The 115,343-nt window shown below is 62.7% G+C and carries 103 protein-coding genes and 1 tRNA gene (2 of these 104 running past the window's edge); 56 read left to right on the forward strand and 48 right to left on the reverse strand.

What is annotated here, in order from left to right:
* Window positions 1-296: the 5' portion of a thermostable hemolysin gene (locus J3364_RS08685; protein ID WP_349557982.1), read on the reverse strand. 391 nt of this gene lie to the left of the window's left edge; only the first 296 of its 687 coding nucleotides appear in the window; it begins with the start codon at window positions 294-296; the stop codon falls past the left edge of the window.
* A 135-nt stretch (window positions 297-431) separates the two neighbouring features.
* Between J3364_RS08685 and J3364_RS08690 the strand changes: the two genes are divergently transcribed.
* Complete coding sequence (locus J3364_RS08690; protein ID WP_349557983.1) at window positions 432-1,118, forward strand: response regulator; 687 nt, start codon at window positions 432-434, stop codon at window positions 1,116-1,118.
* Window positions 1,118-2,512, forward strand: coding sequence for an ATP-binding protein (locus J3364_RS08695; protein WP_349557984.1), 1,395 nt, complete (start codon window positions 1,118-1,120; stop codon window positions 2,510-2,512). The genes J3364_RS08690 and J3364_RS08695 overlap by 1 nt, the downstream gene beginning before the upstream one ends.
* Here J3364_RS08695 and J3364_RS08700 read toward each other — a convergent pair.
* Window positions 2,499-3,413 carry an alpha/beta fold hydrolase gene (locus J3364_RS08700; RefSeq protein ID WP_349557985.1) on the reverse strand — a complete coding sequence of 305 codons (915 nt, stop codon included), beginning with the start codon at window positions 3,411-3,413 and terminating at the stop codon, window positions 2,499-2,501. The two genes, J3364_RS08695 and J3364_RS08700, sit on opposite strands and share 14 nt — an antisense overlap.
* 178 nt (window positions 3,414-3,591) lie before the next feature.
* Between J3364_RS08700 and J3364_RS08705 the strand changes: the two genes are divergently transcribed.
* Window positions 3,592-4,992: an MATE family efflux transporter gene (locus tag J3364_RS08705; RefSeq protein WP_349557986.1), complete on the forward strand. Its 1,401-nt coding sequence runs from the start codon at window positions 3,592-3,594 to the stop codon at window positions 4,990-4,992.
* Here the strand turns inward: J3364_RS08705 and J3364_RS08710 are convergent.
* On the reverse strand, window positions 4,913-5,944 hold the full coding sequence (locus J3364_RS08710) for a GGDEF domain-containing protein (RefSeq protein ID WP_349557987.1): 1,032 nt from the start codon (window positions 5,942-5,944) through the stop codon (window positions 4,913-4,915). The two genes, J3364_RS08705 and J3364_RS08710, sit on opposite strands and share 80 nt — an antisense overlap.
* A gap of 224 nt (window positions 5,945-6,168) precedes the next feature.
* Here J3364_RS08710 and J3364_RS08715 point away from each other — a divergent pair, with 224 nt between their 5' ends.
* From J3364_RS08715 to J3364_RS08735, 5 genes are all read left to right on the forward strand, one after another.
* Window positions 6,169-6,615 (forward strand): acyl-CoA thioesterase, encoded by a 447-nt coding sequence (locus J3364_RS08715; protein WP_203143197.1) that lies wholly within the window; start codon window positions 6,169-6,171, stop codon window positions 6,613-6,615.
* A gap of 140 nt (window positions 6,616-6,755) precedes the next feature.
* Entirely contained in the window at window positions 6,756-7,889 is a 1,134-nt protein-coding gene (locus J3364_RS08720) for an HD-GYP domain-containing protein (RefSeq protein ID WP_349557988.1), read from the forward strand.
* A 44-nt stretch (window positions 7,890-7,933) separates the two neighbouring features.
* On the forward strand, window positions 7,934-8,740 hold the full coding sequence (locus J3364_RS08725; RefSeq protein ID WP_349557989.1) for a phosphotransferase: 807 nt from the start codon (window positions 7,934-7,936) through the stop codon (window positions 8,738-8,740).
* A gap of 153 nt (window positions 8,741-8,893) precedes the next feature.
* The gene (locus tag J3364_RS08730) at window positions 8,894-9,574 is read left to right on the forward strand and encodes a type 1 glutamine amidotransferase domain-containing protein (protein WP_349557990.1); all 681 of its coding nucleotides are present in this window, start codon (window positions 8,894-8,896) and stop codon (window positions 9,572-9,574) included.
* A 4-nt stretch (window positions 9,575-9,578) separates the two neighbouring features.
* Window positions 9,579-10,550 carry an NAD(P)H-quinone oxidoreductase gene (locus J3364_RS08735; RefSeq protein ID WP_349557991.1) on the forward strand — a complete coding sequence of 324 codons (972 nt, stop codon included), beginning with the start codon at window positions 9,579-9,581 and terminating at the stop codon, window positions 10,548-10,550.
* Between the two features lie 72 nt (window positions 10,551-10,622).
* On the opposite strand, the gene fghA is transcribed toward J3364_RS08735, so the two are convergent.
* Window positions 10,623-11,459 (reverse strand): S-formylglutathione hydrolase, encoded by an 837-nt coding sequence (gene fghA / locus J3364_RS08740; RefSeq protein ID WP_349557992.1) that lies wholly within the window; start codon window positions 11,457-11,459, stop codon window positions 10,623-10,625.
* A gap of 251 nt (window positions 11,460-11,710) precedes the next feature.
* Entirely contained in the window at window positions 11,711-12,139 is a 429-nt protein-coding gene (locus J3364_RS08745; RefSeq protein ID WP_349557993.1) for a CBS domain-containing protein, read from the reverse strand.
* Between the two features lie 279 nt (window positions 12,140-12,418).
* Between J3364_RS08745 and J3364_RS08750 the strand changes: the two genes are divergently transcribed.
* The 3 genes from J3364_RS08750 (at window position 12,419) to J3364_RS08760 (ending at window position 14,566) form a co-directional block, all read left to right on the forward strand.
* Window positions 12,419-13,462, forward strand: a complete 1,044-nt coding sequence (locus tag J3364_RS08750; protein ID WP_349557994.1) for a GAF domain-containing protein — start codon at window positions 12,419-12,421, stop codon at window positions 13,460-13,462.
* Between the two features lie 268 nt (window positions 13,463-13,730).
* Window positions 13,731-13,889: a hypothetical protein gene (locus tag J3364_RS08755; RefSeq protein ID WP_190294922.1), complete on the forward strand. Its 159-nt coding sequence runs from the start codon at window positions 13,731-13,733 to the stop codon at window positions 13,887-13,889.
* A gap of 236 nt (window positions 13,890-14,125) precedes the next feature.
* Window positions 14,126-14,566, forward strand: a complete 441-nt coding sequence (locus J3364_RS08760; RefSeq protein WP_349557995.1) for a VOC family protein — start codon at window positions 14,126-14,128, stop codon at window positions 14,564-14,566.
* Between the two features lie 4 nt (window positions 14,567-14,570).
* On the opposite strand, the gene J3364_RS08765 is transcribed toward J3364_RS08760, so the two are convergent.
* Window positions 14,571-15,497, reverse strand: a complete 927-nt coding sequence (locus tag J3364_RS08765) for an alpha/beta fold hydrolase (protein ID WP_502882491.1) — start codon at window positions 15,495-15,497, stop codon at window positions 14,571-14,573.
* Window positions 15,498-15,721: 224 nt separating this feature from the next.
* Between J3364_RS08765 and J3364_RS08770 the strand changes: the two genes are divergently transcribed.
* Both J3364_RS08770 and J3364_RS08775 read left to right on the forward strand, forming a co-directional pair.
* Window positions 15,722-17,077, forward strand: a complete 1,356-nt coding sequence (locus tag J3364_RS08770) for an alanine/glycine:cation symporter family protein (RefSeq protein ID WP_349557997.1) — start codon at window positions 15,722-15,724, stop codon at window positions 17,075-17,077.
* Window positions 17,078-17,201: 124 nt separating this feature from the next.
* Entirely contained in the window at window positions 17,202-17,855 is a 654-nt protein-coding gene (locus J3364_RS08775; RefSeq protein WP_349557998.1) for a peroxiredoxin, read from the forward strand.
* 74 nt (window positions 17,856-17,929) lie between these two features.
* On the opposite strand, the gene J3364_RS08780 is transcribed toward J3364_RS08775, so the two are convergent.
* From J3364_RS08780 to J3364_RS08790, 3 genes are all read right to left on the reverse strand, one after another.
* Entirely contained in the window at window positions 17,930-18,709 is a 780-nt protein-coding gene (locus J3364_RS08780; protein ID WP_131484087.1) for a MetQ/NlpA family ABC transporter substrate-binding protein, read from the reverse strand.
* 69 nt (window positions 18,710-18,778) lie between these two features.
* On the reverse strand, window positions 18,779-19,444 hold the full coding sequence (locus J3364_RS08785; protein WP_123635640.1) for a methionine ABC transporter permease: 666 nt from the start codon (window positions 19,442-19,444) through the stop codon (window positions 18,779-18,781).
* Window positions 19,444-20,451 (reverse strand): methionine ABC transporter ATP-binding protein, encoded by a 1,008-nt coding sequence (locus J3364_RS08790; RefSeq protein WP_349557999.1) that lies wholly within the window; start codon window positions 20,449-20,451, stop codon window positions 19,444-19,446. Before J3364_RS08790 ends, J3364_RS08785 begins: the two co-directional genes overlap by 1 nt.
* A gap of 169 nt (window positions 20,452-20,620) precedes the next feature.
* Here J3364_RS08790 and J3364_RS08795 point away from each other — a divergent pair, with 169 nt between their 5' ends.
* Window positions 20,621-22,021 (forward strand): HDOD domain-containing protein, encoded by a 1,401-nt coding sequence (locus J3364_RS08795; RefSeq protein WP_349558000.1) that lies wholly within the window; start codon window positions 20,621-20,623, stop codon window positions 22,019-22,021.
* Window positions 22,022-22,030: 9 nt separating this feature from the next.
* On the opposite strand, the gene J3364_RS08800 is transcribed toward J3364_RS08795, so the two are convergent.
* Together J3364_RS08800 and J3364_RS08805 are read right to left on the reverse strand one after the other, a co-directional pair.
* A complete protein-coding gene (locus J3364_RS08800) occupies window positions 22,031-22,735 on the reverse strand; it encodes an anti-sigma factor (protein WP_349558001.1) in 705 nt (234 codons plus the stop codon).
* Entirely contained in the window at window positions 22,732-23,286 is a 555-nt protein-coding gene (locus tag J3364_RS08805) for a sigma-70 family RNA polymerase sigma factor (protein WP_349558002.1), read from the reverse strand. The genes J3364_RS08800 and J3364_RS08805 overlap by 4 nt, the downstream gene beginning before the upstream one ends.
* Before the next feature lie 212 nt (window positions 23,287-23,498).
* Between J3364_RS08805 and J3364_RS08810 the strand changes: the two genes are divergently transcribed.
* The 4 genes from J3364_RS08810 to J3364_RS08825 all read left to right on the forward strand — a co-directional run bounded on the left by J3364_RS08810 (window position 23,499) and on the right by J3364_RS08825 (window position 27,572).
* Entirely contained in the window at window positions 23,499-25,022 is a 1,524-nt protein-coding gene (locus J3364_RS08810) for a DUF4331 domain-containing protein (protein ID WP_349558003.1), read from the forward strand.
* Between the two features lie 12 nt (window positions 25,023-25,034).
* A complete protein-coding gene (locus tag J3364_RS08815; RefSeq protein ID WP_349558004.1) occupies window positions 25,035-25,262 on the forward strand; it encodes a hypothetical protein in 228 nt (75 codons plus the stop codon).
* 184 nt (window positions 25,263-25,446) lie between these two features.
* Window positions 25,447-26,454 (forward strand): tetratricopeptide repeat protein, encoded by a 1,008-nt coding sequence (locus J3364_RS08820; protein WP_349558005.1) that lies wholly within the window; start codon window positions 25,447-25,449, stop codon window positions 26,452-26,454.
* Window positions 26,451-27,572, forward strand: a complete 1,122-nt coding sequence (locus J3364_RS08825) for a HupE/UreJ family protein (RefSeq protein ID WP_349558006.1) — start codon at window positions 26,451-26,453, stop codon at window positions 27,570-27,572. The genes J3364_RS08820 and J3364_RS08825 overlap by 4 nt, the downstream gene beginning before the upstream one ends.
* A gap of 88 nt (window positions 27,573-27,660) precedes the next feature.
* On the opposite strand, the gene J3364_RS08830 is transcribed toward J3364_RS08825, so the two are convergent.
* The 3 genes from J3364_RS08830 to J3364_RS08840 all read right to left on the reverse strand — a co-directional run bounded on the left by J3364_RS08830 (window position 27,661) and on the right by J3364_RS08840 (window position 30,539).
* Window positions 27,661-28,251 carry a hypothetical protein gene (locus J3364_RS08830; RefSeq protein WP_123635627.1) on the reverse strand — a complete coding sequence of 197 codons (591 nt, stop codon included), beginning with the start codon at window positions 28,249-28,251 and terminating at the stop codon, window positions 27,661-27,663.
* A gap of 179 nt (window positions 28,252-28,430) precedes the next feature.
* Entirely contained in the window at window positions 28,431-29,924 is a 1,494-nt protein-coding gene (locus tag J3364_RS08835; RefSeq protein WP_349558007.1) for an amidase, read from the reverse strand.
* Between the two features lie 81 nt (window positions 29,925-30,005).
* Window positions 30,006-30,539: a glutathione peroxidase gene (locus J3364_RS08840; RefSeq protein WP_349558096.1), complete on the reverse strand. Its 534-nt coding sequence runs from the start codon at window positions 30,537-30,539 to the stop codon at window positions 30,006-30,008.
* A 158-nt stretch (window positions 30,540-30,697) separates the two neighbouring features.
* On the opposite strand from J3364_RS08840, the gene J3364_RS08845 reads away from it, so the two are divergent.
* Together J3364_RS08845 and J3364_RS08850 are read left to right on the forward strand one after the other, a co-directional pair.
* Window positions 30,698-31,789: a hypothetical protein gene (locus J3364_RS08845; protein ID WP_349558008.1), complete on the forward strand. Its 1,092-nt coding sequence runs from the start codon at window positions 30,698-30,700 to the stop codon at window positions 31,787-31,789.
* A 13-nt stretch (window positions 31,790-31,802) separates the two neighbouring features.
* Window positions 31,803-32,567 (forward strand): TSUP family transporter, encoded by a 765-nt coding sequence (locus J3364_RS08850; protein ID WP_349558009.1) that lies wholly within the window; start codon window positions 31,803-31,805, stop codon window positions 32,565-32,567.
* On the opposite strand, the gene J3364_RS08855 is transcribed toward J3364_RS08850, so the two are convergent.
* Both J3364_RS08855 and J3364_RS08860 read right to left on the reverse strand, forming a co-directional pair.
* Window positions 32,564-33,448 carry a DMT family transporter gene (locus J3364_RS08855; RefSeq protein WP_349558010.1) on the reverse strand — a complete coding sequence of 295 codons (885 nt, stop codon included), beginning with the start codon at window positions 33,446-33,448 and terminating at the stop codon, window positions 32,564-32,566. The genes J3364_RS08850 and J3364_RS08855 overlap by 4 nt on opposite strands.
* 48 nt (window positions 33,449-33,496) lie before the next feature.
* A complete protein-coding gene (locus tag J3364_RS08860; RefSeq protein ID WP_349558011.1) occupies window positions 33,497-35,875 on the reverse strand; it encodes a sensor domain-containing diguanylate cyclase in 2,379 nt (792 codons plus the stop codon).
* A gap of 191 nt (window positions 35,876-36,066) precedes the next feature.
* Between J3364_RS08860 and J3364_RS08865 the strand changes: the two genes are divergently transcribed.
* From J3364_RS08865 to J3364_RS08900, 9 genes are all read left to right on the forward strand, one after another.
* The gene (locus J3364_RS08865) at window positions 36,067-36,843 is read left to right on the forward strand and encodes a MotA/TolQ/ExbB proton channel family protein (RefSeq protein ID WP_349558012.1); all 777 of its coding nucleotides are present in this window, start codon (window positions 36,067-36,069) and stop codon (window positions 36,841-36,843) included.
* Window positions 36,830-37,243 (forward strand): ExbD/TolR family protein, encoded by a 414-nt coding sequence (locus J3364_RS08870; protein ID WP_349558013.1) that lies wholly within the window; start codon window positions 36,830-36,832, stop codon window positions 37,241-37,243. The genes J3364_RS08865 and J3364_RS08870 overlap by 14 nt, the downstream gene beginning before the upstream one ends.
* Window positions 37,240-37,653 (forward strand): ExbD/TolR family protein, encoded by a 414-nt coding sequence (locus J3364_RS08875; RefSeq protein WP_349558014.1) that lies wholly within the window; start codon window positions 37,240-37,242, stop codon window positions 37,651-37,653. The genes J3364_RS08870 and J3364_RS08875 overlap by 4 nt, the downstream gene beginning before the upstream one ends.
* The gene (locus J3364_RS08880; RefSeq protein WP_349558015.1) at window positions 37,650-38,492 is read left to right on the forward strand and encodes an energy transducer TonB; all 843 of its coding nucleotides are present in this window, start codon (window positions 37,650-37,652) and stop codon (window positions 38,490-38,492) included. Before J3364_RS08875 ends, J3364_RS08880 begins: the two co-directional genes overlap by 4 nt.
* Before the next feature lie 733 nt (window positions 38,493-39,225).
* Entirely contained in the window at window positions 39,226-39,744 is a 519-nt protein-coding gene (locus J3364_RS08885) for an Hcp family type VI secretion system effector (RefSeq protein WP_123636782.1), read from the forward strand.
* A gap of 250 nt (window positions 39,745-39,994) precedes the next feature.
* The gene (locus J3364_RS08890; protein WP_349558016.1) at window positions 39,995-42,193 is read left to right on the forward strand and encodes a type VI secretion system Vgr family protein; all 2,199 of its coding nucleotides are present in this window, start codon (window positions 39,995-39,997) and stop codon (window positions 42,191-42,193) included.
* A 5-nt stretch (window positions 42,194-42,198) separates the two neighbouring features.
* A complete protein-coding gene (locus J3364_RS08895) occupies window positions 42,199-44,238 on the forward strand; it encodes a hypothetical protein (RefSeq protein ID WP_349558017.1) in 2,040 nt (679 codons plus the stop codon).
* Between the two features lie 13 nt (window positions 44,239-44,251).
* Complete coding sequence (locus J3364_RS22610) at window positions 44,252-44,611, forward strand: DUF4087 domain-containing protein (protein WP_502882494.1); 360 nt, start codon at window positions 44,252-44,254, stop codon at window positions 44,609-44,611.
* Between the two features lie 58 nt (window positions 44,612-44,669).
* Complete coding sequence (locus tag J3364_RS08900; protein WP_349558018.1) at window positions 44,670-45,071, forward strand: hypothetical protein; 402 nt, start codon at window positions 44,670-44,672, stop codon at window positions 45,069-45,071.
* Between the two features lie 195 nt (window positions 45,072-45,266).
* Here J3364_RS08900 and J3364_RS08905 read toward each other — a convergent pair whose 3' ends face one another.
* The 3 genes from J3364_RS08905 to J3364_RS08915 are packed head-to-tail and all read right to left on the reverse strand — an operon-like array spanning window position 45,267 to window position 48,574.
* Complete coding sequence (locus J3364_RS08905) at window positions 45,267-45,905, reverse strand: Isoquinoline 1-oxidoreductase subunit (protein WP_349558019.1); 639 nt, start codon at window positions 45,903-45,905, stop codon at window positions 45,267-45,269.
* An 11-nt stretch (window positions 45,906-45,916) separates the two neighbouring features.
* On the reverse strand, window positions 45,917-48,109 hold the full coding sequence (locus J3364_RS08910; RefSeq protein ID WP_349558020.1) for a xanthine dehydrogenase family protein molybdopterin-binding subunit: 2,193 nt from the start codon (window positions 48,107-48,109) through the stop codon (window positions 45,917-45,919).
* Between the two features lie 3 nt (window positions 48,110-48,112).
* On the reverse strand, window positions 48,113-48,574 hold the full coding sequence (locus J3364_RS08915; RefSeq protein WP_349558022.1) for a (2Fe-2S)-binding protein: 462 nt from the start codon (window positions 48,572-48,574) through the stop codon (window positions 48,113-48,115).
* A gap of 286 nt (window positions 48,575-48,860) precedes the next feature.
* On the opposite strand from J3364_RS08915, the gene J3364_RS08920 reads away from it, so the two are divergent.
* Window positions 48,861-49,559, forward strand: a complete 699-nt coding sequence (locus tag J3364_RS08920; protein WP_349558023.1) for a hypothetical protein — start codon at window positions 48,861-48,863, stop codon at window positions 49,557-49,559.
* 7 nt (window positions 49,560-49,566) lie between these two features.
* Here J3364_RS08920 and J3364_RS08925 read toward each other — a convergent pair whose 3' ends face one another.
* The gene (locus tag J3364_RS08925; RefSeq protein ID WP_349558024.1) at window positions 49,567-52,218 is read right to left on the reverse strand and encodes a nitrate reductase; all 2,652 of its coding nucleotides are present in this window, start codon (window positions 52,216-52,218) and stop codon (window positions 49,567-49,569) included.
* Window positions 52,219-52,636: 418 nt separating this feature from the next.
* Here J3364_RS08925 and J3364_RS08930 point away from each other — a divergent pair, with 418 nt between their 5' ends.
* The 8 genes from J3364_RS08930 to nirD all read left to right on the forward strand — a co-directional run bounded on the left by J3364_RS08930 (window position 52,637) and on the right by nirD (window position 62,812).
* On the forward strand, window positions 52,637-53,251 hold the full coding sequence (locus J3364_RS08930) for an ANTAR domain-containing response regulator (RefSeq protein WP_349558025.1): 615 nt from the start codon (window positions 52,637-52,639) through the stop codon (window positions 53,249-53,251).
* 15 nt (window positions 53,252-53,266) lie between these two features.
* Window positions 53,267-54,442: a CmpA/NrtA family ABC transporter substrate-binding protein gene (locus J3364_RS08935; RefSeq protein WP_349558026.1), complete on the forward strand. Its 1,176-nt coding sequence runs from the start codon at window positions 53,267-53,269 to the stop codon at window positions 54,440-54,442.
* Between the two features lie 630 nt (window positions 54,443-55,072).
* The gene (locus J3364_RS08940; RefSeq protein WP_349558027.1) at window positions 55,073-56,440 is read left to right on the forward strand and encodes a CmpA/NrtA family ABC transporter substrate-binding protein; all 1,368 of its coding nucleotides are present in this window, start codon (window positions 55,073-55,075) and stop codon (window positions 56,438-56,440) included.
* 22 nt (window positions 56,441-56,462) lie between these two features.
* Window positions 56,463-57,440: an ABC transporter permease gene (locus tag J3364_RS08945; RefSeq protein WP_349558028.1), complete on the forward strand. Its 978-nt coding sequence runs from the start codon at window positions 56,463-56,465 to the stop codon at window positions 57,438-57,440.
* Between the two features lie 25 nt (window positions 57,441-57,465).
* Window positions 57,466-58,383 (forward strand): ABC transporter ATP-binding protein, encoded by a 918-nt coding sequence (locus J3364_RS08950; protein WP_502882492.1) that lies wholly within the window; start codon window positions 57,466-57,468, stop codon window positions 58,381-58,383.
* A 267-nt stretch (window positions 58,384-58,650) separates the two neighbouring features.
* Window positions 58,651-59,862, forward strand: coding sequence for an NAD(P)/FAD-dependent oxidoreductase (locus tag J3364_RS08955; RefSeq protein WP_349558029.1), 1,212 nt, complete (start codon window positions 58,651-58,653; stop codon window positions 59,860-59,862).
* Between the two features lie 26 nt (window positions 59,863-59,888).
* Complete coding sequence (gene nirB / locus J3364_RS08960; RefSeq protein ID WP_349558031.1) at window positions 59,889-62,402, forward strand: nitrite reductase large subunit NirB; 2,514 nt, start codon at window positions 59,889-59,891, stop codon at window positions 62,400-62,402.
* Between the two features lie 41 nt (window positions 62,403-62,443).
* Window positions 62,444-62,812: a nitrite reductase small subunit NirD gene (nirD, locus tag J3364_RS08965; protein WP_349558032.1), complete on the forward strand. Its 369-nt coding sequence runs from the start codon at window positions 62,444-62,446 to the stop codon at window positions 62,810-62,812.
* A gap of 15 nt (window positions 62,813-62,827) precedes the next feature.
* On the opposite strand, the gene corA is transcribed toward nirD, so the two are convergent.
* The 3 genes from corA to J3364_RS08980 are packed head-to-tail and all read right to left on the reverse strand — an operon-like array spanning window position 62,828 to window position 65,513.
* A complete protein-coding gene (gene corA / locus J3364_RS08970; RefSeq protein WP_349558033.1) occupies window positions 62,828-63,904 on the reverse strand; it encodes a magnesium/cobalt transporter CorA in 1,077 nt (358 codons plus the stop codon).
* Between the two features lie 44 nt (window positions 63,905-63,948).
* The gene (locus J3364_RS08975; RefSeq protein WP_123633573.1) at window positions 63,949-64,350 is read right to left on the reverse strand and encodes an NINE protein; all 402 of its coding nucleotides are present in this window, start codon (window positions 64,348-64,350) and stop codon (window positions 63,949-63,951) included.
* A gap of 56 nt (window positions 64,351-64,406) precedes the next feature.
* Window positions 64,407-65,513, reverse strand: a complete 1,107-nt coding sequence (locus J3364_RS08980; protein WP_349558034.1) for a helix-turn-helix transcriptional regulator — start codon at window positions 65,511-65,513, stop codon at window positions 64,407-64,409.
* A gap of 316 nt (window positions 65,514-65,829) precedes the next feature.
* Between J3364_RS08980 and J3364_RS08985 the strand changes: the two genes are divergently transcribed.
* Window positions 65,830-66,723 (forward strand): metal-dependent hydrolase, encoded by an 894-nt coding sequence (locus J3364_RS08985; protein ID WP_349558035.1) that lies wholly within the window; start codon window positions 65,830-65,832, stop codon window positions 66,721-66,723.
* A gap of 371 nt (window positions 66,724-67,094) precedes the next feature.
* Here the strand turns inward: J3364_RS08985 and J3364_RS08990 are convergent, their stop codons facing one another.
* The gene (locus tag J3364_RS08990) at window positions 67,095-67,970 is read right to left on the reverse strand and encodes a DUF2167 domain-containing protein (RefSeq protein WP_349558036.1); all 876 of its coding nucleotides are present in this window, start codon (window positions 67,968-67,970) and stop codon (window positions 67,095-67,097) included.
* Window positions 67,971-68,244: 274 nt separating this feature from the next.
* On the opposite strand from J3364_RS08990, the gene J3364_RS08995 reads away from it, so the two are divergent.
* On the forward strand, window positions 68,245-68,820 hold the full coding sequence (locus J3364_RS08995; RefSeq protein ID WP_123633576.1) for a DJ-1/PfpI family protein: 576 nt from the start codon (window positions 68,245-68,247) through the stop codon (window positions 68,818-68,820).
* Window positions 68,821-68,877: 57 nt separating this feature from the next.
* Here J3364_RS08995 and J3364_RS09000 read toward each other — a convergent pair whose 3' ends face one another.
* On the reverse strand, window positions 68,878-69,693 hold the full coding sequence (locus J3364_RS09000) for an SDR family NAD(P)-dependent oxidoreductase (protein ID WP_203141935.1): 816 nt from the start codon (window positions 69,691-69,693) through the stop codon (window positions 68,878-68,880).
* 206 nt (window positions 69,694-69,899) lie between these two features.
* On the opposite strand from J3364_RS09000, the gene J3364_RS09005 reads away from it, so the two are divergent.
* Window positions 69,900-70,316, forward strand: a complete 417-nt coding sequence (locus J3364_RS09005; RefSeq protein ID WP_349558037.1) for an NUDIX hydrolase — start codon at window positions 69,900-69,902, stop codon at window positions 70,314-70,316.
* Here the strand turns inward: J3364_RS09005 and J3364_RS09010 are convergent.
* The 4 genes from J3364_RS09010 to J3364_RS09025 all read right to left on the reverse strand — a co-directional run bounded on the left by J3364_RS09010 (window position 70,313) and on the right by J3364_RS09025 (window position 74,930).
* Window positions 70,313-70,888 (reverse strand): ATP-dependent zinc protease family protein, encoded by a 576-nt coding sequence (locus J3364_RS09010; protein WP_123633579.1) that lies wholly within the window; start codon window positions 70,886-70,888, stop codon window positions 70,313-70,315. The two genes, J3364_RS09005 and J3364_RS09010, sit on opposite strands and share 4 nt — an antisense overlap.
* A 130-nt stretch (window positions 70,889-71,018) precedes the next feature.
* Window positions 71,019-72,062 (reverse strand): AraC family transcriptional regulator, encoded by a 1,044-nt coding sequence (locus tag J3364_RS09015; protein WP_349558038.1) that lies wholly within the window; start codon window positions 72,060-72,062, stop codon window positions 71,019-71,021.
* A gap of 138 nt (window positions 72,063-72,200) precedes the next feature.
* The gene (locus J3364_RS09020; protein ID WP_349558039.1) at window positions 72,201-73,118 is read right to left on the reverse strand and encodes an alpha/beta fold hydrolase; all 918 of its coding nucleotides are present in this window, start codon (window positions 73,116-73,118) and stop codon (window positions 72,201-72,203) included.
* A 111-nt stretch (window positions 73,119-73,229) separates the two neighbouring features.
* On the reverse strand, window positions 73,230-74,930 hold the full coding sequence (locus J3364_RS09025) for an ExeM/NucH family extracellular endonuclease (protein ID WP_349558040.1): 1,701 nt from the start codon (window positions 74,928-74,930) through the stop codon (window positions 73,230-73,232).
* Window positions 74,931-75,019: 89 nt separating this feature from the next.
* Between J3364_RS09025 and J3364_RS09030 the strand changes: the two genes are divergently transcribed.
* On the forward strand, window positions 75,020-75,427 hold the full coding sequence (locus tag J3364_RS09030) for a hypothetical protein (RefSeq protein WP_349558041.1): 408 nt from the start codon (window positions 75,020-75,022) through the stop codon (window positions 75,425-75,427).
* Window positions 75,428-75,432: 5 nt separating this feature from the next.
* Here J3364_RS09030 and J3364_RS09035 read toward each other — a convergent pair whose 3' ends face one another.
* On the reverse strand, window positions 75,433-76,296 hold the full coding sequence (locus J3364_RS09035) for a helix-turn-helix transcriptional regulator (protein WP_349558098.1): 864 nt from the start codon (window positions 76,294-76,296) through the stop codon (window positions 75,433-75,435).
* A gap of 309 nt (window positions 76,297-76,605) precedes the next feature.
* On the opposite strand from J3364_RS09035, the gene J3364_RS09040 reads away from it, so the two are divergent.
* On the forward strand, window positions 76,606-77,895 hold the full coding sequence (locus J3364_RS09040) for an MFS transporter (protein WP_349558042.1): 1,290 nt from the start codon (window positions 76,606-76,608) through the stop codon (window positions 77,893-77,895).
* Here J3364_RS09040 and J3364_RS09045 read toward each other — a convergent pair.
* Complete coding sequence (locus tag J3364_RS09045) at window positions 77,887-78,096, reverse strand: DUF3565 domain-containing protein (protein WP_349558043.1); 210 nt, start codon at window positions 78,094-78,096, stop codon at window positions 77,887-77,889. The genes J3364_RS09040 and J3364_RS09045 overlap by 9 nt on opposite strands.
* A 182-nt stretch (window positions 78,097-78,278) precedes the next feature.
* On the opposite strand from J3364_RS09045, the gene slyA reads away from it, so the two are divergent.
* The 6 genes from slyA (at window position 78,279) to J3364_RS09075 (ending at window position 86,850) form a co-directional block, all read left to right on the forward strand.
* Window positions 78,279-78,710, forward strand: a complete 432-nt coding sequence (gene slyA, locus J3364_RS09050; protein WP_123633585.1) for a transcriptional regulator SlyA — start codon at window positions 78,279-78,281, stop codon at window positions 78,708-78,710.
* A gap of 115 nt (window positions 78,711-78,825) precedes the next feature.
* Window positions 78,826-80,142: an MDR family MFS transporter gene (locus J3364_RS09055; protein WP_502882493.1), complete on the forward strand. Its 1,317-nt coding sequence runs from the start codon at window positions 78,826-78,828 to the stop codon at window positions 80,140-80,142.
* A gap of 176 nt (window positions 80,143-80,318) precedes the next feature.
* Window positions 80,319-81,896 (forward strand): pyridoxal phosphate-dependent decarboxylase family protein, encoded by a 1,578-nt coding sequence (locus J3364_RS09060; protein ID WP_349558044.1) that lies wholly within the window; start codon window positions 80,319-80,321, stop codon window positions 81,894-81,896.
* A complete protein-coding gene (locus tag J3364_RS09065; protein WP_349558045.1) occupies window positions 81,889-83,217 on the forward strand; it encodes a lysine N(6)-hydroxylase/L-ornithine N(5)-oxygenase family protein in 1,329 nt (442 codons plus the stop codon). The genes J3364_RS09060 and J3364_RS09065 overlap by 8 nt, the downstream gene beginning before the upstream one ends.
* 1 nt (window position 83,218) lies before the next feature.
* Window positions 83,219-84,436 (forward strand): MFS transporter, encoded by a 1,218-nt coding sequence (locus J3364_RS09070; RefSeq protein WP_349558046.1) that lies wholly within the window; start codon window positions 83,219-83,221, stop codon window positions 84,434-84,436.
* Window positions 84,433-86,850: a GNAT family N-acetyltransferase gene (locus J3364_RS09075; protein WP_349558047.1), complete on the forward strand. Its 2,418-nt coding sequence runs from the start codon at window positions 84,433-84,435 to the stop codon at window positions 86,848-86,850. Before J3364_RS09070 ends, J3364_RS09075 begins: the two co-directional genes overlap by 4 nt.
* A gap of 285 nt (window positions 86,851-87,135) precedes the next feature.
* Here J3364_RS09075 and fhuB read toward each other — a convergent pair whose 3' ends face one another.
* The 4 genes from fhuB to J3364_RS09095 are packed head-to-tail and all read right to left on the reverse strand — an operon-like array spanning window position 87,136 to window position 91,635.
* Window positions 87,136-89,163, reverse strand: coding sequence for a Fe(3+)-hydroxamate ABC transporter permease FhuB (gene fhuB, locus J3364_RS09080; RefSeq protein WP_349558048.1), 2,028 nt, complete (start codon window positions 89,161-89,163; stop codon window positions 87,136-87,138).
* Window positions 89,163-90,083, reverse strand: a complete 921-nt coding sequence (locus tag J3364_RS09085) for an ABC transporter substrate-binding protein (protein ID WP_349558049.1) — start codon at window positions 90,081-90,083, stop codon at window positions 89,163-89,165. Before J3364_RS09085 ends, fhuB begins: the two co-directional genes overlap by 1 nt.
* A gap of 15 nt (window positions 90,084-90,098) precedes the next feature.
* A complete protein-coding gene (locus J3364_RS09090; RefSeq protein ID WP_349558050.1) occupies window positions 90,099-90,866 on the reverse strand; it encodes an ABC transporter ATP-binding protein in 768 nt (255 codons plus the stop codon).
* Window positions 90,859-91,635: a siderophore ferric iron reductase gene (locus J3364_RS09095; RefSeq protein ID WP_349558051.1), complete on the reverse strand. Its 777-nt coding sequence runs from the start codon at window positions 91,633-91,635 to the stop codon at window positions 90,859-90,861. Before J3364_RS09095 ends, J3364_RS09090 begins: the two co-directional genes overlap by 8 nt.
* A gap of 397 nt (window positions 91,636-92,032) precedes the next feature.
* On the opposite strand from J3364_RS09095, the gene J3364_RS09100 reads away from it, so the two are divergent.
* From J3364_RS09100 to J3364_RS09120, 5 genes are all read left to right on the forward strand, one after another.
* Complete coding sequence (locus J3364_RS09100) at window positions 92,033-92,617, forward strand: TMEM165/GDT1 family protein (protein ID WP_349558052.1); 585 nt, start codon at window positions 92,033-92,035, stop codon at window positions 92,615-92,617.
* A 202-nt stretch (window positions 92,618-92,819) separates the two neighbouring features.
* Entirely contained in the window at window positions 92,820-93,755 is a 936-nt protein-coding gene (locus J3364_RS09105) for a L,D-transpeptidase family protein (RefSeq protein ID WP_236012216.1), read from the forward strand.
* A gap of 83 nt (window positions 93,756-93,838) precedes the next feature.
* A complete protein-coding gene (locus J3364_RS09110; protein ID WP_349558054.1) occupies window positions 93,839-94,591 on the forward strand; it encodes an SDR family oxidoreductase in 753 nt (250 codons plus the stop codon).
* Between the two features lie 109 nt (window positions 94,592-94,700).
* The gene (locus J3364_RS09115; protein ID WP_349558055.1) at window positions 94,701-96,149 is read left to right on the forward strand and encodes an NfeD family protein; all 1,449 of its coding nucleotides are present in this window, start codon (window positions 94,701-94,703) and stop codon (window positions 96,147-96,149) included.
* A gap of 28 nt (window positions 96,150-96,177) precedes the next feature.
* Window positions 96,178-96,966, forward strand: a complete 789-nt coding sequence (locus J3364_RS09120; protein WP_349558056.1) for a slipin family protein — start codon at window positions 96,178-96,180, stop codon at window positions 96,964-96,966.
* Window positions 96,967-97,029: 63 nt separating this feature from the next.
* Here J3364_RS09120 and J3364_RS09125 read toward each other — a convergent pair whose 3' ends face one another.
* The 5 genes from J3364_RS09125 to J3364_RS09145 all read right to left on the reverse strand — a co-directional run bounded on the left by J3364_RS09125 (window position 97,030) and on the right by J3364_RS09145 (window position 103,827).
* On the reverse strand, window positions 97,030-97,314 hold the full coding sequence (locus J3364_RS09125) for an Lpp/OprI family alanine-zipper lipoprotein (RefSeq protein WP_123633598.1): 285 nt from the start codon (window positions 97,312-97,314) through the stop codon (window positions 97,030-97,032).
* 205 nt (window positions 97,315-97,519) lie between these two features.
* The gene (locus tag J3364_RS09130; RefSeq protein WP_349558057.1) at window positions 97,520-97,990 is read right to left on the reverse strand and encodes a L,D-transpeptidase family protein; all 471 of its coding nucleotides are present in this window, start codon (window positions 97,988-97,990) and stop codon (window positions 97,520-97,522) included.
* A 194-nt stretch (window positions 97,991-98,184) separates the two neighbouring features.
* Window positions 98,185-99,153, reverse strand: a complete 969-nt coding sequence (locus J3364_RS09135; RefSeq protein ID WP_349558058.1) for a CobW family GTP-binding protein — start codon at window positions 99,151-99,153, stop codon at window positions 98,185-98,187.
* Between the two features lie 65 nt (window positions 99,154-99,218).
* Entirely contained in the window at window positions 99,219-100,949 is a 1,731-nt protein-coding gene (locus J3364_RS09140; protein WP_349558059.1) for a potassium/proton antiporter, read from the reverse strand.
* A gap of 85 nt (window positions 100,950-101,034) precedes the next feature.
* The gene (locus J3364_RS09145) at window positions 101,035-103,827 is read right to left on the reverse strand and encodes a sensor domain-containing diguanylate cyclase (protein ID WP_349558060.1); all 2,793 of its coding nucleotides are present in this window, start codon (window positions 103,825-103,827) and stop codon (window positions 101,035-101,037) included.
* A gap of 129 nt (window positions 103,828-103,956) precedes the next feature.
* Here J3364_RS09145 and J3364_RS09150 point away from each other — a divergent pair.
* Window positions 103,957-104,030: transfer RNA gene (locus tag J3364_RS09150), tRNA-Gly, on the forward strand.
* Here the strand turns inward: J3364_RS09150 and J3364_RS09155 are convergent.
* Together J3364_RS09155 and J3364_RS09160 are read right to left on the reverse strand one after the other, a co-directional pair.
* Window positions 103,996-104,931: a sterol desaturase family protein gene (locus J3364_RS09155; protein WP_349558061.1), complete on the reverse strand. Its 936-nt coding sequence runs from the start codon at window positions 104,929-104,931 to the stop codon at window positions 103,996-103,998. The two genes, J3364_RS09150 and J3364_RS09155, sit on opposite strands and share 35 nt — an antisense overlap.
* 94 nt (window positions 104,932-105,025) lie before the next feature.
* Window positions 105,026-106,333, reverse strand: a complete 1,308-nt coding sequence (locus tag J3364_RS09160) for an NAD(P)/FAD-dependent oxidoreductase (RefSeq protein WP_349558062.1) — start codon at window positions 106,331-106,333, stop codon at window positions 105,026-105,028.
* Between the two features lie 419 nt (window positions 106,334-106,752).
* Here J3364_RS09160 and J3364_RS09165 point away from each other — a divergent pair, with 419 nt between their 5' ends.
* On the forward strand, window positions 106,753-107,376 hold the full coding sequence (locus J3364_RS09165) for a YbhB/YbcL family Raf kinase inhibitor-like protein (protein WP_349558063.1): 624 nt from the start codon (window positions 106,753-106,755) through the stop codon (window positions 107,374-107,376).
* Window positions 107,377-107,444: 68 nt separating this feature from the next.
* Here J3364_RS09165 and J3364_RS09170 read toward each other — a convergent pair whose 3' ends face one another.
* The 6 genes from J3364_RS09170 to J3364_RS09195 all read right to left on the reverse strand — a co-directional run.
* Window positions 107,445-110,279, reverse strand: a complete 2,835-nt coding sequence (locus tag J3364_RS09170) for a BACON domain-containing protein (RefSeq protein ID WP_349558064.1) — start codon at window positions 110,277-110,279, stop codon at window positions 107,445-107,447.
* 315 nt (window positions 110,280-110,594) lie between these two features.
* Window positions 110,595-111,305, reverse strand: a complete 711-nt coding sequence (locus tag J3364_RS09175) for an amino acid ABC transporter ATP-binding protein (RefSeq protein WP_502882495.1) — start codon at window positions 111,303-111,305, stop codon at window positions 110,595-110,597.
* Window positions 111,306-111,401: 96 nt separating this feature from the next.
* Window positions 111,402-112,487, reverse strand: a complete 1,086-nt coding sequence (locus J3364_RS09180; RefSeq protein WP_349558065.1) for an amino acid ABC transporter permease — start codon at window positions 112,485-112,487, stop codon at window positions 111,402-111,404.
* The gene (locus J3364_RS09185) at window positions 112,484-113,671 is read right to left on the reverse strand and encodes an amino acid ABC transporter permease (protein ID WP_349558066.1); all 1,188 of its coding nucleotides are present in this window, start codon (window positions 113,669-113,671) and stop codon (window positions 112,484-112,486) included. The genes J3364_RS09180 and J3364_RS09185 overlap by 4 nt, the downstream gene beginning before the upstream one ends.
* A 95-nt stretch (window positions 113,672-113,766) precedes the next feature.
* Entirely contained in the window at window positions 113,767-114,792 is a 1,026-nt protein-coding gene (locus J3364_RS09190; protein ID WP_349558067.1) for an amino acid ABC transporter substrate-binding protein, read from the reverse strand.
* A gap of 307 nt (window positions 114,793-115,099) precedes the next feature.
* Window positions 115,100-115,343: the 3' portion of an EthD family reductase gene (locus tag J3364_RS09195; protein ID WP_349558068.1), read on the reverse strand. 68 nt of this gene lie beyond the right edge of the window; the window shows 244 of its 312 coding nt (coding positions 69-312); the start codon falls outside the window, past its right edge; it ends in the stop codon at window positions 115,100-115,102.

A 115,343-nucleotide genomic window follows, 5' to 3' on the forward strand; every position in this document is an offset into this window, starting at 1 on the left:
GGCCCGTCCAGGTAATCCTCGAGAAACAGGCGTTCTTCGGCGGCGCAACGAACCCCCACCGCAGCGGATACCCGGTTTTCGGGACTCAGCAGGGCCATCAGGCTGGCAATGCGTAGGCGTGGTCGCGCACCATAGGCGTCCAGGAAGCGGCTTTGAATAAATCGGACAACCTGCTCTTCGGCAGGGGAATCCGGGCTGACGGAACACAGGCTACGACCGGCCAGGCTCAGCTCGGGGCGAAAATCCTCGGGCCATGAAAGCCGGTCCGGATGAGGCAAGGTATCAGGCATGGTCATCGGTCTCTCTCGTCAGGTTTACACAGACTAGAGGACCCGCCTTAATGGAAACTTAAGCCGCCAATATCGGTTTCTTAAGCCATACTTAAGCTTTATATGGAAGCCTTGCGGGCGTTGCGGGAAAAGGATTCAGGAATGCGGATACTGCTGGTCGAAGACGATCACCACCTGGCCAGGACCATGCTGGGCATGTTGCGGGAACACCACGATACCGTCGACTGGATCGACGATGGCCAGAAAGCGGCCAGTGCCATTGCCGACGAGCATTTCGATCTCGTCCTGCTGGACCTGACCCTGCCCCGCAAGGATGGTCTGGATGTTCTCAAGGACGTGCGCAAGCGCGGCGTTCCAACGCCGATCATCATCCTCACTGCCCGTGGCGATATGAATGAAAAGCTCACAGGACTGGATGCCGGCGCCGACGACTATATGACCAAACCATTTGTCATGGCCGAGCTGAAAGCCCGCATCCGTGCCGTGACCCGCCGCGCCGAAGGCAAGGCCGACAGCAGCCTGGTCGTCGGCCACCTGAAGCTGAATCCCGAACACGGCCAGCTGTTTCTCGCCGACAGTGCCGTGACCCTGCCCCGGGCGGAATTCCAGATCCTGCACTACCTGATGCGCCACCCGGACCAGGTCGCCACGCGCCGGCGCCTGGAGGATCAACTGTACGGCTGGGACCACGGCGCCGAAAGCAATGCCCTGGAAGTCCACATCCACCACCTGCGCCGGCGAATCGGCAAGACGCTGATTCGCACTGTCCGCGGGGTCGGCTACATGCTCGACTCCAATGAAGCCCGCAACGCCGATGCCGTGTCCTGATGTCCCTGACCCGCAAGCTTTCCCTGACCGTCGCCCTGTTGACCCTGTTCCTGGCACTGGTTGCTGCCGTCTGGAGTTATCTGGGCAGCAACCATGAACTGGAAGAGGTGTTCGATGCTGAACTCGCCCAGAGTGCCCGGATCGTTCAGGGTCTGGTTCACCACCTCTCTCACGATCAGCCACTGGGCCAGTTGAAGGACGCGCTGGAAGACTCGCTGCAACTGCCGCCCGGCGTGGACGACCCGGACGACGGCGATGAAGCCCTGCCCAACCAGCTGGGCCATAAATACGAGAAGAAAATCGCCTTCCAGATCTGGGCGAAGGACAGCACCCCCCTGCTGTCGTCGCCCGCCCTCACCGAACAGAGCGACCGGCCCTCGCCCGGCTATGCGTGGGCCGAGTCCGGCGGCTACCAGTGGCGCACCTTCACGCTGCGCGATCCGGAAACCGGCCTGTGGATCCTGAGCGGTCAACGCGAGGATATCCGCAGCGAACTGAGCGGTGAACTGGCGATGAGCAATGTGCTGCCGCTGTTGATCGTATTGCCTGTCCTGCTGGTTTTGGTGGTCCTGGCCATCCGCTGGACCTTCCGGCCGCTGCGCCAACTGGAGCGCCCGATCCGCAATATGGCGCCGGAACGCATTCACCACCTCGACGAGAAGCAGGCTCCGCCGGAAGTCCATGGTCTGGTCAGTGCCGTCAACGGCCTGCTGCGACGCCTGGATCAGGCGCTGGAGCGGGAACGACAGTTCTCCGCCGATGCCGCCCATGAGCTGCGCACACCGCTGGCCGCCCTGCGCCTGAACCTGGAAGAGGCCAGCGAAAAATCTCCCGGGCAATTTGCGGACCTGTTGGCGTCGGTAGACCGGATGAATCACCTGGTCGAACAGATGCTGTTGCTGAGTCGCATTGACGCCGGCGCCCCCGGCGAACCCCAGTTGGACAGCATTTCGGACATCGTGGCCCAGGCCGTGGCCGATGTGGCCCCGGTGGCGCTCCGGGACAACGTGGAACTGATTCTCGACGATCGCGTCGACAGCGACCGGGTTCTCTGCCACAGCGCGCTGATTGCCACCCTGGTGCGGTCACTGACCGCCAACGCCATCCAGTACAGCCCGGCCGGCAGTGAAGTCACCCTGCAATTGACGGAAAAGGGCGCCGACACCTGCCTGAGGATCTGCGACAGTGGACCGGGCATTGCCCCGGAGGCTCGGGAACGGGCCCTGCAACGATTCGTACGACTGGATCAGCGCCAGGGCAGCGGCGCCGGGCTGGGGCTGGCCATCGCCAACCGGATTGCCGAACTCCACGGCGGGCGCCTTATGCTGGAAGACCGGGACGACGGGCGCCCCGGACTCTGCGTCCGGGTCATATTGCCCCTCACGAGGCTTTGACGATTTCCCGCAGACGCTCGAACAGCTCCGCCTGGAAAGTTTCAGACAGCGGATAAAGATGCCCAGCGTCGGGGAGCAGGCGGACATCCGCATTGGGTAGATTCTCCGCCAGGTGACGGGCATAGGCCACCGGCACGAACGGATCCTCGCGCCCCTGGTAGATCAGCGTTCGCACGCCGACTTCCCGCAGACGGAACCCCCAGTCCACCAGTTCGGTCATCAAATCCTGGGCGATGGCCCGGCCCCCGCTTTCCAGGCAGGTGATCTGATCCGCCCGGAACAGCTGGGTGCGCATGAAGGAGGACAGCAGTTCCCGATCGTCGGCGCTGATCAGCTGACGGGCCTCACGCATGTACAGGCCCGGATGGCGACGTGACAGGCGCATCACCACCCGCACCACCAGCCGCAGCAGCGTCGGGCTGATCCGCGCCAACATCGGACCCGGCCAGCGGGTGGCCTCCAGCAACACCTTGCGACCGTCGTATTCCGCGAAATTGGTATACCCGGACAGCGACACCGCCAGCCGGACCCGCTCGGGCATGGCATAGGCACAGGCCAGGGTCCGCGAGCCGCCGCTGGACCAGCCCATGTGGATGAACCGGTCGATGCCGAGCGCATCCGCCAGCTGGGCCACATCATCGGGATAGTCCAACAGCACACGGTCCGCCTGGAACGTGGAGCCGCCGATCCCCGGCCGGTCCGGCGTGATGATGCGGAACCCGTGGCGCCGGGCCTGGCGATGGAAGAACCAGCCCTCCATGCGGCAGCCCGGCATACCGTGGGCAAACAGGAGCGGCGTACCCTGAGGATCCCCCAGGTCGGTGTAGACCAGATCGCGACCGTCTCGCAGCGTGAGGCGGCCGTCGTGACTTCGAAACTGGACAAAGCGGTTGATGGTCATCTTCCTTGTGACGGTGGGTGCCGGCGGACCCGACACAACGGGACTTCCGCAGTCTAGCAGGTGTCCGGGCATCCGTAGATTCCACTATAACCTGAGTCAGCTCTGCGGTGTGGCTTCATGATAGTCTCAATCGCGCTCTATCTCCCTGAACCGCCCTTTCACCTTGGACGCAAGACCCGTGGACGATACCCATCAGCCCATTCCCGAAGCCCGGCAAGGCACCGTGGCCCGCACCCTGGCGGAGTGGAAGACGTTGGCGCTGCTGGGCGGCCCCATCCTGATCGCGCAGATCGCCCAGGTGGCCAACGGCGTGATCGATACGGTCATGGCCGGCCACGCCAGCGCCGAAGACCTGGCCGCGGTGGGCATCGGCAGCAGCCTGTGGGTGCCGCTGTTCCTGATGTTCATGGGAGTGCTGGGTGCGCTGCAGCCCATCGTTTCCGGTCACCGGGGCGCCCGGGCCTTCGGGCAGATCATGCCGGTCACCTGGCAGGGCATCTACATCGGGCTGGGCGCCGCGCTGATCATGGTGGGCCTGCTGCTCAACGTACGGCCCGTGCTCAACCTGCTGCGGCTGGACCTGCACACGGCGCTGCTGACCCAGGGTTACCTGGACGCTTTCTGCTGGGGCGTGCCGGCCATCCTGTTGATGACCGCCCTGCGTGGACTGACGGACGGGCTGGGCCATACGCATGTGATCATGGCGTTCTCGGTGCTGGGCACGCTGATCAACCTGCCTCTGAACTACATCTTCATCTACGGCAAGCTGGGCATGCCGGCCATGGGCGGCGTCGGCTGCGGCTGGGCCACGTCGATATCCAGCTGGATCGCCATGCTCAGCCTGCTGGTCTACCTGAATCGCAGCCGGGTCTTCCACCACTTTCACCTCTGGCGGGAGCGTGCCAAGCCGGACTGGGAGATCATCAACGAGGTCCTGCGCCTGGGGGTACCGATCGGGTTCACTATCTTCGTCGAGGCCAGCATGTTCTCGGTGATCGCGCTGTTTCTCGCCCCATTGGGCCCCGTTGTGGTGGCGGGTCATCAGATTGCACTGAACGTGGTGTCGCTGGTGTTCATGGTGCCGCTCAGCCTCGGCATGGCCCTGACGCTGCGCATCAGCTTCCTGGTAGGCGCCCGCGAGACGGACACTGCACGCCTGCTCGGTCGCAGCACGCTGGTACTGGCGGTCGCCATTGCCCTGTGTTTCGCCTCGATCCTGTGGCTGGGCAACAGCCTGATCGCCACCCTCTACACCAACGATCCGGCGGTGCAGGCGGTGTCGATGCACCTGCTGGTGTTCGCCGCCCTGTTCCAGATCGCCGACGTCACCCAGGTTACCTGCATCAGCGCGCTGCGCGGTTACAAGGACACCAGCGTTCCCATGGTGATCATGGTGTTCTCGTTCTGGGGGATCGGTTTGCCGCTGGGCTGGGTATTGACGTTCACCGATACGTTCGCCGAGCCCATGGGCGCGGCCGGGTTCTGGGTCGGGCTGACGGTCAGCCTGGTATCCGCTGGTCTGATGCTGGGGACGCGGCTATTCCGCTTCCGGGTGTCGGCTCAGCCGGCAACAGCCTGATCACCACCTGGTTGCGACCGCGGCTCTTGGCTTCGTAGAGGGCGTCGTCGGCGCGCGCCAGCCAGGATTCGGCATCGTCTCCCGGCTGCAGGCAGGAGACACCGAACGACGCGGTGATCGGACCGGTGGGCGTCTGCAGTTCGCTGGCCACCTTGTGCCGCAGGTTTTCCGCCACCGCCTGGATGCCGCTGGCCTGTACACCGGGCATCAACAGGACGAATTCTTCTCCACCAAACCGGAACAGCTGATCGCTGCGGCGGGTACAGCGCCGGACCAGGTCGGTGCACTCCACCAGCGCCTCGTCACCGCGGGCATGGCCGTAGGCGTCGTTGATCCGCTTGAAATGATCCAGGTCGAAGATAATCAGGGCGTAGGGCATGTCATTGCGGATGTGGTTGGCCACCGCTGCCTGCATCTCCTCCTCCATGGCCCGCCGATTCTTCACGCCGGTGAGCGGGTCATGGGTGGCCAGCCGTTCGAGGCGCTCGCGTTGGTGCTCGTTGCGCCGGGCAAAGATGTAGGCGCAACTGCTGACCACGATGCAGGTGGTCACGAAAGACAGCATCTGCTCGCGGGAATCAAAGGCGGAACCGTCAATCATCAGCGCCGCCAGGGCCAGGCTGTTCACCACCACCGCCAAGATCGGCGAGGCCAGGAAGAAACTGGTCACCAGGGCGGGAAACAGCCAGAACAACCCTTCATCCCCCAGCAGAGTGGCCACCATCACACCGCCGGTGCAGGCAAACACCGCCAGGCAGAATCCGGCCCGCCGGTTATCCCCGGTCAGCCAGGCGTACACCACGGCGGCACAGATTGAGGCCAGGATCAGCAGGTCGGTCACGCCAGCCATGACGTTACCGGTCAGGAAACGGAACACGGCAAACGGGGTAATGCCAAAGACCGCACAGGCACCGAGCAGGGTAATAATCGACAGTTGAAAGTCGTGTCTCAATCGATAGAACATGGTGCGCAAGCCAGCCACAGCAGGGACGGCAGTGTCCCGATTATTATTGGTTATTGTCGGTGGGCGACCCGACCTTGCGCCATGACACGGCGCACAGTCCTTCCGTGATCCGCCCGGAATCTGTCAACAGCGTAGTCGGTTCCGGAAAAAAGGGTAGCCTCTTGTGACAAATGTTACGAAGCAGATCCCATAATTGAAAGGAGCATGACCGCATGCCAGAGCCTTTTGAATTCCGCCTGCGGGTTCGCTATGGCGAATGCGATGCCCAGGGCGTGGTGTTCAACGCCCGCTACGGCGATTATGTCGATATCGCCATGAACGAGTACATTCGCACCCTGTTCGGCGATTACCAGCGTCTGCTGGATCAGGGCGTGGATATCCAGGTGGTCAACCTGAACCAGAACTGGCGCGCCCCGGCTCACTTCGATGACGTCCTCTGCGCCCGCATCGAGCCGGGCCGGATCGGCAACACGTCGTTCAGCCTGCACATCGCGTTTGTGGAATATCGCGAACAGCGCCTTGTCATGACCGCCGACATCACCTATGTCCTGATCGACGCCCGGGCCGGCGGCAAGACCCCCATTCCCGAGGCCATCCGTCGCCAGTTGGCCGACGGGGCCCCCGAGACGGTGATCAGCCACGCCGGAGAGACCGCCTGAGCCCTCCGGAAAGCAAAAACTTGTTACAGGGGCTCTTTCGGGCACCCGTTCTATTACAACACCTACAGAAATAGGCTAAATTGGTCGGATGGGCCTCTGGAAGGCCTCAATTATAATAAGCTCCGGAAAGCGTGCGCGTTGTGCCAAACCTAGTCCGAATTGCCCCTGGCGCCCTGATTATCGGCAAGCCACTGCCGTGGACCGTCTACGACGCGGACGGCAATGTGCTGTTGACCCAGGGCTACGTCATCCAGACGGACGTGCAGCTGGAGCAGCTGTTCGAGCGCGGGCTGTTCTATCCCCGCCGCAGCGATACCCCCGAACCCGAGCCGGAACCCGAGGAAGACATCCGGCCCCGCAACCCCTTTAGCGACTACCCGGAACTCCTGCGGACCCTGGAAGTGACGCTGCAGTCGGTGCAGAACCAGTCGCCGGATGCCCAGCGTCGGGTGATCGGCCTGGCCAATCTGGTCACCCGCTGCTGCCGTGAAGCACCGGATCCGTGCCTGGCTCTGGTGCACCTGTATTCCGTGGAGCCGACCGCTTACGAGCAAACCCTGTTCTACGCCATCATTTGCTATTTCACGGCACAGCAATTGGGGATGGACGACAAACGGGTGCTGGTTCTGCTGGGCGCCGCCCTGACGGCCAACCTGGCCTTGCTGCCGATCCTCGACAAGCTCAACCAGTCCCGACGCCGGCTGAGCGACGATCAGCGCGCCATCATCCGCAAGCACCCGATCCTGAGCGTGGCCGCATTGGAACGGGCGGGAATCGACAACCGCCTGCTGCTGAAGATCGTGAGCCAGCACCATGAGCAGCCGGACGGCTCCGGTTATCCCGAGGGCCTCAGCGGCCGGGACATCCTGCCGGAAGCGCGTATGGTGGCACTGGCCGAGCGTTACACCGCGATGATCACCCGGCGCGCCTACCGCGACCGTTTCAGCATCACCCAGGCCCGGTCCGAACTGGCCGAAGCCAGCCATGGATTGCACGACCGCAGCATCCACGATGCCCTGCTCAAGGCCATCACGGCTTATCCACCGGGTTCTCTGGTCCGACTGGCCAACGGTGAAGTGGCGGTGGTCACCCATCGCGCCTCCGGCCTGCAGGGGACCCAGGCCCAGGCCATCATGAGTCCCACTGGCAACCGCTACATCGGCGCCTTCAGGCGCGACTGCTCCCGCCCGGAATACGAAATCCAGCAGGTGGAAGTCCCGGAAATGCTGCCGTCCATGGACTACGGCCAACTCTGGTCATTTGATCGTCACTGACCGCTGTGCGATAACTCCGGCCAGAGCTTTCTGCCGGATCCGCCATGACGTCACCGCCTCCCCCCGACATCGACCGCTTGCTTGCCCCTCTGCCGGACGACTGGCAACGCCGGTTGCGCCATGCCCACGCCGCTCGCATCAACGCGGGCCTGTGCAATGAGGTGTACCGGCTCACCTCCGAAGACGGCGTTTTTGCACTGCGCCTGAACCATCCGGACCCGGATGCCCTGGGGATCGACACCGTCCGGGAACGACAGGTGCTCGACGCCATCGCCGGCCAGCCCTGGGCGCCCATCGTCCATCACCACGATGCCCACAGCATGCTGAGTGAATGGATGCACGGTGAACCGCCCCTGGGTGGCGCGTCGACCCGGCTCCACTGGCTGGCTCACGCCCTGGAAAGCGTCCACGCCATCACCGCCCCGTTGCCCGTCGTCGATATCCCGGAGCAGATGATTCGACTGGCCCGACGTTGCGGTGCCGATGCGTCCGCCGCACAACGGCGTGTCGATGCCCTGTTAACTCACTACCGGCCGCCCACCTGCCGGGTCCTCTGTCACCACGACTGGCATCCGGGGAACCTGCTGATCGGTCGCGGCGGCTGGACGCTGCTGGATTGGGAATTCGCCGGCGCCGGCGATCCGTGCCTGGATATGGGCGGCGCCATCAACGGTTTCGCCCTTAACAGTGATCAAATCACCATGCTGAGCCGTATGACCGGGTTCAGCGTAGCGGAGCTGCAACGGGCCAGCGCGATCATGACAGCACTGGAACGACTCTGGTTTGCCGCCAACCCGACCCTGACGAATGACGCTCATCTCCGCCTGCGACAATGGATCGAGGCGACCTGATCGTCCCGGCACGACGGGTTGAATGTGGGCGGTGGCTGTCCCTATATACTTCTATGGAGACGGCGATATACCGGCAAACAGCTATTAGACGACCGGTCTAATATACGTTAGCGTTGAACAATGCTATCCAATGACGCACTCAGGAGGAACAACATGAAAGTACTGATGGTACTGACCTCGCACGACCAGATGGGCGACACCGGGCACAAGACCGGCTTCTGGCTCGAGGAATTTGCCTCCCCCTATTACGCCTTCGTGGACGCCGGCATCGACGTCACCCTGGCATCCCCCGCCGGCGGCCAGCCTCCGGTTGACCCCAACAGCGACGCCGAAGACGCCCAGACCGACGCCACGCGCCGCTTCAAACAGGACACCGAAGCCCGCAAGGCGCTGGCCAATACGTTGAAGCTGGACAGCGTCAGCTCATCCGATTACGACGCCATTTTCTATCCGGGCGGTCACGGTCCGCTGTGGGATCTTGCTGAGGACCCGACGTCCATCACGCTACTGGAAGCAGCGGCAGGCAACAGCACGGTGATCGGCGCGGTGTGTCACGCCCCCGGTGTGTTCCGTCACGTCAAGGGCCCCAACGGCGACGCCCTGGTCAAAGGCCGCAAGGTGACCGGTTTCACCAACAGCGAGGAAGCGGCGGTCCAGCTGACCGATGTGGTTCCGTTCCTGGTGGAAGACATGCTCAAGGAAAGCGGTGGTGAATACAGCCGGACCGACGACTGGGGCTCTCACGTGGTGGTCGACGATAACCTGATTACCGGCCAGAACCCGGCATCGTCGGAAGACGCCGCAAAAGCGGTCATCAAAGCCATCAAGGGCTGACACCATGAAAGCGATTGCCATCGACAACGACCGGCTCGAGTGGCGGGATCACCCGTCACCGGGCTCGCCAAGAGCTAACGAGGTCCTGATCGACGTTGCCTATGCCGGTATGAACCGGGCCGATCTGATGCAACGCGCCGGGGCCTATCCACCGCCGCCGGGCGCGTCGGCAATTCTGGGCCTGGAAGTGAGCGGGCACGTGCATGCGGTGGGTGAGGACGTCACCCATCTCCAGGTCGGCGACCCGGTTTGTGCCTTGCTGGCCGGCGGTGGTTACGCGGAGCAGGTGATGGTGCCTGCACCGCAGGTGCTGCCCTTACCGGAGAATGTGTCGCTGCGCGAAGCCGCGGGCCTGCCCGAAGTCTTCGCCACGGCGTGGCTCAATCTCTACATGGAAGCGGCGCTCAAACCGGGCGAACGCATCCTGCTCCATGCCGGCGCCAGCGGCGTCGGCACAGCCGTGATCCAGCTGGGTCGTGCGCTGGGCAATCCGGTCTTCGTGACAGCCGGCAGCGACGCCAAGGTGGAGGCCTGCATGCGACTGGGCGCAGACAACGGCTGGAATCGCCACAACGGCAGCTTTGTGACGGCGGTGCTGGACTGGGGCGGGGCCGACATGGTGCTGGACCCGGTCGGTGGCGATTACATCGGTCTGGATCAGCAGGTGCTGCGGCCCAACGGGCGCATCGTGCTGATCGGTCTGATGGGTGGCCGGCAGGCCCAGTTGGATCTGGGCCTGATGCTGATGAAGCGTCAGCGCCTGATCGGCTCCACCCTCCGCTCACAGCCGGTGGCGGTCAAGGGTGACGTCATGGACGCACTGTACGAGACGGTCTGGCCGTTGCTGGCCGAAGGTGAGGTGCGGCCGATCATCGATCGGGAATACCCCATCGAAAAGGCCGCCAGTGCCATGGATTACCTGCAGTCCAACACCAGCCAGGGTAAGGTGGTGCTGCAGGTGGACGGAGACGCCTGACACGCCACCCCGTCTCCGGTCCGGGGGCGCGAGTCCAGCGCCCCCGACTTCGATCCCTCAAGGCCGCGTGATTTACAGCAGGCCCAGCGCCTTGGCGTGGTGATCCAGGTGCTCGTCTATGAACGATGCGATGAAGAAGTAGCTGTGGTCATAGCCGCTGTGCATGCGCAGGGTCACGTGGTGATGCACTCGCTCACAGGCCTCGGCCAGCGTCTCCGGATAGAGTTGCTCTTCCAGGAACTGGTCGGCCGTGCCCTGATCGATCAGCAGAGGCAGACGCTCCTCCGCCTCCGGAATCAGCAAAGTAGCGTCGTATTCCGCCCAGGTGGATTCATCCCCGCCCAGATACCCCAGGAACGCCTTCTGCCCCCAGGGACAGGCCGTGGGGTGGCAAATGGGCGCGAACGCCGAAACCGAGGCGTAGCGACCCGGGTTTTTCAGGGCTGCAATCAACGCGCCGTGCCCGCCCATGGAATGACCGGATACCGCTCGCTGGTCGGTCACCGGCAATTCGGCCTCCAGCAATGCCGGCAGCTCACGGACCACGTAATCGTACATGCGGTAGTGCTTTGACCAGGGCGCCTGGGTGGCGTTGACGTAAAAGCCGGCCCCGCTGCCAAAATCATAGCTGTCGTCTTCGCCGGGCAGATCCACCCCACGCGGGCTGGTGTCCGGGCAGACGATGGCCAGGCCCAACTCTGCGGCCCGCTTCTGGGCTCCGGCCTTCTGCATGAAGTTTTCATCCGTGCAGGTCAGTCCCGACAACCAGTAAAGCACGGGCACAGGCGCCTTCCGGGCCTGCGGTGGCAGGAATACGGCAAACACCATGTCGCAATCCAGCACATCGGAACGATGGCGATACCGGCGGTGCTCGCCATCAAAGCAGCGGTTGGATGAAAGCAGTTCCATCGTTGATTCCTCTCTACCCAGTCCGGGGCAGCGCACAACCGTGTGACCCATCGTGATCGGCCCGCCTTCTGCGCCACCCTCAATTGCGGGAAAGGCGTCCGGGTCTAAAGCCGGACGCCCGCCAGTGTCCATCCTTCGGGCAAGCGTCTGCCTGCCTCGGGGGCCTTCGGGGCGAGTGGTTCAACCCTCTTGCCGCGGTTCTGTCAGGATCCGATCGCCCGGAGCCATGCCGATTTCCCCACCGGCGGCGATCAGTCCTCGGTGGCAAACCTCGGCACGGCCACCCCATAGCCGGTCTTGGCCAGAGCAGCCAGGATCGCGGCCCGGGTTATGATACCGACCAGACGGCCACCGTCCACCACGGGATAGATCTTGGGCTTGTTACGACCGAGATTCTGCGCCAGATCCACAACGGCCATCTCCGGTGGCACCGTCAGCGGATCGGAGAACATGACGTCCTCCACGACCGGCTCCCCTTCATGGTGATAGCTGGTCACCAGCATGGCATGAATGCAGTCCTGCTCGGAAACGAAGCCGAGCACATGGCGCTTGTTATCCACCACTGGCAAGCCAGTAACGTGATTGCGCAGCAACACCTCCACGACCTTGGTCAATGGCGTTCCACTGTGTACCGGTTCGATGTGATTCCACATCACATCGCCGACCTTGAGTGATCGCATGACGGACTCTCCTGTTCCAGCGGGGCGCTTGCCCCCGGAGGCATCGCAGGCGGGCGGTGGCGATGGCAGGACGGGCGTTTTGAAGCGACGCCAATCCGCTACGGCCGGCCCTGTCGTTCGGCAATGCCCTGTTCCCTTAAACTAGGCAAAGTTGCGCCGATAGGGAAATACAAAAAAGGGATCGCAGGCGCCTTGACCATTGCCAACCCGGTGCTGTGAGCGATCCCGGAATATGCCTATACTGGTGTCAGTTCTTCAACCGTTTGCCGAAGGGACTCCATGAAAACACCCCCCCGCCCGCACGATGAAATGCAGCGCCTGGATGCCCTGCGCACTCTCCGGGCCCTGGACACACCGGTGGAGGAGCGTTTCGAGCGCATCACGCGCCTGGCCCAGAAGTTCTTTGGCGTGGCCATGGCGGCCATCACGCTGGTGGACGAGGAACGCCAGTGGTTCAAGTCGATCCAGGGGCTGGACACCCGCCAGACCGACCGCCGTATTTCCTTCTGCGGGCACGCACTGCTCGAGGAACACCTGTTTGTTGTCGAGGACGCTGCCCAGGATCCCCGTTTCGCCGACAACCCGCTAGTCACCGGGCACCCCTATATCCGCTTCTACGCCGGCATTCCGCTCCGTGCGCGCAATCGTCAGCCGGTGGGCACCCTGTGTCTTATCGACAATCGCCCACGCCAGGCCGCGGATATGGACTTCGATGCCCTGCAGGATCTGGCCAGTCTGACGGAACGGGAATTTACGTTCGACAGCCCCGGCAACCGTGCTCCTACGAACACCATTCGCGGCGGCGCCCGGGAGAACCTGCTGGACGAAGTCACGGGCCTCTGGAACTGGGCCGGGCTGGTGCGCCAACTGGAGGAGTCCAACCAGCGTCTGAAGCTGATTGGTGGCGACATGACCCTGGTCTGGCTGCGGGTCGGGTTCGACAGGACGAGCCTCAGTGCAGAAGAAACCAATCATCTGCGCCGCGACTGGGCCGAGAAATTGCTGTCCGGGCTGGAGTTCTTCGATACGGCAGGGGTCGTGTCCGAAGGGGACTTCCTGATGATGGTCAGCGAGAGCGATCGCGCCCAGTTGCTGGTTCGACTGGGCATGGTGGCCCAACGCCTGAGCCCGGAAGAGGGCAGGGACGGGGACCACCGGCTTCCCACGCACCTGGCCTTCGCGGCGATACGCTGCATTGATGGCCGCCTGGGCGTTGCGGAACTGCTCGACCAGTTGGAGATGGCCCTGCCGGACCCCGACAACGCCTCCGGCACCCTGGCCCTGATCGATGGCCACCAGCGCTCCCGGGTGGGGCTGCTGTAGCGGGACATCGCGCGCTATTGCTCAGATTTTACGCAACATTTTCTTACAAAATTCGTAGACTACTTATTCCCCAAACTGCCGGATTATTGTACATTTCTCCTGCGTTTCGGGGATCCCCTCCAGAGACGTACTCCGAGTTCTTTCGGGGTGACCTGCGTGGCCTCCACAGCAGCGTCTGACACTGACATATTTTTTCGCTTAGGCGTTTATGAACAGGACGTTCCCGTCGCGGAGCGCCTGGACAAACTCGTTCTTTTGGAGGTGTATTATGCGTTTGAACAACCTGGTCGTCCGTTTCCGCCGCAACGTGGCTGTGCCCGAGCAGTCTCGTGTTGAGGCCATCAGCCGTCGTCAGACCATGAGCCTGGAAGCGCTCAATCGTCCGGCCCAGTCTCGCAGCATCAAGGCGGCCCTGCGCCAGCGCTAAAACCGGCGCGGAACAAGACGAACAACAAGGAGGAATCTCGTTTTGAGTATTCCCGATTGATAGCCAGCTCAAGTCTCTTGGGCTGGCTATTTTATTTCTGACCCCCGCTTTTTTGCCCGCCGATTTCCCGCGTCACCGTCCGCGAAACCCCGCATGCCCCATCAGCCGCCACCCCGACCAATCTGTGCGAGAATAGCGTCATCACACCTGTCTCTGTTTCTGATGAGGAGCGACTGATGCAATACCTGCACACGATGGTTCGCGTTGCCGATCTCGAGGCTTCCCTGCATTTTTACTGCGATCTCCTGGGCCTGGAGGAAGTGCGCCGCATGGACAATGACAAGGGCCGCTTCACACTGGTGTTCCTCGCCGCGCCGGAAGACAAAGAGCGGGCGCTGGCCGATAAGGCGCCGATGGTGGAACTGACCCACAACTGGGATCCGGAAGAATACAGTGGCGGGCGCAACTTCGGTCACCTGGCCTATCGGGTGGACGATATCTACGCCCTGTGCGAGAAGCTGCAGGCTGGAGGCGTCACCATCAACCGGCCACCCCGGGACGGTCACATGGCCTTCGTCCGTTCCCCGGACAACATCTCCATCGAACTGCTGCAGAAAGGCGACGCCCTGCCACCCAGGGAACCCTGGGCCAGCATGGAGAACACCGGCTCCTGGTAGGTCTTCAGCCCCGCGCCTGTTTGATGGTGGCCAGGCTCTGTTCGGCAATGGTTTCCAGCAGCGGGGCGGGCATGTCGTGCCCCATGCCAGGAATCAGCTTGAGGCGGGCGTGGGGAATCAGGTACCGCAACTGATCGGCCGCCGCCGGTCGCACCAGGGGATCCGCCGCGCCGTGGATGATACTGGTGGGCACCTGGGTGCGACGGGTGATCGATGACAGACTGCCGGTGGCGAGAATCGCCCGGGTCTGGCGCAGGATGCCCGCCGGATGGTAACTGCGCCGGTAGTCGTTGATCAGGCGATCACGCACCTCGTGCGGTGAGGTCGGATAATCCGGACTCTGGATCGCCCGCCAGAAATCGAGCGAGCGCGCTACCACGGCGTCTTCGTCGTGGCCCTTCACGCCCACACCCGACAGCCGCCAGACCAGCGCCAGCTTCGGCATGGGCAGGCGCGGGCTGTTGGTGGAGGTCATCACCAGCGTTGCCGAACGCACCCGGCGGGGATGGTTGCCCGCCAGGATCTGACTGATCATGCCGCCCATGGACACGCCAACAATGTGCGCACTCTCCAGCCCCAGACTGTCCATCAACCCGCAGACGTCGGCGGCCATATCGTGCAGTGTGTAAGGCGCCGCGATCGGCCGGCCCAGCCGTGACAGGGCCATGGCCTTGAGCGGATACCCTTCCAACCGCGCCTTCAGGTGCGTCGACAGGCCAATGTCCCGGTTATCAAAGCGAATGACGCGATAGCCGGCAGCCGCATAGCGATCCAGCAGCGCCTCTGGCCACAGGGTCATCTGTGCCCCCAGGCCCATGATGAACACCACCGGCTCACCGTCGGCCGGGCCACGGGTTTCTACACAGAAGTCCAGGCCATTGGCCGATACGGTATGGAGTTGGGGCGGACTGCTTCTCAGGGCTACGTTCACGGACATCTCCTTTTCTCTGTGACTAGGATACTGCATTCCAGCCCCCCAGCCATGCCCGGATTCCCCGATCCAATGAGTCAGTACGGCAAACCGATGCATGCCCAAAATGACTAATTATTCATCTATCGCATTGTTTCCTATGAATATTTCGGTAATTATCGGCATTTAAGTCTATACTCCTTCCATTCCAACAACACCAACCCGCACCTCAGGAGGAAACGCACATGGAAGCCCTTTCCGAATTCATAAAACTGATCAACGGCTGGGTCTGGGGCCCGCCCATGCTGGTCCTGATCCTGGGCGTCGGTCTGTTCCTGAGCCTCGGTCTGAAACTGATGCCGGTGCTCAAGCTCCGCGCGGGCTTCCGTTTGATGTGGCAGGGGCGCAAGTCCACGGATGAAGGTGAAATACCGCCGTTCCAGGCGCTGATGACCGCTCTCTCGGCCACCGTCGGTACCGGCAACATCGCCGGCGTGGCGACGGCGGTCTTCCTGGGCGGACCCGGCGCGCTGTTCTGGATGTGGCTGACGGCGCTGGTGGGCATGGCCACCAAGTACTCCGAAGCGGTGCTGGCGGTCAATTTTCGGGAAGTCGACGAACGCGGCGACCATGTCGGCGGCCCCATGTACTACATCCGCAACGGGCTGGGGCGACACTGGAGCTGGCTGGCCGTGCTGTTTGCGATTTTCGCGTCCATTGCCGGCTTCGGTATTGGCAACACGGTTCAGGCCAACTCGGTCGCCGACGTGGTTCAAACCAATTTTGGCCTGCCCCATTGGGTGACAGGCCTGGTCCTGGCGATACTGGTGGGCCTGGTGCTGATTGGCGGCATCAAGCGGATCGGCCAGGTAGCGTCCTCCCTGGTGCCGCTGATGGCGATTGCCTATCTCGTCTCCGGGCTGATTGTCCTGGCCCTGAACGCCACCGAGATCCCCCACGCCATTGTCATGGTGGTCAAGCACGCCTTCACGCCCGTGGCGGCCCAGGGGGGCTTTGCCGGTGCCGCCGTGTGGGCAGCGATCCGCTTCGGTGTCGCCCGGGGGATTTTCTCGAATGAGGCCGGCCTGGGCTCGGCGCCGATTGCCCACGCCGCGGCGCAGACCAACAACCCGATCAAGCAGGGTATGGTGGCGATGTTGGGCACGTTCATCGACACCATCATCATCTGCACCATCACCGGGCTGGTGATCATCACCTCCGGCGCCTGGACCAGCGGGGAATCCGGCGCTGCACTCACGTCCATGGCGTTTGCCAACGTCTTACCCGGTGTCGGCAACTACATGGTGGCCATCGCCCTGGCGGTGTTTGCTTTCACCACCATCCTGGGCTGGTCGTTCTACGGCGAGCGCTGTATCGAATTCCTGTTTGGCGTGAAGGCGATCTGGCCGTATCGTGTGTTATGGATCATTGCCATTCCGGTGGGCGCCACCTCGAACCTGGGCATCATCTGGCTGATTGCCGACACGCTGAACGCGATGATGGCGATCCCCAACCTGATCGCGCTGGCCCTGCTGAGCCCGATCGTGTTCCGCCTGACCCGGGAACATTTCGCCCGTGAAGCGATCAAACCGCAGTCATAACAGGGCGTTATAAGCTAGAGTAAAAAGGTCTTTTGAGTTCAACCGGGCCGGCCCAATAGTCACTGGAAGCAATGGACCATCAGCGCCGTAGGGCCGGCGTTACCGACTAACAGGAGGAGCATCAATGAGCTTACGTCTAGGCGATACCGCACCCGACTTTGAACAGGATTCCAGTGAAGGCCGCATTCGGTTCCACGAATGGCTGGGCGACAGCTGGGGCATCCTGTTCTCGCACCCGGCGGACTTCACCCCGGTCTGCACCACAGAGCTGGGTCTGACCGCCAAACTGAAGGACGAGTTCGCCAAGCGTAACGTCAAGGCGATCGCACTGAGTGTCGACGATGTGGAGTCCCACAAACGGTGGATCAACGACATCAACGAAACCCAGGGCTGCACCGTCAACTTCCCGATCCTCGCGGACGGTGACCGCACGGTGTCCACCCTGTACGACATGATTCATCCCAACGCCGACGACAGCATGACCGTGCGCTCCCTGTTCGTGATCGACCCGAACAAGAAGGTTCGGCTGATGATCACCTACCCGGCCAGCACCGGCCGCAACTTCAACGAAGTGCTGCGGGTCGTGGACTCCCTGCAACTGACCGACGATCACAAGGTCGCCACGCCGGGCAACTGGAAAGCCGGTGATGACGTGGTGATCGTGCCGTCCCTGCAGGACGAGGAAGAGATCCAGAAACGCTTTCCGAAAGGCTACAAGGCGGTGCGCCCCTACCTGCGCATGACCCCGGATCCGAAAGCCAACTGGAGCGGCGACTGAATCAATCGCTGTCCCAAACGAAAAGACCCCGGCCAAGGCCGGGGTCTTTTTTTGGGCGGTGACCGGTACCGGGATCAGAAGGCCGGTACGACCGCACCCTTGTATTTCTCCTTGATGAACTCGCGCACGTCGTCGCTGGTCAGGGCATCCGCCAGCTTCTTCATGGCGTCGCTGTCCTTGTTGTCCGGGCGGGCGACCAGGATGTTCACGTAAGGCGAATCCGCACCTTCGATGATCAGCGCGTCCTTGGTCGGGTTCAGGCCCGCTTCCAGCGCGTAGTTGGTGTTGATCATCGCCAGGTCCACCTGACTCAGCACGCGCGGCAGGGTGGCCGCTTCCAGCTCGTAGAAGTTCAGGTTCTTCGGGTTCTCGGCGATGTCACGCGGAGTGGCGGTGATCTTGCTGCTGTCTTTCAGCTTGATCAGGCCCGCCTTCTGCAGCAGCAGGAGCGCGCGGCCGCCGTTGGTGGGATCGTTCGGGATCGCCACGGTCGCACCGTCTTCCAACTGGTCCAGGGAGTCGATCTTCTTGGAGTAGGCGCCGAACGGCTCGACGTGAACGCCCACCACGCTGACCAGGTTGGTGCCCTTGCCGTCGTTGAATTCGGTCAGGTACGGCTGGTGCTGGAAGTAGTTGGCGTCCATCCGCTTCTGGGCCACCTGGATGTTGGGCTGGACGTAGTCCGTGAAGACCTTCACTTCCAGGTCCACGCCTTCTTTGGCCAGGGTCGGCTTGATGTGCTCGAGAATCTCAGCGTGCGGCACGGCGGTCGCCGCCACGGTCAGCTTGTCCGCAGCCTGTACGGAAAATGCCGCCAGGGTGGCAGCCAGCGCCAGAATCTTGGTCAGTTTCATAATGTCCTCGTTGTTACGATGGCAATTTTTCTTTTAGGCGGCGCCCGGAAAGCGCCGCGTGATGCGGTGTCAGCGACGGCTGAAATAAAGCACCAGCCGGTCGCCAACCATTTGCAATATCTGAACAAAAATAACCAGAAGCGCCACGGTAATGACCATCACGTCGGTCTGGAATCGCTGATAACCGAAACGGATCGCCAGGTCACCCAGGCCGCCCCCGCCGATCACACCGGACATGGCGGCGTAGGACACCAGCGTAATCGCCGTCACGGTGATGCCGGCGATGATGCCCGGCATGGCTTCTGGCAGCAGCGCTCCGAAGATCACCTGGCGCACCGTCGCGCCCATGGCCTGGGTCGCCTCGATGATGCCGCGGTCCACTTCCCGTAGCGAGGTCTCCACCAGCCGCGCGAAGAAAGGCGCACCGCCGGCCACCAGTGGCGGAATGGCCCCGGCCACACCGAGCGACGTGCCGATCAGCATCACCGTGAATGGAATCATCACGATCAGCAGAATGATGAACGGTACCGAACGCAGCACGTTCACCACGAACGACAGCACGGCGTAGGCCACCGGCTGTTCCAGCAGTTGGCGCTTGCCGGTCAGGAACAGCAGCACGCCCAGCGGCAAGCCGAACAGCACGCTGAAGAACAGCGACGCGCCGACCATCACCAGCGTGTCCCAGCTGGCCCCGCCGATTTCGCCCCAGTCCACGTTGGTGAGCAGATCATCCATCATCGCACCACCTCCACGTGAACGTCAGCCGCTTCCAGCGCGGCCTGTGCGGCTTGCAGGTCACCGCCCACCAGTGACAGGGTGAGCTGGCCATAAGGCGTATCCTTGATACGATCGATGCGCCCGGACAGGATGCTGAAATCAACGCCGGTTTCCCGCGCCACACTGCCCAGCAGCGGCTTGTAGGTGGAGTCGCCGCGGAACGTCAGACGCAGGATGCGGCCTTCGGCCTGCTCGAAATTGGCTTTCATCTCCTGCTCGTCCACATGCTCGCTTTCAAACACGAAGTCGCGCGTGGTGGGGTGCTTCGGATGCAGGAACACGTCGGTGACCGGGCCCATCTCGACCACCTCGCCGGCGTCCATCACCGCCACCCGGTCGCAAACCCGGCGCACCACGTCCATTTCATGGGTGATCAGGACGATGGTCAGCTTCAGTTCCCGGTTCAGATCCCCCAGCAGACGCAGCACCGATTGGGTGGTCTGCGGGTCCAGCGCGCTGGTGGCTTCGTCACACAGCAGGATGGTCGGGCGACAGGCCAAGGCGCGGGCGATGCCGACCCGCTGCTTTTGCCCGCCGGACAGCTGGGACGGGAACTTGCGCGCGTGATGGGTCAGGCCCACCCGCTCCAGCAATTCCGCCACCCGAGTGCGGATCTCGTCCCGGGAATAGATCCCCGCCAGCTTCATGGGGAAGGCGATGTTGTCTTCCACCGTCTTGGAGGACAGCAGGTTGAAGTGCTGGAAAATCATCCCGACCTTGCGCCGGAAATTGCGCAGGTCGTCGCTGTCGTACCCGGTCACGTCCTCGTCGTCGATCACGATCCGGCCGCCGCTGGGCCGTTCCAGCAGGTTGATAAGGCGAACCAGCGTCGATTTGCCCGCCCCGGAATGACCGACGATGCCGAACACTTCGCCGTTCTCGATCGCGAGACTGGTGGGCTGCAGCGCGGGGATCGCCCGGCCTTCCACCTCATAGGCCTTGTGGACCTGATCAAACTCAATCACTTGGCATCTCTGCAAACCTGAAAATGATCGCGCAGTATAGCGCAGGCCGGCGCCAAACCCGAATCGGGGCATGCCGCAACGCCGCCCGAAACGCGGCACTCGGCGGGAGGGACGCAATCAGCTAGACTCACAAGTTGAACAAGCAGTCACAAATCTCGGAGCCACATTCTTGAGCGACACGCCAACGCGTCTGCAGTCGACCCGGGCCTGGGTGGATTACCTCAGCCAGGTCGAACTGCCTGTCCTGGCCAACACCCTGCGCCGCATTAACCAGCTGGCGGAAAGTAACAACTCGACCGTGAGCGAACTGGCGGCCGTGATTCTCAACGACGCCCAGCTCACGTCCCAGGTCCTGCGCCTGTCCAACTCGGCCTTCTACAACCACAGCCGGGTTCAGGTGAGCACCGTCAGCCGTGCGATCACGCTGATCGGCTTCGATGCGGTGAAATCGATGGCCATCTCGTCCCTGTTGATCGATACGCTGATCCAGCGCAATCCGCGCCCCCACCTGCTGAAATCCCTGGCGCGGGCGCTGCACGCGGCGGTCCAGGCTCGCTGCCTGCTGCCCGGCGGCAACGAACAGGCCCATGAGGAAGTGTTTATCGGCGCATTGCTGATGAACATCGGCGAACTGGCTTTCTGGTCCTGCCCCACCGAACAGGCGGCAGAACTCGCCGCCCGCATGCCGGCCGACAAACCCGCCGAGCTGCAGAAAGAGATTCTCGGCACCACGTTTGTCGAAATCACCCGCGGTCTGGTGGACGCCTGGAAACTGGGTCGCTTTATTCACGATGTCGTCAGCGCCGGACGGGCCAGTTCACCCGCAGTTGCCCTGGTGCGTGATTCCGTTGAATTGGCCCGTGAGGCCGAGAACGGCTGGCGCTCGGCGGCGGTGGACAAACGCCTCGCCCGCATCGCCGAAAACATCGGTGAGCAGCCTGCCAGCGTGCGTGACCAGGTGCGACTCAATGCCGGTGAGGCGGAGGAGATTGCCGTTTCCTTTGGCATCCCCCAGATCCGTGGTCTCCTGCCCGGAAATGCAGAATCCGACGCGGGAGAAGTCCCCGAGGCGCCGCAGGGGGATCCCGGTCTGCAACTCAGTATCCTGCGAGACATTTCCGCCGCGCTGGCAACCCAACCGGATTTGAATGGCATTTGCCAGATGGTCGTGGAGGGCATTCATCGGGCGGTCGGGCTGCGTCGGGTTGCGCTGCTGATGGCCGATCGCAGCGGCGCCGAGCTGGTGCCCCGCAAGGTGCTGGGCAGCGGCACTGCCGCCTGGCGCGATCATTTTATGGTCCACCGGGACGGCGCCGACGGTCTCAGGAGCTTGCTTACCGACCAGTGCGAAATCCTGCCCGCCGGAGATCGGCCGCTGCTGCCGGACTGCGATGCCTGGATCGGCATCCGCCCGGCTTTGGCGGGACCGCTGTATGCCGGTTCCCGCCGGGTGGGCCTGTTCTACGCCGACAATGGCGACCTGCAGGCCAGCCTTTCCGAGGACCAGCTGACCGCCTTCAGCCATTTCGTGCAGCAGGCCCAGCTCTGCATCACCCTGCTGGCCCGGTAACCGGGCTGGTTACTCCAGCTCATGCAACTTCGTGATGTGCAGAATCGGGCCGGTGGGTGCGCCACTGGGGGATCCGCCTTTCGGTTCCAGGCTGATCGCCAGCGTCTTTGACGCCCGCAGAGCGGCGCGAGCTTCCGGCGACAGTGTGATCTGCAGGCTGTCCTTGCCCACCGGAATGACGCCCAGTGAGAGCGGGTTGCCGTCCGCGGGGACGACCCACAACTCATAATCATGCTGGCCTTCCGGCGCCGTAGCCGCCACCGGCCGCAGTCTCAGCTTGCCCGGTTCGCCGGTTTCCGCCACCAGCCACAGGGGATCCTTCACATCCGGCTGCACCACCGCGCCCGACAACAGCGGCCCCTGGGTCTGGGGCGCCGGTTCACGCACCAGCATCACCGCCAGCACCAGCACGGCGGCGGTGGCCGCCAGGCTCCAACCGGCCCAGAGCCAGCTCACGCCGCCGCGCCGTACCGGCGCTTCGACGGTGTCCGGCCAGAGCCGCCGTTCGATCGCCGTCCAGACACGTTGCGGTGGCTCTTCCGCAGGGACCGCATCGGCCAGCGGCGCGAGTTTGTTTTCCCAGTACCAGACCTCTTGCCGGACCGCCCAGGATTCCATCATCCAGCGCTCAAAACGCCGCCGCGCCCCGCCTTGCAGGGCACCGAGGGCGTATTCCGCCGCCAGGCGTTCGATGCGTTCCGGTGTTCTCTTCATCGTTCCAGGCACCTCTTCAAAGCCTGTAATCCCCGGCGAATCCAGCTCTTCACCGTACCGATCGGTGTGCTCAGCGTGACCGACAGCTCTTCATGGGTCAGCCCGCGGTAATAGGACAGCAGGATGCTGTCCCGCTGGGTGTCGCTTAACTCCTCCAGGCAGCCCTGCAGGGCTGCGGCCCCATCGGCCTGCATCGAAGCCTCCAGCGGACTGAGGCTGTCGTCTGCCACGTTCTCGAGCTGGTCATCGCCCGCGGTCCGGCGCACCTTGCGCGCCCGGATCAGATCGAGCGTGCGGTAGCGGGCGATGGTCAGCATCCAGTTGAGGGGCGTGCCCCGCTCCCGGTGATACTCCCCGGCGTGATGCCAGATGCGAACGAACGCATCCTGTAATGCCTCCTCGGCCAGTTCCGGTTGGGCCGCCAGTTTCTGGCACACGCCGAACATCCGCCCCGCCATTTGCCGATATAAGGCCTGGAAGGCCGCCCGGTCTTGCTGGGCAACCCGCGCCAACAGGCCCATCAATTCTTCCTGATCCGTCTCTGATGACATAAATCCCTGCTCTTCAGGTTCGACGTTCTTCCAGATCAGGTAGCACCAGTACGTCTGACCCGTGCGGGTAGATGCGCTGTGGTTACTGCCTGAATAATTTATTGACGAGGTGCAACTTTTCAGAAGAGGGGGCCGTACCGGCCTCAGACAGCACATACGAACCGCTGTCTCTCAGAACCATTCGCCAACTAAAAATAGCAGAGGAATGGATAATGAACCTGAATCTGAAGCGATCGCTCCTCGCGGTGTCGATCGCAGGGCTCTGTACAACCCCTCTCGCCGGCTTTGCATCCAGCCACCGTGAAGCCCCATTCATTACCGAGACCCCGAAGGTCGACGGCACCGACTTCTACATGTTCCGCAGTTATGAACCGGGGCATGAGGACACCGTAACCCTGATTGCCAACTACCTGCCCCTTCAGGATCCATACGGTGGTCCCAACTATTTCGATCTGGACGATGACGCCATCTACGAAATTCACATCGACAATACGGCCGATGCCCATGAGGACATCACCTTCCGTTTCGATCTGTCGGATGTGAAACAGGACTTGCAGCTGGATATCGGCGGGGAGATGGTCTCCGTGCCGCTCAAGAACATCGGCGCCATCGGCCCGGCGGCCACGGACACCAACAACGTCCAGGTGCGCCAGGAGTACACGCTGGAAGTCATCCGCGGCGATCGCCGGTCCGGCACGGTGCAGATGGCCACCAACGTGGATACCGGCACCGAAACCTTCCGCAAACCACTGGACAACATCGGCACCAACTCAATCAGCGACTATGCCGCCTACGCCGCCAATCACGTCTATGACGTCTCGCTGCCCGGCTGCAGCGGTAACGGCCGGGTCTTCGTTGGGCAGCGCAAGGACGCCTTTGCGGTGAACCTGGGTGAAATCTTCGATCTGGTGAACCTCGCCAATCCACTGGGCGCTCGGGACCAGGGCCTCGACACCCTGGATGACGCGAACGTGACCTCCTTTGCCCTGGAAGTGCCCACCGACTGCCTGACCGGCTCCTCCCAGACGGCCGGCGGCGACCCGGTGATTGGCGGCTGGACGACCGCCAGCATCCGCCAGGCCCAGGTCGTCAACCCGGCCCCGACCCGCAACGGCAAGGGTGCCAGCGTCAAGGGCGGCGCCTACACCCAGGTCTCCCGACTGGGCATGCCGCTGGTGAACGAGGTGGTGATTGGCCTGGCCGACAAGGATCGCTTCAACGCCAGTGAGCCGGCCGACGACAACCAGTTTGCCACCTACGTGACCAACCCGACCCTGCCCAAACTGCTGCAGGTGGTTACCAGCGGCGCCATCCAGGAACCGCAGGTGTTCCCGAGGGTGGATCTGGTGGCCGCCTTCCTGACCGGCCTGACCCTCAAGGACGGCGGTGGTTCGGTGATCTTCTCCAACCAGCCTGCCGGCGTGCAGGCGGCCGATATGCTGCGACTGAATACCGCCATTCCGGCGGCCGATCCGGACGTGAACAACCAGTCTGATCTCGGCCTGCTCGCCAGCAGTCCGGATGCCACCGGTTTCCCCAACGGCCGTCGACCGGTGGATGACGTGGTGGACATCGCGCTGCGCGTGGCCATTGGCGCCACCCTGCCGTTCTTTGGCGAGACCGACCCGAACAGCGGCGCGCCGCTGACCGACGGCGCCGTCGTTGACCGGTCCCAGCTGCTGGATGGCTTCCCGTACCTGGGCACGCCGATTCCCGGCTCGCCCACAACGCCGTAACCGGAGGTTGCCATGAAAGCGGTTATGACTTTGATCGCTCTATCGTTGTTGGGCCTGGCAGGTTGCTCCAGTAACCACGACAGCGACGACGACAATAACGCCGAGGTGGATTTCACCGCCTTCGTGAAGTCGGAAATCAAGAACACGCAGGATGATCGCGACGCCGTAGACGTCAACGACGTGACCTTTTCGTTCAACGATCAGGACGACCCCGATGCCTACGATGACATCCTGCAGTAATACTGCGTCTGTTGGCCGCCTCCAACGAGGCAGGGGGCCGGCCAACCCTCACCCCGCCCCTTCGGGCGGGGGCTTTTTCGCGCTCCTGTTCTGTCTTTTCTTCACGCCGGTCTGTCTGGCGGCTGCCCCGCCACTGGAGCCTATTCCAGCGCGGACGGTACTGGTCAACCTGCCGGAGACCGGCGTGTCCGCGGCGCCCACGAGCCTGAGTGCCGATGCGCTGGCCGCGGAGGTCCGCCATCAGCTGAAGGCGGCCCGCCAACAGGGCGACCCGCGTTTTCTGGGCTACGCCCAGCGCGCCCTGGACCAGTGGCCCACCACCCGGCTGACATCGGAACTGCAGCTTTTGCGAGGCAGCCTGCGCCAGAGCCTGCACCAATTCGACGAGGCGGAAGCGGACCTGAAAGCCGTGCTTAAGGCGCAGCGGTCCGGCCCACTGCGCAGTCAGGCCTGGCTGACGCTGGCCAGTATCCGGCTGGTCCGGGGCGACTATGCCGGGTCCCGACAGGCCTGCGAGGCGTTTGCCGACGACTACCCCGGCCTGATCGCGGCCAGCTGTTTCGCCCAGGTGGACGCCCGAACCGGCCAGGCCCGCGCGGCCTATGAACGACTGTCCCGGGCTGTACACCAATCGCGTTCTACTCGCGATCCCGTGAGCCGCGCCTGGGCGGAAGGCACCCTGGCGTCACTGGCCGCGCAGCTCGGCCTGGATGCGGCGCAGACGCACTGGCGGCGAGTCCTGGTGATGGATCCCGGCGATCTCTATAGCCGCGCGATCTACGCCGACTGGCTGCTGCAACAGGATCAGCCGGAAGCGGCGCTGGCGCTGACCCGGGGCTACGAGCAAGTCGACAGCCTGGCCGTCCTCAAGGCGATCGCCCTGAAACGCAGCCAGCAAGACGACCGGGAGTTCGAGCAGCGCCTGGCCCAGCGCTTCGCCGAGGCCCGGTGGCGCGGCAACCTCCTGCACAAGCGGGACTACGCCCGTTACCTGCTGGATGTGGGCCAGCAGCCGGAGGCCGCCTTCCGCTACGCCAGGCTCAACTGGCAAAGCCAGCGCGAACCACTCGACACCCGCCTACTGCTGCGCGCGGCCACCGCCGCCGGTGAAACATCGGTCCGACAGGACCTGGTCGACTGGCTGGCCGACAACCACCAGTCGGACGCACGCTATCCGGAGACCACCCCATGACCCGATGGTTGGCAGGACTGCCCCTGCTGTTTGCGATGGTGGGACCAGCCCTGGCCCACAAGGCCAGCGACGGCTTCGTCTACCTCGACACGACGAAAGAGCCGTCGCAGTTGCGGATCGACGTGGCCCTGCGCGACCTGGCGCTGGTGGTGCCGCTCGATGCCAACGGCGACCGGCAGGTCACCAGCGACGAGCTGAACCGGGCCCGGGGCGACATTACCCGCTACCTGGAACAGGGCGTGCAGCTCAAGGCCGGTTCGCAGAACTGCCGCCTGGTGGGTCAGGATTGGGGATTGAGCCGTCACAGCGACGGCCCCTATGCCGCCCTGCGCTATCAGGTGCGTTGCCCGTCGGATGCCGGTCCGGACCAGCTGCGCTACGACCTCCTGTTTGAGGTCGACAGCCTGCATCGCGGCCTGATCCAGCAGACCGATGGCGACCAGGAACAGCTCGCCGTGCTCGGCCCGGATGACCAGATCCTGTCCCTGGATGCCGACGGACGCGGCTGGTTCAGCGTGTTCGCGGATTTCCTGCAACAGGGCATCTGGCACCTGCTGCTGGGCTTCGATCACCTGCTGTTCCTGCTGGTGCTGGTCCTGCCGGCCACCCTGGCCCGCCACCAGTCGACGCGCGAACCCAAGGTCCTGCGCAGTCGTCTGTGGGAACTGGCCGGCATTGTGTCCTCGTTCACGGTGGCGCATTCCATCACCCTGGGCATGACCGTGCTGGGACTGGTCCACCCGCCCAGCGGGCCGGTGGAGATCATCATCGCGCTCTCCATTGCCGTCACCGCCATCAACCTGTTTTTCCCGATCCTGGGTCACCGGACCTGGAAGATCGCCTTCGGATTCGGGTTGGTGCACGGCTTCGGGTTCGCCAGTGTTCTGGAGGAACTGACTCACGGCACGTCGGAAAAGGTCCTGGCCCTGGCGGGCTTCAATCTTGGGGTGGAGGCGGGGCAGCTGCTGATCCTGGCCGTGATTTTCCCATTGCTGTACGCCATCAGTCGGTATCGCCTGTACCAGCGCGCGGCGGTTCCGGCCATCGCCCTGGTGGTGACCGTGATCAGCCTGTATTGGGCCACGCAGCGGTTTGCGGCGTTGCCGATGATGTCTTGAGGCAGGTGCGGACGCCACCGGCCACGTCAGGTCGTCTGTCCGACGTGGCCGGAGCCCGTTTAATGACGGTACATGCCCGTCTGGCGTGTCAGTGAAGGTTACGCATCTGGCGCGGATACAGGGCCGCGCTGACTTCCGGCTCCTCCAGCAGGTCGGCCAGTTCCCGATCCACTTCGGTTTCCTCGCCCTCGTCCGGCAGTGGCTCGAACAGCGTGTTCAGCCAGGCCGCGACGGTTGGCACGTCGTCCCGGTCGTAGTCCGTCGACAGGGCACCGATTCGCTTGAAGCCAATGATGCGCTGGTGCCGGGGATCGCGAATCTGCTCGAAGCCGCGCCAGTAGACCCGGTCCCGGGTATGCAACTGCACGAACAGGGTGTCGATCGGATCCGGTGCGTCATCCTCCTTGGGTTCGGGGTCCGTTTCGCGCTTGTTACGGATCGTGGTCCAGGCCGGATAGAGCACGGCCACCGCGTCCGCTTCGACATGTTCCCGGGCCGCGCGCAGGATCAACGCCCAGCGGGCCTTGTCTGCTTCGGTTTCCAGGGACTGGATAGGCAAGTCGTAACTCTGATCTGAAGACAGGACGATAGCCATCATGGGAGCATCCAGCTCTCCCATCGCTTCACCCTGTGCGACAGATACCAGTTCGTCGATCGCAATCGGTTGCGGATAGTTCATGGTACGCTCGCCTCCTCGGTGCCATCAGGGTAGGGGGAGACACTGGACACAACTGCCTGTCCGGCGCACTTACGTTAGACAGGCTGTCTATTCAGTGATCGCCTCGGGAGTCGGGCAACTCCCTCCTACAGCATAGCGTGTCTCTCCAAAAGGTTAAACGTGGAGACGACCGGGGCGGATCACAAGGTGTCCGCCGAAGAAAGTGCATCGTAGCGATGCCACCAGGGCAATGCCGCTTCCAGCTGCCCCGCCAGTTGGAACAACGTGGCCTCGCCTCCGTGGGGTGCGCCGAACTGAACGCCCACCGGCATGCCCTGCACCGTCCAGTGCAACGGCATCGACATGGCCGGCGTGCCGGTGAGGTTGGCCAGTTGGGTAAACGGCGTGCGCGCCAGGGACTCCAGCGCCAGCTGATCTACCATGCCACTGCGATGAACCAACCGGCCCGCCTTGAGCAGCAGCATAAGGCGACTTACGATCTGCAGGTGCGCCGGGGTGTCCAGTTCACCGATGCGGGCCGGCATCTGCCCGGTGGTCGGGCACAGGTAGAGATCGTAGGTTTCAAAGAACAGCCCCAGGGCCCGGGAGAAGTCGTTCCATTGCTGGCGCAGGCGAACGTAATCCGGCGTCGGCAGGGTGCGGCCCAGCATGCCGATCAACCGCGTATCCAGTTCAAAATCCCGGTCGTGGGCGCCGTATCGCTCCCCCGCCCGAGCCATCGCCGCGGAGACCTCGCCGAAGTACAGCGCCAGGTAACAGCGGGCCAGGGCCATGCCGTCAAAGTCGGGGCGGGCGTATTCAATCGTGTGCCCGAGGTTTTCCAGGGTCTTGGCCGTGCTTTCCACCGCGTCGATGCACTCCTGCGCCACGTCGCCGCCGTAGGGCGAGTTGGTGAACACACCAATCCGCAGCGGGCGCGGCGTCTCGGTGACCTTATCGGCATAAGTGCCCTCCGGCGGGGCAATGGTAAACGGATCACCCGATTCGGCGCCGGCCAGGTAATCCAGCATGGTAGCGCTGTCCCGCACGCTGCGGCTGACCACATGATCGGCCGAGGCGCCGGTCCAGTGTTCGCCCATGCCCGGTCCGGCGGACACGCGCCCGCGAGAGGGCTTCAGGCCAAACAGACCGTTGTAGGCGGCGGGGATGCGGATCGAGCCGCCGCCGTCGTTGGCACCGGCCATCGGCACGATGCCGGCCGCCACGGCGGCGCCGGAACCGCCGCTGGAACCGCCCGGCGTGCATTCGGTGTCCCAGGGGTTGCGGGTCGGGCCCCACAGGCGGGATTCGGTGACCGCCTTGAGCCCCAGCTCCGGCGTCGCGGTGCGCCCGAGGATCACCAGGCCCGCTTCCCGCGCCCGTTTCACGTAGGCGGAATCCCGCTCGGCAATCTGGTGACGCAGCGCTCGGCTGCCGAAGGTGCAGGGCTCACCGGCCTGTTCCTGTGCCAGGTCCTTGAGCAGGAAAGGCACCCCGGCCAACAACCCGGAGGTCGACGCCGGATGCTCCAGCGCCGCGCTGAACTGGGCATGGCAGATGGCGTTGAGGGTCGGATTCACCGCCTCGGCGCGTTCAATGGCGGCGTTGATGATTTCACGGGGCGTGGCTTTCTTGCGGCGTACCAGATCGGCCAGTCCGACGGCATCGAACTGCAGGTAATCGCTGACATTCATAGGCATCCTGACCTTGGGTAGTGGCATGTCACCGTGCCCGACAAGCATACCCCAACAGCGAAATAATGACAGGCCGTTCAGTTATTCCAGTAACGCCTTGATTCGGGAGGTGAGTTCAGGGTCGTCCGGCGCCACTCGAGAAGGGTAGTGCCAGACCTCGTTCCCCTCCGGATCGATCAGGTATTTGTTGAAATTCCAGCCCGGCGCGGCACCGCTTTTTTCAGCCAGCTTGCGGAACAACGGATGGGCTTCCAGGCCGGTGACGGACTGCGGCGCGGTCATGGGGAAGGTCACACCGTAGTCGACAAAGCAGATTTCGGCCGTCTTGGCTTCGTTGCTGGCTTCCTGGCGGAAGTCATTGGACGGGACGCCGACGATGGTGAAGCCCTGATCCCGGTAGCGTTTGTAAAGCGCTTCGAGCCCCCGGAACTGGCCTGTGTAACCGCAAAAACTGGCGGTATTCACGATCAGCATGGGGTGGCCGTCCTGCAGATCACAGAGGTTGATTGTCTCCGTGGAGCGCAGGCGGTTGATGTCCACATCGAGCCAGTCGGGACAGGCCGCTGACGCCAAACCCGGCAGCGCAACGATTGCCAGGATGATCCACAGTTTCAGAGTGTACGTCATGATGATTCCTCCCTGACTCCAATACGCCGCGAGGGCCGATTCAGTTTCACGTCCCGCGCCTTCGCCGACAGTTGCAGCCAGCCGGTCCTGCGGCCAAAATCCGGAGACCGCGCCTTTCAACCTCATGCTTGCGGTGGAGCGTTTCTATGCCGATGCGGACAGTCTGCCTGTCGCTTTTCCTGATTTTGTTGTCCGGCACCGGCCATGCCGAAAAACTCAAGGACTGGACTTCCGTCATCCGGGAATCGCCCTATTGGGAAAGCCAGGGCGTCTACCAGAACATCCTGACCATCCGCCGCTGGATCCTGGAAAGCAGCGGCTACTGCAGCGAAACTGAACGCCACATCCTGTTTGACCGGCGCGGCCAGTTCCTCGGCTACATGGAAAACGCCGACACCCGCGAAGCCACCCAGAAGAAACTGAACGCCACCCGCCGACGCATGGCGCAAGAGGGTCGTAGCGAGTACTGGGTGGCCGGCGACCCCGAGACCACCGGCTACCCCTTTGCGCTGGCCTGCGACCAGCCTCACGTCAATATGAACGAGGCGATCGGACGCTACCTCGGCACCGCGCCTGACGATCGCCTGTGGGGCAGTTGGGACGATCTGACCGTCGGCACCGCACAGCAACCCGAATCCCTGCACGCCGCCCTTTCCTATGTCTACCAGACCCGCCGTAACCAGCAACGGCTGGATCTGCCGGCGGAAATGGACCGCTATCTCGCCGGCCAGTTGCTGATCGAGAGCGGTGCCCAGCAACAGGCCCACTCGGCCGCCAACGCCCGCGGCATCATGCAGCTGTCCGATATGGTGCTCAGTGATTGCGGGATCGGCCCGGAAAACTACTGGCATCGGCTGGCGCAACTGGACTGCGCCATGCGCCTGACCAGCCAGAATGCCCGCAACCTGCGGCCGGTGTTCGACGCCCGCTTCGGCAACCTGCCCAAGAAAAAGCGCGACCGGCTCTTCACCTTGTTGCTGGTACAGGCCTACCACGGGGGCGCTGCCCGGGTGGAAACCCTGCTGGATGACGACGAACTGTCCCAGCCGGCGGCTTATTTTGCCACCAACCACGAAAGCTACACCGCCGGCGATATCGCCTTTGGTCTGGTGTTCCACAACCTCGGCCGGAATCGACTGGGCCTGTCATCCCTGTATTATGTCGCCGATGTGGAACTGGCCGGTGCGGCCCTGTGCAACCAGCCCAAAATGAAGAAAGACCCGCTGTGCGCGGACTGACCGGAGACTCGCCTTGGAGTTGCTGTACCTGCCTGACGCGCTGAGCCCGACGCTGGCCGGCCTGCTGTTGGCCACCTCGGTCCTCACTTCGATGATCACCGCCGCCCTCGGTGCCGGCGGTGGCGCGCTGTTGCTGGCGCTGATGGCGCTGTGGCTGCCGCCGGCCGCCATTATCCCGGTCCACGGCCTGATCCAGCTTGGCTCCAACGCCGGACGTGCCGGTCTGACGTGGCGTCACATCGACTGGAAAGTGATTGCCGCGTTCCTGCCGGGCGTGCTGCTGGGCGGGTTGATCGGCGGTCTGTTGCTGGTCCACCTGCCCGCCGCTGTCTGGCAGATGACCATTGCTCTGTTCATCCTCTATCTGTGCTGGGGCCCGTCACTGCCCAAAGCCATCCTCAGCCCGCTGGGCACCTTCTTCGCGGCGCTGGCCACCACGTTCCTGACCCTGTTCGTCGGCGCCACCGGCCCGCTGGTCGCGGCCTTCGTCAAACAGATCCACAGTGACCGCTTCCGGACCGTTGCCACCTTCGCCTGCGCCATGACGCTGCAGCACAGCGCCAAGGGCCTGGTATTCGGCCTGGCGGGCTTTGCCCTGCATGCGTGGTTACCGTTTATCGCGGGGATGATTGCCTGTGGCTTCCTGGGGACCTGGCTCGGGCTGCGGGTGCTGAGCCGGTTGAGTAACCTGCACTTCCAGAAGTACTTCAATATTCTGTTGACGCTGCTGGCCCTGCGACTGCTCTGGCAGGCCGCTCGCACGGCGGGCTTTTTCTAGACCGAGCGCGAGGCCCGCCGGCGCTGACGCCAGTCCTCGATAAAGCCGTTCACCGCCAGAGCGGCCAGGATAATCGCGCCGCCGGCGAATGCCAGGGGACCGGGTATCTCGTCGAGAAACAGCCACACCAGAAAACCGCCGATCACCGTTTCCAGCAGCAGGAACAGGCTCACCTCCGCCGCCGGCAGGTAGCGGGGACCGGTCTGGATCAGGATACTGGCCGCCGGCAGGAAGCAGATACACAGCAGGAGGATCCGGCCAAAGTCATGCCAGCCGGGCCACTGCGCGCCACCAAAGCAAGCGGCCACAATGCAGATGAGCAGGGCACCGAAGATCAGCATCAGGCTCATATCTGCCTGCGGCCGGGAGCGGGCCACCGCCAGGTTGGAGGCCAGCGAAAACGCCGCAACGCCGGCCATGACCAGCCCCAGCGGCTGACCCTTGCCCATCTCGCCAACGGCCATCAGGGTGGCACCGCCAATACAGACCAGGATGAGGATCCAGGTTCGCAGGGGCAAGCGCTCCCGCCAGACCAGCCACGCCAGCACCGCCGCAATCACCGGGGCGGTATTGAGGATGACCAGCACGTTGCCCGCGGCGGTGTGCTTCATGCCCGTCACAAAACCCAGGGTGCTGCCGGCAAAGGCCACACCGCAGTAGAGCCCTCGCCGCCCGCACGCGCGCATGGCCGGCAGCAGATGACTGCGGTAGCGCACGCTGTTTATCACGGCAAAGCTCAATGCCAGCAACAGCCCCCGCCAGAACAGGAATACCACGGGCGGGACGCTGGTGGATTTCACCAGCAGGGCGTCGGGCGACAGGAACAGAACCCCGAGGCCGGCAATCAGGAAGCCCTTGGTGCGATCAGGTATCTCAGCCATGCCACCCGCCTGACGACAGGGGCGAGCCGCTTGATTCCGGGCAACGCATCAGGTGCGGACCGTTTCCGGCGACGGTGCCATCGCGTCCTCACCATAGACCACCACCCGATTCCGTCCCCGGGCCTTGGCGGTGTAGGCCGCTTCGTCCGCTCGCGCCATGACGGTCTTATTGGTGGTGTCGTCGGTGCGGACATCGGTCAGGCCGATGCTGGCCGTCACCCCGTAATGGCGCCCGTCCTGTTCCAGCACCAACGCCTCGATGCCAGCACGCAGCGACTCGGCAATGCTCTGCGCCCGCTCCAGACCACAGGCCGGCAGGATCACACCAAACTCGTCACCACCCAGACGGGCGACCACGTCCGATTGACGCACCCGGCTGCGCAGGATGTCGGCAATGTGGCGCAGCAGTTCGTCACCCAACAGGTGACCGCCGTTGTCGTTGACCGGTTTGAAGTGGTCGAGGTCAATCACCATCAGGACCGTCGGGCTGGCATGCTCGGCCGTCTGCAACAACTGATTGCCCAGACTCGCCGAAAACGCACGCCGATTGACCAGCCGGGTCAGCGGATCATGGCTGGCGTCCCAGGAGAGCTGGGCCTCCTGCCGGCGGCGTTCGCTGTCATCGCGCAGGACAAAAACGAACTGATCCGCCCCCTGCTCACTTTCCAGCCGGAGCATGGTGAGTTCCACTTCCAGGCTGTCACCATGAGCGTTGGTCAGCACGGCATCCAAGCCGGTCACCTGGGGTTGCTCGCGAAACTCGCCGAAGCCCCAGGGTTCGCCATCGACCGACACCTGCACAATATCGAACAGGTTGCTGCCAACCGGCGAGGCATGGGTGCCGATGAACACCTGCGACGGCGGATTGGCGAAGCTGATAAAGCCCAGGCTGTCGGTCAGGATCACGCCCTCGTCCAGCACACCCAGGATCCGTTCAGCGCGGGTTCGGGCCACCCGCAGCTCGGCTTCGATTTCCAGCTCATGTGTGATGTCCCGAACCACGGTGATGGTCCCCAGCGAGCGATCCGGCGTCTCGATCGGGGCCGTCATGCTGGCGACCCAGATCACCCGGTCGGTGAGGATGTCGTAGAGACGATACTGGCCCTGGAAGACTTCTCCGCTGTACAGAACACGGCTGCGATCTTTCAGCACCTGCGCCCGGTCTTCCCGATAAATGCCCTGCAGATAGTGCTGGCCCCGGAGGCGCTCAAGGGGCTGTCCGAGAATCGCTTCCAGCGCCGGATTGACGAACTCGATACGGCCCAGCACATCGGTTTGGACGATGCCGATGGGCGAGCGTTCCGACAGCGAGCGGAAGTAGGCTTCCTGCTGCTCCATTTCCACCCGGGCGGCTTCCCGTTCTTCCCGCACCTGGTTGAAGGTGGTCACCAACTCCCGGATCTCATGGCCGCCCCCGACTTCAATCGGGGCGTCACGCAATCCCATGTGGCGGGCCTTGATCTGGTCGGTGAGTTGCTGCAACGGATTGAGCAGCTTGCTGAACAGGCGCAGGGACAGGGGAATAAACAGCAGCAAAAGCCCCACGGCCACCCAGAACATGACGTTGGACAGTTTACGGATCGGCTCGAATGCTTCCCGGGTGGGGAGCGACACGGTGACAAACCAGGGCGCCTCATTCAGCTGCCGGTAGGCCACCAGCCGCTGTTGCCCGTTCGCCATGGGAGCCAGGGTGACCCCTTCTTCGCCCTCCCGGGCCGCTTCATGCAGGGGGTTGCCGTCACTCAACTGTCCCAACTGGTTCTCCTGGCGGGGATGGATCAGGACAAAGCCAGATCGCGTACCCATCCCGACGAAGCCGGTATCACCGATTTTCAGGCTCTTGAGATCCCCAAGGAAACTGCGCTCGTCGAGATTAATCGTCCCCGCCAGGATACCGATCAGCTTTTTTCCGTGATTGAACAGCGGCGCGGTGATCGCCACGATGGGAATGCCTTCGTCGCGGGAAACAAAGGGCTCGGAGATCAGTGTGGTCATCTGCTGGCCGGTCAACTGGAAAAACCGGCGATCGGACACATCCAGACCTCGCCCGATGCCGGCTTCGGGCAGGGTGGCCTGTATGATTCCGGACGGATCAATCAGATAGAGGCGGTGGAACAGGGATGCCAGTGCCGCCTGGCGGTTGAGGATCGGCTGGGCCCGGCTCAGCAGGCTGTCCTCTTCCATTTTCAGACTCCCGGCAACGCGGGTCATCGCATCAAAGCGCTCGGCCAGCTTGGCGTCAACATCGGCTGCGATCAGATCGGCATGGGTTGCCAGTTGAGCCCGCGCCTGACTTTCCAGCTCCGCCTGTCCCGCGGAAATACTCACCAGTGTCGCCAGAAAGACAATCAGGACAACAAGCAGGACCACCACGCCAACTGCCCGATTCTTGAGACTGTCGAACCAGCGCCGGATCCCTTTGATCAACAATTTTCCTCCGACCGTCCATAACCACTACGTGTCATCCATATATACCGACCGCTTAACAAAATGCACCCGGCAACTATCTTTGTAGTCTAACAGACCTGTCATGACCTGACTGTCTTCAACAGGTAGCTAGACCTAATAATAATCGTTATTATTTGCACTTCAGACTCAATGTGCCGAGGGTTCCCATCGTGCCGGATATAAACGCCACTACCAGCTTCGCCGGACAGTTCGGTCCACTTCACCAGTTGCTTGATTACGGCGGCCCCGTCATGGGGGTGCTGCTTGTTCTGGCTCTGATCGGACTGGCGACCTTTATTTACGCCATCCTGGCGGGCGTCCTGTTTGCACCGCGTGCCAGTCGCACGCTTCGGGACGCGGTTTCCCGGTGGGAACAGGCACCCGGTCATCCTGTGATTGACGAGGCGGGCCAGACCCGTTCCGGACTCGATCGTCTGAACCCTCTACCCGCCGTTGTCGCCCGCGCCATGCACGGCGTGTTGAGTGGCGCCACCGAAACCCAGCAGCGCGAGACCGTCGCCCGACTGGCGCAGCGAGCGCTGCAACCGTTCGAGTCACCGCTGAAAATCATTGAAGTGATCGCTGCCCTGGCGCCCTTACTGGGCTTGCTGGGCACAGTCATGGGGATGATGGAGGCGTTCAGCACCATGGCCTCTACCGCCGGTCGTGCCAGCGCCAGCCAGTTAAGCGGCGGCATCTACCAGGCGCTGATGACCACCGCGGCCGGCCTGGTGATCGCCATTCCGATGGCGGCCATGGCGGCCTGGATGGAATTCCGTCTGCGTCGACTGAGTACGCAGATGAACGATCTGCTGGTTCGCGTGTTGTCCGTCACGACGGAGGCTGAGCCCGAAGAGGCCTCAGATCCGGTGACTCAGGCCGAGGTCAAGCAGGTCAACCTGACAGAGCGGGATCGGGAGAAGCGGTTCGCCCATGCAGCTGGTTGAGCCTCGCCCCCACCGGCGCCTGCCCATTCGGATGACGCCGCTGATCGATGTGGTCTTCATCCTGCTGGTCTTCTTCATGGTGACGTCACGCCTGGCGCCGACCAGTCAGTTGCAGCTGGACAACGACACCCGCGCCTCCGCAGGCAGCGACGGCGACCCCGTGCCCAGCCTGATGATGCAGTCAGACGGCCGCATCCAGTGGGGCGACCAGATCCAGGCGCCAGCACAGATGGCCCAGGCGCTGGCCAGTGCGGGGAAATCCGAAGTCAATCTGGAGACGGACGGGCAGGTGCCGCTGGGCGACTTCACGGCAGGCCTGACCCGGCTGCAGGACGCCGGCATCACCATCCATTGGCAACGCTCGCCCGGTAACACCCCATCCCCGCAAGAGTCGCCATGAACCCACTGCTCCCGAAACTCCAGGACAGCGACAATCGGACGCTACTTGATCGCGTGGAAGACGCCATGCTTCCGCTGATCAATCTGGTCTTTCTCTTGCTGCTGTTCTTTATCGTCGCCGGTCACCTGACGGACGACCCCTTGCCGGCCTTGCCCGGTACCGCCCAGGAAGGCGAGAGCAGTGCCCCGGCGGCCGACCTGGTCATCAACGGTGATGGTCAATTACGCGTACACCAGTCTCCGGTCAGTCGCGAAGAACTGGCGAGTAAACTACCCAAACCCGATGCCGACAAGCCCCTGCGTATCGCAGCGGACAAGGGCGTAACCATGGACGATCTGGAGTCGGTATTGCGGCTGCTGGAAAAAGCCGGCTACCGCAAAGTGGACCTGCTGACGGAGCCGAGTCTGTGAGTCGAGTGATCCGGTCCGGCATTGCCCTGTTTGCGATACTCTGTGCTCTTGGTGCGGGTTATATCCTGGCTCGCTCTGCAGACGACATCCCCGTTCCCAAAGGCAATGGAAACGTCACCGCCCAAGCGGTGATCAGCCTGGATCTGGCGGGCATGAAAGCGCAATCTGACACCGCTGCGAAAACCGCAGACGCCAATAAGCCCCAGCCCACCCCGGAACCTGAGGCGGCACCGGAGCCCAAACCGGAACCACCCAAGGTGGAACCGAAACCAGAGCCCAAGCCTGAACCCAAACCGGAGCCTAAGCCAAAACCTGTGCCCATTCCGGAACCGAAACCAACGCCCAAACCGGCACCTGAGCCAGACCCAAAACCTGAGCCCAAGCCAGAGCCGAAACCGATCGCCAAGGCGGAGAAGAAGACACCCAGCCAACAGGCGCCGACCCAGGCAACGGCTCAGTCTGCGAAGACCGCCAGTTCCGCAGCGGACGCCAATAAAGGAGCATCAGAGCAGCCCAGCCAAGTACAGCTGACGGCGGGTCGCTCGGATGCGGAGGACAGCTACCTGTCCGAGCTCAACCGGCATCTGGCCCAACACTACGACTATCCTCGCCGTGCGCGCCGTCGTGGGCAGGAAGGCACGCCGGTCGTCCACTTCAAGTTCGGGCGAGACGGTCACCTGATTTCCGCGACGATTGAGAAAAGCTCCCGCTTCCGGATTCTTGATGAAGCCGCTCTGGAAATCATTCGGTCCAGCGCACCGCTGCCCGCCGTTCCCGAAGACATGAAAGGAAACAACTTTTCTTTCACGATTCCGATCCGATATCAGCTGCGTAATTAATCAACCCTAAAATTTCGCGTCATATATCCCACCAGCGCTATCGCGAGGCTGGATCGACGCCCTGGACACCCTCCGCTGGAGCAGCGGGACAGGGCGTCCCGCGCCGCATCCGGCGGTCAGGGATGGCCCTCGGAGGCGGCGGAAGCGGAGGGTGTCCAGGGCTTCTGGCTGGAGTCCGGTTTTCCTGGTACCACGCTCTGAACTGGGTTGTTCATAAGACTGGATTCTCGGGGCAGAAGCGAGGCACCGGCAGGGCTTACGTCGTCTGGGAGCGCCTCGGCAGAGTCCAGGCTGGGGATGAAGCGCAAGGCGCGCGGCGCGCAAGAAGCGAGGCATACCAATAGGTAGGTGAGCGGATGAGCACCGCGCAACGCCGCGATTCGCCACAGAATGGGCTCTGCCGAGGTGCTCAGAGGGTCATCCCTGACCGCCTAATTGGATCGGAGACATCCCTGTCTCCTGCTCCAGCCCTGCCGATGCCCCGCTTCGATCGAGCTTTGGCGGGTCGTCGCTTTCCTGCTTCTCAATCCGAGCAAGATCTTGCCCGACCAGCAAGATGTGGCCCGATGGGAGCCATTGTTTGCTTGGTGTTAGGGGGCGGGTTTTTCGGAATTTTCGTTAGTCGCCTGTTTTCTATGAAGTTTGCTGTTCTGGCACGGGACTTGTTGTACGGGACTGTCCTTTTCTGAATGGACTCACCGTTTTCAATTGTTTTTCCGTCAAGGAGCAGACTATGCCAACCCCATGTTATATCAGCATCGAAGGCCAGACCCAGGGCAACATCACCGCCGGCGCCTTCACCGCCGATTCCGTCGGTAACATCTACGTCGAAGGCCACGAAGACGAAGTGTTGGTCCAGCAGTTCGACCACACCGTCACCGTCCCGACCGACCCGCAGTCCGGTCAGCCCTCCGGCCAGCGCGTGCACAAGCCGTTCAAGTTCACCGCCGCCCTGAACAAGGCCACCCCGCTGATGTACAACGCCCTGGCCTCCGGCGAGATGCTGCCCAAGGTCGAGCTGAAGTGGTACCGCACCTCCGTGGAAGGTAAACAGGAGCATTTCTTCTCCACCATCCTGGAAGACGCCACCATCATCAACATCGACTGCACCATGCCTCACTGCCAGGACGCCACCAAGACCGAGTTCACCCAGCTAGTCGAAGTCTCCCTGGCCTACCGCAAAGTCACCTGGGAACACGGCATTGCCGGCACCTCCGGCTCTGACGACTGGCGTTCCCCGGTCGAGGCGTAAGCCCCGATCGTCGACACCCGGGCCGCTCTCGCGGTCCGGGTTGTCCGATTCATCTGACCGGTTCCGGCAACGATCGCTTACACACCCGCTTGGCCGGATCGGTTAGACTCGGGCCTCTCACTTGCAGGAGGCAAGTGGCCGTCGGATGGATGATCTGATGGGAAGATGAGCTCGTTTCCGAGGGCGCGTAGACCCTACGCTGCGCCCCGTCCGAAGCGAGATCGCGGTTTTCAGTTCAAGGATGAAGCGCATGTCCCTACCCCAAGGCCTGCAGTTCACGGCCCGCCTCGGCACCCTGCCGGACGACACCTTCGCGGTGGTCGAGTTTGAACTCGAAGAGCACCTGTCCCGGCCCTTTACCCTGACCCTGAAGCTGGCCAGCGCCTTTGCGGATATTGCCGCCAGCGATGTGCTGGACAAAGGCGTGGAGCTGGTAGTCTGGCAGGACGGCCAGGCCCTGCGCAACGTCCAGGGGATCGTCACCGCCTTCAGCCGGGGCGACAGCGGCCACTGTCGCACCCGCTACGAAGTGGAAGTGCGACCCGCCCTGTGGCGCCTGGGGCTGATGCACAACAGCCGCATCTTCCAGCAGCAGACCCCGGATGTGATTCTCGGTACCCTGCTGGACGAACGGGGGCTGGTGGACAAGACCTTTGATCTCAAACGCACACCCCAGGAACGGGAATACTGCGTCCAGCACCGGGAGACGGATCTGGCGTTTTTATCCCGGATTGCGGCCGAGGAAGGCTGGCACTACCGGTTCGACCAGGCGACGGCGGGGCAGCCCATTGTCATTGCGGATCACCACCGGGACGCCCCCCAGCTTCCGGAGGTGGGCTACAACGCCACTGCGGGCGGTTCCCACAAGACCCCCTGCGTCTTCAAGTTCAGCTACACCGAAACCGTCTCCGTCGCCGGTGTGGCCCTGAAGGACTACACCTTCAAGAACCCCGCCTACGCCCTGATGCACGAGGCCAACGCGGCGGACCTGGACAGCCAGCGCAGCGACTACGAACACTACGACTATCCCGGACGGTTCAAGGGCGATGCCTCCGGCCAGCCCTACACCGAGGCCCGACTGGACAGCCTGCGCAAGGACGCCAGCCTCGGAAGTGGCGAGAGCAACCGCCCGGACTTCAGCGCCGGGGCCAAGGTCACCCTCTCCGGCCACAGCACCGACACCCTCAACCGGGACTGGCTGATCACCCAGGTCACCCACACCGGCAAACAGCCCCAGGCGCTGGAAGAGGAAGGCGGTAGCCAACCGACCACCTACAGCAACACCTTTCAGAGTGTCCCGGGCGACACCGCCTGGCGGCCGGAAGCGCCGCAGAGACCCATCATGGACGGGCCCCAGATCGCCATCGTCACCGGACCACAAGGTGAAGAAATCCACTGCGACGAGCACGGCCGGGTCAAGGTAAGGTTCCCCTGGGACCGCTACAGCCAGAACGACGAGCACAGCAGCGCCTGGCTGCGGGTCAGCCAGGGCTGGGCCGGGGGCAGCTACGGCTTCATGGCGCTGCCGCGCATCGGCCACGAGGTCATCGTCTCCTTCCTGGACGGCGATCCGGACCAGCCGATCATTACCGGCCGGACCTACCACGCCACCAACACGCCGCCCTATGCACTGCCGGAACACAAGACACGGACCACCCTGAAGACCCAGACCCACAAAGGGGACGGCAGTAACGAACTGCGCTTCGAGGACGAGGCCGACAAGGAACAAATCTACGTCCACGCCCAGAAGGACCTGGACCTGCTGACCGAGAACGACCGCACCGAGGTGGTCCACAACAACAGCCACCTCACCGTCGACAACGACCGCTATGCCCACATCAAGGCCAACGACCACAGCACCATTGATGGGGAGAAGCGGGAGAAAATCGGAAAGGACTTGAGCCTGACGGTCGGCGGTACCCACCACAGCAAACAGGGCAAAGCCCAACTGGTGGAAGCCGGCACCGAGATCCACCATAAAGCGGGCATGAAGATCGTCGTCGAAGCCGGCGCCGAAATCACCCTCAAGGCCGGCGGTAGCTTCGTCAAAGTCGACCCCAGCGGCGTCACCGTCTCCGGGCCGATGATCAAGATGAATTCCGGCGGGGCGCCGGGGAGCGGAACCGCTGCAGCGGCAGCCACACCCACCGCCCCGCAAGTCTTGGACAAGAATGCCAACCTCACCGTGAAGCCTGATGCGCTCGCTGATACGTCAACTCGCGCCACCGCTTCGACGGACGCGACCCCCGAAGCTACGGCTACCACAGCCGCCCAGGCCACCTCATCCGCTATGGCCTCTTCTACAGCGCTGGCAGCATCCGCCAACGGCGCATCCAAGGCGGCAAGTGCGGCAAGTGCGGCAAGTGCGGCAAGCAAAGTCACTCAGGAAGACGACAAGGAACAGAACGACGAAGGCTTTGTCCTGTTCTCAATGGTTAGGAAGGACTGATATTCATGCGGTTGCCGATAGTCAAGCAGGACGGCACAGAATTCGAAAACGCCGAGGAACTGAGCAAACTGATTCAGGATGCGGGTGACGACCTGTACCTTCTCACCACTCAGACCTGGCACGGCGGCATTCACATCAGTGAAGACAGCGCGCCCTGGGCGAAGGACACCTATCCGGTCCGTTGCATTGCCGATGGCGAAGTGGTCGCCTACCGCATGATGGAGGACTACCTCACCTCTGAATTCAAAGGTGAAACCCTAAATTACTCCAACAGCTTCTGTTTAGTCCGCCATCATTACGAGCAGGAAGACGACAAAGGCCAAAAGCAGGGGTTTACCTACTATTCCCTGTACATGCACCTTTGCCCCTGGAAGCAGTGGCCGTCCACCGAGCGTTATCGTCTGAACCAACGCAGAAACGTGCGCAATAGTGTGCCCCAAAACGGCCAGCAAGCCCCCGCAGTTACGCTGCCCGTGGGCGAAACCTTTGAGCCGGTCGAGGGAGAAGCCATTCAGCAGGGGCAGATCAACGGCGTTGCCTACGATTTCATGCGTATTCGGATGCTTTCGGAGGGCGTGAGCAACAGTCAGGTTCTGGCCACCAAAGGCACGGACACCCTGTGGATCGCCAAAGATGAAGCGGTCATGGAACAGATTTCGGTCAGCCGACCGAACTGGATTTATGATCAGGTCGAAGCCACAGTCAAAGAAAAAATGAACGGTCGCGCCGATCCTAAACCGAACAAGGGGCAAACCGGATTCAAACTGGCGGGCGATCCGGCTCACTCCATCAGCGCCGGCACAAAAATCCGCTTCGATGCCCATCGGGTCCAGTTCCAGGAAATCGGTGGCAAAGCCCGCAAGATGGCCCGCTGTGAGCTCCCCGAATCAGGCCGAAGCCAGTGGGTTTGCATCGAAGAACAGTACATCGATATCATTTCCGAAACGCCAACCCAACTGGATAAACTTTACGAACTTCCAAGCCCGGTTCCGATCCGTGCGGGCGATACTATTGGCTATTTAGGTCTCTACGAAAGCCCCGCCAGCCTGGAAGGCGGGAAGACCGGCAATACCATGATTCATCTGGAAGTCTTCAGCCCGGAAGATGACGTTGTGGCCGTCGTCAACTCGAAAAAATGGCAGGATGAGGGTTTTAGACTGGTTGATGGTAGCGATTGCGATGGTGTTCTTGATCCGGGAAAAGTGCCCGATTTTTTTCGGTCTCTTTGCTCACCTGATGAGGAGTCCAAGCCAGCGATACTCGACGCCGAGGCGGTTCGAGAAAGGCTTACCGACAGCGAGACGGCAGAAGAGCGTCACAAAATTGTGGCCAAGCACAACAGTGAGTGGTGGACTCCCAAGTCCAAAGCCATGATGGAAAGATTCCAGGAAATCTATCCGTCTCCGGGCAGTTTGGCATTAATCAAACACGAGTCCAAGCGAGTAGAAAAGCTGTCCTGGATGGATCAATTAGCCAATCTAAAGCTAAATGCAGTTAACTGGCATCTATATCCTCTTTCACTATTTTACTTTGATGAAGCCAAATACAATTTTTCCAACAAATTTGAAACCATCAAGACGATAATCCGAGAGTGCAAGAAGCAAGGATTATCGCAAGATGAACAAATCGCCTACGTTTTGGCTACTGTAAAGCGGGAAACTGGCGATACCTTTAGGCCAGTCATTGAAGGTAATTGGCTCAGCGAAGAATACAGGCGCAAAAATTTCTCTTACTATCCTTACTACGGCAGAGGGTTTGTTCAGATAACACATAAATCAAACTACAAAAAATATAGCGATAAACTGGAAATTGATTTGGTTGGCAATCCAGACTTAGCCTTGGATAACAAAATATCGCTTTTTATTCTTGTCGATGGATTCAAAAATGGCATATTTACGGGCGCAAAACTGGAAGACTATGTGAACAGCCAAACGGTCGACTTCATTAACGCTAGACGGTGCATCAATGGACTCGACCACGCCAGCGAAATATCGACGTCTGCCAAGAATTACTTGAAAAAAATCCAAACAGGTTACTATGATTAAAAATTTTCTAATCATGATATTCAGTCTTACGCCATTAATCACTGACGCAGCCGAATACCGGTGCGGATGGCTGGACAATCCATCTCCTGGAAATTACTGGCTGACTGACCGTGACGGAAAGTGGGTCATTGCGGAACAAGGAGGAAAGCGCGCGAAAAACTCGGAGCTACTGCTTCCTTCAGACGAATCAGAATACGTAAACATGAATTACGGGTATGGGTATTCGTGCTCTTGTATATCAGCAGAAACGAACAAAGAAAACCACACCGTCAATATCATTCATTCCTACAAGCAACTTCCATTGAATCGGTGCAATACTGACAAATCTCTGGAGTCGAGAGATCTTGATTTCAATCAGGACAATCAGGGTTGAGGACTTAAACTGAATTTATGAGCATCGCCTGAAAATGATTGCTATCGATTGAATACGCATGAATCGATTAAAATTTTTATCAACATGGTTCACAGCTCTACTCATAATCTTTGGCCCTTCTAGCAGTAGAGCGGCAGAAGAACAAAAGGACAAACCAATCTGCAAAACCCCAAAACCTGATGAGCTATTTTCAAGCTATGTCACCTTCGATGCCATGCAATATGGCGGCGGACTTACATCAGATGAATTAGCGAAGAATTACGTGGGGAAAGCAGTTCGAGTTGAACGTAATCTACTCCAAATCAGAGACATCACCATTCACGATCCGAATTATGAAATTTCTTGCTATTCGTTACCAGAAGAAGGTGAAGTCGGCACCAATCACTGGAGTAATTTTTACGGATTTGGCTTGAACAGAAAGTTAATTAAGGTCCTACACGTATATGATCCAAAAAAGTAAGCAAATGAACCATATATCAACCTTGAGGTAGTAAATGGCCAACTCTGGGAAATGTATGACGGATGGCTTTACAAGATGAAGGCCCGCTAGATTTCAGGTCGGCGCCACTCCTTTTCGAGTTCAGGAGTGGCCACCTTTTTAGAAATTTCCTGGTCGATCGATCAATCCATCGACCGGTTAAAAGCAGCTAATCATTCACCCCTCAGGACAAACCGCCCCCGTATCAATCCAGGCCTGAGTCAGCTCCCCAAAGATCTCCTGCGTCCCAGGCACCGGTATCCGGCCTTCGCCCGGATGCCATCCCCAACCAACCAGGCCGTCGGTGGCGTTGTGCTTTTGCAGTTCTTCCAGGGTCATGTGGCTGCGGTCCTGGTCTTTCAGCTGTCGACATATTTCGCCCAGGCTCTTGCCTTCCCAGGCCATGGATTTAGGCGCCAGCCGCCAGCCGGGATGGCCGGGGATGGAGCCTTCTTCGGTGCTGAAGGCGACGTTGTCGTCGCCATGGCAGGTGGAGCAGCGCATACCCGGAGCGCCCATACCGCCGGCGCCGCGAACGATGGGCGGCTCGTGCTTGTGCAGATCCATGCCCTGCAGCGGGCTGTCACCGCGGGGGTGACAGGACACGCAACGGGGGTGGGTGAGCACTTTGCCCATTTCGTTGAACATCGCGACGGAGCGCTTGGACTCGTCGCGGATGTTGGCGAAGTCTTCCGGGGATTGGAGGGTCTGGGCCTTGGCGGCCTCGCTGCCCGCGGCGATGGCGGTGCCGATCTTCAGGCAGAGACCCAGCGACACCAGCGCGGCGCAGCCAATGGCAATCACGATACGTTTCACGATGTGTCTCCTTACGCGGTGACCGGAACCAGCGGCAGCCGGTGGACGGATTTGCCGGTCAGGCGGCGCCAGGCATTGGCGATGGCCGGACCGGATGGCGGCGTCCCCGGTTCACCCACGCCGGTAGGCGGTTCGGTGGACCGGATCACCTCGACTTCGATGTCGGGCATTTCGTTGATGCGTATCGAGCGGTAGCGGTCGAAGTTGGACTGCTCCACATAGCCGCCGTCGCTCAGGGAAATGGCATCATAGAGCACGGCGCCGATGCCGTACCCCATGCCACCTTCCATCTGGGCCCGGATCACGTCCGGATTGACGGGCACGCCGCAGTCCACAGCACACCACATCCTGTGAACCCGGGGCTCGCCGGCTGCGTTTTTGGACACCTCGGCGATCTGCGCCACATAGCTGCCGAAGCTCTTGTGCACCGCTACGCCCCGCTGGCGCCCTTCGGGCACGTCGCCGGCCTTCTTCACCATCTCGGCGACTTTTTCCAGGACGCCGCTGTGCCGGGGATGTTTGTCGCCCAGCAGGGCCAGTCGACCTTCCACTGGATCCGTACCGGCCCGCTCGAACAGCTCGTCCAGGAAGGTTTCGTTGGCGTAGGCGTTGTGGGTGTGTTCAACCGAGCGCCACCACAGGGTGGGCACGCCGTTGTCCATCAGATGCTGGCCGACACGCAGGTTGGGGATGGCGTAGGGCAGCTCCTTGGAGCCTTCCACCGCGCTGGCGTCGATGCCGTCCTTGATCATGAAATCCTCAAAGGGCGTTCCCTTCATGAAGGACTGCACAGCGATCTGCTGGTCCCAGGCAACGATGTTGCCATCCTTGTCCAGGCCTCCGCGCAGGCGATGTATCGCCAGCGGCCGATAGCGACCGCCCTGGATATCGTTTTCCCGGGTCCACATCAGTTTGACCGGCCGGTCCGTATTCAGCGCTTTGGTGACCTGTGCGGCTTCGACGGCAAAGTCCGCGCCCGGTTGAGCCCGGCGACCGAAGCTGCCGCCGGCATACTGGGTGTACAGCATGACCTTTTCTTTATCGACACCAAACACCTGGGCCAGGCCGCCCCGGTCGAGCGTCTGGATCTGGGTGCCCATCCAGGCGGTGACCTGTCCCTCCTTGAACTGGATGACCGCATCGAGGGTTTCCATCGGGGCATGGGCCAGGAAGGGGAAGAAGTATTCGGCTTCAATGACCGTATCCGCAGAGCCCAGCGCCTTTTCGACGTCGCCGTCGCTGCGGGCATCCAAGCCCGGTTTCTTGGCGGCCGTGCTGTACTCCCGTTCCATCTGCAGGGTGGAACGGGTCTCGGCGCCGCTGCTGTCCCACTGGACTTTCAGCGCCTTGCGCCCCTTGAGGGCGGCGTGGGTGTTTTCCGCGTAGACCGCCACGCCGGCCGGCACGGTTTTCACATCGATCACGCCTTTTACGGCACGGGCCGCACTGTCGTCGACGGAGGCCACCTTGGCACCAAACTGAGGCGGATGAAGGATGGTCGCCGTGATCAGGTCATCCGGGTACAGATCCAGGGTAAAGATCTGCTTGCCGTTACTTTTTTCCGGCGTATCCAGCTTGCCAACCTGGGTGCCGATCAGGCGGAACTGGTCCGGGGATTTCAGCTTAGGATCGCCGGGCACTTCCAACTTGGCGGCGTCGGCCACCAGATCGCCGAATGAGGCCTTGTGACTCCCGGAACCATCGCTCAGCGTGCCGCGCTCAATCGTGATCTCGCCGGGATCGACACCCCACCGGTTGGCTGCCGCCTGCACCAGCACGGCTCGGGCCGCCGCACCGGCCTTGCGCATGGGCTCGAAGGAGCTGGCCATGGCGGTGGAGCCGCCGGTGCCCTGCAAGCCAAACAGTTTGTTGGTGTACTTGGCGGTGTCGGCGGGCGCCAGCTCGGCGCGCATCTGCAGCCAGTCGGCATCCAGTTCTTCCGCGACCAGGGTCGACAGCCCCGTCACCGGGCCCTGGCCGAATTCGATGTGTTTGACGATGACGGTAACTGTGCTGTCCGGATCGATGCGCACAAAAGCGTTGGGGGAAAACGCCCCGGCTGCGGGTTCCACGCCGTCCTCGGCCCATGCCCGGTTGGGCAGGTGAACGCCGATGACCAGGCTTGCCGCCGAAGCCGCGGCACCCTTGAGGAAGCCACGACGGGTCAGGCCGCCGGTTGCTGTTGTTTCAGGTTGACGCGTCATGGATCAGCCCTCCAGTGAATCCGATGCCCGGTGAATGGCCTTGCGGATCCGCACGTACGTGGCGCAGCGGCAGATGTTGCCGGCCATGGCTTGATCGATGTTCTCGTCCGTCGGTTTGGGAATCTCCCGCAGCAAGGCGGTGGCCGACATCACCTGGCCGGACTGGCAAAAGCCGCACTGGGGCACATCCAGAGCGACCCAGGCGTCCTGGATCGCGCGGGCTTCCTCACCGGACACCCCTTCAATGGTGGTGACCGTGCCGCCGTCGACCTGGGAAATGGGGGTGATGCAGGAACGGCGGGTCAGGCCATTCAGGTGCACCGTGCAGGCGCCGCATTGGGCGATGCCGCAGCCAAACTTGGTGCCCGTCAGCTTGAAATGGTCCCGTAGGACCCAGAGCAATGGGGTGTCCGGCTCCACGTCGGCCGACACTTCCTTGCCATTCAGCTCGAAACTGATCGCCATGGTCTCTCTCCTCAATCCCGGTCGATCCAGACGTTACGATCCGTCGCACAGATCAGTTTGCCGTCGCCAGGGGAATCGTTATTGTCGTGCTACCGATGATCGGCGGGTTCTCGGAAATTGCTGCCGATCAGAACGCAGGGGTGGCTATAAAGCTAGCTTGCGTACCAGCGGGGTACAACTCCAATCCTTGGCAATTCCTGCTGCAGAAACGGGCAAGCTCCGGGGTTGCAGGCGTCCCCGGCGCACGCCATTATGCAGGCGTTTATTCACCGTCTCCGTCCGAGCCATGTCCATCGCACCTGAAACCGCTCATCGCGTTGCCCTCCTGATGGGTGCCGCCACCGAAGCCATTCTCTGGGGTCCGGCCCGTGGGTGGGTGCAGACTCGCCATGCCGGTAGCGAGCTGAAGTGCCGTGCGGGTAGCGGTCAGGCGACCTACCACAAGTTCGATCCGCACAGCCGTCGGCACACCATCACCTACGGCCGCCAGATGGTGGCCGCGAAGTTCGAGGGGATCACCAGCCAGGGCTGGCTGTCGACGCGGGAAATCCAGGGCCGGGGCTACTTTGAAGGTGAGGTGTCTACCTGCAACCTGCTGGCGCACACCTGTTGTCACGAGTTCGCTCACCTGCTGCAGAACGTCAGTGGCGAACGTCATCATGGGTCGGTGCACAACGCGGCCTTTTACCGGATTCTCGATGAAATGCACACCAGCGGAGGCGCCGTGGCTGTGCGAGCGTTCCTGGTGGAGAAGAGTCGACAGCAGGGCATCGAGTTGCCCCGGTCGCTCATGACGCTGGATGATGTGCGGGACCAGCTGTCGCGATTTGCCGTCGGCGATACCGTCCAGTTTGGCCAGGCGCCCCGCCAGCGGGAAGGTCGGATTATTCGGGTGAACCGGCGAACCTGTACGGTGCAGGGTACCGGGCGCTGGCGCGGGGCGCGCTACCGGGTTCCGGTTTCCATGATGCGCCACAGCCGGTAACGACCGGTTACTCCGCTTCCATCGCGATCTGCGTGGTTTCAATCAGCTTGCGCAGCTCCGGCATGCAGGACCCGCAGTTGGTACCGCACTTTAACTGTCGCCCCAGGGCCTCTGGGGAATCCGAGCCATCCCCAATGGCCGCTTCGATCTGCTTCTGGCCAATCTGGAAGCAACTGCAGATCACCGGCCCGATGTCTGGCAGATCCGCATCGCGCCCGGCCAGGATCGCCCGGCGATCGGCAGCTGCCAGGTCATCCCGTTCAAAGCAGGTCGCCAGCCAGCCCAGATCCGGGAACGGGCTTTCCGCCGGTTCGGCCATCAACACAGCCAGCAGTTGTCCTTGGTGGAAACGTGCAGCCCGGTAGCGGCCGGCACCGGCGTCGTGCATTTCCACCTGCGGCTGACCGCCCAGCCAGCGCGATGCCCAGTCGGGCCAGTCGGCCTTGTCCTCGCCGGCCAGCCACCAGCTCTCACAGCCATCCAGCGGTACCCGCGACCAGTGCTCCGCCCGCCACACACCGGTGTGTCCGGGCCGGCACAACAAACGGGCCCGCCAGCGCACCGGCGCCGCGCTCAGTCGCGCCACGCCATGCTTGGACTCCGGCTGGCCGGACACCGGATCCACCACCGCCGCCATCAGGTCCGAGGCCAGGGCGTGACCGGCGTACTGCCGGTTCCAGTGGATGGGAATGAACACCTCGCCAGGGCGCTGCTCCGGCACCGCCTGCAGGCGACCGACAAACGTACCGCGGGCCCCGTCCAAACGGCCCAGTTGACCCGCCTTGAGGCCGAGTCGCTCCAGATCCTGCGGGTGTACATCGATGAACGGCTCCGCCCGATGCTGCCAGAGCCGTGCCGCGCGTCCGGTCCGGGTCATGGTGTGCCACTGGTCGCGGATCCGACCGCTGTTAACCACCATCGGGTAGTCGCGGTCCGGCTGTTGCACAGGCTGATCCGGGGTGATGGCAATGAATTGAGCACGACCGTTGGGGGTGGCAAAACGGCCATCGTCGAAGATCCGGGACCGGCCCTGCGGATACCGTTGATTGACGGGCCACTGGATCGGTGCCAGCCCATCGTAGTTCTCGGAATTCATGTCCTTGAAGCCGGTCAGATCGAACGGCCGGTGCCCCTGGTTTTCAAATGCCGACAGCGCGGCATGCTCGCGAAACACATCGACCGGCGCGGTGTAGCTGAAGGCATCGCCGTAGCCCAGCTCGCGGGCCACTTCACTGATGATCCACCAGTCCGGTCGGGCCTCGCCTGTGGGCGGCAGAAAGGCCCGTTGGCGGGAAATACGCCGTTCGGAATTGGTCACCGTGCCGTCCTTTTCGCCCCAGCCCATCGCCGGCAGCAGGATGTCGGCGTAGGCCGTAGTGTCCGTCTCGGCGACGCAGTCGGAGACGATGACGGTGGGGCAACTTGCCAGCGCTTCCCGCACCCGCGCGTTGTCCGGCAGGCTCACCGCCGGGTTGGTGGCCATGATCCACAGGACCTTGATCTCACCGCGATGCACCGCGTCGAACAGGTCCACGGCCTTGTATCCGGGACCATCGGCCAGGCCGGGCGAGCGCCAGAAGCGCTGCACCCGATCGCGATCCGCGTCGTTCTGGTAGTCCATGTGGGCCGCCAGCGTGTTGGCCAGGCCGCCCACTTCGCGCCCGCCCATGGCGTTGGGCTGGCCGGTAATGGAGAAGGGCGAAGCGCCGGGCTTGCCGACCCGGCCGGTGGCCAGATGGCAGTTGATGATGGCGTTGCCCTTGTCGGTGCCGGAACTGGATTGATTCACACCCTGGGAAAACACGGTGACGGTGCGGGGTGTGTCCGCAAACCAGTTAAAGAAACGGACCACATCGTCCACCGGCAAGTCGCAGGCATCGGCAACCGCCTCGACATCCGGCGCCGAGTGACGGGCGGCGGCAAGGGCATCATCGAATCCGTCACAGTGGGCGGTGATGTAGTCCTGATCAAGCGCATCCCTGTCGGCCAGCCAGGTGAGCAGGCCATTGAACAGGGCGGCATCGCTGCCCGGACGCAGGCTCAGGTGCAGATCGGCCAGGTCGCTGGTGGCTGTCTGTCGCGGATCGACGACCACCACCCGGCGACCGTCGCGGGCCGCGGCCTGCATCCGCTGGAACAGGATCGGATGGTTCCAGGCGGCGTTGCTGCCCACCAGCACCAGCAGATCGGCGATTTCCAAGTCTTCATAACAGCCGGGCACCACATCGGCCCCGAACGCCCGCTTGTGGGCGGCCACGGCGGAGGACATGCACAGACGGGAGTTGGTGTCGACGTGGGGCGTGCCGATAAACCCTTTTGCCAGCTTGTTGGCGGCGTAGTAGTCCTCGGTCAGCAGCTGCCCGGACAGGTAGAACCCCACCGAACCGGGACCGTGCTGAGCCACCGCCTCGCGAATGGCCCCCGCCACCGACTGCACGGCCTGCGACCAATCCGTACGCCGGCCTCGAACCCGGGGATGTAACAGGCGCCCGCTGTCACCCAGGGTTTCGTGGAGACTCGATCCCTTCACGCACAGCCGCCCATAGTTGGCCGGGTGGGTCGTGTCGCCCTGTACCGGGTCACCGGCCGTCACCGCGACACCGCAGCCCACGCCACAATAGGGACAGGTCGTGCAGGTTGCTTGCGCCTTGTCATTCACGGGCGTTTCTCACTCCCGGTCAAAAATCCAAAAAAAAGCCCGGGAGACCACACCACAGCGTTTCCGCTGTCGCATCGTCTCCCGGGCGTCATTGCCAGGCTTAATCGTCGCCAGACGTCAATATAGAGAGGAAGTGGCGGACCCCAGAGGATCGTTTGCACTTCACCCGAGGGTAAGAAGCAATATAAGGGCCAGCCCTAATAGCTGAAGAATGCGGCTTTCAGGCCCCCGGCCACACCCAAAACAGTGCAAAACGCCCGATTTTGAACCACCGCTGGGCGACTGACACGCCCTCCCGAACCACCGAATGACTTTCTCAACTATTAATTTATCCCGACAATTCAGCCTTTTAAAAAATACAGTCGAGCAGTGGTCAGCTTTTTGCTTCGGTGATGATCAGATTAACGAGGACCGTGTCATGACTGCATTTGAACCACTCCGCATCCTGCTGATCGACAACGACGCTGACCGATCTATGGTCGTCCGCAAAGCCCTTGAAGCCGAAGGGCATGAGGTGATCAGCCATCGCCCCAACGCGGTTGGCCTAACCGCGGCGGTGGCCCGGGATGAGCCCGACATGGTCATCATCGACATGGACCTGCCGGACCGGGATACGCTGGAGAACATGAGCACGCTCAATGCTCACGCGCCCCGCCCGATTGTGTTCTTTGCCCAGGAGCAGAGCGACCGCAACACCATCCAGGCGGCGGTTCGCGCCGGTGTCAGCGCTTATGTGGTCGACGGCATCCAGCCGCAGCACGTGCGCGGCATCATCGACACCGCCGTCGCCCGTTTCGAAGCGTTTCAATCCCTTCGCGACGAACTGGAGCAAACGCGCACCCAGCTGGAGGAGCGCAAACTGATCGACCGGGCGAAAGGCCTGATCATGAAACGCGAGAACTGCGACGAAGCGGAAGCCTACCGGGTCCTGCAGAAGGCGGCGATGGACCACAGTCAGCGCATCGGGCAGATCGCCCAGCGTGTGATCGAGATGTTCGGCAAGGATTCCGACAAGTTCCAGCGCGCGTCCTGATCGCGGGAGGATCCCATGGCATCCGATCCCATCCCGTTGCACCGGCGAAAGGGTTTCACGTTGAGACTGGGCTTCGTACCGCTGCTCGATAGCGCCCCGCTGATTATCGCCCATGAGCTGGGCCTGTTCTTCCGCGAGGGGCTCGACGTCGAATTGGTGCGGGAAGGCTCCTGGGCCTCCCTGCGGGATAAGGTGTCGTTCGGGCTGCTCGATGGCGCCCACATGCTCGCCCCCATGCCGCTGGCCATGTCCCTGGCTACCGACCGACCGCGCACACCGATCACCACCGGTATGGTGCTGAGTCGGAACGGCAATGGCATTACCGTATCCACGTCACTCTATCCGAAACTGATGGCCGCCGGCGCCGATCCCAATGATCCGCTGGCGTCGGCCCGGGCCCTGGTGGACGTCGCCCGCCGTCGGGGTTCGCCGATCCAGTTGGCGTCGGTAGCGCCCTGGTCCAGCCATGACCTGCAGTTGCGCGACTGGGTCGCCACTGCCGGTCCCGATGCCCGTCACCATATCCAGATTGTGCCGGTGTCCCCGATCCAGATGCTGGACGCTTTCCGCGCCGGCCATATCGAAGGCTGTTGTGTGGGCGAACCCTGGAACAGCCTGCTGGAATGGCAGGATCTGGGTGTCATCCTCCACGCTGGTCACCAGATCTGGCAGAACTCCCCCGAAAAAGTCCTGGGCATGCGCCAGGACTGGGCCGAACAGCATCCGGAGATTCACCGCAGGCTGATTCGCGTGCTGCTGAGCGCCTGCCAGTGGCTGGACGATCCCGATCATCACGCGGCCCTGCGGGACATCCTGTCCGACGAGCGCTATCTGGGGAACCAGGTTCAGGCATTGGACGGCCATCCGTTTTCACTGTTCCATCCGCGTCTGCACCAGCACTTCTTCCGGGACAGCGCCAATTTCCCTTGGCTGTCCCAGGCCCACTGGCTGGCCACGCGCCTGGCCCGTTGGGGACAGCTGGGCGAAGCTTCGGCGGCTGACATCCGCGGCATCGTTAAACCCGCCATTTTCCGGGAAGCCGCCAGCTCCGCCGGCATCGACGCCCCCACCATGGACGCCAAGACCGAGGGCCACCACCGCCTGAGTCATATGGTGGAAGGGCGTGAAGGACCGGTGAACATCGCCGGCGACGGCCTGATCGGCGAGCAGGTACATCACTGGCCGGGCTGACAACCCGAAATCGATGGCACCGTCTCAGTATCTACGCTCATACACAAGTCTCTTCTCAGGGCTTAGATGCCTGGGTGCCACCCATGTTGCCGGTTTGCACAAGCCGACTCCCTCTCCCGTCGCGGGAGAGGGCCGGGGATAGGGAGAGGCGCCCTGGGCGCCCATTTGTTTCATCGGAAGCCCAGCGAGGCTGTCGCCTCGTCCCCCTCTCTCCAAGCCTCTCTCTCTCGAGGGGAGAGAGGCTTCTTGGGCCTCTAACTCAGGGATCTATCTCCAGGGCGGCGGAAGCGATGGCCTCTATGGGTTCCAGACGCTCAGAGCCTAGTCCGCAATTCCCGGCCGCCCCAAACCGCCCGCACATGGTGCACTATCTAAACAACTGACCCGAAACGGCTCCACCACCTCGCATGCCGTTAACCCGAAAATCATTCAGGTCACTGATATAAAAGAATATTTAAAACTGGCACGCCCCGTGCTTTCGATTAAGTGACGATTACGCGTACTGAATCGGCTCAGTACCTCACAGTTTGACTACAGACGATGACGATCTGCAGGCATTGGCGCCTGCCCCCGGCGACGGGGGTGGGCGTTTTTTTATGCCCAAAGGAAAAGATGACATAGGAGAGACGCATGGCGAGCCGTATCCTAACAGCAACCTTTGCTGCCGTATTGGGGCTGACACAATCCGTGACCGCATTCGGTGACGAGATCGGTCCCCCGGAAAAACCCGACCTCAAGCTGGGCTTTATCAAACTCACCGACATGGCCCCGCTGGCCGTCGCCTGGGAAAACGGCTACTTCATGGACGAAGGCCTGTTCGTGGAACTGGAAGCCCAGGCCAACTGGAAAGTCCTGCTCGACCGGGTGATTACCGGCGAACTGGACGGCGCCCATATGCTGGCGGGCCAACCGCTGGGGGCCACCATTGGCTATGGCACCCAGGCCAACATCATCACCGCCTTCAGCATGGACTTGAACGGCAACGGCATCACCGTGTCCGACGGCGTCTGGGACCAGATGAAGCCGAACATCCCGACCAACGCCGACGGCAAACCCCGGCACCCGATCAGCGCCGCCGCGCTCAAGCCGGTCGTCGAGAAACATCGCAACGCCGGCGAGCCCTTCAAGATGGGCATGGTGTTCCCGGTATCGACCCACAACTACGAGCTGCGCTACTGGCTCGCAGCCGGTGGCCTGAACCCCGGCTACTACGCACCACAGAACGGCGACACCAGCGGCACCCTGCAGGCAGACGTACAGCTGTCCGTCACCCCGCCGCCGCAGATGCCTTCCACGCTGGAAGCCGGCACGATCCAGGGCTACTGCGTGGGTGAACCGTGGAACCAGCAGGCCGTGTTCAAGGGCATTGGCGTGCCGGTGATCACCGACTATGAAATCTGGCCCAACAACCCGGAGAAAGTCTTCGGCGTGACCGAACAGTGGGCCGAGAAATACCCCAATACCCATCTGCACCTGCTGCGCGCGCTGATCCGCGCCGCCTACTGGCTGGACGAGAACAACAACGCCAACCGCGAAGCGGCGGTAAAAATGCTGGCGCGACCGAACTACGTGGGCGCCGATGAGGAAGTCATCGCCAATTCCATGACCGGCACCTTCGAATACGAAAAGGGCGACGTGCGTGAAGTGCCCGACTTCAACGTCTTCTTCCGCTACTTCGCCACCTACCCGTACCCGTCCGACGCCATCTGGTACCTGACCCAGATGCGCCGCTGGGGCCAGATTCCGGAGCAGAAGTCGGACGGCTGGTACATGGACATCGCCAAAAAAGTCTATCGCGCGGATATCTATGAGGAAGCCGCCAAGTCCCTGATCGCCGACGGCACGCTGCCGGCCAGCGCGTTCCCGGATTTCGACAAGGAAAACTTCACCCGCCCGCACGAGGGTGAATTCATCGACGGTGTGGCGTTCGATCCGAAACAGCCCAACGCCTATATCGACAGCTTCCCCATCGGACTCAAAGGCAAGGAGACCCCGTAACCGGGGTCCCGGGAGATAACCCATGAGCACGCTCACCTCCACCAATCCACTGCTGCAGCTGATCCGGCGCCGGTATCCGGACGTCACCGGCAAGGCCCTGCTGCAGTCAGTGACCCTGCCGGTGCTGGGCATCGCCCTGTTCCTGATCGCCTGGCAACTGGTTGCGCCGCAGATCAATACCTCGCTGGGCAATTTCCCGACCCCGGCCAACGTCTGGGAGCAGGCCGGCCAGCTGTGGCAGGAACACCAGAACGAACAGGATCGGGCGGACCGGTACGTGGAAATGCAGGAGAAGCGTAATGCGCGCATCCTTGCCGAGAACCCCGAGGCGGAAACCCTCATCCGGCCCTATCCCGGGGCACCGACGTTCATCGACCAGATCTTCACCAGCCTGAAGACGGTCCTGGCCGGGTTCTTCCTGGCCACGATCATCGCGGTGCCGCTGGGGATCATGATCGGCCTCAACCGCTACTTTGCAGCGGCGGTCAATCCGCTCATCCAGATCTTCAAGCCCGTCTCGCCCCTGGCCTGGCTGCCGCTGGTGACGATGGTGGTGTCGGCCACCTACGTCAGTGACGACCCGATGTTCGAGAAGTCGTTCATCACCTCGATGGTCACCGTCACCCTGTGCAGCCTCTGGCCGACATTGATCAACACCGCCACGGGCGTGGCCCAGGTCAATCCGGATCTCGTGAACGTCTCCAAGGTGTTGCGCCTGCCGTTCTGGACCCACGCCCGCAAGGTGGTCCTGCCGGCGGCCGTGCCGATGATCTTCACCGGCCTGCGGGTCTCCCTCGGCATTGCCTGGATGGTGCTGATCGCCGCCGAGATGCTGGCCCAGAACCCCGGTCTGGGGAAATTCGTCTGGGACGAGTTCCAGAACGGCAGCAGCGACTCCCTGAGCCGCATCATGGTGGCGGTGCTGGCCATCGGCTTCATCGGCTATGTGCTGGACCGGATCATGCTGATGATCCAGCGCAAGGTCGCCTGGGACGAATAAACACGGACTCTAAAGGAGACCGATCATGAGTAAATCACACCTTGAACTCACCGGCGTCAGCATGAGCTTCGACACCCCGCAGGGTCCGTTCCAGGCGCTGGATACGATCAACCTGAAAATCCGCAAGGGCGAGTTCGTCTCGCTGATTGGCCATTCCGGCTGCGGCAAGTCCACGGTCCTGAACATCGTCGCCGGCCTGCTGCAGGCCAGCCAGGGCGGCTGCGTGCTGGACGGCCACGAGGTCAACACCCCCGGCCCGGAGCGCGCCGTGGTGTTCCAGAACCACGCCTTGATGCCTTGGCTGACGGTGTACGAGAACGTCGAACTGGCGGTGCGTCAGGTCTTTCGCAAGACCATGACCAAACGCGAGCGCGCGGACTGGATTATCCACAACCTGGAACTGGTCAATATGGCCCACGCCAGGGACAAGCGCCCCGGCGAGATCTCCGGCGGCATGGCCCAGCGCGTGGGCATTGCCCGGGCCCTGTCCATGCGCCCCAGCGTGCTGCTGATGGATGAGCCTTTCGGCGCACTCGATGCCCTGACGCGTGCCCACCTGCAGGATGCCCTGATGGAGATCCAGCAGGACCTGAACAGCACCGTGATCATGATCACCCACGACGTGGACGAGGCCGTGCTGCTGTCGGACCGCATCGTGATGATGACCAACGGCCCGGCGGCGACGGTGGGCGAAGAGCTGACCATCGACCTGCCACGCCCGCGTAACCGGGTGACCCTGGCGGATGACGACCAGTACGTCCACTACCGCCAGGCCGTGCTGCGGTTCCTCTACGAGAAGCAGCGCTTCCCGGGCAAGGGCGCACCCACAAAGCCTGCGGCGGATAGCGAAGACGACACGCGGGAGGTGATCGCGCCAGCCGCGCCCGAACAGACGCCCCGGGTCGCCGAGAAAAAACCCGTGGCCGTGGCGGAACAAAGCTGATCGTTTTTAGTGCGTTTTCAACACTTGGCGAACCAGTGCTGGGCAGACATTTGAGCGACGCATCGCCCACTAAGCCGGTAAACCGCTGTTTTTAAAGCACTCAAAAGACTGGCACGGTAATCGCTTTATAGAAATCAGGACGACTTGCCCGATCAGGGATTGATCGGACCATCAAACATCGTTGTTGGCACTGACGCCGGACCATCGCTCTCCGCAAGGGGAAGATGCTCCGGCTTTTTTTGTTGGCGGGAAAAGGTCGAGCACCCCATGGCAGAACGCATATTACTGGTGGTTGGACACGGCATGGTTGCCCAGCGTTTGCTGGAGCGACTGGTGGCCCGTGCCGATCATCCGTACACCCGCATCGACGTGCTGAGCGCCGAAGCCGTGCCCGCCTATAACCGGGTGCTGCTGTCCTCGGTACTGGCTGGCGACGCGAGTCTGGACGCCATCACCCTGCAGCCACTGGACTGGTTCGGTGCCCACCGTATCCGCCTGCACCCGGACACCCGGGTGACCCGGCTGGATACCGCCGCAAAGCAGGTGACCGCCGAGGATGGCCGCACCTTCGGGTACGACGACCTGGTCATCGCCACCGGCGCACGGCCCTCGTCGCTGTCGCTCCCGGGGGAATCCCTGAAAGGCGTGGTGACCTTCCGGGACATTCGCGACACCGAGCAGCTGTTGGCCATGAGCGCCCATTACCGTCGCGCCGTTGTCATCGGTGGCGGCTTTCTGGGGCTGGAAGCCGCGGAAGGGCTGAGCCAGCAAGGCATGGCGGTCACCGTGATTCATCGCAGCCCCTACCTACTCAACCGCCAGCTCGACGCCACTGCCGGGGAACTGCTCGGCAAGGCCTTGGAAGCCCGGGGCATTCACAGCATCACCGGCGAATCCCCACGCAGCCTGGTGGGCCAGCGTCGGGTGCGCGCGGTGGAGCTGGCCGACGAGACCCTGGTCAGCACCGACCTGGTGGTTCTGGCTGCCGGCATTACCCCCAATGCCGAACTGGCCCGCGAGGCTGGCCTCGTCTGTGACCGGGGCATCCATGTGGACCACCAGTTGCGCACCAGCCGGGACAACATCTACGCCCTCGGCGAATGCTGCCAGCTGGGTGAGCACACCTTCGGACTGGTGGAGCCAGGCTATCAGCAGGCCAAGATCCTGGCTGGCGTGCTGTGCGGCGACACCGAGCGGTTCGAGCCAAGCGACGTCGCCACCCGGCTCAAGATCAGCGGCATCCCCATTTTCTCCTGCGGCCAGGCCCAGCCCGGCCCGGACACCGAATCCGTGATCTGGCAGGACCACGAATCCGCCCGTTACTGCCACCTCCTGCTGCGAGATAACCGCCTGGCCGGCGCCGTCCTGTTCGGCGAGACCCAGGACGGCCCGTGGTATTTCGACCAACTTCAACAACAGCGGGACCTGTCGGCCTACCGGCAGCAACTCGCTTTCGGCGCCGCTTACTGCGACGCCTGACGGACAGACACAGAGAGAGACAGACCATGGCAAACAAAACATTGATCGTGATCGGGAATGGCATGGTTGGCCATCACTTTCTCGAACAGTTTGCAGAGACGCCCGCCGCCGCGGACTACGACATCCACGTGTTCGGCGAGGAACCGCTGATCGCCTACGACCGGGTTCATCTGTCCGAGTATTTCGGCGGCTCCACCCACACCGATCTGGCGCTGGGGACCGTCGAGGACTACGCCGCCAAGGGCCTGATCCTGCACCTGGACGAACCCGTCACCGAGCTGGACCGGGACAATCGCAAGGTGGTCACGCCCAAGGGCGAATACGCCTACGATGCTGTGGTCCTGGCCACCGGTTCCTACCCGTTCGTGCCGCCGATCGATGGCCACGACCGGGACCACTGCCTGGTCTACCGCACCCTGGCGGACCTGGATGCCATTCGCGCCAGCGCCGAAGGCAGGAAAACCGGCGTCGTCGTTGGCGGCGGCCTGCTGGGACTCGAAGCGGCCAACGCCCTCAAGAGCTTGGGACTGGAAGCCCACGTGGTGGAATTCGCCCCGCGCCTGATGCCGGTGCAGCTGGACGCCGACGGCGGTGCGCTGCTCAAGCGCAAGATCGAGGAACTGGGCGTTCAGGTGCATACCGAGAAGGCCACCACGGCCATCGTGCCGGGGGAGGAAGCCCGTCTGCGCATGAACTTCTCCGACGACACGCACCTGGAGACCGACCTGATCGTGTTCTCCGCCGGCATCCGCCCGCAGGACACCCTGGCCCGGTCCAGCGGCCTGGAGATCGGCGAGCGCGGCGGCATCGTCATCGACGACCAGTGCACCACCTCCGACCCGCAGGTCTTCGCCATTGGCGAGTGCGCCCTGTGGGACAATCGCATCTTCGGCCTGGTGGCCCCGGGCTACACCATGGCCCGCACCCTGGCCGCGCGCCTGAACCAGGACGCGGAAGCCGGCTTCCGTGGCGCCGACATGAGCACCAAGCTCAAGCTGCTGGGCGTGGATGTGGGCTCGATTGGCGACGCCCACGGTGCCACGCCGGGCGCCCGCAACATCCGCTTCAACGACGAGCAGGCCGGCACCTACGGCCGCCTGGTGATCAGCGAAGACGGCAAGAAACTGCTGGGTGCCATCCTGGTGGGCGACAACGGGCCCTACGACACGCTGCTGCAGTATGCGCTGAACGGCATCGACCTGCCCGCGAACCCGGAAAGCCTGATCCTGCCGGTCTCCGAGGGCGGCGCTCCGGCACTGGGCCCGGATGCGCTGCCAGAGACGGCCTCGATCTGCTCGTGCCACAACGTCAGCAAGGGCGACATCTGCGGCGCCATCGACGCCGGCTGCACGGACCTCGGCGCGGTGAAGGGCGAGACCAAGGCCAGCACCGGCTGCGGTGGCTGCGCGGCCCTGCTCAAATCCGTGGTGGACAACGAGCTGGAAAAACGCGGCGTGGAGGTCAGCAAGGACATCTGCGAGCACTTCCCCTACAGCCGCCAGGAGCTGTTCCATCTGGTGAAGGTCAACGGCATCCGAACCTTCCATAGCCTGATCAAACAGCACGGCCAAGGCCACGGCTGCGACATCTGCAAACCGGCGGTCGCCTCGATCCTGGCCACCTGCTGGAACGAGCACATCATGGCCACCGACCACGTGCCCCTGCAGGACACCAACGACACCTTCATGGCCAACATGCAGAAGAACGGCACCTACTCCATCGTGCCGCGCATCCCGGGCGGTGAAATCACCCCGGACAAGCTGATCGTGCTGGGTGAAGTGGCCAAGGAATACAACCTCTACACCAAGATCACCGGCGGCCAGCGGGTGGACCTGTTCGGCGCCACGCTCAGCGAGTTGCCGGAGATCTGGGAAAAACTGATCGCCGCCGGCTTCGAGACCGGCCACGCCTACGGCAAGTCGGTGCGCACCGTGAAATCCTGCGTCGGCAGCACCTGGTGCCGCTACGGCGTGCAGGACAGCGTGGGCATGGCGATCCAGCTGGAAGAGCGCTACAAGGGCCTGCGCTCGCCGCACAAGCTCAAGTTCGCCGTGTCCGGCTGCACTCGGGAATGTGCCGAGGCCCAGAGCAAGGACATCGGCGTGATCGCCACCGAGAACGGCTGGAACCTCTACGTCTGCGGCAACGGCGGCATGCGCCCACGCCACGCCGACCTGTTCGCCACCGACCTGTCCGACGACGAACTGATTCGCACCATCGACCGGGTGCTGATGTTCTATGTGCGCACCGCCGATCGCCTGCAGCGCACCAGCGTCTGGCTGGAGAACCTGGAAGGCGGCCTGGACTACCTGAAAGCGGTGGTGCTGGACGACAGCCTGGGCCTGGGCGAGGAACTGGAAGCCCACATGCAGTCCATCATCGGCACTTACCAGTGCGAGTGGAAGACCACCGTGGAAGATCCGGAGAAGCGCAAGCGGTTCCGCGAGTTCGTCAACGCGCCGGACAAGAAAGACCCGGTACAGCACTGGACCACCGAACGCGACCAGCGCCGCCCGCTGGCCAAAGCCGACATCGCCTGACACCGGGCGTTTGCCAGGAATTTATGGAAGGAGCGAATGCTATGAATGCACGCAGCAACTGGGAAGCGGTCTGCACCGTGGACGATCTGGTGCCGGAATCCGGCATTGCCGTGTGGACCGACGCGGGCCCGGTGGCGGTGTTCTACCTGCCGCACCACCTGCCGGCCCTGTTCGCCATCAGCCACACCGACCCGTTCAGCGGCGCCAACGTCCTGGCCCGGGGCATTACAGGCGACCTGAAAGGGGAACCGGTGGTGGCGTCGCCGCTGTACAAGCAGCATTTCAGCCTGCGCACCGGGATCTGTATGGAAGACGAGTCCGTGCGGGTGAAGGTCTATCCGGTCCTGCTGGACGGCGACCGGGTGCGCCTGAAAGTGCCGGCGTCCCAGCGCCGGACCACCGCCGCCTGATGCCCATGGCCGCCGCTACAGCCAGCGGCGGCGACGAAAATACCAGACCAGGCCGCCGGTGATGACGATCATGGCGCCCCACACCAGGGGGTAGCCGTAGCGAGCGTACAGTTCCGGCATCGCCCAGGGGTTGTCCGGATTGCCGAAGTTCATGCCGTAGACGCCGACAACGAAGGTCAGCGGGATGAAGATGGTGGCGATGATGGTCAGCACCCGCATGGTGTCGTTCGTCCGGTTACTGATCGCCGAAAGGTACAGGTCCAGCATGCTGGTGGCCATGTCCCGGAAGCTTTCCAGCAGCTCGATGATCTGTACGCTGTGATCCATGCAGTCCCGCATATAGACCAGGGTCTCCGGCTTGATTCGATGGTCCTCCGTGCGCATGGCGCTGCTGATCATCTCGCGCTGGGGCCAGAGTATGCGCCGCATGAGCAACAGCTCTCGCTTCAGGCGGTGGATGGCCGCCAGTGTCTGCCGGTCCGGATGTGCCAGCAACTCGCTTTCCAGGTCTTCCAGATCGTCGCCGAACGACTCGAGGACGGGAAAACCGGAATCGACGATGAAGTCGAGCAGCGCGTAGAGCAGGTAGTCGATACCCCGGGAGGTAAACCGTCGGCCGTTCGGCTGGCGTATCCGTTTGCGGATGGGATCGAACGGGTCCTCGGCCAGCGGACAGAAGCAGATCAGGTAGCTCTCGCCCACGAACAGACTGATCTGGACTATTTCCAGACTGCCGTCGTTCAGTCGAGGGAAGGCGGCGGTGACGAAGAGCTGCTGGTCGTACGACTCGATCTTTGGCCGCTGGCCCGCGTTGAGGACATCCTCCAGGGCGAGATCATGCAGATCGAACAGGTCCCCGAACTGGCGCAAGGTGTCCGGGCTGACGGCGCCGTTGATCTGCAACCAGGTCTTGGAGTCGCGTTCCAGGTAGCGGACACAATCCTGCACGGCGTCCAGATCCAGCTCCTCGACGCCATCCTCGGTGTAGTCCGTCAGATGCATCGACAAGGGCGCTGTCGTTGCCGGACTCCGCTGGACCAGCGTGCCCGGCGCCGTGCCCGGTTCGTGGTAATGCTTGCGAAAGTAGCTCATCGCGCTGACCGCTCCCGTTCGGTTACCGGAACATCGACCACGAATCAGTCCATGATGGACGCGTTCTTCACCGAGATCTGGTCGTTCAGCGTCCAGAAGTCATAGAGCACCCCCAGACCGCACAGTCCCAGGGTCAGCAGGTAGATCACGCCGGTGATCCACTTGCCCATGTACATGCGATGAACACCGAACGCTCCCAAGAAGGTGAGCAGCAGCCAGGCGATGTTGTAGCTGGTATCGCCGCCCCGGAAGCGGAAATCGGCTTCCCGGTCCATCGACGGAATCAGGAACAGATCGATGATCCAGCCGATGAAGAACAGGCCCAGGGTGAAAAACCAGATGGTCCCGGTGACCGGCTTGCCGTAATAAAAGCGGTGCGACCCCAGGAACCCGAAAATCCAGAGCAGATAGCCAAACAGCTTGCTGTGCGTGTCCGTCTGCGGCATGCGTGCCTCTCCAGCCAGATGAGGTGTCTCGATCAGTCACGTTTGCAGACCGGGGCTCAGGGCCCGAGTTCCGGCGCCGGGTCCGGCCCATCCTCGCGGAATTCGCTCGCCGACTTGCCGGTCCACTTGCGGAAAGCGCGACTGAAGTTTGAAAGATCAGCATAACCCAGCTCGTAGGCAATTTCGCTAATCGATTGATTCGTGTAGCGCAGCAGCTGGATGGCGCGATCCTTGAGGACCGCTTCGACAATTTCACGGTAGGTGGTCTCCCGATCCGCCAGCCGGCGTTTCAGGGTGCGCGACGAGACGCAGAATCGCTCCGCCATGTCTTCCAGCGACGGCAGCGGGCCGGGCATCACATGCAGCATGTTGCGGATGGCGATGACGATGTCCCCTTGTTCTTTCAGGGCTTTCTGCAATTCAAATTCACACTGGCTGCGTGCCATATCCGACGCATCCGCGTCAGCCAGGCGCATGCGAATATCCAGGAAACGCTTGGGGAAAATCAGCATCTCCGAGTCCGCACTGTAGTCAAAACGGATCGGCAGCTGGTACGCGAACTCCCGGTAATAGGCGGGCTCCGGGCAGGACAGTCGCGCCGAGACGCCGGGCAGCTTGCCATTGCGCAACTCGAACCCCAGCTCCTCGCCGCTGGTGTGGTCCACCAGTTGCTCCGCCAGCAGGACCAGCGTCGCCATCACGGTTTCTGCCAGGAAGTGGTAGAGGGAAGGCACTTCGAATTCTGCTTTCAGCTGGACCAGCACGTGCTCGCCGGTGTCCCGCATGATCATACTCAGGAACGGCGCCCGCAGCTGCAGGTAACGACGCACGGAATCCAGCGCGCCGCCGACGGTTGGGCTGGTCAGTGCCGCAAAGCCCAGGGTGCCGTGGATGGTGACCCGCAGCTCCCGCGCCAGGGCAAAGCTCAGCCCCTTGTGACCGGCCAGCGCCACCGCGCGATCGGCCATGATCACGGCGTCGGTCACGAATACCCGGCTGTCGGCCGCCTGCAGATCGGTCTTTGAAAAGCTGAGCCCTTCGTACAGAGGCCGGTCGTCAAACCCCAGGCGCTTGACGGTATCCCCCAAAACACGCAAATACACGCCGGGCAGCAGGAACAGCCCCAGCATCTGGCGCTCTCGATCCGGACTCACCTTGGCCATCCTGTTTCCTTCTTTCTTTGATTCACTCGGGGGGACGCGGCCCGTGGCGGGCCGACGGCATAGGTCGATGCTACCAGATGCATCCACCCCCCACTATTTGGCGTAGCGCCCGACAACCCTGTCGTTCCGGTCAATCCAGGCCCGCAAAAACGCCCGTGTGTCCCATCATCCACGACGGCCGTCCCCTTTGCGCATGGCCGAAATCGCTTGCGCCCCACAGACTGAACCCATGACATTGCAGCTTGTGTCATTCATCACCTTCACCGACACAGGCTTGAGCCATGAGCGCCCCGACGTTTGGCGCATAGGAGGATCCATGCTGAGAACAGCGATCGCAAACAGAAAGGCAGCCGTCCGTAAACCGGACCATGTGGACATCAAACCCCAACGCATGGGTTTCGAATTCGGTGACCAGGTTCCCCGGTACTGGCTCGACAACAGCCCATTCCTGAGCCACATGATGAACGCGCTGTCGGTCCTGTTCCCTCAGGGCGAACAGTTCTTCGTGGACTCCGTCCGCTACTACCGGGACCAGATCACCGATCCGGCCCTGAAAAAGGAAGTTGCCGGATTTATCGGCCAGGAGGCCATGCACTCGCTGGAACACATCGCCATGAACCAGCACGTGCGCGACCAGGACATGCCGGTGGAAGATATGGAACACCACCTGCGCATACTGCTGGACGGTTTCGGCAAGCGCCTGCCCAAGCGCCACCAGCTGGCCATCACTTGTGCCCTGGAGCATATGACCGCCATGATGGCCGACATGCTGCTGGAGCGTGACGACGTGCGCGAAGACATGCACGAAACCATGCGGCCGCTGTGGGTCTGGCACGCCATTGAGGAAACCGAGCACAAGGCGGTGACCTACGACGTGTTCCAGGAAGTCGGCGGCACCTATCTGGAGCGTTCGTTCTACCAGATCCTGAGTACGGCACTGCTGGGCGTGATGACCACTTATTTCACCGCCCGCATGATGTGGAACGACAAGCGCGGCTTCTCACTGAAAGACGTGGGAAAAGGGATGTGGCGCATGTGGGGTAAGGATGGTGTCTTCTCCAGCCTGATCCCCACCTGGATGGAATACTTCAAGCCCGGTTTCCATCCCTGGGAGCACGACAACAGCGAGCTGATCGCCCGCTTCAAGTCCGAGGTGGCCGAGTACATCGCGCCGCAATACCGCAACGGTAACCGCCGGACCCTGCAGTAATCCGAAGTCCTTGCCTGCCCTTCGAGCCCGCCTTTGAGCGGGCTTTTTTAGGGATGAATGACTGAGATGCTCGCGCTCACTACCGGCTGTCCTGCGGACAGCTCTGAAGCTGGAGAGGGTGTTGCAAACGCGTTGCGAGCGACCGTAGGTTGGGCTGACGCAGGAAGCCCAACAAACCGGGTTTGCGACCAATCCCATCCAATGGTTGCCAGGCCGGTTTTTGAGAATCCATGCTCCAGGCATGCCCAAGATAACGGGAACGTCCGGTGCCCGCTCATTGTTGGGCTTCCTGCGTCAGCCCAACCTACGCCCCTGCGCCCGCTACGTTTTCACACGGTCTCCACCGAGCGGGCTTTTCTATGGGTGCCCTCTCAATCCTTGCCGCCAAAGAACTTGCGTATGCCGACAACCACCGCGGCGCCGCCCAGCAGCACCAGCTTCCAGGCTTTGAGGAAGAAGGCCGCGATCAAGGCCAACAGTCCTGCTTTCTTGGCGGCAACACCGCCAATCAGCGCGGCCAGGCCATACGAGGCCATCTGGTCAGTGTCTTCGTTGAAATCGGCATACCGGCGACCGTCCACGAAATGCACATCGTTGAGGAGTTCCCGGGCGTCCTGTTTGTCCTGATCGATCGAGTTAATCTCGGTCACCAGGTTCATGGCCACATAACCCTCGCGCCCGAGGACATAGGTGTTGTAGTTGACGGTATCCTGTGGCGATGCGGCCGTGCCGACATCCCTGGCCAGGGCCGACCAGGCCAGTCGATGGGTCTGACCGTCGTACTGGGGCTTCTCGACCCACCCCACCACTTCGATGGGCGCAATCCCCCGGTCCCGGCGGTAGTCGTTGGCCTGCTCAGTACCTTCACGCAGGTTGTCCAGCAACTCATCGGCATCCCAGTCACGGGCATCGTCGTCCGCGATGTGGCCACTGTTGACGTAATCGACGGTGACAAACCAGGGCCGATCATCCGCCGGCATCACAACCCCGAGGAAACTGTCGTCCACGGTGTTGCCCATCAGGCCCATCCAGCGTGTGGCGGGACCCACCGGCACATAGGCCATGTCATCCTCGACGTGAAGCGTCAGCTGATCACTGAGCTTGACCTCATCCGGTCCCATCACCGCCTGTTTATTGATATCGTCCCAAACCGCCTGGATATCTTGTTCAGTGGGCGGCGTGGCGCTGGCCCGGCCGGCCAGCAGGAGAAAACTTGCACAACACAGCGTAGCGACTGCTTTTTTCATTTTTTATCCTTCCCTGATTGAATGCTGCCCTTTCACAGCACCGGGTACATCCATCGTCAGATCGACGACCATTTTCCGTGTATTCTCGCGACACACCGGACCAGTCTATCGAATACCATCCAAAACTGCCCGACGGGGCGTTCCGAAGTGGGACCTGACTCCCGTCTCAACGCCGCTCTGCAACAAAGGTTCATTTGACAGCAGGACGCTTTAGGCGAAGCTTAGAAGTCTCATCCGGATTGAATCGGATCATGCCAACAGGAGGGAGTCGAATATGAAACGTCTGCTAATGCTGGTCGGCGATTATGTCGAGGATTATGAAGTGATGGTGCCGTTCCAGGCGCTGATGGCGGTAGGCTACGAAGTCCATGCCGTGTGCCCGGACAAGAAGTCCGGCGAGACCGTCCGTACCGCCATCCATGACTTTGAAGGCGACCAGACCTACTCGGAAAAACCCGGCCACAACTTTGCGCTGAACGCCACCTTTGCGGCCATCAATCCATCGGACTATGACGGACTGGTGGTTCCGGGCGGTCGGGCGCCGGAATACCTGCGCCTGAATGAGGACGTGCTGAAAGTGGTACGGCACTTCTTCGAGACCAACAAACCGGTCGCCGCCATCTGTCACGGCGCCCAGCTGCTGGCAGCCGCGGGCGTACTGGAAGGTCGGGACTGTTCCGCCTATCCCGCCTGCGCGCCGGAAGTCACCGGTGCCGGCGGCCAGTATCAGTCCATCGAGGTGAACGAGGCCCACGTGGACGGCAACCTGGTCACAGCCCCGGCCTGGCCGGCGCATCCGGCGTGGATCGCCAAGTTCCTGGAGGTCATGGGCGCGAAGATTACGTTGTAACGCTCCAGGCCCTGACCAGGCCGGGTGAACGCTCACCCGGCCTGTATTGAGAGCCGATCAGACGTACAGGTTCTTGCGCGAGAAGCGCGCCACCAACGGCTGGTAGGCGGCGCCGAGTGCGCGATTCAACACCTCAATACCCCAGGCGTCCGGCCCCACCAGGATGCGGGACTCGTCCTTTTCAATACCCCGAACAATGATGTTCGCCGCCTTTTCCGGTGTGGTCATTGCCAGCTTGTCAAAGCCGCTGCGCTGGGCTTCGGCGTTCTCGGATTTGCCCATGCGCGCGGCCCGGGCAATGTTGGTCTTGATGCCGCCCGGATGCACGCAGCTGACGGTCACCGGCTGGTTCTCCAGGGCCATCTCCTGGCGCAGGGCTTCGGTGAAGCCGCGCACCGCAAACTTGGCGGCGTTGTAGGCACTCTGCTTGGGCACCCCAATCAGACCGAAAACACTGGAAATGTTGACCACATGGCCATCGCCGGAGTTGATCAGGTGCGGCAGAAACGCTCGCGTCCCATGGGCCACGCCCCAGAAATCGATGTCCATGATCCACTTGAAGTCCTCGTCGGTCATCTCGCGGACCGACGCCGACAGCGCCACGCCGGCGTTGTTGATCACCAGATTCACCTGGCCGAAATCCCGGGCCACTTCCTCGGCGTGGGCATAGATGGCATCCCGGTCGGAGACGTCCAGCTTGTATGTTTTGACTTCCACTGCGCTGCAGGCGGCTGCGGTTTCCTTCAGGCCCGCCTCGTTCACGTCGGACAGGGCCAGGCGGCAGCCGCGGCTGGCCAGCTTGGCCGCCAGGGCCCGGCCAATGCCGGAGCCGGCGCCAGTCACAACGGCGACTTTATTCTGGAGTTCTTTCATCGGGTCATCCTCAGATTGGAGGGGGTGTCTGTGGCAGGCCGACTTGCTGTGCGCCGACCGAATTAAAGCATTTACTTTAAATAGCACTTTATCAGCCGACGTCCACCTGAGAATGGCAGTAAAGGACGAAAACCCGGGCAATACGGCCACCACCGGGCATCACCCCGGGCCTGATAGAATGAAGCACACCCATCAAGGAGCCGCTCATGCCTCACCCCCGCCCGGCCGTCATCGTCATCCTCGAGCGCGACGGCGCTTTCCTGCTGGTACAACGGAGCAATCCGCCGGACAACGGCCTATGGGGCCATGCCGGCGGCAAGCTGGAATGGGGTGAAAGCCTGGAGCAGGCTGCCCTGCGGGAGTTGAAGGAAGAGACCGGCCTGGGCGCCAGGCCATTGGGCCGCCTACCGCCGCTGGATGTGATGACAGACGGGCATCACTTCGTGCTCTGCCCGGTGCTTTGTGAGGATCGGGGTGGGGAACCAGTGGCCGGCGACGATGCCTGCGCCACCGGCTGGTTTACCCTGGCGGAGATGCGGGCGCACCCGGAACGGTTCAGTCGGGATGTCGCCCGGGTCTGTGAGCAGGCCCGGGCCTGGCAGTCGGGAAACGTCCTGGACTAGTCCGCGTCGCGTTCCTGCTCCAGCTCTTCCAGGGTCTGGTAGCCGCATTCCTTGGGCGCCTGGAAGCTGTCGGACGAATCCACCAGGACGTTGTCGTCTCCGAGGAAACGACGCCCCAGCAGGATCGCGTAGTTGAAACGGCTGCGATCGGTCAGGGAAAACTGGGTTTCGTGCTTCTCGCCGGCGATGCAGAAGTCCATCTTCACCACATAGCGGCGCTGGGATTCGGCGCCCTTGCGCTTGATCAGCACCGTCCGCTCCACCGGGCGCTCGAACTGCAGGACGATGTTGTCGTCCTCGGCATCGTCCGGCGACTTGTGATCGTCCAGCGGCACCTCAAAACTGACCCAGCGTTTGCCGTCCTTCTTGAACGGTTCCACGTTCACCGCGTGCAGCGACGACGTCTTGGCGCCGGTATCGAGCCGGGCCTTGAGCCGCACGCCGGAATCCTGCAGGACCACCCATTCCACAAAGCCGAGGGTTTCGGCGTCTTTCTTGTGATCGTCCGCAAAGGCGGCGGGGACGTTGATGACCAGCAGCGCAGCCAGCCACAGGGGAAATCCGAATCGCATGCAGTACTACTCCTTGTTCAGACGGAACAATCACCGGCCAGAGCCGGACAGCGATTCGGATGATGCCAGAGCCGCGGGAACTCGGCCACGGTCCTGACGGAAAGGTAATTGCGCGGTAACGGCGGGACGGTCAGTCGACGGCCGCCAGGGGCTGGCGACGATTGCGATGGGCGCTCGGGCTGATGCCGGTCCAGCGCTTGAAAGCGCGGGTGAAATTGGCCGCATCGGCGTAACCCAGGGCGTCGGCAATCTGGCTCAGGCTCATGCGGGTATTGGCGAGCAGATCCCGGGCCCGCTCCAGGCGCACCCGGTCGACCAACTGCTGGAAGCTGACATCCTCTTCCTGCAGACGACGTTTCAGGGTTCGCTCGGACACAAACAGGGTACCGGCCACCCGGCCCAGCTTGGGCGGGAAAGGATGACTGGTTTCGATCACCCGGCGAACCCGGGCGCCAAAGCCGGCGTCTTCAGTCAGCCGGTGCAGGGCCTGCTCGCACTGTTCCCGGGACGCGCGCGCCACTTCGTCGTCACTGAAACGGATGGGCGTGGCCAGGGCACCGCTGGGAATCACGATGGCGTCTTCGTCACGCTCGTACTCTACCGGCAGCGGCAACTGATTCCGGAAACGCTGCACGTAGCCCGGCTCGCGGCCCCGGCGATGCACCCGGGCGCCCCGCACCGGCTGGCCCAGCAACTGGGTCCCCATGGTCACACAGCCGAACACCATGGCATCCATGATGAAGCTTTGCAGCGGTCCGAGTTCCAGGCCGGCCACCACGCGCAGGGTCGTGGTGTCGCCTTCGTTGACGCAGAAAATCCGCAGGTGCGGCGCACGCAGGGTCAGGTAGCGCACCATCAGGTCCATCGCCTCGCCCAGCGTGCGACTGTTCATGGCGGCAATACCGAGGGCTCCATGCAACGGCAGGCGAAGCTCCGAGGCCAGCAGGATGCCGAGCCCCGGCTCGCCACTCTCGACGATGGCCCGGGTCACGAATTCACTGGCCTGGGACAGGGACACACGAACGTCGTCATCGGCCAGGCACGCCGGATCCAGCCCCACTTTCGTCAGCAATGCCCGATCGTCCACGCCGCGCTGGCGCAGCAGTTCGGCAATGGTGTGCAGGTAAATCGCCGGTAAGCCCAGATCCTGAACCTGTGATGCGACAGCAGGCATGTCATCCGTCCTCAGAAGTTGCATTATTGTAATAGTGCAACTGATTATGAATGGATCCGATCACCGACCCCATGACTCCAGTGACGCGTCAACGGGATGAAGGGGCCAATTGTTCCGGGAGGCGAGGCCAGTCAGGGCCTACCGGGGCGTGTGCCGGCCCAGGAAATCCATGAGGATACGATGGGAGCCCAGCGGCTTTTCAAGCATGGGCAGGTGTCCGACTTTGGGCAGCATGTGAACTTCCGCATGGGGGACCTGTTCGCGGTAGAAATCCACACAGCCGGGCAGGGTGATGCGGTCCCGGTCACCCCAGATCACCAGCAGTGGCGGCGTATCCGCGCCCAGTTCCTTCGCCGGGGCGTACGGATCGGCCACCATGTCGGCAAACACATGGCGGTTCTGACCGGAGCGACGCAGCAGATCGACACCCAGCAATCCCACCATGGCCAGGCCAGCCGCCGTCGGCGTGCCGTTGCTGACGTTGTTGAACATGCGATAGATACCCGGCCAGTCCTCCGGGAGCAAGAGCGAGGAATCGAAGCGCGGCGGCCGTGACAGATCCATGCCCGGCTGGGCCGGGATACCGGCGCTGTTCATCACGGTCAGGCTGGCGACCCGTTCGCCGGCCCGGGCCGCCATCACTGTGGCGATCGCCCCGCCCATGGAGCTGCCCACCAGGTGAACCTGGCCCAGACCGGCCGCGCCCAGCCACTGCAGCAGACGACCGGCCTGCTCCCGGTAGCCATAGCCGGCACCGACCTTGTAGTCGCTCTCGCCGAAGCCGGGAATGTCCACCGCCAGTACATGACTGTCCGAGGGAAACAGGGGCAGCCAGGCGCTCCAGTTCTCCTTCATCGCCGCCAGGCCGTGCAGCAGCATGATGGACGGCCGGTCACTGCGCCGTCGGCCTCGCTCCAGCCAGACGATGCGGTGCCCATCGACCGTCGTGCTGTGTCGTTTGGCCCGCTGCAACCAGCGGTGCCCGGTCCGGGCCAGCGGCCAGGGGTTGGGCAGGCGATCTTGCAGCGTGTTGAACAACGGCGTGTTGGCGAGCATGAAGGGTAACCTTTGTTGCGTGGAGTCCTTTGACCCCGAGTCTAACCCGTCCTGCGTGACGTCCTATGGCCTCGCTGTCGCGTCGAACGGGGCGCGCCTGCCAGTCCCGCGTCAGAGTCGCAGGTCGAGATACACCGGATCATGATCGGAGGAACGCCAGGGGCCCGAACCATACAGCCGATCCGCGCGGTCACCGGAATGGTATTCGAGGTTGTAATCCAGCACCGGCGGCTCGTCGGCATTGATGTGCCAGACGGCGCCACCCACCACACGCGTCTGCAGCGACGGATCCGGCAGGAGGTAATCGAGCGTACCGCGTACACCATGGAACCGGTAGCTGTAGCCATCATCGCCGGCCAGCACCGACGGTCGCTGGAACCCTCCTTCTGCCAATATCTGCAGCGGCCTGTCGGTGGCGTGGCTGTTAAGATCCCCCAGCACCAGCGTGTCCTGAGGCGGGAGACCCTCCAGCCAAGTCAGCAGTGTCCGGGCCGAGCGGGCGCGCACTGGCGCGTAGCAGCCCTCACCATCACCCTGACCGACGTTGTCACCACGGGCGTGGCGGCAGGAGCGGGATTTGAAATGATTGGCCACCACCCGCAGCGTCTCGCCGCTGTCGCGCACCCGGAAGGTCTGCGCCAGGGGAACCCGGCTGTAGGCATTGAAGGGCGTCTCATCCAGGCTGTCACTCTTACCCACCGGCTCAACGCGATCGGCGCGATACAGCAGGCCCACGCGGATGGCATCGTCACCGGTGTCGCGCGGGCGAACCGCGGCCCAGTCGTGCCCCAGCGCGGCCACCAGTTGCGCCACCGCGGCATCCGGCCCGCGTCCGTCGTTTTCCAGTTCCATGACCCCCACGATATCGGCCTGCAGCCCTTCAATGGCGCTGACCAGTTTCTGGCGCTGACGCGTCAGTTCCGCCGGACTGTCCGCCCCCCGCGAGGTCGGGAAGCCGCCGCCCCGGCCGTCGCCATTGAAGAAGTTGAGCAGGTTGAAACTGGCCACCCGCAGGGTGCCGTCAGCCGGGGGCGCCGGCCAGTCGGGGCGGGTGTTGCCGCCCACCACCGAGGGCCAGCGATCCGGTTGCAGTCGCCAGCGGTCGTAGCGGAAGTCGAGCACGCCCTGCACCGGCGACAGCAGGTTGCCCGCCCGCAGCGTGTGGTTTGCGGTCAGACCCGGCCGGGGCCAGGGCAGATCGGCAGGATTCTGTTCGAGGCTCCGGTCGTCGAGCAGGAGTTGCTGCTGTGGCGCCAGCGAGTCGGGATAGCGGGGATCGTCCCCGGCCAGTGTGACCAAACCGTAACGCCCCAGGTCGTGGGTGTCGACGACCGTCACCGGATCCGCGAACGCGACACGCATCGCTTCCAGGGCTTCCGGGTCGGTCGGCAGGGGAAAGGACAGGACGACCGGGTCCGGCAATCCGCTGCGACCGCACACCTGAAGACGATCTCCGGCTGTGATTTCCGTCAACCCGTGGAATTCCTTCACCCGACCGCGCACCCGCACGTGCTGACCCACGGCACCGCCGGACGCCCGGGTATAGACAAACACGGCGTCCGAGGTGGTGGGGTCGCGATCGGCGTCTTGCGGCAGGGCCTGCAGATAGAAGCCGCCCAAGCCATGGGGGCCGCGGCCGTCGAGGGTGATCACGCCTTCGACCGCAACGCGGCGACCGGCCAGCGGCGACTGATCGCCGGCACCCTGCACCCGGGACAGCGGAGTCGCGCTGTCTCCGCAGCGTTCCGCCAGGGCCGGGTTGGCCAGCAGAATGCCGCCCAGGAGCGCGAGGATGGAGGCGATGCCTTTCATGATGCCCTTCGTGAAACCATAATGCGTTGTGACCGATGTGCGACCGGCAGTGTCCCCAACGCTCACTGCAGATGCAATGGAGAAACGCAATGAGCCATCCCGTGATCCTGATTATCGTGGCGCTGGCCGCCATTGGCGCGCTGATGGTATTTCAGGCGCGGCGCCGCAACCGTTCCATGGGCCAGTTACGTCGGGAAGGTTTTGTCCCCGACCAGCGTTGGTCTTCCAGCCTTACGGTGGTCACCGAGCAGGGGACGGATCGTTTTGCCGTGGTCTGGCCGGGCCGCTACCAGATATTCCGGGCGGCCCAGATCGTCAGCATCGAGGTCATCGGGCAGGAAATGGAATCGGCTCAGCATCGTCACAAAGTGCAGATCGAGCTGGACGACCCCGACCATCAGGCCATCGGGCTGGCCACGCTCAACCGGCGTGACCGTGCGGAGAAATGGGCCCGGGAAATCCGCGACTGGCGGGCCATCCACGTCGCGGACGGCTAGGCGGCTTACAGCCAGGTGCGCAGGTCGTCGCGATTGGCCAGTTCAAGCTGCTGGACCAGCGGATCGCTGTGTGGGGTATCGCCACTGAGCCCGGCCAGGGTCAGCATGTAACGGACCAGGGCGGCCCGGCTTTCGATCTTCAGCTGACCGTCGACCATGGCGTAATCGTTGGCCACGATGGCCTGCTGATCGGCCGACAGGCGCTGGTCCGGCCGCAGCATAATGTTGACCGTGGTGTTCCAGGCCTCGTCGTTGCGGGCCTTGTGTCGGCTGCGCTCGGGCAGGACCTGGGGCACACCGCGGAAGCGGCTGAGCACGAAATCGCGGTATTCGCCATTGGTTTCGCACCAGGCGCGCACGTGCCAGCGCTGGCCGCTGTAGACCAGGGTATGCGGCTCGAGCGTTCGGCGTTCGCCTTCCGGCCGGGTGAGCGAGAAGTATTCCGCCTCCAGGCGACGGCCCTGACGCGTCGCCAGGACAATCGGGCGCACCACTTCCGGCTCCGCCAGGCGGCGCGGCACATGCAGGATCTCGGTGTTGGGCAGACCCAGATCGAGGGATTCGAAGGTCTCGCTCAGGGCGTGATCGCGGCCCAGCACTTCCAGGTATTCGTCGGAGCGCCCCTGCGTCACCGCGGGACGGAACTGATCGGCGGGGACGTAGCCTTTCAGGTGACGGTCGTACTCCAGGTTGCCCGGCGCGACCTCCCGCAAGTAGGTGTTGATGTCCTTTGATGCCTGCTGGCGACCTATCCCGAAAGCATGGCAGATGTGGTTGGTCGTCAAACGACCTTCCCACAATGCGATGATTTCAATCAGGCGGTAACGTAGCAGGAGATCCCATCGAATGGGCCAGTCCGTTTTTTTCATCATGTGGCGCTCTTTCTTGACTGATTGAATTTCGATCAATCCGTAACCAAAGTCGATATGCTAGCAGCTTCCCGACACGCCGCGTGTTACGGCACATTAATGTCAAATAACGTTAAACAGTGGACTAATAGTTTGGCTGTTTCCAGAGAAATCCACCACTTACATTCAGGTAACATCCGCCATTCGGGAAGTGCGTAATCGCTTACAAAGCCGGCCTCTGATTAAATCGCATGCGCCCGGCACGCTCTCCTGATGCCTGCTATGGTGTGTACGTATCTGCTGTCGCCAAAGGCCTCCGGAAAAACTGCCATGAGACGAATGGTCGCCTCCCTCTCTGCCCTGATTCTCAGCACTATGCTGCTGGTCAGCGGCAACGCCTTCCTGATGACGCTGCTGGGTATCCGGCTGGGGCTCGAGTCCATTGATCCCGCCACCATCGGGCGCGTGCTGGCGTGTTATTCCATCGGCTTCGTCATCGGCACACTGACCGTCAACCGGGTCATAGAGCGGGTGGGGCACATTCGCGCCTTCGCCGTGTTTTCGGCGCTGACGGCCGTCATGGCCCTGCTGTACCCGGTGGCGCTGTCGATGACCTTCTGGGCGTTCCTGCGGGTGCTGTCCGGTTTCAGCATGGCCGGCGTGCTGCTGGTGGTGGAAAGCTGGTTCAGCAGTCGGGCCACCAACAGCAATCGCGGCACCCTGTTTGCCGTCTACCAGATCGTGTTCTTCGTGTCCGTGGCGGGCGGGCAGCTGATCGTCAACCTGGGCGATCCGGCGTCGTTCCTGCTCTACACGCTTGCCGCCATCCTGCTGACACTGTCGCTGATCCCCCTGTCCCTGACCCGGATGGAAGCGCCCGCCATCGAACAGGTGGCCCGAATTTCCATCTTCACCATGCTGGGTCAGTCCACTACGGGGGTGCTGGGCGCGCTCACTTGCGGTGTGCTGATCGGCACCTTCTACGCCCTGGGACCGGTCTACGCCACGCTGATTGGCCTCGACCTGGCACAAACCTCCGTCTTCATGGCCACGGCAATCATCGCCGCCATGTTGCTGGCCTGGCCCATGGGCCGGGTCTGTGACCGTTTCGACCGGCGGCGGGTGATGCTGACGCTGTCCTTCGTAGCCGCCCTGGCCGCCTGCGCGGCTGCGTTCCTGGGCGTCGACCATCCGGTTCTACTGATCGTCGCGGTGGGCGCGTTTACCGGGCTGTCGGCGGCGCTTTACCCGATCGCCGTCGCCATCACCAACGACCGCATGGAGCAAACACACATTGTGGCCGCCAGCGCCACGCTGCTGCTGAGCTACGGTCTGGGTAGCGTGTTGGGGCCGCTGGTGATCTCGGAGCTGATCGGTGTGATCGGCCCCGGCGGCCTGTTCCTGGGCAGCGCCGGCTTCCTGGTACTGCTCGGACTGATCACCGGCTGGTACATCTGGACCACCGAGGACATCCCGGTCGAGCAGCAGGAACACTTCGTCAGTACCATGCCCGAGGCCATGCCCGTGCTGACCGAGATGGATCCGCGCAACGAGGAGTTCCACACCTCGCCGGAAGCGGCTGAAATCGCCGAAGAGATGGCCACCGAGCCGTCAGCCTGATGTGTCCGTTGGCTCGCCCCGGTCGCACTTCAAACAATCCAGGCAGGCGCCCAGCCGGCTATGCCGTCCCGCGTCGGTGCTCACCCAGGGGCGGTTGATGAACGGTGGCCGGTGCCGCACATGCTGGCCGTGACCGCAGGCCAGTTGCGCCACCCAGTCGCCGGCGTCGTCCTGATAAAAGCCCTTAATCGGTTGTTTCATGACCTGATACGTTAATCAGTGGGTTCCTAAAGATTGCCCGGGCAAAGCGCTTTCGGTTTTCCCTCATGTTAATTCTGATCCCGCATCTGTTTTCATTACAACTGTTAGCAAACTAGTATTAATTATCCTGTCACGCGCTTTTTTGTCATCCAGCGTGACCGCATCCTGTCGGGAGTTTTCTGATGAAAGACCAGTTTCCCTTCGCCGTGGCACGGGTTACCCGCCGCTGGCGCAAACTGCTTGATGAACGCCTCAAAGACCTGGGCGTCACCCAGGCCCGCTGGACCACCATGGTCTATCTGCAAAAAGGCGGCGAAGGCCTGACCCAGCGCGAGCTGGCCAGCCTGATGGCGATCGAGAACCCGACGCTCGTGCGCCTGCTCGACAGTCTGGAAGGTCAGGGCCTGATCGAACGCCGCCCCTGCCAGAAAGACCGCCGTGCCCGCCGTCTGCACCTGACGTCCGCCGGTGAAGCCTTCATGGACGACCTCAACGGCCGCGGCGAAAAGCTCCGTGAGGAAATGCTCGAGGGCGTGGACGACGCCGACCTGGAAGTCGTACTTCGGGTCTTCAACCGCATCATGAAGAACGCCGAGCAGCTGCAGGGCCACTGACCCCTACCGATTCCGCCGACGCCATGGACGGAGGCACCCCCTGAAAGACTTCAGTCTGGACGCACTGCGCGAACGTCACGGTGCCCGCTGGCGCTGGCTGGCGGTCGCCACGGTGATGCTGGGCACCATGGCTACGGTGCTCAGCGCGACCATCGTCAACGTCGCGCTGCCGGACATCATGGCGTACTTCGCGATTGGCCAGGGCCAGGCCCACTGGCTGGTCACCGGTTTCATCGCCGCCATGACCACCACCATGCTGACTACCGGCTGGCTGCTGGACCATTTCGGCCTGCGCCGCACACTGGCCAGTGCCATGGTCCTGTTCAGCGTGATGTCGGTGGCCGGCGGTTTTGCCACGTCGCCGGAATGGCTGATCCTGTCCCGCATCGGCATGGGCGCCATGGCCGGCCTGATGCAGCCGATGGCCATGTACCTGGTGTTCCGGGCGTTTCCCCGGGAGCAACGCGGCCAGGCCATGGGGATCTACGGCATGGGCGTCATCCTGGCACCCGCACTGGGCCCCGTCATCGGCGGTTTTATCGTGGATCAACTGAGTTGGCGCTACGTGATGTTTGCGCCCGTCCCGGTGACCCTGCCGGGCGTGATCATGGTCTACCGCTATTTGCCCTGGCCCGTGAGCCGGCCAGCCCCGTACCGTTTCGACTTTGCCGGCTTCCTGTGGCTGGCCCTGTTCATTGCCACCAGCCTCGATGCCCTCAACACCCTGCAACATGCCGAAGGCGAAGGTCTCCGTATCGCCCTCAGCGGCACGCTGGCCCTGCTGGCACTGATCCTGTTTGCCCGCCGCGAGCGCCGGGCCGCCAACCCGCTGCTGCACCTGGGGCTCATGCGCCGTCCGGAATTCCGTAGCGCCTGTCTGGGTGCCGTGGCCCTGGGTCTGGCGCTGTTCGGATCGACCTACCTGATTCCGCTGTTCGTGCAGTCGGCGCTGCAGTTCTCGGCCACCGAAGCCGGGCTCCTGATGCTGCCTGCCGGCATCGCCCTGGGCATCACCTTCCCGATCGCCGGCTGGCTGGCCGACCGCAAACCGGCACGGCGTATGATCAGGATCGGGATCCTGGTGTTTGCCCTGTCCACCGCGCTGTTTGCGTTTTCCGACCAGGCACTGGGCTTTTTCTGGCTGGCCACCTGGGCCGTCATCGGCCGCGTCGGTCTGGGCCTGATCATGCCGTCCCTGTCCACCGGCGCGCTTAACCCGTTGGAGCCCCACGAGCTGGGCTACGGCTCCAGCATCATCAACTTCACCCGCCAACTGGGCGGCGCCTTTGGCGTCAACGTGGTGGCGCTGACGCTGGAATACGGCGAGCACAGCCACGGCCTGCCGACCATCGACGCCTTCCACAGCGCCTGGTGGCTGGTCACGGCCTTTGTCCTGCTGGCGCTCTGGCCGGTTCGCCGCATCCCCGGCTGATCAAACGCTTTGAGCATTTCCTCCCTAACCTGACAGAGAGTTAATCCACCCGGTGACGATTCCGGGTTTACTTTTCTACGCCCATTTAACGAGAATGATTCGCATTAGCTTATGAGTATATATAGCAATTACCCCGGAAATTGCTGCCTCCAACGCCAACCCGATGGATAAGGCTTATGATGGATCAACCAAGCCCGCTACACCCGTCCCTGTTTTCAACCACCTCAACCTCGATAGCCAACCCCGAAGATTTCCTGTTCAACGCCCAGCAATCCGAGCATTACCGCGTCACACTGGAGCAGGGGATCGATCTGATCCAGCGCCGCCTGGCGTTGGCCGACCAGCCGTTCTCCGGGATCCTGCCCGGCGAGCTGGCACCCCGCTTTCAGGGGCTCGATCTGGATCAGCCGCTGGACGGCCTGGGCGAAGTGCTGTCCGAGTTGGATGAGCTGTACCTGCAGGACGCGATCTACTTTCACCACCCCCGTTATGTGGCCCATCTCAACTGCCCCATCGTCACACCGGCCATCCTGGCGGAACTGATCCTCAGCAGCGTGAACACCTCAGTGGACACCTGGGACCAGAGCGCCGGCGCCACGCTGATCGAGCAGAGCCTGATCGACTGGACGACCGGTCGCATCGGACTGGGTCCGAAAGCCGATGGCGTATTCACCTCCGGCGGCACCCAGTCCAACCTGATGGCCATGCTGCTGGCGCGGGACAACGCCTGCGAGCGGCTCTGGGGCCACAACGTCCGCGAGCGGGGCATTCCCCGGGAGGCCAGCCGCTTCCGGATTTTCTGCTCCGAAGTCAGCCATTTCAGTCTGCAAAAAGCGGCCGCCCTGCTGGGACTGGGCTACGACGCCGTGGTGCCGGTCGCCTGCGACGAGCACTTCCGCCTGGATCCCCACGCGCTTCGGGCGTCACTGGATGCGGCCGCCGAGGCGGACCAGATCCCGTTGGCCATCGTCGGCACCGCCGGCACCACCGATTTCGGCAGCATCGACCCGTTGCCAGAAATCGCCCACATCGCCCGCTCGGTGAACGCCTGGTTCCACGTGGATGCGGCCTATGGCTGCGGCCTGCTGCTGTCGCGCCATCACCGCCAGCGGCTGGCGGGCATCGAGCAGGCGGACTCGGTCACGGTCGACTACCACAAATCGTTCTTCCAGCCAGTCTCCTGCAGTGCGCTGCTGGCCCGGGACAGCGCCAACCTCGGCTGCGTCACCTGGCACGCGGAATACCTCAACCCACTGAGCCAGCGCCAGGAAGGCACGCCCAACCTGGTGGACAAGAGTCTGCAGACCACGCGCCGGTTCGACGCGCTCAAGCTCTGGCTGACCCTGCGCACCATGGGGCCCGATGCCCTGGGCGACGCCTTTGAACGGGCCATGGCCCTGGCCCGCAAGACCTACCTGTTGCTGCTGTCCGACGAGCAGATCGACGTACTGCATCAGCCGGCCCTGAGCGCGCTGGTGTTCCGCTATCACCCGGCCCGGGCGTGTTCCCCCGAGCAGCTGGACGCCGCCAACCGTGCAATCCGCAAAGCCATCATGCGCTCGGGCGAGGCCATGGTGGCGGCAACCCAGGTGCGTGGCCGCCACTACCTGAAATTCACCCTGCTGAATCCGGCGACCCGGATTCAGGACATCCAGGCCATCCTGCGCCTGATCAAACAACACGGGGAGGCTTACTTCCGCGAGGCGGACAATCCCCCGGTCCAAGCGGCACGCAAGGAGGCGGTCCATGGCTGAGCGCATTTACGACGTTATCGGGATCGGGATCGGCCCGTTCAATCTGGGCCTGGCCTGCCTGGCGGAACCCATCGACGGACTGGACAGCCTGTTCCTGGACGAGAACCCCGGCTTCGACTGGCATCCGGGGCTAATGATTGAGGGTGTCCACCTGCAGACGCCGTTCATGTCCGACCTGGTCACCCTGGCCGACCCCACCAGTCCCTACAGCTTCCTCAACTACATCAAGCAGCAGGGGCGCCTTTACAGCTTCTACATCCGGGAGGATTTCTTCCTCCAGCGGCGGGAGTACAACCAGTACTGCCAGTGGGCCAGCAAGCGGCTGCACAATGTCCGGTTCAACACCTTCGTCGAGCAGGTCGAGTTCGACAGCGACCGGGACTGCTACAGACTGCGCACGCTCTGCTCCCGAACCGGCCAGCCCCGGGATTACCTGACCCGCCGCCTGGTGCTGGGCACGGGGCCGCGCCCCCATCGCCCGAGCTGCTGTGACGACCTGGACGGCCCGGTGCTGCACGCCTCGGACTACCTCAATCGCAAGGAAGAACTGCAGTCCCGGAACGCCATCACCCTCGTTGGCAGCGGCCAGAGTGCCGCGGAAATCTTCTACGACCTGCTGCAGGACATCGACAGCCACCACTACACCCTGAACTGGCTGACCCGCTCACCCCGCTTCTTCCCGCTGGAATACAGCAAACTGACCCTGGAAATGACGTCCCCGGAGTATGTGGACTACTTCTTCAGCCTGCCGCGGGAAAAACGCGATCATCTGGTGACCCACCAGAAGCACCTGTACAAGGGCATCAACACCGACCTGATCAACGCCATCCACGACCTGCTGTATACCAAACGACTCGCCGGTCACGTGCCGGTGAATCTGCAGACCAACGCGGCACTGCTTGAGGCCCGTTTCAATCGCCAACGCCAGCGGTATGACCTGACCTTCGAGCAGGTGGAGCAGCAACGCCGCTTCCAGCACCAGACCGAAGCGCTGGTGCTGGCCACGGGTTACCAGTACCGGCCGCCGGCGTTCCTTGAGGGGATCGCCGACCGCATCCGCTGGGACGAGCAGGGACGCTTCGATGTGCGGCGCAACTACAGCATCGACCGCGAGGGGGCCCGCATCTTCGTGCAGAACGCCGAGTTGCACACCCACGGCTTTGTGACGCCGGACCTGGGCATGGCCTGCTATCGCAACAGCTGCATCCTGCGCGAACTGACCGGCGACGAGCCGTACCCGATCGAGGAACGCATTGCCTTCCAGCAGTTCGGGGTGCCCGACGCGGAGGCGCTGACCCGCCCCCAGGACGCACTGGCCTGATATGTCGGTGTCCATGAAAGCCTGGCTCATCGGCCTGACCGCCATCGCGGTGGTCAGCGACTCGATGCTGATTCCCTTCTATCCGCACTTTTTCGAGAGTGCGTTCGGCGTGACCGACGCCGGTCTGGTCGGCCTGTACATCGCCGCCTGCTGCCTGACGGTCATGCTGGCCTTCCCAGTGTGGGCGCGGGTGGCGCGACACCTGTCGTTGCTGCCCCTGCTGATCGGTACGCAACTGCTGGCCGGCGTGCTCAGCGTGCTGTGCTACTGGACCGCCAGCCTGACCCAGTTCTGGGCCATCTCGTTGGCCATGCTGGTGTTCAAGGCCAGCTACCTGCTGATCTATCCCCAAATCATGCGGCTGGAGCAGGCCGACGCCCACGGCCGAACCATCGGCTTGCTGTCGGTGATCGTCCACTTCGGTGGCATCGGCGGCGCCTTACTCGGCGGCGCGGTTCTGCAGTGGTTCGAACCGCGGCAGGTGTTCCTGCTGATGGCCGTGGGCGACTTCCTGCAAACGGGCATTTGCTTTCTGCTGCAAAGACGCGAAACACCAGCCGTTTCGATCGGCAATGCCCCGGAGGACACATCGACGCCCGCCTCCGGCGTCTCCAATACGACCGTGGTACTGCGCCTGTGTCTGGTGATGGCGGTGTTCTACTTCAGCGCCTTCCTGGTGCGGCCGTTCTTCGTGCGCTACTGGGAAGCCCTGTCCGGCTGGAACGATGCGTTCTACGCCGGGGTCATCTTCGCGATCCCCGGCGCCGTCGCCCTGTTCGCGCTGTGGCGCAGCTATCGTCAACCGGTTGCGACCGAAGCCCACTGGCAGATCCTGCCCGCCATGGTTTATGTGACGGTCGGCCTGCTGTTGCAGGCAGTGCCGTCGATGCCCGTGGTCCTGGTCGGCCGCCTGTTGTTCGGCTGGGGACTGTTCCGCGCTACCGTTCGGCTCGACCAGTTGCTCTTCGCCCTGAGCCAACCCCGGGACTACGCCACCGACTTCAGCAAAGTCAGCTTCAGCCAGAACCTGGGCGTGCTGGTCGCCTCCTGGGCCGCCGGCGCCGTGGTCGCCACCACAGGCCTTGATGTTCCGTTCTATCTGGCGGCCGCCGGTCTGGTGCTCAGCGCCGGCCTGTTCTACGGCCTGCTCTATCGTCCGCAACGCCAGACGGGCGTTGCGTCCCCCTCACGTTCCCGCCTATCAAGGAGCGACGCATGAACGCATTACCGGCACAGCAGCCTTTCACCTACCTGGACCCGACTCTCGGCGCCTTCGAGATCCGGCCCCTGCAGGTACCCGACGATATCCCACTGGTCAGGAGCTGGCTGCGCCAGGATCGTGCCCACTACTGGGGCATGCAGTCCATGGACGAGAATGACCTGGCCGCGTTCTACCGGGACCTGCCCGAATCCGGCAAGGGCGATGCCTTTATCGGCTACCACCAGGGCTACCCGGTCTTCCTGATGGAGTGCTACGACCCGGCCCGGGATCCCGTCGGTGAGCATTACACCGTCCAGCCCGGCGATCTGGGGATGCACATCCTGATCGCACCAACCGATACGCCACTCAAAGGTTTCAGCCGCGCGGTCTTCCGCGGCATCATGACGTTCATGTTCCGCCAACTGGGTGCGCAGCGGATCGTGGTGGAACCGGACACCCGCAACGAGGCCATCCACACGCTCAACAAAGCGGTCGGTTTTGTCTATGAACGCCCCATCGAACTGCCGGACAAGACCGCCGATCTGGCGTTCTGCACCGCCGCCCAGTTCGAGGCGATCCAGCCGCAGAGAGCCTCCCGGCAAACGCCGCAGCGCCGACCGGCCCCCCGCACGGTCAGCGATCATCTGCAACCGGCGATCTGGGAGAAGGTCAACCGGCTGCTGGTGCGCAAGGCCATCAGCGAACTGTCCCACGAGCGGGTGCTGGCCCCGGACCCGATCGAGGGCGAAGACGGACGCTATCGCCTGTTTGCCGACGACGGCACCACCGAATACCGCTTCAACGGGCGCTGCATCACCCTGGATCACTGGCTGGTGGATCCGGACAGCCTGGAGAAGTGGGCCGAAGGCGGCCAGGGTGAGATCGATGCCAGTCGCTTTATCCTCGAGTTCCGCGAGCAACTGGGTATCTCCGAGGCCATGTTGCCCACGTACCTGGAGGAAATTTCCAGCACGCTGTACGGCAGCGCCTTCAAGCACCACCGGTCCAGCCCCACCGCCGAAGAACTGACCCGGGCCGACTTCCAGACCGTGGAAGCCAGCATGTCCGAAGGCCATCCCTGCTTTATCGCCAACAACGGCCGGATCGGCTTCGACGCGCTGGACTATCCGGCGTATGCCCCGGAATCCGGCCAACCGGTACAGCTACTTTGGCTCGCCGCCCATCGGGAAGACACCGTCTATGCCGGCACCGATGGCCTGGACCATCGCAATCTGCTTCAGGATGAGCTGGGGGAAGGCCAACTGCGCCGCTTCGACGACCAGTTGCGCAAGGACGGTCACGACCCGGCCGACTTCCACCTGATCCCGGTTCATCCGTGGCAGTGGTACAACAAACTCGCCCACCTGTTCGCCAAGGCGCTCGCCCAGGGTCGTCTGGTCTGTCTGGGCTACGGCGAGGACCAATACCGCGCCCAGCAATCGATCCGCACCTTCTTCAACCAGGACCAGCCGGAAAAGCGCTACGTCAAAACAGCCCTGTCGATTCTCAACATGGGCTTCATGCGCGGCCTGTCGCCGTATTACATGAGCACCACGCCGGCCATCAACGATTTTATCCACAACCTGATCAGCCAGGATCCCTACCTGTCGGACACAGGCTTCAGCATCTTGCGGGAAGTGGCCGGGGTGGGTTACATGCACCCGGATTTCGAAACCACCCTCGACAAGCACAGCCCCTACCGCAAGATGCTCTCCGCCCTGTGGCGCGAAAGCCCGATCCCGACGCTCAAACCCGGTCAGCGACTGATGACCATGGCGTCCCTGCTGCATGTGGATAACGACGGCCGCGCCGTGCTGCCGGCGCTGATGCGGGCTTCAGGCCTGGCGCCGGAGGACTGGCTGAGACGTTACCTGAAAGCCTACCTGAGCCCACTGCTGCACTGCTTCTATGCCCATGACCTGGTGTTCATGCCCCACGGCGAAAACCTGATCCTGGTGATGGACGACCAGGTGCCGGTGCGCATGATCATGAAAGACATCGCCGAGGAAGTGGCGATCATGAACGAGGAGGTGGTGCTCTCGGAGAAAGTGCAGCGTCTGGCGGTGTCCGTGCCGGAGGAGCTGAAGATCCTGTCGATCTTTACCGATGTATTCGACTGCATCTTCCGCTTTATCGGCGGCCTTCTCGAAGAGCAGGGGGATATCGGCGAGGACCGGTTCTGGGCCCTGGTGGCCGAGTGCGTGCACGACTACCAGGCCGCGCACCCGCACATGGCCGAAAAGTTTGCCGCCCACGATCTGTTTGCACCGGAGTTCACGCTGTCGTGCCTGAACCGTCTGCAACTGGCCAACAACCAGCAGATGATCAACCTGACGGATCCGGCGGCCAACCTGCAGTTTGCCGGCACCCTGAAGAATCCGATTGCGGTTTATGCGAAGCGGCCGGAGACGGTGGCGACGGCCGGGGACTGAGGGACACAAGCAACCTGACGGGCCGTCCCAAGGACGGCTCGGAAGCTGAAGCATCTGAGGCGCCGGCAGGCGCCCATCATTACAAACGCCCTTCAAGGGCATGTATTACCAAGAGAGTTTTGCACAGGGTCCAATCGAAACCAATGGAGGCCATCGCTGGAGCCGAGGACAGGGATGTCCTCATCGCATAGGCGGCCACGGACGGCCCTCTTAGGCGACGGAAGCGATGGCCTCCATTGGTTTCAGACTCCAAACTCAATAGAAATCGTCTCTACAACCAAACCTTTACCGCAACCGCCGCCGAGCCAGCAGGTAAATGAAATAGCTGCCCCCAAGAATCGCAGCCAGCGTCCCAGCCGGCATCTGCTTGGGATAAAGCAGCACCCAGCCCAGCCAGTCGGAGAACAGCATCAACACCATGCCGACCAGCGGTGCCAGCCACAGCTGCGGCCAGACCTTGCGCGCGCCCATCAGCGTCGCCACGTGGGGTGCCAGCAGGCCGACAAAGGCAATCGGCCCCATCAGCGCCGTGACCAGGGCACAACAGGCGCACACCAGCACCAGCAACACCAGACGGGCCCGGGACGCATTCAGCCCGCGCGCCTGGGCCATGTGATCGCCCGCCGAGATCAGCGTCAGCCAGCGCCCGGTCGCCAGCGACAACCCAAACAGCAGCACCGTGCCACCGGCGAACCAGAGCGCTTCGGCATCGGACACCCGATAGGTGGACCCGGACAGCCAGCCGATAATGGCGTAGGCCTGGTCGCTGCCCTTGGCGAGCACGAATTGCACCAGCGCCTCGATCAACGCCGACAGGGAAATCCCTACCAGAATCATGATGCCCGGGGCGTAGTGAGCCCGGCGCCCCAGCAGCAGAAGCAACACCAGAACCCCGGCGCTACCGGCAAAGGCAACGAAAGGCCCCGCCTCATGAATCGATCCCCCGATAAACACGGTGAAGGCGACCAGGGCAAAGGTGGCGCCGGCCGACATCCCCAGGATATCGGGGCTGGCCAGGGGATTGCGGATCAGCCGCTGCAGGATCAACCCCGCCAACGCCATGCCGACACCCGCACAGGCGGCCGTCACCAGCCGCGGCCAGCGCAGGGACATCACCAGATCCGACGGCCACTGGAAGGCGGCCCAGGGCTGGCGCCAGCGGAAGGCATCCGGCACGAAACAGAGCCCCAGAACCACCAGCACGACCACGGCCAGCGGCGCCAACCACCAGGACCAGCGACTGACCCGGGACGCCCCTTCCGGCAGCTGCAGGGCCGTTTGGTCCTTCGCCGCCAGCTTGCGGCGCACGAACCAGATCAAGGCCGGTGCGCCGATCAGGGCCACGGCGGTCCCGCTGGGCAACAGATCCGGGAGCCAGTCGCTGGCCATCACGGCCAGACTGTCCGTCAGAAGCAGGCCGGTTGCACCCAGCAGCAGGCTGAAGCACAGCTCATCCCGGGGCGTGCGGGCACCCATGGAGCGAGCGATGTTCGGCGTGATCAAACCAATAAAGCTGATCACCCCGACGGCCGTAATCGCACTGGCCACCAGCCACAGGGACAGCATCAACAACACGACCAGGATCGGCCCGGTGCTCAGCCCCCGGGCCCCGGCACCGGCGTCCCCCAGACGCAACAGGGCCAGCGGTCGGGGGGCGATCAACAGCAACAGTAGCGCCACCGACAGCTTGGGCAACAGCCACTGCACCCAGCTCCAGTCGGTCTGGGTCAGGTCGCCGGCGCCCCAGATAAACAGGTTCTGGGTGGCGTACTGGTTGAGCAAGATAACGGCCGTGGCTACGGCGCCCATCAGGATATGGGTGGCCATGCCCGCCAGGATCACCGGCAATCCGCTGAGGCCGCTGCGCCCGGCGATCAACAGCACCAGTACGACCGACGCCACGGCGCCGCCCAGGGCAAACCAGGAACGTCCATCCGGCGCCAGATCCGGCCACCAGACGCTGACGCACACCAGCGCCAGCCAGGCCCCGGAGGCGGCCCCCAAAGTCATCGGCGACAGCAGCGGATTCTGGGTCACCTGCTGCAACAGACTGCCCACCAGCGCCATCACGGCACCGACCAGAATAGCCAGCACCACGCGCGGCAGGGCGGCGTAGACAAACTGGATGTCGTCGAAGGTTTCCGGTGCGCGACCGAGGATCAGCGACCACTGCTGCGAAAGGGGCAGCGTCGAGTTGAGGTGCAGGTGCCAAAGCAACGCCAACAGCAGGACCGCCAACGCCGCCAGGTAGCGACCGGCCGCACCCTGCCAGAGGGCCGGGCGGGGACTTGCCAGGGTGTCAGTACCGGACATCACGGCTCGATCGTCAGCAACGCGTCCGTCATGGCTTCCGCCAGGTAGCGTAACGACAGGGCGCCACCGTAGGACCAGGTGGATTCAACACCCGCCACGTGACCGGCCTTCACCACCGGCATCGCCTGCCACAGGGGCGATTCGAACAGTTTCTCCACGCCCGGCGCCGGCTTGAAATAGAGCAATACGTCGTCGGCCTTGAGCGTGCTCAGGGTGACCATCTTCTTCTGGGTCACCCCCCACTGGCTGGGTGGGATATCGAGCGCCGACGCCAGCCCCAGTTCACGCAGGACATAACTGGACATGGCGTTCGCACCGTAGACGAACACCACGGCGTTGTTGTTGAAGCGGATGTTGGCGACTCGCGGCAGGTCCGTACCAAAATGAGCGTGCAGCTGCTGCTTGAGCGTGTCAAAGCAGGTGTCCATGGCCGCCAGTTTCTGCTTGGCCACGTCCTCCTTGCCGAACAGATGGCCCAGCTTGCGGAAGATCTGGCGCGCCACCGTGGCGTTGTTGTGATCGGCACTGAAGGCATCGAAGTAGAGCACCGGCGCCACCTGCTCCAGCCGATCGATCAAGTCTTCCTGACCGTTGGCCAGGATGATGACGTCCGGTTTGAGTGCCGCCAGTTCCTCGATGCTGGGCTCATCCCGGGTGCCGATGTCCGCCACGCCTTCGGGAATGGACGGCCGCACCACCCAGGTGTGGTAACCGTCGATATCGGCCACGCCGACCGGTTTGACGCCCAGCTCGACCACGTCTTCAGTCATGGCCCAGCTCAGGGTCACCACCCGCTGGGGCGTGCGGTCGAAGGTGTGCTCGCCACGAGCGTCCGTGATGGTCACCGCCCCCAGGGCCTGGCCGCAGAACAGCCCTGCAAACAATAAGACGAAGAAGCGGAATACGCCTCGAATCACCATAAAGGCCTCCGACAGTCAGGCGACGACAGCAACCGGACGTGACTTGCCGGGCTGGGGAATGAGTTGGATATCGATACCGTAAAGCTGGCTGAGACGATCCCGGGTGAGCATCTCGTCGGGCGTGCCGTCAAACACCAGCTCGCCGCCTTTGAGCGCCAGGATGCGGTCGGCGTAGCGGGCCGCCAGATTGACGTCGTGCAGGATCGCCACCACGCCGCGACCGGTGTCCTGGTTCAGATGACGCAGCAGGCCCATGGACTCGTACTGGTGGGACAGGTCCAGCGCCGAGGTGGGTTCGTCCAGCAGCAGCAGAGGTGATTGCTGGGCCAGCAGCATGGCGATCCAGGCCCGCTGGCGTTCACCGCCGGAGAGCTGGTCGGTCAGGTGGTCGGCATACTCCAACACACCGGTCTGGGCCATGGCCTCATCAATGGCCCGGGCGTCCGTCGCCCGCCAGCGACCAAACAGGCCACGCCAGGGATAGCGCCCCAGGGCCACCAGTTCGCGCACGTTCAGGCCTGCCACCGGCGGCAGGTGTTGGGGCAGGTAAGCGATTTCCCGGGCCAGCGACCGTTGGGAATAAGCGTCCATCGGGCGGCGATTGAGCCGGATCTCACCGGCATCCGGCGCCATCTGGCGCGCCAGCAGGTTCATCAGCGTCGACTTGCCCGACCCGTTGTGACCGAGAATGACCGTGAATTCGTGACCGGAAATCGACAGCTCCGGCAGCGCCAGGATATCCCGGCCGTCCCGTTGGACGCGTATGCCGTTTAATTCAAGCATCGTGCAACAGCTCTTCTTGCAGGCGGGTGAACCGGACCTCGTCCTTCTGCTTGGGACAGGAGGCGCACAGCTCGCCATCGTGGCGGCGGTAATGCATGCAGCAGCCCTTACGGTCGAGCACCAGCGGGGTACGGCCATCGGCCAGGGGCAGCGGCATCAAGGCACTCTGGCCTTCCAGCCCCATCGCCCGCAGCCAGGTCCAGGCCAGGTCCAGCCGCTGGGTCTGGGTCAGCTCGGGGCGAATCCGGTCGAGTCCGGCGATGGCACTCAACAGGCTGTCCGCCACCAGCCGCAGGGCATTGAGGGGCTTGATCAGCGTGATCTCGCGCAGCTCTGCCAAGAGGCCGTCGCAGAGTGCGCGCAGGGCCTGCCCGCCACGCTGGATCAGCTGCGTTTCCGTGCCGTGCTCCCAGCCGTCGTCCGGCAGCGAGTAACCCGCCACCATCAAGGTGCCCACGTTCTGCCGCAGATCCTGGAGCGGCGGCAATACACCGGCACCATGCACACCGATCACCGTCAGGATGATCGGCTGCCACACCATCAGCCCCCAGGTCCGCACGGACCAGTAGGGCATGCCGGCTTCCGGGTGGGCTTCACTCAGGGTGTCGTAGAGGGTTTCGAGGACCGCCCGATTGTCGTCCCGCGCGCACAGGCACTGGTCCACCGGTGGCACCTGATCGCCGGCCAGCACCGGATTGATCTCGGCCGAGATCGCGTAAAAGCGATCCAGGGCGATGTGCTGTGCCAGAGACTGTTGGGCCATGGACATCGTGCAACGGCTCCCGCGGTGTGGACGTCAGTCGGCCGGGACCGGACTGATCAATAATGATCCGCAGTTTACCGAGCGCCTTTTGTCAGCGCAAATGCAAATTGATCGCATTTAATTTCTCGTCATCGCCTGGGCAAACCTAACCAGGCACGTTGTGCCGGGCAGGGGAGTTCGGTAAACTTCGCGCATCTCCGGGGGAGTAGTCTCCGCGAAGAGCAGGTTGATTCTCACAACCGGCCTTCCGGGTGGCGGTCAACAAACTTGAGGCACATCCTCATGGCTGCCACGCCCCACCTGTAAAGGGATTGACGAGACCTGGGATAACGCGGTCTGCCGTTGGGGCGGAAGGCCGGGTTGTCCCTGTGTCATCGTAAATCCGCCCCTGCTTGGAGATTCAATGGACGCCTTCCTATCCTCGACCTTCGCCGTGGCCATCGCGGAAATCGGTGACAAGACCCAGTTATTGTCGCTGTTCCTGATCTGCCGTTTCAGCAAACGCACGCCGATTATCCTGGGCATTCTGTTTTCCACCTTGCTCAACCATGCCCTGTCCGCCCTGCTCGGCGCCTGGATAGCCAAGCTGATTCCCGCCAGCTGGCTGCCCTGGATCGTCGCCACCAGCTTCATCGCCATCGCGCTGTGGCTGCTGATTCCCGACAAGGACGACAGCGAGGATGCCGGCCTGCTGCGCTATGGCGCGTTCTTCGCCACGCTGATCATGTTCTTCCTGGCGGAAATCGGTGACAAGACACAGATTGCGACCGTGGTGCTCGCCGCCCGTTTCGACGATACCGTCATGGTGGTGCTGGGCACCACGGTGGGCATGCTGCTGGCCAACGTTCCCGTCATCCTGGCCGGCCAGTGGCTGATGGATCGCATGCCCCTGGCTACGGCCCGCCTCTTTGCGTGTGGGCTGTTTGTCGTGCTCGGGGTGATCACCTTGATCGGGGCCTTCAGCGGCATCAGCCTGACGGCCGGCTGATTACTGATTCGTCATGCGTTTTTGCCGCAATCCAGCGGTGCGGGAGAAGAAACGCGCCGCACTCTGTGGAATAATGGGCTTTCTCAATAGGTGCCTATAAAGTAAACAGGTTGGCAGGCATCCCTGCCAACCTGCGGTTCAACGAAGTGACGGAACACCTGTCCCAAGGATTTCAGTAATGACATGTTTCAGACGGGGCCTGATGGCAGCCTGCCTGCTGTTCTCCACCCAGGCTGCACTGGCCGGGCAACCGGTGATGCCGATCAAGGGCGACCTGATCGGTCACATGGAGACCATGAAAACCCGCTATGAAGATACCTTTGCGGACATCGGCACCCGCAACAGCATCGGCTACCTTGAACTGGTCCACGCCAATCCGGGGGTCGATCCCTGGCTGCCGGGCGACGGTACGCAGATCACCCTGCCGGAACAGCACATCCTGCCGGATGCCCCACGCAAAGGCATCGTCATCAACCTGGCCGAGTTCCGTCTCTACTATTACAGCGATGACGGCGTGCAGACTTATCCGGTCGGCGTCGGCACCGAACAGAACCCGTCACCGCTGACGCAAGCCAAGGTCACCATGCGCCTGGAATCCCCCGCCTGGTACCCGCCCACCAGCGTCCGCGAAGAGTACGAGAAAAACGGGGAACAGTTGCCGCTGATGGTGCCGCCGGGCCCGGAAAACCCGCTGGGGCCCTACGCCCTCAAATTGAGCGCCAAGGGCTACCTGATCCACGGCACCAACAAGAAATTCGGCATCGGCATGCAGGTCAGCCACGGCTGCATCCGCATGTACAACGACGACATTTCCCAACTGGTGTTCGAGGTGCCCAAGGGCACGCCGGTGCAGTTCGTCAAGCAGCCGGTCAAGGTGGGCATGAGCGGTAACGAAGTGTGGCTGGAGATCCATCGTCCCAAGGAAGAGATGGACAAGGCCGCCAAGGACCAGCTTTGGAAAGACGTGATGCAGAAGATGGACAAACTGCTCGACAAACATCCCGGCATCGAATTCCAGCGCCATGCCGTGGAACTGGCGGTGGACCAGGCCGACGGCGTTCCGCGCCTGGTAGGTGAGCAGGTCCGCCAGATGGCCCAGAACCACGACAAGGAGACCGACGACAAGCCGTCGCTCTAACGGCGCTCCTGAAGAACACTGAGTTTCTGCGCGGGCCCTGACCCGCGTTATCGCAGCCAATCGATAACAATAAGGACACCATCATGGCTAAAGCGGTACTGATCACCGGCGCCAGCTCAGGCCTGGGCGAGGGTATGGCGCGGGAATTTGCTGAACGAGGCTACGACCTGGCGCTGTGCGCCCGCCGCACTGAACGCCTCGAAACCCTGAAAACCGAGATCCAGCGCCGCCAGCCCAACATCCGCATCCTGATCCGGGCCCTGGACGTGAACCAGCACGATCAGGTCTTTGACGTGTTCAACGGATTCCACCAGGACCTGGGCCGACTCGACCGCATCATCGTCAATGCCGGCATCGGCAAGGGCCAGCCCCTCGGTTCCGGCGGCTTTAACGCCAACCGGGACACCGCCGAAACCAACTTCGTCGCCGCCCTGGCGCAAATGGAAGCCGGCATGGCCATCCTCCGCTCCCAAAACGAGGGCCAACTGGTGATAGTCTCTTCGGTTTCCGCGATCCGTGGCATGCCCGGTAACGTCACCACTTATGGCGCCACCAAAGCCGGCGTCGCCGCGCTCGCCGAAGGCCTGCGCGTGGAACTGACAAAAACCCGATCACCGATTCGCATCACCACGCTCTTTCCCGGCTATATCAGCACCGCCATCAACGCCGACATCAAACACAAGCCCTTCGTGGTGGACGCCGAGACGGGCTGCCGCGCCATGGTCAAAGCCATCGAATCCGAAAAGGCCGAAGTCTATGTGCCCGGTTGGCCCTGGCGCGCCATCGGGTTCATCATGAAACGGGTACCCACGTCCCTGTTGGCCCGGATGCTCTGAGTAACATCGGTTAATCCCCCCGGGTCAGGGAACGTATACTCTATAGACGGATCTTAAAAGCCAGGCGAGGGGCCAAACGCCCTCGCCCGGACGCAGCGAGCGGAGACCGATGGCCATGATCTGCAGTCAACGCCTCAAACACAGCCTGTTCGCGTGGATGCTGGCATTGGGGCCCCTCCTGGTGCTGGCCGGATACGTCCAGGCCCAGTCGTCGGGTTCGGCCTCTTCGGGCAACGCCCGCCTGTTGACCGTCAACGGCGCCATCAGCCCGGCGACCATGGATTACCTGATGCGGGGCCTGGAGCAGGCCGCCGATGACCAGGACCAGCTGGTGATCATCGCCATGGACACGCCTGGCGGTCTGATGTCGTCCATGCGCAGCATCATCAAGGCTATCCTGGCCTCACCGGTTCCGGTGGTCACTTACGTCTCGCCGTCTGGGGCACGCGCCGCCAGCGCAGGCACCTATATTCTCTATGGCAGTCACATTGCCGCCATGGCGCCCGCCACCCACCTGGGATCGGCGACGCCGGTCCAGATGGGCGGCCTGCCCGGCCAGCCGGAAGAGCCCCGAGCTCCGGACAAACAGTCGCCCTCCACCGGTGGCGAAGACGCCTCAAAAGACAGCCACCAGGGCGGCAGCGCCATGGAGCGCAAGGTGCTGGAGGATGCCGTCGCCTACATCCGGGGCCTCGCCGACCGCCACGGACGCAACGCCGACTGGGCCGAACGGGCGGTGCGAGAGGCCGTCAACCTAAACGCCAACGATGCCCTGAAACAGAACGTGGTCGATGTGGTGGCCCGGGACATTCCCGACCTGCTGCAACAGATCGACGGTCGCAAGGTGATCATGGCCGATGGCGAGCGGGTGCTGCAGACCGCCAACCTGACCGTCGAACGGGCGGACCCGGGTTGGCGTACCGATCTGCTGTCGGTGCTGACCGATCCCAACGTCGCCTATTTCCTGATGATCATCGGTTTTTACGGGCTGATCTTCGAACTCGCCAACCCCGGCAGCCTGTTCCCGGGGGTGATCGGCGCCATCTGCCTGGTGCTCGCCCTGTTCGCCTTCCAGGTCCTGTCGGTGAACTACGCCGGGCTGGCGCTGATTCTGCTGGGCCTGGCGTTTATCGTGGCGGAGGCCTTCATGCCCAGCTTCGGGGTGATGGGGCTGGGCGGCCTGGCCGCCTTTGTGGTGGGGTCGGTGATCCTGATGGACGGCACCCACCAGGCCATATCCCTACCGATCATCGGCGGCACCGCCGCGGTGGCCGGTGGCTTCCTGCTTTGGGCGGTGACCCGGTTTGTCGGGCTGCGCAAACGGCGTGTGGTCAGCGGCAAGGAGCAGATGCAGGGTGAAAGCGGCATCGCCCTGGATACGTTTGTGATCGACGACGATCACTACAAGGGACATGTCCGACTGAATGGTGAACGCTGGAATGCCACCAGCACGGCCGCGGTCCATGAGGGCCAGACCGTCCGCGTGGAGGCCATCGACGGCCTGACTGCCCGGGTCAGCCGCCAGGACGACACGGCGGACGCCCCAACGACGCACTGAATCAGGACAACCAACCGGAGGGAACAACATGCTGGGCAACCTGATACCGTACATTGCACCTCTCGTCATCCTGCTGATCATCCTCGGCAGTGCCATTCGCATCCTGCCGGAGTACGAGCGCGGCGTGGTGTTCTTCCTGGGGCGCTTCCAGGGCGTCAAGGGACCGGGGCTGATCATCGTCATTCCCGGGATTCAACAGCTGATCCGGGTGGACCTGCGGGTGATCACGCTGGACGTTCCCAGTCAGGACGTGATCTCCAAGGATAACGTCACGGTGAAGGTGAACGCGGTGCTCTACTTCCGCGTGGTGGATCCGGAAAAGGCGATCATCCGGGTGGAAAACTACGGTGCGGCGACCAGCCAGCTGTCGCAGACCACTCTGCGTTCGGTGATGGGCAAACACGATCTGGACGAGATGTTGTCCGAACGGGACAAGATCAACGCCGATATCCAGGAAATCCTGGACGCGCAGACCGAGGAATGGGGCATCAAGGTCGCCAACGTGGAAATCAAGCACGTGGACCTGGATGAATCGATGATCCGCGCAATTGCCCGTCAGGCCGAGGCGGAGCGGGAGCGTCGGGCCAAGGTCATCCATGCGGACGGCGAATTCCAGGCGTCACAGAAGCTGGTCGAAGCGGCGGATGTCATGTCCCGTAATTCGGCCGCCCTGCAGCTGCGCTACCTGCAGACCCTGGCCGATATGAGCAACAACAACAGCTCCACCATCGTTTTCCCGCTGCCCATGGACATCATGAAGAGCTTCATGAAACCGGCAGGCGACAAGGGCCCCAAACCGGAAACCAGCCCGGAATAACCCAATCTGCAGACACAAAAAAAGGCCGGTCAAGCCGGCCTTTTTCGCATTCGTCAGAGCAACTTACTTCATGCTCGACTTCTGCAGCATACGCTTGGCGCGCTCGTTCGCTTCTTCAGCGGACTTCTGCGCTTGCATGGCAGCAGACATGGCTTCTTCTGCTTTTTCATAAGCAGCGTTGGCGCGGCTCTGTGCAGAGTTGGCAGTGCTCAGCGCGTTGCTGGCTGTCTGCTCTGCAGAGTTCGCAGTTGCTGCTGCGTCATCAATGGCTTCCTGGTTGGCTGTGCTGGCACAACCAGCAGTCATAGCGGTGGCCAGTGCAAAACCTGCGATCGTCAACTTACGCATTCTCATTACCCCTTATTGATGGTTATAGCTTCCTTAGACTGCAGAAGTCTTTGGAACCAACTCCCTGTCTGTTCCACAAGTTTGGACCACTGTCGTCCAAATCGTCATGAACAGTGTAGAACACTGCCTTACGAATTGAGAACTATAGATCAACCGATTACGTTCGCCAATTACCGGTTCGTAACGCGTCCACTTATGTTACGCGTCAGGGAAGGATACGGATTGGTGTGCCGTCGGGAACCAGCGTCCAGATCTGGTCCATGGCCTCGTTGGTCACTGCAATGCAGCCGTCGGTCCAGTCCAGCCCGGCAAACGCAAACGCCATATCACCGGCGTCATTGGGCAACCCGTGAATCATGATCTCGCCGCCGGGGTTCAGCCCCCAGTCAGAGGCCAGTTCGCGATCGTGGGCGTTGGGGTAGGAGATGTGAATGGACTTGTAGTAGCTGCTGCCCGGGTTACGCCAGTCCAGGACGTAATCGCCCTCGGGGGTGCGCTCGTCACCCTCGAACAGCTTGTGGCCCTGGGGATTGTCTCCCAGGGAGATGCGGAAGGTCTTCACGGCTTCACCGTCCACCATCAGGTCCAGGCGCCGCTTGGCCTTGTGGACCACGACCCGATCCACCGCCAGCGATGCGTGGGCGGTTTCAGGTCGCTGATAATCGGTCGTTGCCATGGCGAGACTCTCGGCGGAGGCCAGGCCCGGCACCAAAATACTGAGCGAAAGCAACAACTGCGCTAGACGACGAAAAAGCATAGAAAACCAGCAGATTGCACAAAGTTAATGCGCATTTTATAGCACAACCCAAGAGGGTGTTCGATTTCTTAACGTTACAGTGAGAAATCGGCACGTTTCCGGGGGTAAATAATTTAGTCCAGCACCGTAGCACGCAACCGATCGTCCAGACAGGTCGCCTTCAGCGGCTGGTCGGCGATCAGCTCCAGCCGGTTCTCCAGAGCCGGCGCAATCGGATAGCGGCTGATCACACCCTCGCCACCGTTGAAGGCAAGCCAGCCATCGGTCGTGTTCAGCACGGCCTTGTAGCGGGCGCAGTCGGAACCGGTCAGCCAGGCGACCACGGCGTCGGCCTCAAAACGCCGAGCCGGCGCGATCCGCCAGCCCAGGCTGAAATAGCCCTGGCCGTGGTTTTCCCGCATCTGCCAGTCACGGTCCGCTCCATCGTCCGCCGTGCCGGTTTCAGCATGGTGATGGTCGTGAGCATGGGGCGATTCGAACTGGGGGACCTGGGGCTGGGCATCGAGCCAGGCGAGATCCAGTCGGCCCTGTCGGGTCTGGGCGATGCGTTGTTTGGCGGGCGTCAGCGCTTCGGCCCACTGCCAGAAGTTGCGGATTTGCGGTGCCGTGCACAGGTCGGTCTTGTTGGCCGCCAACACGTCGGCGGCGGCGACCTGATCCCGGAAGTGCACGTTCTCCGTCACCCGGGGATCCTCCAGGCGGCGGGGATCCACCAGGCCGATGGTGGCGCCGATCGTCAGGACGTCCCGGTAGAACTCGTTCTGCAGCGTTTCGATGATGCGGGCCGGATGCCCCAGGCCTGTAGGCTCGATCAGCAGCCGATCAGGGCGGGCCTCGCGAATGAGCATGTTGAGCCCCATCTGCATCGGCAGGCCGGCCACACAACACATACAGCCGCCGGGCACTTCCCGCACGAAGGCGCCGGTATCGGCCAGCAACTGGCCGTCGATGCCGATCTCGCCGAACTCGTTGACAAGCACCGCCCAGGTCTCGCCCGCCGGTTTGCGGGCCAGCAGATCGCGGATAGCGGTGGTCTTACCCGCGCCCAGGAAGCCAAGAATGAGGTGGGTTGGAATCGGCATGGCAGTCAGTCAGAATGTTATAATATAACAATTGTACCACGCCGCAGGCGCAAAGAACGAATCGGTCAGAATTTGGGCGGCGCGGCGCCCTCGTCCATTTTCAGGCCCACCTTGGTGACCCGGTCGGCCTCGGTGGCCCGGGCCACCAGGGTGACCGGACCCAGCACCACCCGGTCGCCGACGACCGGATGCCCCTTGGCCCGTTTGGCAAAGCAGTCGGCCAGGGAGAGCTCCGGCGACAGCTCGTCGAACTCGATGCCATAGACCTGCTCCACATCCCCCAGCAGCGCGTCGCCGTTGAGCACGAAGTCGCCGAAGAAGGCCCGCTCCATCAAGTGACGCGGCGGCTGCCGGCCGCTGAGCGTGTGCCCCAGGTCGTTGAGGCTGTCCGACAACGCGAACACGGCCAGTACATCCCCCTGCTGGACCAGGGTGTCCGGCTGGGGTGACATGCAGAGCCGGTCCCGGAACACGCCGGCGACGGCCGCGTGCCTGGGCATGGTGATGCGCGACAGGGGACGCGGATCGGACCAGCGCTCGCCCCGCAACGGAAACAGCATCAATTCGTGATCACCGGCGGCCGGGACGTCCAGCGGCAGACGCCGGTAGGGCTCCTCCGGCGCCGGCACCTCCAGCTTCAGCCAGCGGGCAATGCGCGCCAGCGAGCTGCCCTGGACCACCAGCGACACCAGTACCACGAAGAAGGCGATGTTGAAGATCAGCGGCGCCTCGGGCAGGCCATCCATCATTGGAAACAGCGCCAGCACGATCGGCACCGCGCCGCGCAGGCCCACCCAGCTGATGAACGTCAGTTCTCGGCGATTGAAACTGAACGGCCACAACGTGGCGAAAACCGCCAGCGGCCGGGCAAACAGGATCAGAATCAGCGACAACGCCAGGGCGCCGCCGACCAGCGGCATCAACTGACTGGGGCTCACCAACAGGCCCAGGATCAGGAACAGACTCATCTGCGCCAGCCAGGCCAGACCATCATGCACCTGAAGGATCAGCGGCATCATCCGCACCGAACGATTACCCAGCACCACCCCGGCCAGGTAGATCGCCAGGAAGCCACTGCCGGACAACATGTTGGTCACCGAGAACAGGGCGATCCCGGCGGCGGCCACCAGCAACGGATACAGCGCCGGCATCAATCGCGCCCAGTTGACCAGGCGCACCATCAGGCGGCCGCCGAGCACACCCATGATGGCGCCGATCCCGAACTGCTCGATCAGCAACCAGAGGCTGCCCAGCAGACCGGATTCCTCCTTGGTCAGGAGCGCCAGCAGGGCCAGCGTCAGGAAGATGGCCATCGGGTCGTTGCTGCCCGACTCGATTTCCAGGGTCGCACCCACCCGCTCATTGAGGTGAAGCCCCCGGCCCTGCAACAGCGAGAAGACAGCCGCCGCATCGGTGGAGGAGATGATCGCGCCCATCAGAAAGGACGCGCCCCAGCCCAGGTCGAACAGGTAGTGCGTCGCCAGAGCGGCGATGCCGGCGGTAATCACGACGCCGAGCGATGCCAGCAACAGCGCCGGCTTCAGGCCCACCCGGAAGGTGTCCGCCCGGGTCCGCATACCGCCGTCGAGCAGAATGACGGCCAAGGCCAGGTTGCCCACCAGGAACGCGAGTTCGAAGTCGTCGAAGCGTACGCCTCCCGGTCCGTCAACGCCGGTGAGCATGCCAACTGCGAGAAATATCAGAAGGACCGGCATTCCCAGCCGGCTGGATAGGGGGCTCAGAAGGATGCTGATTACCAGCATCAAGGCCCCGATAAGGGTGAGAGTCGGATCCATGCTAACTCCAGTCCATTCGAGAGCATGATAACAGCTCCCGGCGCCCAGTCAGAGACGTCGCGGGACGAACATCAGCTCACGGGGATCAGAGGACCGGTTCCATCGGGGCCGACACGACTTGGTCTCGCCCATTCGCCTTGGCCAGGTAGAGCAGTTCATCGAGGCGCTTGAACGCTTCCGGCATGGGTTCGTCCAGGTCGACTTCGACAACGCCGAAGCTGGCCGTGACCCGTTCCGGAAACGGCATGGGGTGCTGACGCAGCTGGTCCCGCAGGAGCTCCGCCAAGCGGCATGCACCCTCGAGATCGGTGTCCTCACAGAGGATCAGGAACTCCTCACCGCCAAGCCGGTACACCACATCCGTCGAACGCACTTCGTGGCGCAACAATCGTCCGAGGCGAACCAGAACCTCATCCCCCACGTTGTGGCCGTGGCTGTCGTTGACGCCTTTGAAGTGGTCGATATCCAGCATGATCATCGCAAACGCCATGCCCTGGCGCCGGAAGCGGGCCATTTCCCGCTGCCAATGGGTTTCCAGGTGACGGCGGTTAAAGGCGCCGGTGAGCGGATCCATTGTCGCCTGTTCCCGCAACTGGAATTCCAGCATCTTCATCTGGGTGATGTCAGAAATGTAGCCATGCCAGTAGGTGCTGCCATCTTCGGCCCGTCTCGGGGTCGACTCGCCCCGCAACCAGCGGATGCCGTGCTGCGGCAGCACCACCCGGAATTCACAGATCCATGGCACCAGGTTGGTCCGGGAGCGGTCGATAGAGGCCTGCACGGTGGCTGCATCGTCGATATGGATGCGTCTGAGCGCGTTGGTGGCATCCTGGTGGGCTTCTTCCGCGGTGATTTCGAACACGTCCCAGATCCCGTCACTGACGTAGGGGAACGACGCCGTGCCGTCCGGTCGGCTGAGGTACTGGTAAATGACGCCGGGCACGTTGGTGGTCAGGTCCTGGAGCAGGTGATCGTTCTGCTCCAGCGCTTCCATCGCCCGCAGGTATTCGGTCATGTCGATGGCGACACCGAGGTAACCCAGATCCTGTCCGGATTCATCGAAAATCTTGGACAGGGTCAACTGCACTTTGCGCCGTTCACCGTCCTTGCGCACAAACGTCCAGCGTTCCGAGCGATGGACGCCCTCCTCGACACCCACCTGGAACACGCGGAAACCGGCCACCGGCTTGCCGGTGTATTGGGTCAGCCGCTCGCCCCAATCCGCCACTTCCCCGGGATCATGGAAAGCCAAAGGCGTCATCCGGCCCACCACCTCGGCCGCACGGTAGCCCAGCAAGTGTTCCGCCCCGCGGTTGAACAAGGCGATCTTGCCATCGGGGCGGGCGACGATAATCGCGACATCTTCCGCCGAGGAAAAAATGCCCGAGAGGTAGGCATTCGCCTCGCGCAACTCCAGTTCGGTCTGTTTGACGTGGCTGATGTCGGAGTGTGTGCCGATCATCCGCGCGGGACGATCCTGCCCATGCCACTCAATGACTTTGCCGCGATCGAGGATCCACTTGTAGGTGCCGTCCTTGCAACGAAGTCGGTGCATGCTCTCGTAATAATCCGTGAGGCCCTTGAAGTGCGCATCTAAAGCCTTCTGACACGAGCCCAGATCCTCAGGGTGGATTCGGTCGGACCACTCGCTGAGGGACTGGCCGATTTCGTCCGGCGTGTAGCCCAGCATGGTTTTCCAGCCTTCGGAGAAATACACCTCGTTCTCGGGCATGCGCCAGTCCCAGACCCCATCGCCGGAACCGTCCAGCGCAAACTGCCAGCGTGCTTCGGATTCGGACAGCGCTTTCAGGGCCTGCTGCAGTTCCTCGGTGCGCCGCTTCACATTGGCCTCCGCCCGGGCCCGGCCCAGCAGGGCCATCGCCAGGTAGCCCGCGCACAAGAGGGTAGCGCCCAGTCCGGTGATGACCACCAGCAATGCGGTCGGGCGGGGTTGCCACTGCGACGGGTTGGTCGGTTCGGCCCGGATCAAGACCGATCCGTCTGCCAGGTTGATATCGCGGGAAAAGGTCAGCCCCAGGTCGTGGTGATGATCCTCACTATGATCGAGCGTCGCCGCCGGACTGTTCGAAGCAAACTCCTCAAAGCTCAGAGCGATGCCGGGAGAATCACTGTAAGCCGACGACACCAGTCGCGCCAGCGCGCTAAGGCGCAGTCCGAGGCCGATAAAACCGCGTAGATTACCATAATGACGATCAGTCACATCTTTGACAGCGCCCTCGTTAAACACCGGAGCAAAGACGACGATGCCGGATTCATCATCCGGGTCATCAAGCGTGCGGATGCCACCAATCATCACCGCTTTGCCGGTGGTCATGGCCTGTTCGAAGGCGCGGACTCGCGATGGCAGGTAGCTGACGTCCATACCCACCAGGTTGGCACCGGGAACATTGGTCTTCTGGTAGGTGATGGGGAAATGGCGGCGGATGTCGCCGGAACTCAGGTCCTCCACCGATTCCGGCAGGCGCAACCGGAACCGATGGTGGTATTCATAGGCCATCCGCTCGCGGTACAGCGTCATCTGACTGGCCGGCACGTTCTCGGTCCAGCTGACGGTCATCTCGATGCGATCGGACAGGCGGGACAGCGTTTCAAACTCGTGGCGGGTGAGCTCCGACTCCAGGGTGATAAACCGGCGCATGGCGTCCAACTCACGCAGCTGGTCCTGGATCAACTCTCCCACAAACAGGATGCGTGAGCGGGCCTCCTGCTCGAAACTGGATTGCACGATCTGGCGTTCGGCCTCTGCCGCCCGCTGGGCCAGAATCATTGTCAGCGCCGCCCCCAGTGCAAGCACCAGCAGGACAGGCCATCCCTGGACCAGAGCGCGTCTTAAAGCAGGGCGCGAATCGGTGGTCAAATCAGTCTTCCGGGGAGTTCAAACTCACGTCAAGAGGATAGCATAGGCAATCACTACGTAGACCTTGCCTGACAAGAGTTCACAATCTATATTGGCTCCCTGCAAGCCCTCCGTCCGGGGGCACGGCAAGCGGGTGTAGCTCAATGGTAGAGCAGAGGCTTCCCAAGCCTACGACGAGGGTTCGATTCCCTTCACCCGCTCCATCTCTTCTCCCGATCGATGCCGCCCCAGCGTCTCCGCCAGCTCCGGCGGCCCAAACAAGACCAGCCCCCGCTCTTTCAGCGTCAGTCCCGGCGCCACCAGGTCACGGAACATGTCCCGCCACTCGTGGAAGTTGAGCGTGACCGGGTTGTGGGTGCGGATCTGCCGTGGGATGCCGTAGTCCGGTTTTTCCACCGCGTCTTCTTCCACAAAGGTGCCAAACAGGCGGTCCCAGATGATCAGGATGCCGCCGTAGTTCTTGTCGATATAGCGCGGGTTACGGCCGTGATGGGCCCGGTGATGGGACGGGGTGTTGAGTACCCACTCCAGCGGCCCCAGTTTGCCGATGGCTTGGGTGTGGATAAAAAACTGGTACGCCAGGCTGATGGCAACGGCAAAGATGACCGTCTCCGGCGGAAAGCCGATGAACACGATCGGCAGCCAGAACAGCCACATGCCGGTGATCGGATAAGTCACGCTCTGGCGGAAGGCGGTGGAGAGGTTGAGCTTCTCCGAGGAGTGATGCACCACGTGGGAGCACCAGAACCAGCGGATGCGATGGTGCGCCCGATGGAACCAGTAGTAGACAAAGTCCTGCACCAGGAACAACAGCGCCACCGACCAGGCGTTGAACGGAATATCGAACAGGCGCACGTCGAAAAGGGCGTTGTAGACCACGATGGTCAGCAGGGCGGCAATCACATCGCTGGCCTGATAGAGCCCCGCCAGGGTCATGTTGCTCAGGGTATCGGCCCAAGTGTAGGTGGCTGACGGATAGGCCGCGCGGTTGTGGCGCAGATGCAGCCACTCACCCGCCATGGCGAGAAAGAAGGCCGGCGCCAGGGCCAGGGTGACCAGATGGGGATCGAAACCCAGAAGATCCGTCAGGGGGGTCGGGGACATACGCACTCCAGTTTATCGTTGTACTGGATTCAGTATGTCACCGGAAGCCGTCGGGATCGGTGACCCATCCCGACGTTTTCATTGGCCGATGGCGTCAGTGCAGCTTCAGTCTCGGCTGCATCGCCCGGCTGATGCGGTCCATGAACCAGATCACGCCGGTGCGCAGCAGGCCATGCAGCGCCACCTGGTGCATGCGGTAGAGGGACAGGTAGAACAACCGCGCCACCTTGCCTTCGACGTACATGCTGCGACCGGACAGGTTGCCCATCAGGTTGCCGACGGTGGTGTAGCGGCTGAAGTTGATCAGCGAGCCGTGATCGTTGTAGACGAACGGCACCGCCTCTTTACCTTCCAGACGGTTGACCAGCGACTTGTACAGCGTCGCCGCCTGCTGGTGCGCGGACTGGGCGCGCGGCGGCACCGGGCGATCCGAATCCGGCTGCGGACAAGCGGCGCAGTCGCCCAGTGCGAAGATGTTGTCGTCCTCGGTGGTCTGCAGCGTCTGCTTGACCATCAGCTGGTTGCCGCGACTGGTTTCCAGTCCCAGCTTGGCCAGGAACGCCGGCGCCTTGATCCCGGCAGCCCAGATGGTCATTTCCGAGGGCAGTTCCGTGCCGTCCTTCATGACGATGCTGTCTTCACGCACCTCACTCACCGGCTGGCCGGTCAGCACGGTCACGTTCTGGTACTCCAGCTCTTTCGTGGCCGCCACGGAGAGCCGCGCCGGCAGGGCGGGCAGAATCCGGTCTGCCGCCTCGACCACCGAGATGCTGATGTCTTCCGGGCGCAGGTAGTTCATGCCGTAGACCGGCAGTTCACGGGACGCCAGGCGCAGCTCCGCCGCCAGTTCCACGCCGGTGGCACCGGCGCCGATGATGGTGATCGGCAGGCTGCCGCTGCCCCCTTCCTGAGCGTCGTGGTTCTTGCGCAGGAAGGCATTGAGCATGAGGTCGTGGAAGCGCCGCGCCTGCTCCAGGCTATCGAGGAACAGGCAGTTCGACTGGGCGCCCGGGGTGCCGAAATCGTTGGCGGTACTGCCCACGGCGATCACCAGGGTGTCGTAGCCGATGCGCCGCTCCGGCACCACTTCCTCACCATCCTGATCGTGGAAGGCGTCGATGACCAGCTCCCGCTTGTCACGGTCCAGGCCCGCCATGCGGCCCAGCTGGAATTCGTAGTGGTGCTTGCGGGCGTGGGCTCGGTAATTGATCTCGTTGGCACTGGCATCCAGCGATCCGGAGGCCACTTCGTGCAGCAGGGGTTTCCAGACGTGCGTCAGCCCGGCGTCCACCAGCGTGATGCGGGCTTTCTGCTTTTTGCCGAGCCGATTGCCCAGACGCGTCACGAGTTCAAGACCGCCGGCGCCACCGCCGACGACGACAATATGATGCAGTTTATCCATTGCGGGGTTCCCGATAAGAAAAGACAGCCAACAGCTCTGACCGGACGACGGCACCGGACGGACCAGACGCTTTTGGCTGTCTTCACTCAGGGTGAGGAGGGCGTATCCTATCGAGTGGGCAGGATACACTCAATGCGACTTCCGGAGGCAGCGTGGAAACTACCTGCACCGGTCGTTCGCTCGTGATTCGTGATGCGGACCCTCAATATGTCGTTATTTTACGACATCAACAGTGACGCTCCAAGGGCCGTGGTGGACCCGCGTCATCCGTCGACACTGACAAAACCGACACTGGACACAGGGAAAAACGCCCTGTTACAACGTACTTGGGAGTCTCTGGACAAGCGCTGTTGAGCCTCCGTTTGATCAGTGCTTGTTCAGCGGCTTCCCCCGTTCTCCAACACCAAAAGGAGCAAACCGTGAAACTGCAAGTGAAAGGGATTACCGAAGGCCAGCCCGTCCCGGAAACCTTCGCGTTCGGTGTCTACAGCGAAGAGGACCACATGAGCTTCGGTCCCAATCGCAATCCGGAACTGGTCTGGTCGGATGCGCCCGCCGGGACCCGAAGCTTCGTGGTCATGATGTACGACCCCGACGTGCCCAGCGTCGCCGATGACGTGAACCAGGAAGGCAAGACGGTCGACAAGGATCTGCCGCGGGTCGACTTTTTCCACTGGCTACTGGTGGATGTCCCGGCCGACACGTCGCGCATCCCCGAGGGCGCGGACAGCGACGGCGTGATTCCCAAAGGCAAGAAAGGCGGCCCGGGCCCGATCGGCATTCGCGGCATCAACACGTACACCCATTTCCTGGCCGGCAACCCGGACATGGCCGGCACTTACGCCGGGTACGACGGCCCCTGCCCGCCCTGGAACGACGAGCTGGTGCACCGCTATTACTACGAGGTCCATGCGCTGGATGTGGAGACCCTGGGCCTGAGTGGTGATTTCGAAGGCGATGCCGTCCGCGAGGCCATGCAGGGCCACGTGCTGGCCAGCGCCCGTGTCGGTGGTACCTACACCCTGAACCCGGCGTTGCGCTGATGGCCCTGCGGCGATCCGGTCACAACGCCGGATCGCCGCCATCCCCTCCCGAGTGCGTCAAAGACACCCTAGTTTCCCGCCGTAAACCCGGCCGTCACCACAACGGTGCCACTCGCGGTATCCACCGCCGCCGTGATCTGGTGGCTGCCACTGAGCGTGCCAAAGTCAAACGGATAGGCCGGTCGGCTGCCACCCGCAACGGTGCCCGCGAAATCCCAGGGCGCATTGTTTTCAGTCTTGATTGGCGCCCGCAGGCGCTCCGGATCGTCCAGATAGAACCGGACCCGTGAAACACCGGTCACTTCGGGCACAAAGACATAGGCGTTGCCGGTCAGCGACTGGCCGGCCAAAGGCACGGCGCTTGTCCGGTCAGGCTGACGACTCACCTGGAGGTCATAAGGCCCGGCCAGGTCGAAAGCCAGATTGACGGTGACCGCGACGTCCTCCTGTCCCTGGGCACTGATGTGGATCTGCCCCTGATAGCTGCCCGGAGCCAGCCCGTCCGTATCGATCGATGCCGTCAGCGTTTGCGGCGTTGTCCCTTGTGTCGGCGTCACGGACAGCCAACCGGCGTCACTGGTGGCGCTGAAGGCCACCGGGGAACCGTCCGTCATCACCAGGTCCAGGGAGGCCTGATCGCTGGACTCCGGCGAACGCAGCGTGACGTTGAGGTTTGAGGGGCTGACCGACAGCTGCGGCACCAGGTTGGCCACGGTGAACGCCGCTGTCGCGGTCAGGATGGCGCCGTCCTGAGTCGTCACGCTCACCGTCACCGTGTGCTGGCCGTCGGCTATCGACGTGGTATCGAACGGCATCGCCAGGTCGGACGCGTTGGTACCGGCAAAGTCATAGGGTGCCACGTTCTCGGTTTGCCGGGGTGTGCCGGATGCACTGGGGTTGTCCAGATAGAACCGGGCCTGCTTCACATTGAGTTCCGGGCTCAGGAAAATATACCGATTCCCCTGCAGTGCAGCGCCTTCCAGCGCCTCAGGAGTGCCGCGGTCTGGCGAGCCGGAAACCATCAGCGAATAGGCACCCGCCCCGGCCCGGACCGTGACCGGCACGACGAGGGCCAGCCCGCTGGCCTGGCTGATGGCGACATGAGCGACCTGCGTGCCGGGATCCACCTTTTGGCCGTCCACCGTCAGCGTCAAGGTGGCCGGCGTGGTGCCGCTGGCCGGAGACACGGTCAACCAGTCTGGCGTCTGACTGACCGTAAAGTTCAGCGCCGCGCCGGTGGAGGACAAGGCCAGTGTCTGACTGTCACGGCCGTCCGCCGGCACTTCGAAACCCAGCGCCACCGGATCCGCAACATACTGGGAACCGCAGCCCGACTGGCTGTATCGGAACTGGTCCACCAGCCGGGGTGACTCGCCGGTTCCGGTGACCCCAAGCGTGTTCACGATCAGTTCGCCACCGGCGGTGAAGTTCAATTCGGCAAAATGATGCAATGTGTTGTCGCGCACGGCGGTCCAGGCGGGCGGAACGGCGGATTTCCAGGGCGAGAAGTCTTTGGAGATGTTGCTCAGCTTGCCGCCCGGACTCACTTTCAGCCAGGTTGTCCCGTCGTCGGTGTCGTAACAGCTGCGGGCGGTCGTGGTCGGGGTATTGCTGGCCGGCACATCCACCAGTGGGTAAGTCCGTTCGAAGGACTGGTCGTGAGCCGTGACCACCACCTCAACCCCATATTCTTCGAAGATCGGCCCGAGCTGGCCGCGCAAGGGCAGTGCGGAACCGTGGTTACTACCGTCCGAGAAGGGCGAGGCGTGGAAGAACGGTACCAGCCAGCGCTGGCCCCGGGCCCGGGCATCGGCCAGGTCCGCGTCGAGCCATTGCAGGGCGGCATCCGGCAGGGTGGCGTACTCATCCACACCGAAGACGGACACGAAATGGACGTCCCCCGCATCAAAGCTGTACATGCGCCGACTGTTCCAGCCGTCCGGTGTCGCAAAGTGCAGGGCCCAGTCGTCGAACCCTTCCCCCAGCAGGATTTCATGGTTGCCGTAGGTGGGCATGATCGGCGAATACTCGAACAGCGGCTGCATCTGATCGAACCAGGCACCGATGGTGGCCTGCAGGGTGCCGAAGCGTTTGTCCGTATTGAAGTAGGCGTAGTCACCGCCGAGCAGGACCAGGGACGGCGCCAGGCTGGCCATTTCCATAATGACCTGTTCGGTGCCGGTGGTCAGTCCATCCGCCCGGCCGATCAGCCCGGTGTCGGCAACGAACAACACGTCCAGATCGTGGGCACCGGAACCGGGCAGCGTGGTGGAACTGTAGGGACGGCTCTTCACTCCCGCCGCCAGGCTGACGCGGATGTCATAGCGCTGGTCCGGCAGCAGGCCCGTCAAAGTAGCCTCCAGCAGGCTGCCCTCCAATGTGGTGTCCGTGACGTCGGCGGGAACAGACTGCCACGTCGTGGTGCCAGCAGGGCGGTACTCGACCACCGGCCCGGCGGGCGGCAAATGCAGCAGCCAGGACACAGTCAGGCTGGTGGCGGTGTCCCCGCGCCAGCCGGTGTGGAACTGCGGCGCGTCGTCCCCGTTTTGCGGGCCGCTGCCGGCATTGGCCACATCAAACGCGGCACTGAGCGTGGACAGGAGTTGGCCGCCAACCCGCAACTCTGCGGCAATAGTGTGAGGGCCATTGGCAATGGTGGTGGTATCAAACGGCAGGCTGTCGTCGTTTGGCGTCGTGCCACTGAAATCCCAGGGCGCGTGGTTTTCGACCTTCACTTCCACGCCATCGAGCCGGAAACGCACCTGGTCCAGACCGGCGCTCTGGTCGATGAAAACATAGATCGAGCCATCGACGGTCTGACCGGACAGGGCAACCGCCCCGCTTCGGTTCGCGGAATCCGCCACCACCAATTGATAGGCCGAAGCCGGCGACGCCGCCAGCATCAAGAGAAGAACGAGAGAAAAGACCGCAAAGGAGAGTAAAGAGGAACGGGACCCCAAGCACCTGACCATATCGCACCCCCGGCAAGCAAAACCCATCCAACCACTGACCGTGGTCCGGAAGTCGCCAGGCTGCCGCGTGGGCAGGTACGATCACAACGCCAGTCAACAGCGGCTGTCCCGGGGTGTGGATCACCCTCTGCCCGCACGGGCTTACGTCCATGCCGGGGACGGCACACTATCAGTATTGATCGGGGGAATCGGGTTGTCATCGACTTTCCGGCGAACGGTCAACCGGAAAGTCGATGACGGGCAGGGTCAGTGGTGCAGGATCTGTTTCAGGAACTTCTGGGTCCGGGGTTCCTTCGGGTTGTCGAAGAACTCATGGGGCGGCGCGGATTCGACGATTTCACCGCCGTCCATGAAGATCACCCGGTCGGCCACGGTCTTGGCAAAGCCCATCTCGTGGGTGACACAGAGCATGGTCATACCGCTGGAAGCCAGTTCAACCATGGTGTCGAGCACCTCTTTGATCATCTCGGGATCGAGCGCCGAGGTGGGCTCATCGAACAGCATGATCTTCGGCTTCATACACAGCGCCCGGGCAATGGCCACCCGCTGCTGCTGCCCCCCCGACAACTGCCCCGGATACTTGTTGGCCTGCTCCGGGATCTTGACCCGCTTGAGGTACTCCATCGCCGTTGCTTCCGCTTCCTTGCGCGGTGTCTTGCGCACCCAGATGGGCGCCACGCAGCAGTTCTCCAGCACCGTCATGTGCGGAAACAGGTTGAAGTGCTGGAAGACCATGCCGACTTCCTTGCGCACGCTGTCGATCTGGCGCACATCGTCGGTCAGTTCCACGCCATCCACCACGATCTGGCCCTGCTGATGCTCTTCCAGGCGGTTGATGCAGCGAATGAACGTGGACTTGCCGGACCCCGACGGCCCGCAGATGACAATACGCTCACCCTGGGCCACGTCCAGGTTGAGGTTCTTGAGCACATGAAAGCTGCCGTACCACTTGTGCATGGCTTCCACGTGAATGATGGTTTTGTCCGCCTTGGCGGAATCAACGACCGTCTGGCCCTGCTCGGATTGCATTTGTTCAGTCATGATAGTTATCCATCAGGTCTTGTGACCGGTATCCAGCTTGCGTTCCAGGTTCTGGCTGTAGCGCGACATGCCAAAACAGAACACCCAGAAACAGAAGGCAACGAAGACATAGCCTTCGATCGCGACGTTCTGCCACGCGGGGTCGGTGATCGTGGACTGCACTGTTCCCAGAATATCGAACAGGCCGATGATCAACACCAGCGTGGTGTCCATGAACAAGCCGATGAAGGTATTGACGATGCCCGGAATCACCAGCGTCAGCGCCTGCGGCAGGATGATCAGCCGCATCTTGCGCCAATAACCCAGTCCCAGGGCACTGCCGGCCTCATACTGGCCACGCGGAATCGCCTGCAGACCGCCGCGGATGACTTCCGCCATGTAGGCCGACTGCCACAGGGTAATCCCGATCAGCGCCCGCAACAGCTTTTCGAAGTTCATGCCTTCGGGCAGGAACAGCGGCAGCATCACCGACGCCATGAACAGCACGGTGATCAGCGGTACCGCCCGCCAGACTTCGATGAAGATGACGCAGAAGCCCCGGATCACCGGCATTTCAGAACGTCGGCCCAGCGCCAGGATGATCCCCAGCGGCAACGAACCGATGATGCCGACGTAGGCCAGGATCAGCGTCAGCATCAACCCGCCCCACTTGTTGCTCTGGACTTCTTCCAGCCCGAACCAGCCACCGGGAATCAGGATGTAACCGATGATCGGCAAGCCGGTCATGCCGAAGATGCCCAGCCAGCGCCGCGCCGGGAAGCGCTCGATGAACTGGGGCACAAAGGCCACCGCCAGCAGGAAGAACATGATGTCCACCCGCCACTGCTGGGCATCCGGGTAGAAGCCATACATGAAGAAGTTCAGCCGCTGGTTGATAAACAGCCAGCAGGCGCCATCGCCCACACAATCCTTGGGATCGGCGCCGGTGAACGTGGCGTCCAGGAACAGCCAGTTCAGCAGCGGTCCGATGCTGGTGCCGATCATGTAGACAACCACCACGGTCAACAGGATGTTGTACCAGGTGTTAAACAGGTTATCCCGCATCCACTGCATGGGCGCAAACGCGCGCTTGGGAGGTGCCATTGATTCGCTCATCATCTCTCCTTAAGCGCAGCGGCGCGGTTGTACAGGTTCATGAAGAAGGAGATCAGCAGACTGACCGTGAGGTACACCGCCATGGTCATGGCCACCACTTCCACGGCCTGACCGGTCTGGTTGAGCGTCGTGCCCATGAAGACCGACACGAGATCGGGATAGCCGATGGCCGTCGCCAGCGACGAGTTCTTGAACAGGTTCAGGTACTGGCTGGTCAGCGGCGGGATGATCACCCGCATGGCCTGGGGAATGACCACCAGACGCAGGGTCAGGCCGTTGTGCAGGCCCAGCGCCCGGGCGGCTTCAGTCTGCCCCTTGCTGACGGACAGGATCCCGGACCGCACGATCTCCGCGATAAAGGCCGCGGTGAACAGCGTCAGGGCCACCCACAGGGCCGCCAGCTCGGGAATCAGCGTGATCCCACCGCCGAAGTTGAAGCCCTTCAACGCCGGAATATCCCACTCAATGGGCCCACCGGTCGCCAGGTACGCCAGCAGCGGCAGACCGATCAGGATGCTGATGCCGACCTTGACCGTCGGGAAGATCTCCCCGGTGGCCAACTGGCGCTTCTTGGCCCAGCGCTTGATGATCACGACCGCCACGATGGCAATGGCCAGCGCAGCCTCGACCCAGCCAAACCCGGGTTGCGCAATCGGATCAGGCAGGTAGAGTCCGCGGTTATTGAGGAAGAACACCCCGCCGACATCCACACTCTGACGCGGCGTCGGCAGGCTGCGCAACACGGCGAAATACCAGAAGAAGATCTGAAGCAGGATGGGAATATTACGGATGATCTCGATGTAAGCCAGCGACAGCTTGGCAATCAGCCAGTTACTGGAGAGGCGGGCCACGCCGATGATGAAACCGAGTATGGTGGCCGCCACGATGCCCATGGCTGAGACCAACAAGGTATTGAGCAGCCCGACAAAGAACGTGCGGCCGTAGGTGTAGGTCGCGTCGTAGGGAATCAGGCTCATGATAATGCCGAAGCCGGCGGACTGGTCGAGGAAGCCAAACCCCGTGCTGATCCCGCGGCTCTCCATATTGGCGAGCGTGTTTTCGATCAGTGTCCAGCCGGACCAGGCGATCGCGGCGAGCGCCACGACCTGGAAGAAAATCGCGCGCACCCGCGGGTCGTTCCACGGTTTGCTGCGAGACGGTTGTAGAGGCGGATTATTATCGTTCATGGACAATCCCGGAAAGCAACTTGAGGGAATAAAACGTCATTCACGGCAAAACCGGCAGGGACGCACCCTGCCGGCTTCACAGCTGCTCTCAGGATTTACCGCATCGGCGGCGCGTACATAATGCCGCCTTCGGTCCACAGCGCGTTCAGACCACGGTCCAGATCCAGGGGCGTACCCGGTCCGACGTTACGGTTGTACATTTCCCCGTAGTTACCCACTTCCTTGATGACCTTGTAGCCGAAGTCAGCCGGCAGGCCCAGCTTCTCGCCCATGTCACCATCGGTGCCCAGCAGACGCTGGATGTTCGGGTTGTCGGACTTTTTCATGTCATCCACGTTTTCAGACGTCACGCCCAGTTCCTCGGCGTTGATCTGCGCAAACAGCACCCACTTCACGATGTTGAACCACTGGTCGTCACCCTGACGCACCACCGGGCCCAGCGGCTCCTTGGAGATGGTGTTCGGCAGGATCACAGCACTGGACGGATCCGCCAGCTTGGAGCGCAGGGCCGCCAGCTGCGAACGGTCGGAGGTCAGTACGTCACAGCGGCCGGCGGCGAAGCCCTGAACCGTCTGCTCGGAGGTGTCGAACACGATCGGCTTGAATTCCATATCGTTGGCACGGAAGTAGTCCGCCAGGTTCAGCTCGGTGGTGGTCCCGGCCTGGATACAGACGGTCGCGCCATTCAGTTCCTTGGCATCGGTCACGCCGATGTCTTTCTTGATCAGGAAGCCCTGACCGTCGTAGTAGTTGGTGCCGGTGAAGTTCAGACCCAGGGAGGCATCACGGGTCAGGGTCCAGGTGGTGTTTCGCGAGAGCATATCGATCTCGCCGGATTGCAGCGCAGTGAAACGCTCCTTCGCCGTCAGCGGCGTGAACTGCACCTTGTCGGCATCGCCGAAAATGGCAGCAGCCACCGCGCGACAGGTGTCGACATCAATGCCGGTCCAATGGCCCTTATCATCCGGCTGGGAAAAACCCGGCAGACCGGAGGTAACACCACACTGGAGATGACCCTTGTCTTGAACAGCCTTCAAGGTTGTCGCCGCCATGGCGTTACCTGTCATCAGCGCGCCCAGCAGCGTAGCCGTACCTGCAGCGAGTGTGATCAGTTTTTTCATTATGAGTTGTCTCCGAATATCGGTTGTGTGCATAGCAACCCCGCATCAGCAAGGCCCAAGCCAAGCTTTGCAGGTTGTTGATTTTGTTGTCGTTGTTCGACGCTATCGCGCAAAACCACTGCTCTATCGGACCGCATCCGGCGAAATCTGCCTCACAATAGTGCGCACAGAATCGGTGCCGGCTCGTTGGCGGTCTGAATATAGGATAGGAGAAAAATCGGAATTGCACCGAATTGGTGAAAAAAAGTGTGCCATAGCTGGGCGGGCGCACCGTTGAAAACAGGCGGTGCGCCTTCTGGTTCAGGCTTCAGGCAAGCACCCGGCCGACCTGAATCACCGGCAGGGTGTCCGTAAAGTTGCCAATATCGGACAGGATAATTTCGGACTGCAGGTCGAAGGTGCGCTGATCGTCCTCAAGAGTGTCGAAATAGAGGTGGGCGACGGCCGAGAAGGCAGGAGGGGTTCCGGCGCCGACACCTCGAATACCTTCTTCCACCATAACCCGACGGCATACATCGCCGAGGCTGGTCGCCATTAGCGGCAAATGCGTT

It is taken from the genome of Marinobacter sp. NFXS9, assembly GCF_040148665.1.
Classification (GTDB): domain Bacteria; phylum Pseudomonadota; class Gammaproteobacteria; order Pseudomonadales; family Oleiphilaceae; genus Marinobacter_A; species Marinobacter_A mangrovi.

Bases quoted from the DNA above. Each gene is read 5' to 3' on its own strand.
- J3364_RS09025 (WP_349558040.1), bottom strand. From the start codon at position 74,930: ATGAAAGGCATCGCCTCCATCCTCGCGCTCCTGGGCGGCATTCTGCTG.
- J3364_RS08835 (WP_349558007.1), bottom strand. From the start codon at position 29,924: ATGAATGTCAGCGATTACCTGCAGTTCGATGCCGTCGGACTGGCCGAT.
- J3364_RS08825 (WP_349558006.1), top strand. From the start codon at position 26,451: ATGACCCGATGGTTGGCAGGACTGCCCCTGCTGTTTGCGATGGTGGGA.
- J3364_RS08745 (WP_349557993.1), bottom strand. From the start codon at position 12,139: ATGCGATCACTCAAGGTCGGCGATGTGATGTGGAATCACATCGAACCG.
- J3364_RS09140 (WP_349558059.1), bottom strand. From the start codon at position 100,949: ATGGATCCGACTCTCACCCTTATCGGGGCCTTGATGCTGGTAATCAGC.
- J3364_RS09015 (WP_349558038.1), bottom strand. From the start codon at position 72,062: ATGCCTGCTGTCGCATCACAGGTTCAGGATCTGGGCTTACCGGCGATT.
- J3364_RS08985 (WP_349558035.1), top strand. From the start codon at position 65,830: ATGCTGAGAACAGCGATCGCAAACAGAAAGGCAGCCGTCCGTAAACCG.
- J3364_RS08735 (WP_349557991.1), top strand. From the start codon at position 9,579: ATGAAAGCGATTGCCATCGACAACGACCGGCTCGAGTGGCGGGATCAC.
- J3364_RS08875 (WP_349558014.1), top strand. From the start codon at position 37,240: ATGAACCCACTGCTCCCGAAACTCCAGGACAGCGACAATCGGACGCTA.
- J3364_RS09090 (WP_349558050.1), bottom strand. From the start codon at position 90,866: ATGCTTGAATTAAACGGCATACGCGTCCAACGGGACGGCCGGGATATC.
- J3364_RS09060 (WP_349558044.1), top strand. From the start codon at position 80,319: ATGATGGATCAACCAAGCCCGCTACACCCGTCCCTGTTTTCAACCACC.
- J3364_RS08920 (WP_349558023.1), top strand. From the start codon at position 48,861: ATGTCCATCGCACCTGAAACCGCTCATCGCGTTGCCCTCCTGATGGGT.
- fhuB (WP_349558048.1), bottom strand. From the start codon at position 89,163: ATGTCCGGTACTGACACCCTGGCAAGTCCCCGCCCGGCCCTCTGGCAG.
- J3364_RS08780 (WP_131484087.1), bottom strand. From the start codon at position 18,709: ATGAAACTGACCAAGATTCTGGCGCTGGCTGCCACCCTGGCGGCATTT.
- J3364_RS09035 (WP_349558098.1), bottom strand. From the start codon at position 76,296: ATGAAAAAAACGGACTGGCCCATTCGATGGGATCTCCTGCTACGTTAC.
- J3364_RS09115 (WP_349558055.1), top strand. From the start codon at position 94,701: ATGGCCATGATCTGCAGTCAACGCCTCAAACACAGCCTGTTCGCGTGG.
- J3364_RS09170 (WP_349558064.1), bottom strand. From the start codon at position 110,279: ATGCTGGCGGCGTCGCCGGCTTCGGCCTATCAATTGGTGGTGGCGGAT.
- J3364_RS09055 (WP_502882493.1), top strand. From the start codon at position 78,826: ATGCTGGGCACCATGGCTACGGTGCTCAGCGCGACCATCGTCAACGTC.
- J3364_RS08725 (WP_349557989.1), top strand. From the start codon at position 7,934: ATGACGTCACCGCCTCCCCCCGACATCGACCGCTTGCTTGCCCCTCTG.
- J3364_RS08810 (WP_349558003.1), top strand. From the start codon at position 23,499: ATGAACCTGAATCTGAAGCGATCGCTCCTCGCGGTGTCGATCGCAGGG.
- J3364_RS08690 (WP_349557983.1), top strand. From the start codon at position 432: ATGCGGATACTGCTGGTCGAAGACGATCACCACCTGGCCAGGACCATG.
- J3364_RS08800 (WP_349558001.1), bottom strand. From the start codon at position 22,735: ATGAAGAGAACACCGGAACGCATCGAACGCCTGGCGGCGGAATACGCC.
- J3364_RS08760 (WP_349557995.1), top strand. From the start codon at position 14,126: ATGCAATACCTGCACACGATGGTTCGCGTTGCCGATCTCGAGGCTTCC.
- J3364_RS08995 (WP_123633576.1), top strand. From the start codon at position 68,245: ATGAAACGTCTGCTAATGCTGGTCGGCGATTATGTCGAGGATTATGAA.
- J3364_RS09155 (WP_349558061.1), bottom strand. From the start codon at position 104,931: ATGTCCCCGACCCCCCTGACGGATCTTCTGGGTTTCGATCCCCATCTG.
- nirD (WP_349558032.1), top strand. From the start codon at position 62,444: ATGAATGCACGCAGCAACTGGGAAGCGGTCTGCACCGTGGACGATCTG.
- J3364_RS09075 (WP_349558047.1), top strand. From the start codon at position 84,433: ATGAACGCATTACCGGCACAGCAGCCTTTCACCTACCTGGACCCGACT.
- J3364_RS09175 (WP_502882495.1), bottom strand. From the start codon at position 111,305: ATGCACAAGTGGTACGGCAGCTTTCATGTGCTCAAGAACCTCAACCTG.
- J3364_RS09045 (WP_349558043.1), bottom strand. From the start codon at position 78,096: ATGAAACAACCGATTAAGGGCTTTTATCAGGACGACGCCGGCGACTGG.
- J3364_RS08935 (WP_349558026.1), top strand. From the start codon at position 53,267: ATGGCATCCGATCCCATCCCGTTGCACCGGCGAAAGGGTTTCACGTTG.
- J3364_RS08755 (WP_190294922.1), top strand. From the start codon at position 13,731: ATGCGTTTGAACAACCTGGTCGTCCGTTTCCGCCGCAACGTGGCTGTG.
- J3364_RS09010 (WP_123633579.1), bottom strand. From the start codon at position 70,888: ATGCGATTCGGATTTCCCCTGTGGCTGGCTGCGCTGCTGGTCATCAAC.
- J3364_RS08890 (WP_349558016.1), top strand. From the start codon at position 39,995: ATGTCCCTACCCCAAGGCCTGCAGTTCACGGCCCGCCTCGGCACCCTG.
- J3364_RS09125 (WP_123633598.1), bottom strand. From the start codon at position 97,314: ATGCGTAAGTTGACGATCGCAGGTTTTGCACTGGCCACCGCTATGACT.
- J3364_RS08870 (WP_349558013.1), top strand. From the start codon at position 36,830: ATGCAGCTGGTTGAGCCTCGCCCCCACCGGCGCCTGCCCATTCGGATG.
- J3364_RS09190 (WP_349558067.1), bottom strand. From the start codon at position 114,792: ATGAAAAAACTGATCACACTCGCTGCAGGTACGGCTACGCTGCTGGGC.
- J3364_RS09120 (WP_349558056.1), top strand. From the start codon at position 96,178: ATGCTGGGCAACCTGATACCGTACATTGCACCTCTCGTCATCCTGCTG.
- J3364_RS09020 (WP_349558039.1), bottom strand. From the start codon at position 73,118: ATGCTCGCCAACACGCCGTTGTTCAACACGCTGCAAGATCGCCTGCCC.
- J3364_RS08695 (WP_349557984.1), top strand. From the start codon at position 1,118: ATGTCCCTGACCCGCAAGCTTTCCCTGACCGTCGCCCTGTTGACCCTG.
- slyA (WP_123633585.1), top strand. From the start codon at position 78,279: ATGAAAGACCAGTTTCCCTTCGCCGTGGCACGGGTTACCCGCCGCTGG.
- J3364_RS08700 (WP_349557985.1), bottom strand. From the start codon at position 3,413: ATGACCATCAACCGCTTTGTCCAGTTTCGAAGTCACGACGGCCGCCTC.
- J3364_RS08855 (WP_349558010.1), bottom strand. From the start codon at position 33,448: ATGGCTGAGATACCTGATCGCACCAAGGGCTTCCTGATTGCCGGCCTC.
- J3364_RS09085 (WP_349558049.1), bottom strand. From the start codon at position 90,083: ATGGTGATTCGAGGCGTATTCCGCTTCTTCGTCTTATTGTTTGCAGGG.
- fghA (WP_349557992.1), bottom strand. From the start codon at position 11,459: ATGGAACTGCTTTCATCCAACCGCTGCTTTGATGGCGAGCACCGCCGG.
- J3364_RS09100 (WP_349558052.1), top strand. From the start codon at position 92,033: ATGGACGCCTTCCTATCCTCGACCTTCGCCGTGGCCATCGCGGAAATC.
- J3364_RS08980 (WP_349558034.1), bottom strand. From the start codon at position 65,513: ATGGCCAAGGTGAGTCCGGATCGAGAGCGCCAGATGCTGGGGCTGTTC.
- corA (WP_349558033.1), bottom strand. From the start codon at position 63,904: ATGAGCTACTTTCGCAAGCATTACCACGAACCGGGCACGGCGCCGGGC.
- J3364_RS09030 (WP_349558041.1), top strand. From the start codon at position 75,020: ATGAGCCATCCCGTGATCCTGATTATCGTGGCGCTGGCCGCCATTGGC.
- nirB (WP_349558031.1), top strand. From the start codon at position 59,889: ATGGCAAACAAAACATTGATCGTGATCGGGAATGGCATGGTTGGCCAT.
- J3364_RS08940 (WP_349558027.1), top strand. From the start codon at position 55,073: ATGGCGAGCCGTATCCTAACAGCAACCTTTGCTGCCGTATTGGGGCTG.
- J3364_RS08975 (WP_123633573.1), bottom strand. From the start codon at position 64,350: ATGCCGCAGACGGACACGCACAGCAAGCTGTTTGGCTATCTGCTCTGG.
- J3364_RS09105 (WP_236012216.1), top strand. From the start codon at position 92,820: ATGGCAGCCTGCCTGCTGTTCTCCACCCAGGCTGCACTGGCCGGGCAA.
- J3364_RS08945 (WP_349558028.1), top strand. From the start codon at position 56,463: ATGAGCACGCTCACCTCCACCAATCCACTGCTGCAGCTGATCCGGCGC.
- J3364_RS09005 (WP_349558037.1), top strand. From the start codon at position 69,900: ATGCCTCACCCCCGCCCGGCCGTCATCGTCATCCTCGAGCGCGACGGC.
- J3364_RS09000 (WP_203141935.1), bottom strand. From the start codon at position 69,693: ATGAAAGAACTCCAGAATAAAGTCGCCGTTGTGACTGGCGCCGGCTCC.
- J3364_RS08910 (WP_349558020.1), bottom strand. From the start codon at position 48,109: ATGACGCGTCAACCTGAAACAACAGCAACCGGCGGCCTGACCCGTCGT.
- J3364_RS08750 (WP_349557994.1), top strand. From the start codon at position 12,419: ATGAAAACACCCCCCCGCCCGCACGATGAAATGCAGCGCCTGGATGCC.
- J3364_RS08900 (WP_349558018.1), top strand. From the start codon at position 44,670: ATGAATCGATTAAAATTTTTATCAACATGGTTCACAGCTCTACTCATA.
- J3364_RS09135 (WP_349558058.1), bottom strand. From the start codon at position 99,153: ATGCCGATTCCAACCCACCTCATTCTTGGCTTCCTGGGCGCGGGTAAG.
- J3364_RS09130 (WP_349558057.1), bottom strand. From the start codon at position 97,990: ATGGCAACGACCGATTATCAGCGACCTGAAACCGCCCACGCATCGCTG.
- J3364_RS09065 (WP_349558045.1), top strand. From the start codon at position 81,889: ATGGCTGAGCGCATTTACGACGTTATCGGGATCGGGATCGGCCCGTTC.
- J3364_RS08770 (WP_349557997.1), top strand. From the start codon at position 15,722: ATGGAAGCCCTTTCCGAATTCATAAAACTGATCAACGGCTGGGTCTGG.
- J3364_RS09070 (WP_349558046.1), top strand. From the start codon at position 83,219: ATGTCGGTGTCCATGAAAGCCTGGCTCATCGGCCTGACCGCCATCGCG.
- J3364_RS09110 (WP_349558054.1), top strand. From the start codon at position 93,839: ATGGCTAAAGCGGTACTGATCACCGGCGCCAGCTCAGGCCTGGGCGAG.
- J3364_RS09040 (WP_349558042.1), top strand. From the start codon at position 76,606: ATGAGACGAATGGTCGCCTCCCTCTCTGCCCTGATTCTCAGCACTATG.
- J3364_RS08815 (WP_349558004.1), top strand. From the start codon at position 25,035: ATGAAAGCGGTTATGACTTTGATCGCTCTATCGTTGTTGGGCCTGGCA.
- J3364_RS08775 (WP_349557998.1), top strand. From the start codon at position 17,202: ATGAGCTTACGTCTAGGCGATACCGCACCCGACTTTGAACAGGATTCC.
- J3364_RS08990 (WP_349558036.1), bottom strand. From the start codon at position 67,970: ATGAAAAAAGCAGTCGCTACGCTGTGTTGTGCAAGTTTTCTCCTGCTG.
- J3364_RS08730 (WP_349557990.1), top strand. From the start codon at position 8,894: ATGAAAGTACTGATGGTACTGACCTCGCACGACCAGATGGGCGACACC.
- J3364_RS09180 (WP_349558065.1), bottom strand. From the start codon at position 112,487: ATGATGAGCGAATCAATGGCACCTCCCAAGCGCGCGTTTGCGCCCATG.
- J3364_RS09185 (WP_349558066.1), bottom strand. From the start codon at position 113,671: ATGAACGATAATAATCCGCCTCTACAACCGTCTCGCAGCAAACCGTGG.
- J3364_RS08915 (WP_349558022.1), bottom strand. From the start codon at position 48,574: ATGGCGATCAGTTTCGAGCTGAATGGCAAGGAAGTGTCGGCCGACGTG.
- J3364_RS08845 (WP_349558008.1), top strand. From the start codon at position 30,698: ATGCCGATGCGGACAGTCTGCCTGTCGCTTTTCCTGATTTTGTTGTCC.
- J3364_RS09160 (WP_349558062.1), bottom strand. From the start codon at position 106,333: ATGGATAAACTGCATCATATTGTCGTCGTCGGCGGTGGCGCCGGCGGT.
- J3364_RS08950 (WP_502882492.1), top strand. From the start codon at position 57,466: ATGAGTAAATCACACCTTGAACTCACCGGCGTCAGCATGAGCTTCGAC.
- J3364_RS08715 (WP_203143197.1), top strand. From the start codon at position 6,169: ATGCCAGAGCCTTTTGAATTCCGCCTGCGGGTTCGCTATGGCGAATGC.
- J3364_RS08895 (WP_349558017.1), top strand. From the start codon at position 42,199: ATGCGGTTGCCGATAGTCAAGCAGGACGGCACAGAATTCGAAAACGCC.
- J3364_RS08785 (WP_123635640.1), bottom strand. From the start codon at position 19,444: ATGGATGATCTGCTCACCAACGTGGACTGGGGCGAAATCGGCGGGGCC.
- J3364_RS22610 (WP_502882494.1), top strand. From the start codon at position 44,252: ATGATATTCAGTCTTACGCCATTAATCACTGACGCAGCCGAATACCGG.
- J3364_RS09095 (WP_349558051.1), bottom strand. From the start codon at position 91,635: ATGTCCATGGCCCAACAGTCTCTGGCACAGCACATCGCCCTGGATCGC.
- J3364_RS08930 (WP_349558025.1), top strand. From the start codon at position 52,637: ATGACTGCATTTGAACCACTCCGCATCCTGCTGATCGACAACGACGCT.
- J3364_RS08885 (WP_123636782.1), top strand. From the start codon at position 39,226: ATGCCAACCCCATGTTATATCAGCATCGAAGGCCAGACCCAGGGCAAC.
- J3364_RS08830 (WP_123635627.1), bottom strand. From the start codon at position 28,251: ATGAACTATCCGCAACCGATTGCGATCGACGAACTGGTATCTGTCGCA.
- J3364_RS08805 (WP_349558002.1), bottom strand. From the start codon at position 23,286: ATGTCATCAGAGACGGATCAGGAAGAATTGATGGGCCTGTTGGCGCGG.
- J3364_RS08955 (WP_349558029.1), top strand. From the start codon at position 58,651: ATGGCAGAACGCATATTACTGGTGGTTGGACACGGCATGGTTGCCCAG.